We start from the raw sequence: 115,343 nt of genomic DNA on the forward strand, positions 1-115,343 counted from the left end.
GCGGTTCTGGTTTAATGCGGTAAGCTCCGCGCGCTTCTACATCCTGATTGATAGCGATCAGGTCAGGATTCAGGAGAATATCCTTTGTAATCTGGTTAGCCTTGCGCACGTCACATCCGATCATTAATGGGGAACCCATCATGGACCAGAGAGAGAAGTGGGTTTTATATTCGATGTCGTTGCATCCGCCGATGCTGCCAATATAATCATTGTTGCTTCCACCATACATACCTACAATCAGCATATCCATGTCGTTATGGCAGAAGGAGCCGGTGTAGCTTTGTTTGCCCAATTGAGACAGGGCAAGTTCCTTCACTGAATCCCAATTGTCACGGATATCGCCGGTAGAACGGTACATATGAGCGCCCGATTCCCGAATCCAATCGTATACGTCGTCGGCTCCCCAGTTGCAGGCGGAGAACAGGATATCGCGTCCGCAGTTTTTGAGCGCAAGGCTCATCCGTTTGTACAGCAGCTCTCCTGAGATATGGCGCGGTTTGAAGCAGTAATCATACTTCAAATAATCAACGCCCCATTCGGCAAAAAGAGCAGCATCCTGGAATTCATGCTCGAAGCTGCCTGGATACCCGGCACATGTATGTGTACCTACGCATGAATACATGCCGAACTTTAGTCCTTTGCTATGGATATAATCGGAAAGCGCTCTCATTCCACTCGGGAATTTATCCGGGTCAGCCACCAGATTGCCACTCGCATCCCGTTCCTTCAGGCTCCAGCAATCATCAATGACAATATACTCGTAACCAGCGGCCAGATAACCTTCCGATACAAACACATCAGCGACATCCCGAATTAATTGTTCGTTAATATCCCACGTAAAGGTATTCCACGAATTCCAGCCCAGGGCAGGGGCAAAGCCTAACACTTGATTGTTGCTCATGCTCTCGCATCCTTCCTCATCTCGGTTTTGTTAACAACACTAAACTGAACATAAACGATGAGTGACGTATCCTGCCATAGCTTAACGTTGCTTGGACATGGACATATGTTGCTCTGCTTGTGCTGGGGGAATCAGCTCTTTCCAATCAGGCTCTCGGCAGGTATCAGAAGTTGCCGGTAAAAGCATAACAAAGGAAAAATGTCAGTCTGCGAAGAAGTTATATCTATCTTTTCAGGGATCTGTGCGAAACAAGGGTATGGATGTTATGATCGGTGATAATGCTCGAACAGGTTGTCAGAGCCATAGGGAAAATTGAATAGTCTTCAGTATTATTAGGAAAAATACTCCAGTGAGGAGTCCCCCATATGTAAGGTAGTAATTTCGCCGTAACGATTATGCATATGCCAGAAGGGTTCCAATTGGATAATGTACGATTTCTCATCGGTTTTTTGTTAAACATAAGTGTCTGTTTGATTTGATCAGATATATAATTTATAGGATGGGGAGTGTCACGAAATGAATCTAGATGAAGTGATGCAGGAGCTTGAAGCGCTGGGCAAAGAACGAACGAAAAAAATCTATATCTCCAACGGTGCGCATGAACCGCTATTTGGCGTGGCAACCGGGGCGATGAAACCAATGGCGAAGCAGATCAAAAAGGATCAACCTTTGGCAGAGCAACTATATGCAACGGGGAATTATGATGCGATGTACTTTGCGGGCGTGATTGCCGATCCTCAAGCAATGACGGAAGCTGATTTTGACCGTTGGATTGACGCTGCTTATTTTTACATGATCTCTGACTTTATCGTTGCTGTGACGTTAGCCGAGACGGATATTGCTCAAGAAGTTTCGGATAAGTGGGTCGCCAGCGGAGATGAGCTGAAAATGTCAGCAGGATGGAGCTGTTACTGTTGGTTGCTCGGCAGTCGAAAGGATGCTGAGTTTTCGGAGAATAAACTGATGGAGATGCTGGAACAGGTGAAAAAGACGATTCATGAATCTCCGGAACGAACGAAATATTCGATGAACAATTTCCTGTATACCGTTGCAACATCCTATCAACCGTTGCACGATCAGGCAGTGGAAACGGCCAAGGCCGTTGGCCCTGTCGAAGTGAACAAGGACATGCCCAAGAGCAAGCTGCTGAATGCCTCTGAGAATATCCAAAAGGCAGTGGAAAAAGGGCGTACGGGGTTCAAACGTAAATATGTAAGATGCTGAAATTTTCGCCGTATCGTCAGTTTTAACATACGGAACATATGGTTATCGTGGGATTGAAATCCACAATCTCCATGTTATAATGAGGACAGAAACAGCTTATAATGCAAAGAGAGCCGTGCGGTAACACGACTCTCTGACGCAATAGCCGCTTTTAAGGGCGGTGGGCTTAACAAGAGGATACACGATCAAGTAGACCGCAACCTTTGCAAGGGTGGGCGGTCTACTTGTGTTTATTGGACAGCAGCGCTACAATCAGCAAACCGAAGGTAAGCATTAGCATAATTGCTTCAAATACTGTCACAAGGCATCACCTCCCTTCCGGGAGATTAGCCGACCGCCCATATAAGCCTTTCCATTGCTCTGTGAGTATACCATATTTTTCTTGGAGCTAATAGATGAACAATAATTCGTTTTTATAAAAGTTTGGGAATGTTAATGACCTCGTACTTTGAATATGAGAAGAGCGTTACGGTGGCTAGTATGGAAGTTATTTAGTTGCAAACAGATAAGAAAAACACGCCATTTATAGGCGTGTTTTTTGTTGACAGCTAGATAATATATAGCAACATCAAGGCTACATATCGTTCCTTTTAACCATTTCTTTGGCTTGCTGCCTGCCCGCCGAGAGAAAGCTGTCGCTAAGCTCAGGATCACTAACAGAGCGTGCAAGTACAAGCGAGCCAACCATTGTACTGAACAGTGCACGACCGCTGGACATATCGATCTCAGCCAGATTGGAGATAAAATTGATCATCCGCTCCAATTCATGGGTGAATACCTGACGGACCTCCTCCGAAGAACGGGATATTTCGCTGGAAAGGGCGGGGAAAATACAGCTCATTTCCGTTTGGTCGCGGTGATACGGACTCAAATAATAATCGATTACTTTATTAATTTTGGAATTCTGCTCTTCCTGATCAGCCACGTTCTTTAGAAGTGTAATGGTATCACTAATGGCATATTCACAGGCTTCGGCAACCAATTGTTCCTTGTTGTCAAAGTGGGAATAGAACCCTCCGTGAGTTAATCCAGCTCCCTTCATAATAAACGGGACACTCACTTCCTGGATACCATTGGTGCGAAAAGCTCGAGCTGCACTTTCCACAATTTTACCTCGTACTTTTATCTTATGTCCTTTAGGATAGGGCATGATCATTCACTCCATAGTTTCATCATTATGCTTTTTAAAATATTATAGTCATCATAATAAAGCCTGTCAATTTGGCGACTGGATATCTGTTCATTTTCAAAAGGGACAATACGATTGTTGACGGTCTTAAAATATGATGGTTATAATATATTACGGTCATCATATTTTAAATTGACTTTAAATCGGGAGGTATCAGATTATGAGCAAGCTTGAATCTGTGGATACGTTAGTTATTGGATCAGGTCCAGGGGGATATGTGGCGGCGCTTCGTTCTTCGCAGTTGGGGATGAAGACGGCGATTGTTGAACGTAAACAGCTCGGCGGGGTCTGTACACATGTGGGTTGCATACCATCCAAAGCATTAATTGCGGAATCACATCGCTATGATTTGTTCAGACAATTCAATCAAGCTGACGCGGTAGCAACATTTAAGATTGCTCAGCATTTTAAGCAGGGGGTTGTGAATAAACAGGCTGGTGGCGTCCACTATTTGTTAAAGACTGCGGGTGTGAACATTCTGGAAGGAGAGGCCAGTCTGGTGGATGAGCACACAGCCATGATCCAGCAAACTGGACAGGAGCAAAGCATTTCTTTTAAAAATCTCATATTGGCAACGGGGTCTCGTCCAATTGAGTTGCCAGCATTTCCAGTTGGAGGTCGCATCTTATCTTCCACTGAAGCATTATCTCTACAGGAGGTTCCGAGTAGTCTGATTGTGATCGGCGGAGGTTATATTGGGGTGGAGCTTGGACAGATGTATGCCAAATTCGGAACCAAGGTAACGATTCTGGAGGGAGGGGCCCAAGTATTGCCTGGATTCGAGGGGGAACTTGTAGCCCCTGTAGTCAAACAATTGAAGGCGGATGGCGTCCAGATCGTAACCGGAGCGATTGCTGAAAAGGTGGAGCACAAAGCGGATTCCGTTACACTGCATTATTCAAAAAATCAGGAGCAGCAACAAGTTACGGCAGAATATGTATTGGTCACGATCGGAAGGAAACCCAACACAGACGGACCGTTAGGACTGGAACGCATAGGTGTGCCCGTAACGAACAAAGGACTGGTTGAGACGGATGAACAGTGCAGAACGGTTATCCCGCACATTTATGCCATTGGAGATATTACAGCCGGTCCGGCACTTGCCCACAAGGCATCCTATGAAGCCAAAGTAGCCGCAGAAGCCATTGCGGGTCTTACCTCCAAAGTGGATTACAAGGTGATTCCGCTTGTCGTGTTTTCTGATCCGGAGATATCCAGTGTTGGGGTAAATGAGACGGAAGCCAAAGCACAGGCCATTCCGGTGGTTATTGGGAAATCTTCTTTCGGAATCAACGGAAGAGCATTGGCGTTAAAGGAAACCGAAGGTTTTGTGAAAATAGTGGCTGACCCGACTTCAGGAATTGTCATTGGCGCGCAAATCGTCGGCGTGGAGGCATCCACACTGATATCGGAGGTCGCACTCGCCATTGAGATGGGGGCAACCGTGGAAGATCTGGCCATGACGATTCATCCTCATCCGACTCTGGGAGAAGTGATCATGGAAGCAGCCGAGAACGCGGTCACCAAAATGAAAAAGCAGAAATAGTCAGCAAATTTAACCATACACGAGGATTGGGAATGGGAGAGATATAAGAATGAAGATAAAAGCAGGTTTGTATATCGGAATTGCGATGGTGTTTATTATTGGAGGTTCACTTCTTGCGGTTAAAGGGAAGGATGCTGTAAGTCAGGCCGAGAGCCGGAAACAAGGCATACTTGAGGCAGAGCAAACGACTTTATTTTATCAGAATAGTCCCGGGACGATTGCAGAGGTTGGTGCATCTACGGGGGACTCTGTGAAAGAGGGAGAGGTTCTTTTCAAAGTGAAATCAGCCGGGGAGGGAGATGTGGATGTACTCGCACCGTATGACGGATTGGTTGACCGAGTCGCTGTAGATAAGGGAGATCAAGTCCAAGCAGGAGTTTCGCTAGCAGTTGTACAAAAGAATACGTATTACACCGACCTTTACATACAGGAAAGTGAAATTCAACAGCTTGAAGTGAATCAAAGCATTGATGTTCATTTCCCGTATTTGGATCAGCCAACGCAGGTGAAGGGGAGCGTTATTTCCATCTCAACTGCTCCTCAGTTTGCGAACTTGCGTATGTCGCGGGAAAAAGGGCAAGCCGATTTAAGTATGTTTCTGGTCCGAATATCGATGGATTCGAATACCGATTTGCTTCCGGGGATGACAGCAGAGGTGAAACTTGATGAAATCACTGATTGACGAGTGGAAGTACGTCGCAGGGAGTAAGTATATACGGCTAATTTTTATTGGGCCAATGATTGCAGCCTTATTTTTCGGATTAATGTTCTCGCAGAATCAACTTAATAAATCACCAGTTGTGGTCATTGATGAGGATCATAGCGAATATTCACGGCAATTGATCTCCAAAATAAATGCGTCACAATACATGAGCGTCAAAAGCGTATATGCGAGCCGAATGAGTCCTGAAATATTGCTTGCCAATGAGCAGGCTGTAGCGGTCATTATGCTTCCCAATCAGTTGGGATTGCGCCAACAACAAGGGAAATCGACGAATATCGGCATATTGATGGATAACACGATGCCCTCGGGGCTAACCGGTGTTCGCACTGCGATTCAGGAGATCATCCAGACGGAAAATATGACCCTTTCCATGACACGTCTGGTCCAAAAAGGGATGGATGCCGAGACTGCTAAAGGAATTGTGTCACCGTTATCCCTTCAGCAGCGGATGCTGTTTAATCCAACCTCCAGTTATGTCGGTTTTATGGTACTTGGATTTGTGAATATCGTAGTATTGATGATTACAACAAGCGTAGCAGGATCGATTGTACCTCGGCTTCGTCAGGAAGGGAAAATGTTTGCCAACGGAAAGTCACCTTTTCAACTATGGGTTCGGAGTGTACCTTACGCTGTGTTGAGTTCACTTTCACTGCTTCTATCCTATGGATTATTAAAGCAGGTGGGGGGAATGCGGTTTGAAGCAGAGGCTTATCTTTTTATCATTCCGTTAGTTGTTTATGCTTTTGCTTTGTCACTCATGGGTATGCTGATTGGATACACTGCCAAAGATATGTCGAAAGTAAGCCTACGAACCAGTTTTGTATTGTATCCCTCCTTTCTGGCTACGGGAATTCAATTAACGCCGCTGGCGTTCCCAGAACCGTTCCAAATGTTCGCATGGGCATTACCCATGAACTGGCTTAACCGTCTGATTCGTGGAATGGCGTTTAGGGACGGGGCGCTGACAGCCTACAGTCAGGAGTTGGGGGCATTGCTGATTATTATTGGCGGAGTGTCCTTGTTTATGGGATTACTGTTTCTTCGGGAAACAAGGAAAGTTTCTTCCAGCAGAGCACCCCTGTTGAATACGGATATATTGCCGAGCAGTAATTAATTTTTTAAGAATCGTTAAACAACGAAAAAAGACGCACGGGAGTCATTCCTGTTGCGTCTTTCTGTTTTCTTTTAATCTCATTCGTGCCTCCCATACGGTGAGCTATTTTCCATATTCAAAAATGGATCGTGATAAAGAGGGAAATACCATAGATTGTTTCTCATTAATCGTCATCATTATATGATATAATTTCTCACTGAGAGTACAGAAATGGAGAGCAAGAACGGCTTGATCCAGCTACTCCATAGCTGTGCCCAGTTGTGACCTACTGCTCAGATGAAAACTTCCAAGGGAGCACTGATTTTTAGGATATAGAGCTGCACACAGATAAAATTATTTATTATGGGAGTTGTCTAACGAATCATGAATAAAAAAGAAGTCGCGCATATACGCAAGCAGTTTAAACTCGATCACGATCTACTGAATATTTACGATATTCTCAATGTGTATATTACGAAGGAAACCAATGAGGTCTATCACTGGGAGCGTCACCCGTTCGAACTGGTGGACAGAGAGAAGCAGGAGCTGTACATGGGCAATTTCAAAAAATTGCTGACAGGTGATTTGGATCAGAAGTTATTCGAATTGAAGTTCCAGGAAGCGGCGGAGGATCCAGCACAGGTATTGCTTCACCAGGCGCTGGTAACAGGTGATCCGGATGAATGGCAGGATCTGATGTTGCTGCTCGTGGATCGAATGTTGGTGGATATGAAGTTTGAGCGGGATATGGTAGCTACGTTCGTGCGTGGACAGTATTATCTGCCGACCAAGGCTAGAAACGAAGCTACGGAAGAGAGTGAGAAGAATGAGGTGTTCGCTCATCCGTTCATTCTGTGCAGCGTAAATTCCACGGAGAAACAGCGGAAGACACTCTTGTTTGATTACGTGGAGAGAGAATTTAAATACAACATTATTGTAGATCCGATTATCAAATTAAGCACGCCAGAGCAAGGATTCTTGTACCCTAGCGTAACGGACAACTACTCCGATGTGAATCGTGTTCTATATTGTACAGGGAAATCCAATTTCCCAGATCCACATTTTGTTGAAAATGTATTGAATGGAGAAAGATCCGTTACCGCACTGGAAGAACGGGCGATCTTCGAAGATATCGTTAAGGAAGTGGCCGGTGAACAGCTAGATTCAGCCACCATTGCACATGTATATGAGGAGATCAACCGAGTCATCGAGATTAACGAAGAGTCCCATGAGGAAGAACCTCCGAAGCTGGATTATAAAGATCTGGAACGTGTACTGACCGCAAGCGGTATAGAGGATCTGACAACGGAGAAAGTGGAACGGGCCTTCGAAACCATCGTTGATAACAAGAACTATGAGATGAAGGCAACCAGTGTTATGCCGAAGTTTACGTCCAAGTCCATTAAGATTGAGACCAAGGTTGCTACGATTTCGGTTAGCCCGCAAGACCTGAGATATGTGAAGCAGGTAAATTATCAAGGCAGACGTTGCATCATGATTGAAGTGGACGAAGATGTAGTGATTGAAGGCTTTACCCTTAATACAGAAAAACTCATAAATGAGTAATTGATTCTAGACAATGATGATGTAAAATCATCAGTTATGGACGAATAAACGTCCATTTATTGCAAAAAGCCCAAGCCAAAAGCAACACTGAACTGCTCCCTGTCATAGTAGACCGTAGAAGACTACGATGGGAGCAGTTCATTATCGCCAAGGCATGGGCTTTTTTGCTGTTTCATGACTGTCGCAGCAGTTGTTTGATATCCGCTGCCGGACTGGAGCCAAGCTCCTCTTTGAGCAATTCCTCCAGCACCAGATACTGTCGTTGCGCTTCGGTTCTTCGTCCAAGCGACAGATACAACAGGATGATCTCGCGATGAATATCTTCCCGAATCGAATCAATCTGGAGGATACGTTCAAAATAATACAGCGCCCGTAACGGCTCGCCTGCCTTCGCGTGATAGTGGGCCGCAGTTTCCATCGTCATGATGAAATCCAGTTCCAGCTGTCTGGACCACGCAAAAGCCCACTCATAATGCCTTCCTTTCAGAAGTTCACCCGTATACAACGTATCCATCCGCTCGAAGAGCTCGGGGCGATGTGCCGAGGCCTGACGCATCTGCCGGAACAAAGTTTCGAACTCGTACAGATCACAGTTAATCGCTTCCCGGTCGATACGGATACCGTTTCTGTCCTTGAGAATGATCGGCACGTCACTGTTATCACCGATGGCACGTCGCACGTAGTACAGTGTGGAATTGATGTTGGTCCAGGCTTTCTGCGGACTGAGGTCCTTCCATAACGTATCGGCCAAGGCATCGCGGGTGGTTGATTTGGTATACAGCAAGAATGCAAGTAACTCTTCGGTTTTGGGCGTTCTAAGCTTGATGGGACTGTCTGCTCCGGCACCGCCAAACACGGTGAATTCACCGAACAGACGAACGTTCAGTTTGGGTCCAGGCACCGCTGGTTCAGGTGTTGTCACGGACTTGTGAAGCTTTTCCTGCAACCGTTTGATGCTGCGGTTCAGTCGCTCAGCCGTGACCGGCTTGATGACGTAATCGATGACCTCTTTGTCGAAGGCCTGCACCGCATATTCCTCATAACCGGTCACCAGCACGATTGGAAGCGAAGGTTGATGTTTACGCAATTCACCAATGAGTTGCATACCCGAGATGCGAGGCATCGTAATGTCCAGAAATGCCGCATCGAAGCTATTCTCTGCCGCATATTCACAGGCTTCCTCCGGGTCATGAAACGCACGAGATACCTCAACTTCTCCGCTTTCTGTCAAAATGCGATTCAGTCGCTTCAGCGACAAATCCTCATCGTCCACGATGATGACTTTCATCTTCATGTTTCATAACCTCCGTTCCCATCTGTGCTTAGACGTTGATTTGGAAGATCAAAGGTAATCCGCGTTCCCTCGCCGTCCAGACTTTCCATCTGAAGGTGTCTGCCATACAGCAGGTTCAACCGGCTGGAAATATTCCATAGTCCAACACCGTTACTGCCGTCCGTGGATTGCCGAATTTCGTCCATCCGTTGCTTGGTTATGCCGATTCCGTTGTCCTCGATGGTGAACCGTGTTTCCGTATCATTCAGGTTGCGGATAGACAACATGACCCGACCACCGCGAATGCTGGACATCAGCCCATGCCGAATCGCGTTTTCGATCAGGGGCTGTAACGTGAGCGGTGGAATGTCCATATTCCGGTTCACGTCCGCATCCACATCGATAATGACCTCCAACCTTGAGCCAAAACGGGCTTGCTCTATGGATACATATGCCTCGATCATCTCCAGTTCGTTCATTAGGCTAGTTTTTGAGTCCAGATGTTTAAAGTGCACACTCCGTCGTAAGTAACTCGATAATTGCAAAATCAATTGTTCTGCCCGATTCGGCGCATCCACGCACAATTCGGCAATGGCGTTCAGGGCGTTATACAGAAAGTGCGGGTTCATCTGTGACCGCAAAAAAGATATTTCCGCATCTCGCGCAGCTTGGACGGATGTTTTCATCCGAGTCAAACCGCCGATCCGTGCCAGCAGTTCCTCCGATTCGAACGGCTTGGATACAAAATCATTGGCGCCTTTCTCCAAGGCCAGCTTCAATTGATTAGCTTTATTACTCGCCGTCAACATGAGTACAGGTAACTCGGAAGGAGAGAAGCGCTCCCTGATCCGTTCCAGCAATTCGTAACCCGACATGTCAGGCATCATGATATCAGCAATGACGAGATGCACGGCAGGTAGTTTGTCCAGCAACTCCAGTACGGAAGGGGAGCGTGAAGTGACCGCATAACTGTAACCTTCCAGCTTCAAGAGATTCACTATTGTCTGCAAATTAGCCGAGTCGTCATCCACAACGATGATCCATTCGTCTTTATTCCCTTGTACAATCGTTGGTTCTTCGAACCGGAGTAGCCGATTACCAGGACCTGTAGGAGCGATGGTAAGTGGCATGACGTTGGAACGTTTCTCTCCTTTATTCTCTGCCAGCGGAAAGGTCAGGATGAACGTAGCACCCATGCCGGGTGCTGATTCCGCATGAATGGTTCCGCCATGCAGCTCGACCAGCTTGCGTGTAATGCTTAGTCCTAGACCGGTGCCTCCAGCAACGACTGGCCCCGTATCCGCTTCCTGCTCGAACGGCAGGAAGATATGTTCCAGCTTGTCCGTACCGATACCACGGCCGGTATCCACAATGCGTATTTCCGCTTTGCCTTGCACGACCGTAGCTTTGATGCTTACCGTGCCACGTTCCGTGAACTTAACGGCATTGCCGATCAGATTATGCAAAATCTGAATCAGTCGATTGCCGTCTGCATAGATCGGCGGGAAATGCGCCGTGATGCGGTTGATAAGCTCCACCTTTTTCGCGCCAAGCAGGAAGGAGTGCATACGCATGACCGATTCGACAAACGAGTACAGATCGGTCGAAGACCGGTGGAGCGGGATGTCGCCATGTTTCATTTTCGAATAATCCAGCAATTCATCGACCAGATAGGTTAATCGTCTGCCACTTCCCGTCACGATCGCCAGATTGTGCGCTTGCTCATCGGTAAGGGGACCTTCTGCGCCTTTAAGCAGGCTTTCACTGATGTTAACAATCGCGTTCAGCGGTGTTTTGAGCTCATGCGAAGTATTGGACAGGAAGTCGTCCTTCACCTTGTCCAGCAATAGCAACTGATCTTTGAGGGTGCGGACCGTACGATAGGCCTCGAAGAACCGAAGCACCGCCAGAAACAGCATCAGGATGCTGAACAGGACAATGGAAGCCTGCCCGATATTCATATTTTCCTTGAGCGAGATCGAGAAGAGATTAATGTCCAGACAGTACAGCATGATGCTTAAGAGGGCTGCGTACCACAGAAAAGTAGACAGCCGTTCGCCTTTCTCACTGGTTAGGAACTGTTTTGCACATTGATAGAGCAACCAGAGCAGCATCAACGTGTACATAACGACGACGTAAGGTGCAGCCAGCCCGTAGATGGAAATAGGCAGGAGCGTGACCATACATAAGTAAGCTCCGAAGATGATCAGGATCAACGCCGTGAGCATACCGGACAGGATGCCTGTTTTGAATCGGTAGAAGTAAAAGGTTAACAGACCCAGACATGCCACAGAGCAGAAATCTTTTAATTTATAGAGCGTGCTAAAGGAGATTTCCGTGCCCGCCATCGATAACACACGTTCGCTGATCATGCCGTTATAGAGTGCATACAGGAGACAGATTAGACCAATCAGCAGCAGGGAGTCGTCCCTGTTTCGGTAGAGTGCAGACCCCAGGTAACTGACGAGGAATATGATCGAAATGGTAGCCAGTACAGCAAGCGTGCCGAATTCGATAGCTGTGTTGAATTGATGTTTTTTCAGCATGGCTGCTTGTTCGCCGAAAAAGAGTGGACCCGGAATGCCAGAGTCCGTGTAATCGTAATTAGCCACCCGGATCAAAATCTCAATGTCACCGCCATGATAGGGGAAAAAGCCAATCTGGGGGGAGTTGCCTGGTCGGTAACCTGCGGATTTTGCCACGGCATGCCCGTCTTCCAGCAGCTTGTTGCCATTAATGTAGATCTCGCTGGCAAAACGGATGTTCATTTTTTTGATCGCCAGTGTTCCCTCAACAGGTGCATTACGCAGTACCAGTCGATACGTGGCGAAGCCGTGGGTTGGCAGTCGTTCACCATCCACTTTAAGTCGATTCCAGGAGCCGGGAACGGTTGCATAGGTGTCGGGTGCTTTCGTTGGACCAGCCTGATTCGATGTTGCAGATTCGTCAGGAAGCAATCGCTCCCAGTAAAATTCCCACTCCCCGTCCAGCTTGATCCGCTCGTCTTGTTCAGGGTCCCAGGCCGAGAGGTCCAGAACACCTTGACGGGCATGAAGCGCAGCAGATTGTGGTTCTCTGATCGTTGACAGCAGCAGTACGGTAATAGCGAGTAAAACAGTCAGGACAACGCCTGAAATTTTTAATAACACGAAATGCTGCTCCTTTAGAGATTGTTCAATCCTTTGGTAGCTTCGGACAAAATCTCTTGTATTCTATCGGCATTGTAGCGAATATCTCTGGGGGGCGCAATCACATTTCGACAAATTCCTTCATACCCACCCCGTGAATTCCAATATTGAGGCTTTTGCAGACTGTGCTTCTGTATGAGCGCCTTTGCGCCAGGCTTTAGGCGATTCGCCCATCAGTTTGGCGAAGCAGCGGTTAAAGCTGGAGATGGATCGGAAGCCGACCTGCTCAGAGATGGACAGAATGGAGGCCTCGGTGCTTTTTAATCGTTTGCATGCCTCTTCAATCCGGGTACTGTTCAGAAAATCAAGCGGCGTGGTTCCCATAATTTCATGGAACTTGCGGCGAAAATGCGTTGTACTCAGATGACACAGTTCAGCGAGGTAATCGATGGTCACAGGCATCATATAGTTTTTGGTGATAAACTCCAGCGCAGGTGAGATGACCAAGTCCCCTTGGAGGTCACGTTCCCGTTCCTGATCCTGAGATGACAAGCGTTCGCTGCTCGCATGAATTCGAAGCAGTTCGATATATAGAGACATCAACAAGCCGTACGCGCTCTCCCGATAGTAGGGGGACTGCTGCTTCATTTCTTCAACGATTGAAGTTGCGAGCATATGAATTTTGGGATGCTGTTCCTTATTCAGAATGCAATTGGTTCCCTGAATCGCCCATAGATTCGGTTCAATGTGAGTTTGTGCTGTTTTGAGTGAATGACGGAAGAGTTCTTCCGGTGAAAAAAAGATATAAGCCCACAGGCTGGCGTTATTAGGTGAACTGTATGTGGTATGCGGAAGATAGCGGGGAATGAATGTGATGTCGCCTGCCCGAAAAGGCACAGATTCCCCCTTAATCTCCATGATGCCTCCATCTGAATAACAGATGCCAATCTCCATGTGGTTATGGAAATGAAGATGCTCACTCTTGATATCGGATATTCTCCAGCGGTCCCCACTGAGTAACAGGACAGGGAAATCAATGGGCAGGCTGTAGTGACGATATTCAATGACAGGTTTCTTCGGTTTGGGCATTTTCGAGGACTCCTATGTATAAATGATTGAAATTGCGCAGTTTTGTTATGAATATGCTTAGATTGAGACTATTTTACTGCGTACAATGGAATAAGTAAAGCGTTTACAACAATGGAAGGACACCTCTCAGGGCGCACTTGGGGGCGTGTGCGCAGGGAGAGGGGAATAACAATGCTTCAAGTGAAATATGACAGGGATCAGATTCTACATGTAATCGAGAACGTTACCAAGAAAACACTGGATATGGATCTGACATGGGATTGGCCCGGTGGAGTGGCTTATTATGGTGTATCCAGAGCCTATCAAACGACAGGTAACCAAGAGATTCTGGACAGGCTGGTGAAATGGGCAGACGAATATATCGAGCTGGGTCTGCCAAGTTGGACGGTTAATACATGTGCCATGGGCCATGTGCTCATCACTTTATATGAAGAAACCGGAGATCAGAAATATTGGGATATTGTCCTCAGCAAGGTCGATTATCTCCAGAATCATGCGCTTCGCTTTGGAGACAATGTGCTTCAGCATACGGTATCCGTTTCCAATGATTTTCCGGAACAGGCTTGGGCGGATACCTTGTTTATGGCGGCATTTTTCCTGCTCCGTGTAGGTAGCAAATTAAAAGATGAAGCCATGATTCAGGATGCGCTGAATCAGTATTACTGGCATATCAAATACCTGCAAGATCCGACCAGCAGTCTGTGGTATCACGGTTATAACAATATTAATAAGGACCACATGTCCGGATTTTACTGGGGCAGAGCGAATGCTTGGGGAGCCTATACGATGTCTCAGGTGAAACCTCAGCTCAACGACTGGTACTTGTATCCGCAATGTATGGATGTAGAGTGTGCCCTTCGTGATCAATTGGCGGCTCTCAAGCTGGTACAGACCGAGAACGGCTTGTGGCGTACGGTTTTGGATGACGAAGAATCGTATGAAGAGGTATCGGCTTCCGCAGGTATTGCAGCAGCGATGATCAATAACGGTAATCCACTGCATACCAAATACGTGCAAAAGGCACTGGAAGGTATCCTGAACAACATTAGCGAAGATGGACGCGTGCTTGGTGTATCTGGAGGTACCGCGGTGATGAAGGATCGGGCTGGCTATCGCAATATTCCAAAAGACTGGATTCAGGGCTGGGGTCAGGGCCTGGCACTCGCTTTTCTGTCCGATATGTTGAGATAGGGAGGGAACCCAATTGTCCAAATTAACCAAAGGCTCCTTTACACTACCGGGAGAATCCGGTTATGAAGCACTGACGCTTGAACTTGCCAACCGCTGGGGTGCCGATGTGATCCGTGACAGTGACGGTACAAAGTTGTCCGATGAGATTATCAATGCCGGATATGGCATCTATTCAACCATTTGCATTATTCGGGATCATAATGAGTGGGCATCCCGTAATTTGGATAAGTTGCAGCAATGTTTTCTCATTACGAATCCGAAGGTTGCTGTGCAAGATTATGTATCCATCTTTCTGATGGAGGACTTCTTCGCTGAACAATTCAGGGTGAATGATTCGAAAGAAGCGTTTAAGTATTGGCAGGTGTACGACCGAACGACTGGGGAAGAAGTTCCTAGAGGACAGTGGAATTATGAAAGGGAATCTGGCAATGTTGTCATTACCGGCGTTGCTCCTTGGCATAAATACACGGTGAGTTTCATGGTTTATCGGATCTGGGAAGAGATTTCCATGTACAATCACACGACGAATAATTGGGACAAAGAGCATCTGATGCAGATTGACCCGATCTATACAGACACCCAAACCTATTTGCTGGATTGGATGGAAAAGTGGTGCCAAGAACACCCGGAAACAACCGTTGTACGTTTTACGTCCCTATTTTATAACTTCGCCTGGATCTGGGGCAGTGATGAGCGGAATCGCCATCTGTTCTCGGATTGGGGTTCATACGATTTCACGGTAAGTTCGAGAGCGCTGGATCTGTTTGCTCAAAAATATGGGTATTCACTCTCCGCCGAGGACTTTGTAAATGGCGGTAAATATCAGGTCACTCATATGCCTGCGGATCAGCGCAAACTGGACTGGATGGCATTTATCAATGATTTTGTCATTGAATTCGGTAAAAAGTTAATTGATATTGTACACAAACATGACAAGCTGGCGTATGTCTTCTATGATGACAGCTGGGTGGGCATGGAGCCGTATAATGATCGCTTTGAGGAATTTGGATTCGACGGCATGATCAAATGTGTGTTCTCCGGTTACGAGGCAAGAATGTGCTCCGGCGTTAAGGCTGATACCCATGAAATTCGCTTGCATCCCTACTTGTTCCCAGTTGGCTTAGGCGGGCTTCCTACCTTCAAAGAGGGAGGAGACCCTACCCTGGATGCGAAGAAATATTGGATTAATATCCGGCGTGCGCTGCTGCGTGAGTCGATTGACCGGATTGGACTGGGTGGATATTTGCATCTGGTTGAGCCTTACCCGGACTTTGTGGATTATATCGAGAAGATTGCCCATGAATTCAGGGAAATGAAAGAGCTACATCAGGCTGGAAAGCCTTATCAGATCAAGACAAAGGTAGCCGTGCTGCATAGCTGGGGCAAGTTAAGATCGTGGACCTTGTCCGGTCATTTTCATGAAACGCATATGCATGATCTGATTCATGTGAATGAGGCATTAGCCGGGTTGCCTGTTGACGTGCAGTTTATTGATTTTGATGATATTCGTCAGGGCGCATTGAAGGATATAGATGTCGTCATCAATGCCGGCTCTGCAGGTTCAGCATGGAGCGGTGGAGCGCATTGGAGTGACCACAAGTCTGTGGACTTATTGACCCAATGGGTGTACGAGGGTGGTACCTTTATTGGCATTAACCAGCCTTCGGCAATGGACGGGTACGACAGCTTTTTCAGAATGGCTCATGTGCTTGGGGTAGATGAGGATACAGGTGCACGGGTTGTTCATGGAAAATGGTCGTATGAAGTTAATGATGAGTATGGTTTGGTACCTGAGGGGGCCAGCATACTTCCGAAAGATAACATTTATCTTACTGATGGGTCAGCAGCTGTAGTGAATGAAACGGATGGTCAGATCACACTGTCCACACATGCTTTTGGAAAAGGAAAAGGGATCTACCTGCCTTCCTTCGAATTCAGCTGGGAAAATACAAGACTACTTCTGAATTTGATTCGATTTGCGGGCAATGAATTCCATGAAACAAAGTACATCACGGATAACTTGTATACGGAGTGCGCCTACTACCCCGAGAGCAACATATTGGTTGTGATCAATAATAGCAATCAGGTTCAGTCCACGACGATCAATACAGAGCATGGAAAACAGACCGTGGAATTGGAGCCGTATGATACGGTGATCACCAAAATTGGTTTAACAAAATCGGTATCCCCATAGAATAATGACTCGATAGACCGTATTCCTTAACCAGGGAGCGGTCTATTTTAGTTATTAGGACGTGTCTGAAAACTCTGAAGAAAGCAGATTTTATCGTACGGATATTACTTTATAGTGTTAACACTATTTAGTAGAATATTTAAATAAGGATAGGGATCATGAGCCCTAATATATTATTGTTTTCATCTTTTTAAAGGAGAGAGTGCCCTAATGTACAGTTATAAATTGTTGGACAAGATAAGCATGGAGACACTTCACGAGGCGTTCGTGGATGCGTTCTCCGACTACCAGGTTAAAATGGATTTGCCTTTTTGGAAGTTTCAACAGATGCTCCAACGAAGGGGGTATCACCCCGAAATATCTATGGGAGCCTTTAAAGATGAGAGAATGGTCGGATTTGTTATCAATGGACTTCGAAGCTGGAATGGAAAGGCAACTGCATATGACCTTGGGACAGGCGTTGTAAAAGATTGCAGACGGCAAGGCATTACAAGCAATCTGCTCTTGAATATTCAAAAGCTGTTAAAAGAAAAAAATGTAGAGCAATATTTGCTGGAAGTCATCCAATCCAACGAATCTGCAGTTCAGCTGTACAGTAAACAAAACTTCAAAATTCAAAGGGAATTTTCATGTTTCCAGTTGCAAAAAGATCAATTCATACCGCAAACGACCTGCACGGTGGAATGTGTGGAGAGAATCGATGTGGAGCAGTTTAAGGAATTTTGGGATGTGGAGCCCTCCTGGCAAAATTCAATTGATTCCATCTACGCTGTACCGGAGGCTTTTATCTATGTGGTAGCACGTCAGGATCACAGCATTGTTGGTTATGGCATTATAGATCAAAAAACAGGTGATATTCCCCAGCTTGCAGTGAACCAAAATTACCGGGGCAAAGGTATTGCAAGCAGCATCCTGACAGAGATGGTCCAACGCACAGAATCGCCTAGAGTCAGTGTCCTCAATGTGGAGTCTCATCTGAAACCGATGCAAGATTTCCTCCTGGTCAAATCAGGTTTTGCATATCATGTGGGCCAGTACGAAATGCTCTTGAAATTATAACGAGATACCCGTTTCGACTTAAGATCAGATCGGGTTCATACGAAAATATGTGGGGTGTTAGTGTCTGTCTTGTTGGGCCAGTTGAACGGGAGGTTGATTAAAGGCTTCCCGGAAATCCTGGATAGCAGTATCCAACCCATCCTGTACTCGTTATAATAATGTTGATATATGACATGGTTAGAGGAGACAAAGACATAACATGAGCCGAAAGAAATATTGTAAGCGTATTCAGTTTCTGGATGATTGGAGTCTCAAAACCAAGTTGTACATATTGTTCATTTTTTGTGTGCTGGTCCCGGTCCTGGTCACAAATACCGTGTTTTACCAAAGCATCAAAGGTAACATTGAAGAGAAGGAGCATAGCCGATTCAATGAAATGCAGCAAAGGATCAAGTTCAACCTGCGGAACAGTATAGACAATAGCTTGTATGTGTCCAATTTTCTCTATACCGATGGAACGCTGAACCGGTTCATGGAGTTCAAGTATCGCGATCAGGAAGACTATTACTCTGCCTACTATGATATGCTTAGCAACAACAATCTGGTCAGGTACTACTACAGCTACCAGCAGGTGAATCAAATTACTTTTTATGTTGGCAATGATACCTTCGTTAATGGAGGAAACTTCATTAAGCTGGATGATGAGGTGAAGAAAAGTGATTGGTATCAAGCGCTGATGAACACAAGCGACCATATCATGATCTATTCGTATTTTGACAAACAGCAGGCGGAGATGTCGCAAAGTCAGGGAGGACGCAAAGTAAGCATTATTCGTAAGCTGGATTACTTTGGGGAGCAGCAGGTTGAAAAGGTGTTAAAGGTTGATCTGGACTACGCTTTCATCAACAAATCGCTTAAAAATGAGGGAGCCAATGGGAAGGTGTATGTCGTTTCGGATGGCAGGGTCATTTTCTCGAACGATTCAAAAATGAATCAGATGCGCAAGCCATTTAATCTGATTGCAAACAGTTCAATTGATCCTGTTCAATCCATGCAATCGATTCCCGTCGTATCCGAGGATTGGCAGATTGTCGTCAGCACGGAGAAATTGGACGTTCTGTCGGAGATTGTTAATTCCAAGCTTAATTTGACTTTACTAATCATTCTTAATCTGTTGGTGCCGACACTGCTAATTTGGTTGATATCCAGATCACTGGTCATCAGAGTTGATCGGATAGCAAAGCACCTGGATCAAGTGAAGCATGAGAAATTTGAGGTGATATCGGGACCTGTGGGCAAAGACGAGATCGGCAGCCTGACCCATAGTTATAACATGATGGTCATCAAGATCAAGAACCTGATTGAGATTGTGTTTAAGGGCCAGGTGGAGCGGCAAGCCCTTGAGCTCTCCAAAAAGCAGGCGGAGCTGAAAGCCCTTCAGAGTCAGGTGAATCCCCATTTCATGTTCAACACGCTTGAAACGATCCGTATGCGGAGTTTGATCAAGGACGAGCTTGAAACCTCCGATGTCATTCATAAACTGGCACTGCTGTTACGTCAGACGATCAATTGGGGCGATGATCTGATTACAATCGCAGAGGAAATCAATTTTGTAGAGAGTTATCTGAGTATCCAGCAGTATCGCTTTGGTGAAAAGTTGCAATTTGCAATCCGGATCACAGACGAATCCATTGCTGCCATGATGATACCCAAGCTAACCGTTCTCACCTTTGTGGAGAATGCTTGTATCCATGGTATTGAGGGGACGTCGAATGATGGGGTCGTGGAGGTATTATTCGAAATTCGAAGTAATGAGCTGTACATTTCCATTCGAGATACCGGAGTCGGTATGGATCAGGACAAGCTGGCCTCGCTCCGCAAAATGATGCAAGACCCGAGTATGGATCGGATGAGCGAGCTTAGCAGCATTGGTATGATGAATGCATATATTCGGCTGCGGATGTATTTTGATGATTTCGTTCAGGTGCACATATTCAGTGAAAAGGGGAAGGGAACAACGATTGGCATTCAAATTCCTCTTATGCAGGCATCTCAAGAATAAGGAGCGAGGATATGATCAACGTGCTGATTGTGGACGATGAGCCATTTATTCGCCAAGGACTTCTATTGTTAATTGATTGGGAGTCTTACGGGTTTCAGATTTGCGGTCAGGCTTCCAATGGCATGCAGGCATTGGAGTGCATACGCGCTATGCAGCCCGATCTGGTGATTTCCGACATTAAGATGCCGGAAATGGACGGAATGCAGCTTGCCAAAACCTTGTACGAGCAATATAACGGTGACATCAAGCTGATTCTTCTAAGTGGATTCTATGAGTTCGGATATGCCAAGCAGGCGATTAAATACCAGGTGGATGACTACATTCTCAAGCCTATTGTGAAGACCGAACTGGTTCAGGTGCTTGAGGAGTTCAGGGTCGCATTTAATGCGCGGACGGAAGAGAAGCGATATCAGCAAAAAAAAGATCGAATTATTATGGCTCAGCATATGCAGTCAATCTTGCTTGGGGTGGCTGAGGAGGATGCTGTTACGAGTCTGCAGCCCCACTATCAAGATGTCGGCATACTGCGTTGCATCCTGATTGAGGCGGAAGCCGGTCCAGAACAGGGAACGGATTGGTGCGCTCGGGTTGAGGCATGGGTGGGCAAGCCCTTGCCGGGACAAATTTTGAAACCCTTCACAGGTGATAAAAATGCGGTTCTGCTTATGGTTACGGACCTGATGGTGAACCGTGAGGCAGTGACCTTGGAGCAATATTTGACCCGATTACATGCCGATCTGAGCCATGGTCAAGAGGCGGCTATTGCTTGTTATGTCGGGAAGGAAGTACATGAGTTGGAGGCGCTGCACGAGTCTTATCAATCCTGCGGCATAATGAAAAGCTTACGTTTCTTCACCACTTGCAGGCCCATTTATTACTTCGAACTTATGGATACGACCTTATTTGTTAATCGGCCGGGACAGTTCGAAAAACAATTATTTGATGGGCTAGTCAAGTCTATTGAGGAACAGCAGACGGATGAGTTATACAGTCATGCAAAGGCCATTTTTCGATTTTTTCTGGATGAGCGAATCGAGCCTGGTATTGTCCGCATTCACTTGCATTATTTGGCATACACATTGCTGGATCTCGTGAATAACGATACGGTTACTCCAGATTCGGGGTTGATGGAATCGACTTTTCTGAAGGTGAACTACGCGATGTTATCCATGGAGGAAAACATTGAACATTTATGCGAATTCTCGCTCATGTGCGCAGAGAAACTGAAGGAGCAGCAAAAGTCAAATGCGATGGGCGTATTAGCCAAAATCGAGGCCTTCATTCACGAGCATTACAGAGAAAATATCAGCCTGAAATTGCTTGGGGAGCAGTTTTACATGAATAGTGCATATCTGGGTCAGATTTTCAAAAAGCATTTCTCGATCAGCTTCAGTGATTATTTGAATCAATTGCGTATTGAGGAAGCCGCCCGGCTGTTGCGCAGAACAGATCAAAGAGTATACGAAATCGCAACAATGGTGGGATATCGGGATTCCGATTACTTTATTAGCCGGTTCGAGAAACTCATGGGGGAGACTCCTGCACAATATCGTAAAAGTGCCCATGCTGCGTACTCTCTTGATTAACATCCTGCACTCCTTGAAGGAGCGGCGGGATATTTTTTTTCGCAGATGCTGGAATTAGTGGGATTCCATCTATAGTTTATCCCGTTGAGAGGGGCATGGAAGCATGATAATTTTAAGTCAGCCTTTGGAAAGCGCTTTCCAAAAAGCTTCTGTCAATATAATCGATGGAGGGGTCATGATGAAAAAGGATGTTAGAAAAAGAATCAAGTATAGTGCTCTGCTCGCTTTAATACTGGTCATCGCACTCACTGGATGTACACCGGGATCGTCCTCGAAAGGGGAAAAGACAGCAGATGGAAGGGAATTGAAACAATTTTCCGCATTTTTTGCCGTACCGGGAAAAATTGCGCCTGACGATAATCGGGTGTTAAAGGCTATTGAGGAGAAAACAGGCGCCAGAGTCACGATGGACTGGCTTACGGGCCAAACAGCCAAAGAGCGGATTGGTGTACTCATTGCAGGCGGCGAATATCCCGATTTTATCGATGGGAGTGATGGTACTCAGCAACTGGTAGCAGCAGGAGCGTTAGTACCTCTTGAGGATTACATCGATAAATATCCAAACATCAAAAATTACCTGGGCGAAGACTGGAAGAAGATGAAAAATACGACGGATGGACATATCTACTTCATTCCTCAATTCGGCAATATACAAGAAAAGTCGATGAAAGTATCCCATGACGGAGAAGCATTCTGGATTCAGAAGGCCGTACTGGAGTGGGATAATTATCCGACAATCAAAACGCTTGACCAATACTTCGACTTGATTGAACGGTATAAAACAGCTCACCCGACCGTTGATGGTCAGCCAACCATTGGATTTGAAATTATCTCCTATGACTGGCGTTATTTCGCACTGGAGAACCCTCCGCTCTTCATGGCTGGTTATCCTAACGAAGGCGCAGCCATCGTTGATAAAGAAACGCTGACGGCCAAAAACTATAATACCATTCCGGAAGCGAAGGCATATTTCAAGAAGATCAATGAGGTATATCATCAAGGTTTGGTCGATAACGAAACCTTTACAGCAAACTATGATCAATATATCTCCAAAATTTCAACCGGACGTGTGCTGGGCATGGTGGATCAAGGATGGCAGTTCCTTGACGCCGAGGCATCACTCGTGAAGCAAAAATTGTATGACAAAACCTATGTACCGTTGTCCATTACACTCTCCGAGGATGTTAAAGGGCGTTATCAGAACAATCCAATCCTTAACGTGAATGGTGGCCTGGCCATTACAAAGAGCTGCGAGGATATCGAGGGAGCACTTCAATATATTAATGATTTGCTGGACCCTGAGATGGAGGTATTGAGAACCTGGGGACAGGAAGGCGTGGATTACCAAGTAGATGACAAAGGCGTGTTCTCCAGGAATGAAGAGCAACGTGCGAATTCCAAAGATCCGGACTGGGTGCTGGCAAACACGGGAAGCCCGTTGGTCTATTTCCCGCATCATGAAGGCATGACCGCTGACGGGAAAAATGCCCTTGACCCTAAGGAGCAGCCGGAGGAGTATCTTGCTACATTGAATGACATCGACAAAAAAGTGCTGAAGGCTTATGGATATACGAAGTTTACCGACTTCCTTGAGCCTGCGGAGGAAAATGAACCGTGGTTCCCAATCTATACCTATAATTTTGAACCGAATAAACCGGAGACCATCGCCAGACAGAAAATGGACGATGTAAAACGCAAATGGCTGCCCAAAGTGATTATGACTTCACCAGCCGAATTTGATAAGGCTTGGGAAGAATATCAAGCCACGCTCAAGGAAAGTGCAGATATTAAAGCGTATGAAGATGCGCTGACGGAAGAAGTCCGCAGACGTATGGAACTGTGGGGATAAAGGCCTGTCACACAGAAAGGCTATGGGGAACCCCGTAGCCTTTCTTACACGCTAGATTGGGAGATTGGATAGGAATGGAATCGATTCACCCAGACTGGGTGATATAGATAAACTCGTAAGCAAGGAGAGAAAAACATGGCCAAAAAGGAGTTGCAGCCTTCGTTAAAAACCAGCCATATCCCAGCGGGAACAAGCTGGATCGGGTACAACCTGTCCAGAATGAAAAGTCAGCGACAATTAATGTGGATGTCATTTCCGTTTATTGCGTTTATCGCTATTTTTGCGTATGGACCATTATGGGGCTGGTTGATGGCGTTTCAGAATTATAGACCGGGCATTGGTTTTATGGAGCAGGATTGGGTGGGGGTGGATCATTTTCGAACGTTATTCACGGACCCTACATTTTTACGTGTCATTCGCAATACGCTTGCGATGAGCCTGATCAGTCTGTTCCTGGGATTTGTCGGCTCGATTGGTCTGGCGCTCTTATTGAATGAACTGCGAATGGTATTGTTCAAACGCGTGGTACAGACGGTTTCCTACCTTCCACATTTCCTATCGTGGATCATCGTAACAGGTATTGTTGCGAATGTATTATCAACGGAAACAGGAATAGTGAATGTGCTGTTGACGAAATTGGGCCTGATTGATGCACCGATCAATTTTTTTGCCGAACCCAAATACTTCTGGGGGATTGTAGGTCTGTCCAGCATGTGGAAGGAAATTGGCTGGGGTACGATTATTTATCTGGCGGCCATGGCGTCGATTAATCCGAGCTTGTACGAGGCAGCTTCCATCGACGGAGCCGGACGGTTTCGTAAAATGTTCAATGTCACACTTCCAAGCATCAAACCAACGATTATTATCCTGCTTATCATCAACGTTGGTAACGTACTGAACGCAGGTTTTGAGATTCAATACTTGCTGGGGAACGGACTTGTGCAGGATGTATCCGAGACGATCGACATTTTTGTTTTGAAATACGGGATTAATCTCGGCAACTACTCACTTGCCACCGCAGCAGGCATTTTCAAAAGTGTGGTCAGTCTGGTGCTCATATTTATCGCCAACGGGATTGCCAAGTCTCTTGGTGAAGAGCGATTGATATGATAAGGGGGCAGAGCTGTGAAACGATTTAGTAGAAAACGAAGCTTGGGAGACTCTATTTTTTCCATCACCAATGGCATATTTATGTTGCTTGTCATGGTTGTTACGTTATATCCTTTTTTAAACACCATTGCCGTATCTTTCAATAACGGGCTGGATACGATCCGCGGGGGGATCTATCTCTGGCCGAGGGAATGGACGCTGCAAAATTACGTCTCCGTATTCCAAAACCCGAATCTGACACAAGCCGCATTTGTTTCGGTCGCCAGAACCGTGGTGGGAACGGTTGTACAGCTGTTCTGTACAGCCATGCTGGCCTATGTACTGAGCCGCAAGGAGTATATGTTTAACAAATTGGTCACGACGCTGTTTGTCATGACGATGTATTTCAGCGGCGGCTTAATTCCGGGATACATGCTGATCAAACAAGTGGGGCTGCTGAACAGCTTCTGGGTATACATTATTCCCGGGTTGATCGGGGTGTTCAACATGATCGTCATTCGTACCTACATTCAGGGACTGTCGGAGGGATTGATTGAATCCGCGAAGATGGATGGAGCCGGAGATTTTCGGATTTTCATGCGTATCGTGCTTCCCTTATCCAAGCCGGTTCTGGCTACGGTTGCACTGTTTATTGCTGTAGGTCAGTGGAACTCCTGGTTTGACTCCATGTTGTACACGGCGGGAAATCGTAATTTGACCACCTTGCAGTATGAGCTGATGAAATTGTTATCCTCTGCGACCTCACAGGGGGGAACCGTCAACGTGGATTCATTCAAAAATGTAACCAACATGGTGACGCCTGTATCCATTCGGGCAGCAATCACGGTTGTGACGGCAATGCCGATTGTTTTACTGTATCCGTTCTTGCAAAAATACTTTGTGACTGGACTAACCATTGGGGGGGTAAAAGAATGAAAAATGCAAATCAAGGCGAACAATGCACGTATAACAATCCGATTATGCCCGGGTTTTATCCAGATCCATCCGTATGCCGGGTGGGTGAAGATTTTTATCTGGTGACATCAACATTTGCCTATTTTCCTGGCGTTCCGATCTTTCAGAGCCGTGATCTAGTGAATTGGAAACAGATTGGCAATGTGCTGGACCGCCCTTCACAGTTAAATCTTCAGGGAGCAGGCCATTCACAGGGGATATTCGCACCAACGCTTCGGTATCATGAAGGTACCTTCTATATGATTACAACCAATGTGTCACATGGCGGCAATTTTGTTGTAACCGCTACCGACCCGGCTGGGCCATGGTCTGATCCATATTTTATTGAAGGCGCAGAAGGCATAGACCCTACGATTTTCTTCGATGACGGCAAAGCGTATTACCTTGGTACACGTCCTTGCTCCGAGGGAGTTCGTTATAATGGGAACTGGGAAGTGTGGCTGCGGGAGTTGGATCTGGGCAGTATGAAGCTGGTGGGAGACAGTTACGTTCTGTGGCGCGGGGCGATGGTGGATGTCATCTGGCCGGAAGGCCCGCACCTGTATAAGATCGATGAATATTACTATTTATTGATTGCAGAGGGAGGCACAGGGCCAAACCATGCGGTGACCATTGCTCGTAGTAAAAGTTTGACCGAAGGATACGTCGGGAATCCGAATAATCCAATCATTACACATCGCCATTTGGGTAAACGTTACCCTGTTGTTAATGTAGGACATGCCGACTTGGTGCAAGCTGCGAATGGTCAATGGTTCATGGTCATGCTTGCTTCGCGTCCATATGGAGGGAGCTATAGCAACCTGGGGCGGGAGACGTTCCTTGCTTCTGTCGTTTGGGAGGACGGATGGCCTGTTGTTAATGAGGGCCGCGGCATCTTGGAGGAGCAGGGCACGTTGGATTTGAAGCCTGTTCCGGTAGATCCGCAACTGCGTTTTGACCATTTTGACAGTGATAAACTGGGCTTGCAATGGATGTTTCTGCGTAATCCCCAGGAAGACTTATATTCATTAACGGAGCGCAAGGGATATCTGCGACTGAAGCTGAAACCGCAAACATTGAAGGAAAAAGAAAATTCCAGCTTTGTTTGTCTGCGTCAAAGGCATATGGATTATGTCGCAGCTACAGCGATGGAATTTGTGCCCGGGAATGCCAACGAAACGGCTGGTCTTGTCGTCATTCAGAACGATCTGTATCACGTACGGATTGAGCGTGCTCTGGCGGATAAACAGCAGGTGCTGCGTGTGCTGACCTGTATAGATGGTCAGGATAACCACATTGCGCAAATCGCGCTGGATGATGAAGTTTCGCGAGTATATATTAAAATGGCAGCGACAGGTCAGCAACTAAACTTCTATTACAGCACGGATGGAAGTCAGTATCATCTGGTGGCGGAACAGGTGGATACAAGCAGCTTGAGCACCGAAGTAGCCGGCGGCTTTGTTGGCTGTTGTATCGGGATGTTTAGCAGCAGCAATGGTACTTCTTCCGATCAGGTAGCGGACTTTGACTGGTTTGAATATGGTTCATTTGATATTTAGATGACAAAATAACAGCAAGAAAGCTCAATCCGGTGGCGGTAGTCCAGGAATTGAGCTTTTTTTCGTTCTTTTTGCCAAACGGCTATGGGGAGGCGTTACAGTTTATTGTCCAGCTTCATGTGCTGAGCTTTTTATGATGTTAACCATTTTACGCTGAGCATCCCTTGCTTCCGGAATCGGATAGAGGACAAAGACATGGTTCATTTTGGGGTAAACGTACGTTTGATGATCGATTCTTTGATCTGTCAGCAGTTTGTCGAGCTTCATATTATCAGGAAACAAACCCTCGTGAGTCCCGATAAAGATGCTGATTTTGCCCAGACCGGCGAAATCTCCGTAGATTGGACTGATTAACGGATCGTTCAACGGTTTGTCAGCTGCCCAGATCCGCCGGATGACATCATACCCTTCGACAGCGAGCATAGGGTCGCGGGTCTCGTAATCAAATATGACTGGATTGTCCAGCACCATATCCACACAAGGTGATAACAAGATGATATCTTTGGGCTGCGGGAGATCATGCATCTTCAGATAATGGGCCAAGGCTAGGGATATGTTCCCACCTGCGGAATCCCCCATAATGGTGAGTTGTGCCGGGTCGTCTACGGAGGCAAGCAGATCCCGGTATAGATTGAGCAGTTTCGGATACGTATGCTGATAATTAAAATGCGGAACCTTTGGATAGATGGGAGCAACAACTTTGGCATTCAGAGCCTGAGCCATGCGGTCCATGAATTTCCAGTGTAAAGACAGCGGCTGGTGTGTATGCGCCCCGCCATGAATGTAGAGAATGACCCTCTGTTCACGGGAATGCTGATCGTTTAATGTGAACACCTGCATGTCTTCATGGGAGCGCTCTTTGATGGAAGATGACAGTTTTGTTTTACCCAAGATATAAGGTTTAATGTTTTCCAAGCCCATATGATCCAGGTGTTTGCGGGTAAGCTCGCGTGTTGAAAAAAATTTCTTGGTATCTAACGTTCCGATATATTTCTCGAATAGAAAGCTCGTCAACGAGCGTTTGTGAGTATGGATATACATGTTCATTGAGGAATCACCCTTCCTGATGGAGTTCAGATATACGGTCTGTGGAGACTATAAGTAAAGTATAAAGGTTGAAGTGTACTTCAAGGTCAATCTTAATTTTTCCATCAAACCGTTTACGGTTAGAGTAAAGCATGGTACCCGTTCTATGTTATGATATTTGCATCTTCAAAAGTTCGATTGAAGGGGCATAGCGTATGAATCAGAGCATACAACAGTTTAAAGCGGATTTTTTCAAAGCGTTGGCACACCCGATGCGGATTCAGATTCTGGAGCTGCTGAGTGAAGGAGCCAAAAACGTGAATGAACTGCAAAGCATTCTGGGATCGGAAGGCTCTGCTGTTTCACAACAACTGGCTGTATTGCGCAGCAAAAACGTTGTCCACGGAATCAAAGAAGGGACAACCGTCACCTATTCGCTGCGTGATCCGCTGATTAAGGACCTGCTGGCAGTCACCAAACAGATTTTTGACAATCATCTGGTTGATGCCATTTCCATGCTGGAAGATATTCGTAAAGAGTCCTGACACAATAAACAAGAGCAACTGGGTGTAAGCTCCGGAGGTTCTTGTTTTTTTGTGTTAGGTTCCTGCTGAGATTGTGCGTAATCCGATTGACAGGACGTATGCAGGGGAGTAGTCTTTTAAATATATTCAAATATTCAAATATATGAAGAAAAGAAGGTTTTGGTACATGAAATGGATGGGGAGATATGCAGGGTACAATGCTGCCGCTTTTCGCAAGGATCTGTTATCAGGACTGATTGTAGGTATCATTGCGATTCCACTCGGTATGGCCTTTGCCATCGCTTCCGGGGTCAAACCGGAGTATGGATTATATACCACAGTAATCGCAGGGATTCTCATTTCCTTGCTGGGTGGGTCCAAGTTCCAGATTGGCGGGCCAACGGGGGCATTCATTCCGATCCTATTTGCCATTGTGATGCAGTATGGATATGAGAATCTGCTGATCGCCGGAATGATGGCCGGTTTGATGCTTGTACTAATGGGCGTATTCAAGCTCGGGGCATTAATTAAGTTTATTCCAAAGCCGGTGACTATCGGTTTTACGGCAGGGATCGCCGTCATTATTTTTAGCGGACAAATTACGAACTTTCTGGGACTTCGAGGCATCGAGAAACACGAGGATTTCTGGTCCAATATGAAAGAAATCGGGATGCATATCTCGACGATTAATATATACAGTGTGCTTACAGCTGGAATCTGTCTGGCTGTTCTTCTGCTTGTGCCCAAGTTTGCACCAAAGGTGCCTGCATCACTGGTGGGGCTGGTTCTTTCGACGGTAGTCGCGGCGTTCTTTTTTGAAGGGCAGGTGGCTACAATTGGTTCGTCCTTTGGCGCCATACCTAACTCTTTGCCTCAGTTTCATGTGCCAGAGATCACTTGGGGACGTATTGTGAACTTGCTGCAACCCGCTTTTGTCATCGCCATGCTGGGTGGAATTGAATCGCTGCTATCCGCAGTTGTTGCCGATGGCATGACCGGAAGTCGGCATAACAGCAATCGAGAGTTGATTGGGCAGGGGATTGCTAATATGGTGACGCCGTTGTTTGGTGGTATTCCTGCAACAGGAGCGATTGCACGCACAGCAACAAATATCAAATCCGGCGCAGTATCGCCATGGTCTGGCGTGATTCACGGTGTGGTGGTTTTGCTGGTTCTTGTTCTCTTTGCGCCATATGCATCGCACATTCCTCTTGCCAGTATGGCTCCCGTTCTCATGCTGGTTGCCTGGAATATGAGTGAACGAAGATCCTTCGTACATGTCATGAAAACCAAAACGAGTGATTCACTCGTTCTGCTGATTACCTTTTTGCTGACCGTATTTACAAGTTTAACAACGGCTGTAGAGGTTGGGTTGATTCTGGCGGTCCTTTTATTTGTTAAACGGATGAGTGAGATGTTGAAGGTTGCCAAAGTACTACCCGATCCCGATCATAAACATGAGAAAGTCATGGCCCACATGGTTCGGGAAGGACATGACTGTCCGCAAATAAGCCTGTATACAATTGAAGGGCCACTTTTTTTCGGCGCAGCGGATATGTTCGAGAAGTCGGTCATGGATTCGATTCATCGGCGACCAGGCACTCTGCTGTTGCGCATGGGCAAGGTGCCTTTTATGGATACAACAGGTGAATCCAATCTGGCCCGTGTTGTCAAACATATGGAGAGATCCGGGGGCAGGATTTTACTTTCAGGCATTCAGGCGCAACCGCTGGAAATGCTGAAGAGAACAGGTTTGATTGAACGGATTGGTCCCGATCATATGTTTGAGCACACGGGTGAAGCCATCAATTATGCATTATTGCATCTGGATGTTCAGAAATGTAGAGGGTGCAAACACTTTGCCTTTCGTGAATGTGCTGCATTGTCGAGCGCTGGCACCGACCCAGCGTGTAATAACCTGCTGAAACCTGGAAAGCGAGTCAATGTAAATAGCCCTATCTAACCTGCTGATGAGAGAGATGGAGCTATAGGAGTCTAAAGAGTATTTGTTTATCAAAATATATATTCTGGAAAATAAACGAAAAATATACTATGTTATAGGTTGATAGGTGAAAGGATTACATCGTTCATCAGATGAGAAATAATCATATTAAACCGAAGGAGCAACCATATGTCCATTCAACCGACTGCTTTACGTTCAGTGCTTAACCCCAGGTACCTGGAGTCTGCATTGAGGAATCACTATGACATTGGAACATGGGAAGAATGTTTGTTTTGGCTTAGAGGATTGAATGATACTTACCGGGTTCGCACGTCCAGTGGCATGTACATTCTCCGTATCTACCGCACTGAAATCACGGAGGCAGATGTTCAGTATGAGCTTTCATTATTGTCTCAACTGAAGAACGTTCTAGGTTCTGCGGAACATACCGACATTGGAGAATACATCGAGAAGAAAGATCATACGGGATATACGGTGTTGGAGGCTGCGGAAGGCAAGCGGGTTGCTGTAATGTTTCGGTATATTGAGGGTACGGAGAACAACCTGGAGGATGAGGAGTCTTGTTACGCCTTTGGTCAATCTGCCGCTGAATTGCATAAGGCTATGGATCAGGTGAACATGGAGCTGCCACGATATGAGCTGGATCTGAAGTTACTTATTGACGAACCCCTTGAGCGAATTATCCACTACATCGGTGAGAACAATGAAGCAGCAGCATTTCTCCATACGTTTGCCACAACGTTAAAAGAACGCATCGTTGCCACTTCCAGACAAGAACTGGACTTTGGTCTGTGCCATGGCGATATGCATGGGAATAACAATGTGTTTCAACAGGAACATCAGTTCATCCATTATGACTTCGAGTGGGCAGCCAAAGGCTGGCGTGCCTATGATTTAGCTCAAGTGAAAGTTCGAAAAAGACAGTCTGATGAACGAAAAGCAGCATTATGGGATGCGCTCATGGCAGGATATCGTTCAGTCAGAAGCTTCTCTGCCGAAGATGAGCAGGCGGTTGATCTCTTTATTGTTGCTCGCCGATTCTGGGTGATGGGACTAGATGTTGCTTTTATTGAGAGTGATACGGGTGCGCTGGACTATGGTTCGGATTGGCTGGATAGTTTCGTGGAAGAATTCCGGGATATGGGGATTATATCCTAGCGAATGATGAACATTATTTTAGGTGTAGGTTTGAATGCTTTAAGACCCTTCCGAGTCAACTTGAACTCGGGAGGGTCTTTTTCATCTTATAGTGAAGGTAACAGGGGTACTTATTAGTTGGACGATGAAGAAGCGGCAGCAGCCGATGCTGCGGCAGCTGCGGCCATAGCGGCCTGCTGGGCAATAATTATGTTTGTGATACTGGTTGAGATTGCTGTCGTAAGCACACCGTTCCGCAGATTCTCCACATGTTGAATGGCTACCAGAGCAGACGAGAACAGGAGCAACTCCTGTTTGTCGATTGACCAGGCACCGAAGCCTTTTTGAGTCCGTAACCAGTCATTTGTTTCCGCGACTTCATCCACTAATGAGTCTCTGTCCGAAGGCAGTAGAGAAAGTATTCCGAGAGAGGGTAACGTATACGTTTTATCCATTCGGAGATTCCTTTCGCGAAAAGCTTCATTTAAAGCAATCACACGAGCACCTGCATCCGGGGGATCATCTCCAAGAACCAAGACCTGTGTTAACGCCTGCACACTGTTTCTGGAAGAGAACTCTGGTTTTAATTCCCCGTAAAGTTGTTCCATACGTGCCACACCGGTATCTACTTCGAGATCGGAAAGGGCTAACATGGCAGCGAAAATGTAGTCGTCCTGTCCAGTGAGGAAACGATGCTCTGCTTTCATGCCGTCATAGAATGATTTGGCCCGCTCCACCGTAGGTTGAAACTGGTCAGGTGATGTCTGAGTAGCGATCTGATAGGCGGCAATAACCAGATAATCGGAGTTGCGAAATTTGATCTCTTTCATCAAGTCATAGACATGCAAGGTGTCTGCCAGTCTCGTCTCTTCATCCGTTGTAAGGGAGAGCATGGCAGCAATGCTAATGGCCGAATTACCTCTGAATGCAGAGAAGAGTTTTGTGTTTTGCTTAATCAACTCATGGCTTTGAAGAATAGCTTCCCCATCCGCTGTTTTATTCTCCGCTGCATAGAGCAGGGCAACCAGGCGTTGCATCATCGCATGTTGCCATTTGAACGACTTCTTGATGATCTGGGTGTTGGAAACAAATAATTCAACTCGTTCTGCATGATGCTGCTGCATAGGCACACCTCCATATTCACTTTTATTCAACAATACCCTTCCAGCTTCCTTCATTCCGTCGATGTAAACAGATTAGATGATTAGGAATATCAAATGAATTAAAGCGATTATTCCCATAGGGTAAATCAATGATCTGGAGAACCCGTTTTTAAATTCATTTCGAGGATGTTTTTCGAAAAAGAAGTGTAATACGGTATGTATGATGAAAAAGATATCCAGCACCCAAAATGTAATAGTCTGATATGAGCTAAAAAGAAGAGAGAGGATGATGGTATACATTGGCAGGTGAATCCTAGTGAAATACCTATAGGCTTTATCATCTTCCATATCTTTTAACACCATAAACAATTTCCACTCGGACCGCCTGATGGCATCCATTTCGTGAAGCAGAAAGAGAGACAGGTTAAACAAAAATAAAACCAGTAAAAAGTCAGGCATGTAAAGTCTCCTTTTCCTATTCAATCTGCTCCTATCTTACTAAAGGTAATTTAATTTGGCAAAATATGAAAAAAAGGTTCACGCTCCGTTCATACGTGCTTGATATGCTCTCGAAAGAAAGCGTAAGGAACAGGTATCAAAAAATATGCGGAGTGGTGGGGGCAAGTCATGTCATCGTTGATAAGAAAGATTTTTGGGAAAATGATTTTACTGGTGTTATTGTTAGGCATGATATTAGGTGCAACTGGATTAGGGACCATGCCACTATCGGCAGCAGTATCCAATCAGGGATTAAATTCGGGCAAATTGGAGCAAGGAGTCGTAGCTAATCTGGAGGATACTGATCAGTTAACGGTATTCATGGATGGGATGATGGATGTGCAAATGCGATCTTTACAGATTCCAGGCGCAGTCATTTCGATTGTGAAGGATGGGAAGATCCTGCTCTCCAAAGGGTACGGACATTCGAACATCGAAGAAAATAAACCCGTTGATCCCCAAACCAGCCTATTTCGAATTGCTTCAACAACAAAGCTGTTCACATGGACCGCCATGATGCAATTGGTTGAGGCGGGCAAGCTTGATCTTGATACAGACGTCAACACTTATCTGAAAACGGTGCAAATACCGAGAACCTATGAGGAACCGATTACGTTGCGTCATCTCATGACCCATACCGCAGGGTTCGAGGAAGGCGGTGTAGGTTATCAGATCACTACCGATCCGGGGAAACTTCCCGTCTCTATTGCTGAAACGATGGCAAAACATATGCCTGCAAGGGTTAAGCCACCAGGCGAGATGCTGTCTTATTCCAATTATGGCGCCTCACTCGCGGGACTTATCGTCGAAGAGGTCAGCGGTGTTGCCTATAATGACTATATACAGAAAAATATATTTGATCCGCTGGGCATGAATTATGCTACGGTAGAGGAGCCTGTTCCAGCGTCTCTGGAACCTTATGCCGCCCTTGGATACGCCCGAGCTAACGGCGAGTTTGTAACCAAACGGCCAACGTATGAGGGAGGATTTCGTCCTGCGGGATCAGCGAGCGTGTCGGCGAACGATATGGCTCATTTTATGATTGCCCATCTTCAAGACGGGCGATATGAAGATAAACAAATACTCAAGCCGGAAACAGCCAAACTCATGCATTCTCCGGCATTCCAGTTTGATGAACGTTTACCCGCCATGGATCTGGGCTTTTATGAGTTGAATATGAATGGGCTGCGTGTGATCTCTCATGGAGGGGCCGATGAGCTGTTTAATACAGCGCTTTATCTTGTACCGGATAAAAAAGTGGGCATCTTTGTTTCCTATAGTGGAGGGGAAGGCGGAACGGCAGCAGAAGGGTTGGCGCAAGCCTTTTTTGACCGATACTATCCTGTACATGCAACGGAGCAGCCTAATGAAACTTCTATCGAATTCGGGGAGTCTCTGGAAAAATATGCAGGCTCTTATCAATTTACACGCCGTAATCACACGAATATCGATAAGTTTTTCAGTTTTCTGACTCAAATCAATATTGAGTTTTCGGATAACCGACTGTTTATTGGAAGTGGTGCAGATCAGCAAGTGTATACTCCGATTGGCGTGAATTTATTCCAGGAGGTCGGAGGGACACATCAGATGGGGTTCCGCACCGATGCAGAGGGCAAGGTCACGTATCTGTTTCTGGATATATTAAACCCAATGCCGCTGGAACCTGCACCGTTAATGAACCAATCGAAGTTCTGGCTCCTCTTGCTCGGCATTTCGGTTGTTCTATTCATCACTGTATTGCATGGATTTGTTTATCGCAGACGCGAAATCAGAGTGATGCCAAAAGCACAGAAATGGGCAGTTCGACTGTCAGCCGTTACGTCCGTGTGGGCATTGCTAACCTTGGGTGCAACACTTCTGGTGATGAACATGGATTTGATTGATCGGCTTAGCCATATTCCACTATCTTTAAGTCTCTATCTGTTTATGCCGGTTATCCTTGTAGGGTTGACTGCGGCAATATTCATCATGAGCGTTCTGGCATGGAAAAACCAATATTGGACGTTACTGAAGCGTTTGCACTATACGTTTGTAACGGTAGCAGCAGTGATCTTGAGTTTATTTTTCTATCATTGGAACCTGCTGGGCTGGCATTTTGGTTGAAGACCTCCTCCCAAGTGGAAGAAACAAGATAGATATTGGAGGCATACATTTGATATGACCAAAATCCTAGTTGTGGATGACGATGTGCATATTCGTGAGCTGATTACCTTGTTTTTGCGTAATGAAGGATTCGAGATTGTGGTAGCTAAGGACGGTGCTGAAGCACTGGAGATTGTGGGGAAATCCCCAATTGATCTGGTTATCCTTGATATTATGATGCCGCGTTTGGATGGTTGGGAATTATGCAGGGAGATCCGGCGTATGGATCTGAATATGCCATTGCTAATAGTCACGGTAAAAGGGGAATCGGCCCAGAAAGTGAAGGGATTTCAGTTGGGAACAGATGATTATTTAACTAAGCCCTTTGATCCACTAGAACTTGTGATGAGAGTAAAAGCATTGCTGAAACGTTACTTGATTGTCTCTTCCCAGACCATTCAACTAGGGGGCATTGTGCTGAATCGACGCAGCTTTCAAGTGATTCGTGGAGAGGAAACAATCAATTTGCCTCTAAAAGAGTTCGAGTTGCTGTTCATGCTGGCAAACCAGCCTGGGCAGATTTTTACCCGGGAACAATTAATCATCAAGATCTGGGGGAGTGATTACGAAGGGGATGACCGGACAGTTGATGTTCACATCAAGCGACTAAGGGAAAAATTCGCTGGTGATGCACACCATTTTCAGATTGAAACGGCTCGTAGTCTGGGCTACCGGTTAGTCATCACATGATCAAAACCTTATATGTTCGTATTATTTGCACGTTTCTGGTCGTCATTGTTTTCAGCTTGCTGACCTCTTTCTTCATGGGGATCTTCCTTTTCAAAAAAGAAGTAAATCATATCGGTCAGAATGACATGATTTCTGTAGGGGAGGAACTGATCCGTCTATATGAGCAAACGCAACCTGAGGACAGGGATGCTTTCATCAAAAGTATGGTGAAAGTGTCCACCTATCCCATTCATCTATATGACGTTTCGGGTAACGTAACCTATTATGACCTAGACCATACAGAGACCGTTGAAATCGCACCAGAAGTGGTTCAAATGGTGTTGCAGGGTCAGGTCTATCGTTCTCCTGGAGAAGTGGAGCAGACGTTCATCGGTCTCCCTTTTCCATACAAAGGGGAACCACAAGCCATGTTTATGCAGTATTCTCCGCAGAACGAAAATATCATTAATCGGATGATTTTACTGGTGTTATTGCTTGCACTGTTGATCGGAAGTTTTTGTATCCTTATTGCTGCAAGGTATTTGGTGAAGCCGATTCAGGTGTTGACGCGGGCAACCAAACGACTGGCGAAGGGTGATTTTAATGTGGAAATCCAAACAAAACGTGTGGACGAAATGGGAGCATTGACGCAGAGTTTCAATGAAATGGCGAGTGAGCTTAAACAGCTGGAACAGATGAGACAGGATTTTGTTTCCAATGTATCTCACGAGATTCAAACGCCGCTGACCTCTATTTCCGGTTTTGCCATGGCGTTGAAAAACAGCAGCTTGGTCGCTGAGGCCGATCGTAACTATTACCTCGATATCATTATTACGGAGAGTGGACGACTATCCAGACTAAGTGATAATCTGCTGGAGCTTGCGTCTCTGGATTCCGATCATCATCCGTTCGAGGCAACCACCTATAATCTTGATGAGCAAATCAGGCAAGTGGTGGTGACTTGCGAGCCTCAATGGTCAGCCAAAGGCATTCCAGTTCATTTAGAATTGGCGGACGGTATCAAAATAAGGGCAGATCAGGACCAGCTTAACCAAGTGTGGATGAATTTACTAGGCAACAGCATTAAGTTTACTCCCGTGGGTGGGCGTATCGAAATACGCACGAGCCAGTCTGTGGATGGAATCTTTTTCACGATAACCGATTCGGGCATTGGAATAGCGCCAGAGCAACTGGATTATGTTTTCGAGCGGTTTTATAAAACAGACCTGTCACGCGATCGTAGCATTAGTGGTAACGGTCTGGGCCTCGCCATCGTCAAAAAAATCGTGATGCTTCATCACGGAACTGTTGAAATGAGAAGCCAGGTGGGCGTGGGGACAACGGTGATGGTTCATTTGCCTTCCGGATGATTACAAATCAATTTAGAGTTGCCAAAGATATTTTTCTGGCAGCTCTTTTTTTATGGGTTTTCAGATCCCTATTCCAGTGGCGATAAAAATCAGGATTAATCTGATTGCAATAAATCATCAGGGGTTATCCTAATCATGTCAGGTGAGGGCATGAGGAGAGGCACCTTTTTCATGTAAAAGTCCTGTTTAGCTGATCTTCCTCACATTCCTTGTTGTATTTCTGCGGCACATCTCGTACAATTTGGTGAAGTAATTCTGCATTGCGTTAATGTGAATGTGAAAATTAAAGATTACATCAGGAAGCAGTACACAAGAAAAGGGGAGAATCGTTTGGAATCAAAGCAACTATCTAGAGGGCTAAAGCCCCGCCATGTAGAGCTGATTGCACTCGGAGGTACAATCGGCGTTGGTTTGTTCATGGGATCGGCAAGTACGATCAAATGGGCAGGTCCATCCGTGCTGCTGGCTTATTTATTGGCTGGTATCGTTATCTTTTTTGTCATGCGCATTATGGGTGAAATGTTGATTCAGGAGCCGGTCACGGGTTCGTTTGCTACATTTGCTCACAAATATATTAGTCCGCTTGCCGGATTCCTGACCGCCTGGAGCTACTGGTTCCTATGGGTTACGGTTGGTATGGCGGAAGTTACGGCGATTGGTATCTATGTCGGGTATTGGTTCCCGGATATTCCACAGTGGCTGCCTGCACTTGCTGGGGTGCTCATCATTGCGGCGGCAAATCTGGCGGCTGTGAAGTTCTATGGAGAATTTGAATTCTGGTTTGCGATGATCAAAGTGACGGCTATTGTGGCGATGATCGTGATCGGAACAGGACTCATTTTCTTCGGCTGGGGGAATGGGGGTCAGGCCATTGGTCTGTCGAATCTGTTCAGCCATGGTGGCTTCTTCCCTGGGGGCATCAAAGGTTTCCTCTTCGCGCTGTGTATCGTAACGGCTGCGTATCAAGGGGTGGAGATGGTCGGTATTACAGCAGGCGAAGCGGAGAATCCGAAATACACCTTGCGTAAAGCGATCAAAAATATCGTGTGGCGTATTCTTATTTTCTACGTTGGCGCCATATTTGTTATCGTAACCTTGTACCCTTGGAACGAAGTGGGCGAGACGGGCAGCCCGTTTGTGCTCACCTTTGCCAAAGTTGGTATTGTTGCTGCAGCGGGGATCATTAACTTTGTGGTGCTCACGGCGGCCATGTCGGGATGTAACAGCGGGATCTACAGTGCGGGACGGATGTTATACACACTGGCTGAGAATGGGCAGGCACCTGCCTTTTTCAAAAAGCTGTCCAAAGGCGGGGTTCCCCGCAACAGTATCGTCATCACAATCTCCTTGCTGTTGATTGGGGTTGTGCTGAACTACCTGATGCCGGACTCCAAGCTGTTCCTGTACATCTACAGTGCAAGTGTTCTTCCGGGTATGGTTCCATGGTTCGCCCTGGCGTTCAGCCAGTTCCGATTCAGAAAGCGTTGGGGCAACGAGATGGCGGATCATAACTTCAAGTCCAAATGGTTCCCGATCAGCAATTACATTATTATTGTGTATCTGATCCTCGTCATTATCGGTATGGCGTTTAACCCGGATACGCGCTTGCCTCTGGTTGTTGGAGCTACGTTCATGGCAATCGTGGTGGCAGGATATTTCGCATTTGGCATCGGAAAAAGACAACGGATAGATGGCGGCGAAGATCGCTAGTCTAATATTCAAAAATCAACTTATATCGTAATTTCATACGTGCATTCCTTGAATACAATGGAGAACCTGCGGGTGATTCAGCGTCATTCAAGGAGTGCATTTTTTTATCCGCAAAATTCATGCTTGAATCTCCTGTAACTGGAGGTTTTAAGATTGGAGTTATAAAGATTGCACTAAAGCCTATTTACACTTGCCACTTCGATGACAGAACAACCTTCTGATCGCTGTTATCCCCTGATTTTTTGATTCAATTTTACAAAGGTGAAAATCTGGGGATAAAGGCGAACGCATCCGCTTCTTCAGGTTATTTCTGTCCTCTACGTTCTCGTGTAAATGTTTAGTTCAATCTATATAATAGCTGCTGCGCAATAATATCATTCCGATGTAATCCGTGGCAGGATGGGAGGCTTTAAGTATATGAGGACAATAGAATGGATTTATCTTATTTTCAACCTGCTTATATTAGTGGGGGTAATCGGGATCGGGAGACAGAGTCAACATTTTCGAAAAATGGCATGGGGTGGATTTGCCATATCAGGTGTGCTGCTGATCATCCATGGTGTGGTCGAAGGACTTCGTTGGCCGATGATTCCGGCGTATCTGCTCACGTTGGTTCCACTGGTTGTGTTAGTTACACAGGCAAGACGCCAGCAAAAGTCAGGTGCAACTTCGCTGAATAGTAAATGTTCCGAGGCGCCATCTTCCACATCGACTGTGACGAGGAAATTCGGACGTGTTCGAATCATCGCAACGTCTCTTCTGGTGTTGGTATACGCTATTGTGAGCATTGGCATACCGCTGCTCTTCCCGGTGTTTTCGTTTGCCAAGCCAGCAGGTCCTTATGGAATCGGAACGGTATCCTACGATTGGACAGATAACAGCCGTGAGGAGTTGCTGACGAGTTCTGCCGGTGATCAACGGGAGCTGATGGTACAGATCTGGTACCCAACGAATCCAGACGCAGAGGGAGCAACAGCCCCTTATGTTAATAAGCCGGAGATCTACGGGACAGCCTTCAATGAAGTACTGAAACTGCCAAAGCTTTTATTTTCCAGTCTGAGTCAGGTCAAAACACATGCGATACAGGAAGCTCAGTTGTCTGATGCCGAAGCCAAGTATCCAGTCGTTCTTTTCTCTCATGGTCTGCATGGGTATGAGAATCAGAATACGTTCCAGGTCGAGCAGCTGGTCAGTCAAGGTTACATCGTTGTGGGCATTAATCACACGTACAGCAGTCTGGTGTCCGTATTCCCGGATGGACGTGTGGCGCAGTTTGAATCGGAAGGAAAAGAAGGCTTTGAACAGCTGCAATTCAGTTACATGGACAAGTTGAATGAGACATGGGTGCAGGATGTACAGTTTGTACTGGATGAGGTAGAGAAGTTGGGTACGGGAGATCCGAGCGGACGCTTTACCGGACGAATGGATCTGGACAATATCGGCATGTTTGGGCATTCATTTGGCGGAGCAACGACAGTACAGATGTTAATGGATGATCCACGTGTGAAAGCAGGCATGAATATGGACGGTGTATTGTTTGGCGAGAAGCGTATTCCTGCGGAAGGCGTGGGCAAGCCGTTCCTGATGATGAGTGCAGACTCAACCGTTGCAGGCACAAGTGTGATGAGTGACGAAGAGATTGCTGCGATGGGCACGACCCGTCCGGAAGCCGAGAAATATTACGAGGAAGTGTACGAGCGCTATGAGCCGGTAACCGCAGGAGGGAACTTCTGGATGGAGCTGACCAACACCAAACATCTGAGTTTCTCCGACCTCTACCTGATCTCTCCACTGCTCGAATGGACACAGGGTGTAGATGCGCGGGGGACACAACAGTTGGTCAACGATACAACGATTGATTTCTTCAACCACTACTTGAAAGGGCAAACGCTCCATATGGACAAGGAAGTGGGAGAACATGAATCCTATTTGTTGAAAAAAGGCTAAACGTATAAATGGAAGGAGACTGAAGTTCAGTCTTCTTCCATTTGTTTTAATCGTAACCGCATGCCCTCCTGCAATAAGTTAATGCCATCTACAATCTGGCTCCATTCGGGATTCATCACCTTGCATAGCTTGTTAAAACGCAGAATGCGATCCGTCACAGAGTCCAGCATATATCGGGCCTGTTTGCGAAAAAATACTTCTGGTGCTTCCGCATGCTCAGCACTTGCATACATCAACACAAAGTCCCACACCATGCTTTGCACAGCAGGGCTATCGATTGCCCAACGTTTGTCCAGCGCTTCGGTAGTGCGAATGCGAATTGCTTCCATTTTCTTCACCCAGACGTCTGCTTCAACTTGTGGCTGATTCGCCATAATGAAGAATGGAACTTCCAGCTGAGCCAGATCGGCCCAATAGGCCGGATCATTGATCAGTTCCTGAATTTCCTTCCAGGCCAGTGTTTGCTGAGCCGTCAGTTTGGTATCTTTCATCATGTATTTATCGAAAAAGTGCAGAAACGACACTCTCCAATCCTGCGGAATGCTGTCCAGCAGATGGGATTCATCCACCTTGGCAGCAACGAATTGTTTCCGACTGCTCGCATGGGCCGTTAGGGATTCAACCAGACTGGAGATGTAGGTAAGAGACTGTTCCGAATGCAGTGAAGTGTCTTCTTCATGCTGCTTCGCTTGCTGCAAAATGGAGAGCATGGAATTCATCGTGCCGATCTGGGTTTCCAAGGCTTCAATCTGTAGATCCAGTGCCTGTGCTACCGCCAGTTCACCCGACATGAGCTTTCGAATATCCGGTATGCTGAAATTCAGATAACGAAGCGTTGTAATGAGTTCGAGTTGCCATAGGTCTTGCGTTGTATAGAGTCGATGCCCGCCTTCCGTATGATTGGAGGGTTGTAACAGTTCAATCTCATCGTAATAACGGATCGTTTTCACCGTGGAGCCGATCAGTTTGGCTGCTTCACCGATGGAATAGGGTTCTTTATTTGCATTCAACGAGATCACCTCATGATTCATTATACAACCTCCAGTTAGGGGAGATTCAATGTGTGACAGTTGTCTGGGAATCCGGTTAGCTTAGTTTAAATTCCACCCAACTCGGTTACAAAGGAAAGAGTGCAACATTTATGAAAACAACTTCTGATAATAAATTTAACATTTACATGATAACGAAGAGCACAGAAATAACCTGAAGAAACGGAGTGTTCGCCTTTATCACCGGATTTTCCCCTTAAATAAGGGAGAGAAAAAAATCTGGGGATAACAGCGATCGTAAGGTTATTCTGTGATCGTAGTGATCACTGTAAATAACCGAGGAGGAATTGAACATGGCTAATCAAGACCAGCACACCATGCAAGATCCAACGACCCAATATCCGAAGGCTACAGCGGAGTGGAAACAGCAACAGGATGAGCCGGGGCTTCAGCGTGAGATGACACCTGTTCCCGATGCGGGTGAGAAAAGTTATAAAGGCAGCGGACGTTTAACAGGACGCAAAGCAGTTGTGACAGGGGCCGACAGCGGAATTGGTCGGGCGGCAGCGATTGCGTTTGCCCGTGAAGGTGCAGATGTTGTTCTGGCCTATCTGCCGGAAGAGGAAGCAGATGCGCAGGAAGTTGTGAAGCTGATTGAGGAAGCCGGTCGCAAAGCAATTACGATGCCAGGTGACCTGAAGGATGAGAAATACTGTGAAGAACTCATTGAATCTGCGGTAAAAGAGCTTGGCGGGATTGATATCCTTGCTAACGTGGCAGGCAAACAGCAGTTTGTTGAGCAGATTGCGGATCTGACCACCGAGCAGTTCGATGCAACGTTCAAAACAAATGTCTATTCCATGTTCTGGCTCTGCAAAGCAGCTGTGAAACACATGAAGCCGGGCAGCTCCATTATCAACACATCATCGATTCAGGCATACAAACCTTCGCCAATCCTGCTGGATTATGCGACAACGAAGGCATCCATTAACACGTTCAGCAAAGCGCTGGCACAACAGGTGGGTAGCAAAGGAATTCGTGTCAACGTTGTTGCACCAGGCCCGGTATGGACACCACTTCAGGTCGTGGGTGGACAACCAGTCGAGAAGCTGGCCGATTTTGGCTCCAATACACCGCTTGGTAGAGCAGGACAACCTGCCGAGATGGCTCCGGCATTTGTGTTCCTGGCAAGCCAGGAATCCAGCTATGTGAGCGGAGAGACACTGAATGCAAATGGCGGTACGGTTAGTCCGTAAATAGTTTCAGGTAATCCGATCAGGGTATCAGAGGATACGGTCTCCATATTGGGGGCGGTATCCTCTTTTTTGTCATTAAGATGAGAGAAATAAAATATTTTTATATATGAAAGCGTTCTTATATAAAACAGGAAAGGTACATGGTAATATATTCAAGAACATCATCTTCGCTCCCAGCTCTGAGAGTGCGTTGCTTATACAATGAATCTGTTCAGATCAATACACTATGCCTAGGAATCGAAGGAGGAATTCTGTAATGGCCAAGAATGTACTTAAACTAGGTGACCCTGTCATAAGCACGTACACATCATATGGGACATTAACATCCGTTATGCACGAAGATTTATGGCCATGGATTTTCAATAACTTTATACAAATCAGGTATGCACATGGATGGGGAATTTTTTCGTTTGATTCTCATCAGTTTCTGCTAAGTACCTGTCCGGGAATTTCCTTTTACAACCTCCCACAAGAAATTGTGGTTAGCAAATGGGGAACATCACTTAAGCAAGTGATTACGGAAGCGATAGATATGGGATATTATCTATATATTTATGCAGATAGATACTATATTGCGTGTACAGACTATTATCAAAAAGAACATCTCATGCATGAATTATTAGTGTATGGGTATGACCTGGATCAAAATTTGATATACATTGCTGATAATCTTGATGATGGTAAATTCATACAAAGCGTATGTAGTCTGGATGAACTTGAGAAAGGCTACTGGACCATGTCTAATGAGTACAGTTTTTGGACAGAAGTGAGATTCCTCAAGCCAATTCAGAATATCAATTATGCAATTCATGTGGAGCAGATTATAACGGCGATGGAAAACTATCTTAACTCAAGCGAGACATATGACTTAGTGCGAGATCAGAAATACGATTTTGGAATGCAAGCCATTCAACGCATCTTTACCGACATTGAGCAGGCAACCCTAGTTGGAGAAGCATTGGATTCACGAGTCTTTCATCTTTTATATGAACATAAGCTACTAATGGAGTTACGTTTATCTTATTTAATGGAGAAATTAATCATTGAGCCAGATGCAACTTTTATGGAGTTAAGCACTGTTCTGAAACAGGACTACTTTAAATTGAGAAATATAGTTCTGAAATACAATATAACGCGTGATGCAAGTACACTCAGTAAAATAAGTGAGAGATTACAAGAGAATCTCATGAAAGAGAAAGCATTTATTTCTTCTTTTATTACCAGATTACAACAGGTTAAATCAATGGCTTGAAGTCATCTAATACTAGACAAAAAATCCCCTTTGCTTGTTAGAAAGCAAAGGGGATTGCTGTGTCATTAAATTACTTCTGCTCTGGTTTCGGGTCCAGAATGGCATAACTGCCTAGCGTGGCTAATTGTGCTGTATTCAGAAGCGCTTCATCCACTGCAGCGAGGGCTTCACCGGCAGCTGTCATCAGCTCATCAGAGTCAACAGGTGAGGCGAAACGGAGAATGACCCGGTTCTCTCCTTTTTTGAGTTCACTCTCAGCCTTGGTTTTGTACTCATTAATGGACGCGACTTCGAGATCATTCTGTACATAATAATCATTGGCATCGCTCTCGCCATTAAACAACGCGAGCTCGGAATCAAGCCAATAATCTTGATCCGCTATCGTTTTCTGACTTGCAGCAGTCTCATCATTGGCATTGTACAGGAAATACGGGATGCCGGAGTTCGTCAGGTTGTTGGTGGCATCTACATGGAACCATTCGTTCCCGATTTTGACCTTGTTCCATGCATGTGGGACGCCGCTGGAAGCGCCCGTTACAACGATGCTTTCCAATCCCGAGAGATCGGAGAGCAATTTGTAAACGGAAGCATAGCTGGCACATACCCCGACACCTTTGACCAGAATACCGTATGTGGTAAACGAGTCATTGAACTGCGAATCGACATTTTTGAAGTTGTTTTGCTCCGCATTTTCCAGCGCTGCATCATCATACTTTGCGTTATCGTTCAGATAATCGTAGATGGCTTTTCGTTTCTCGTCTTCGTTCATGCCGTCTTTGATAATAGAAGCCACGACTTCGTTCGCTTTAGCAATAATCTCATCTTGCTTCTTCTGGATACCACTAGCCGATTCATTATAATGAATCGAAAGGGTAAGCGTACCATAGTTATATTCAAAACCTTCCACACCAAGAATCAATGGATTCTGGTACATCACTTTCAGGACAACATCCGAGAGTGTCGTAAAATTTTGAGCTTCGGGAAAAGCTTTTAACGAAATTTTATCTTGTGCTGCAATCATATTTTTGGCTAAAACTTCTTCCAATGCGGAATCTGCATTGATCATTGCATCGCCTGTAGCAGGCTGTGGCACGGTTTCCTGATTACCCTGTTCTACATTTTGCTGTGTATTGGATTTCTGCTCATCTACCAGGTTGTCTTCTACAGCTTCTGGAGCTGGAGCAGGTGTTTCATTGGAAGCTTCTTCAGAAGCCATATCTGAAGAATTATCAGAAGTATCATCGGAAGCCTCAGTAGATAGAGGATCAGTTGCATCTTCTGAAGTCTCAGTATCGGTTGTGGACTCTGTAGTTGGAGTTTCCGAAGCCGGTGCTTCTTCTGTTTCTGTTGCAGACTCAGGTGCATCATGATTGTTGATGATTGTTGGCACATCAGGTGCAGGAACGTAAGGTGTGTCATTCTTCGGTTCCACCAGTCCGTTGCTGGAATCGGCTACGGTTTGCTGAGAAAGTCTGTCCAGGCCTGCTTGAGTTACATTCTCTACGCGTACGTAACTTTTCAGAGCTGTTCCTTTAATATGAAAAGGAATATTCGTTTCATTGAACTCTGAAATCTCTACGCTTTTGGTATCATAGACAATGGTTTCACGGGCTAGAGATCCGTCATTGTACTCAACTGTTGCTTTCTGAGGAAGTACATCTATATTCTTTAATTTCTCCCTATACAATTGTTCTTTCAGAGATGTTGGCAACTGGGAAGCAAGCGGAGCTGTAGGGACACCTCTACTAAAATTGGATTCTTTGCCTCCACCGATTGCAGTAACGTAATATTCTCCTCGTAAACCATGGTTCTGATGAGTAGTTATCAGTTCATCATAAGTGCCGAGCCCGCCTCTTCCATCTTTCATAAAATCATTGAAAGACGTTTCTGTCGTTACCGCAATATCTAAAGGCAGACTATTACTGAAAGCGTCCTCTGCGCCAGTTAGAGGTACATTTGTATCGAAATTGGTTAGGTCAGAACGTTCATAAATTTTATATTCGGTTGCACCCTCAACCTTGTCCCAGACTAACTTTAACCGTCTGTCTTTATCAATCTCGTATCTTAGGTTGGGCACAGGCAACTCCGATTTCACTGTAAACGGAATAATGATGGGTTGATCGAGCAGGGTTAGCTTCTCGGCATCTGGATCATAATTCAGACGAATGTAATAAATGGGGGCACCGCCCCAAGAGCCTTGATCCTTGTTCTTCATGGAATCTGAGGTTAAAACGCCCCACCCAAGAGGCCTAATAGAAACGTTGTTGCCATTGGTATCGCGAAGGGCATGTACATCGCTTGCTTTGAGTGCTTTAATATCGGTATGTACACTTATAATGTCAATAGCTGACAGGTTATTCTTCCGTAAATCTGCTTTAAACTTGAACGTAAATTCTTCATCCTGAGCTACGTTGTACATCGGCATGATCGCTTGTTCCGATTCAGAGCCGTATTTCTGCTTCAAACTTAAAATGGTAGAACCTTCTACTATTTCTGTTGGATTATTCTCGGACGGACTGCTTTCCTGCTCAGTGCTCTGGCATCCAGCCAGTAACAGGGTGAGCGCAAACATAATGAAAAATAGACGTTTCATGATACACCGCTTTCTTGTTTTTCTGAGTTGCTCTAATGGCTACGTTCTACACACCGAAAGATTATCAAATATGGTTAAAACCCATACTCGAACCTCTTAACAGCCAAACCTCCTATTAATTTCCTAATATCCTTTGCTAGTTTATGGTCATATTGACGCATTGTCAAGGTGAGAGGGTAGGTTTTAAGACCTGTAGAACAATAGAACAGTTGTAATTCCGTAGCGGGGGGACCATGTTAAAATACAAGAGTTACTACATATTTATATATAATAGAAGAATAATTGAAATTGCGAGTGCGGTATACCGAGTGGAAAACGAACGAATTGCAGAGTATTGGATTCAGATCGACAGGATGGGCATCGAGAAACAATTGGAACGTAATCGGAGCTGAGTTTCTCAGCTCTTTTTTAGTTTTCAGTTCTTTGTAAGCGTTCCCGTGTTATAATGGACAAAGTTGTATACAAGTTACCTAAAACGTTTTCTGTCTTTTAACTCCATAATCTGAAAGTGAGGTTCAGTGATGATTAAAGCAACGGAAGATAGTCAATATGTTGAACTAACAAGCCCGACAAGTTTACCGAAGGCATCCGGATTCCTTTGGAATGAAAAGATGATGATTCATGTGAATTGTCGGGGGTACGCGGTGGCCCAATTCATGCAGCCCGAACCTGCCAAATACTCGTATGCGCCCAACCTCGAGGCCAAGACGTTTATGCAGCCGGAGCAGCCATACTATGTCCACCATCCGGGACGGTTTGTCTACATTAAAGATGAAATAAGTGGCGAAATTTTCTCAGCCCCGTATGAACCGGTTCGCAAGCAGGCGGATAGCTATACGTTCGCTGTCGGTAAACACGATATTCACTGGAAAGTGATTCAGGACGACATTTGCATTGAGATGTCCCTGCGCCTGCCGAAGGAAGATGTCATGGAGCTATGGCGTGTGAAGGTAACCAATCTGTCTTCGAGAAAACGCAAGCTAAGTATCTACCCGTATTATACGGTTGGCTATATGTCCTGGATGAACCAATCCGGTACATATGTGGAAGATTTGCAGGGCATTGTCTGCTCGGCGGTTACTCCGTATCAGAAATATCAGGATTATAGCAAAATCAAAAATTACAGCGACAAAACCTATCTGCTTGCAGATCACCAACCGACCGGCTGGGAAGTAAATCATGAGACTTTTGAAGGCGAAGGTGGACTACATAATCCTTCGGCCCTGCAGTCGGAGACATTGGCTGGTGGAGATGCACGGTACGAGACACCTGTAGCTGTATTGCAATATAGAGTCGAACTGGAAGCAGGAGCGGAGCAGACGTATCGATTCATCTTTGGTCCGGCTCATGATGAGACAGAGATTGAGGGCATTCGTCAGCATTATTTTGTGAAGCAGAATAAGGATGGACAGGATGGTTTCGTCGCAGCCGAACAGGAGTATGCTGAGTATATTGCGGAAGGGCAAGGGAACATCCAGATTGAGACACCGGACAGCTGGTTAGATAATGTGGTGAATCACTGGCTGCCTCGCCAGATGTACTATCATGGCAAAACCAACCGTCTGACAACCGATCCGCAGACGCGGAATTATTTGCAAGATAACATGGGTATGAGCTACATTCAGCCGCAGATTGCACGAGCTGCGTTCTTGACAGCCTTGTCTCAACAGCATATAAGCGGCACGATGCCAGACGGCATTATTTTGCACCCGGACGCAGAACTGAAATATATTAACCAGGTTCCTCATACCGATCACTGCATCTGGCTTCCGGTCTGTATGAAGACCTATTTGGATGAAACGAATGATTATAGCATTTTGGAGGAACAGGTTGCTTTTACAGACAGTGAACAGAAGGTTACCGTACTGGAACATATGAATCTTGCGATGCGCTGGTTGATCCATGAGCGTGATGCGCGTGGGTTGAACTATATCAATCAGGGTGACTGGTGTGATCCGATGAACATGGTGGGGTACAAAGGCAAAGGCGTATCCGGCTGGTTAACCATTGCGTCGGCATATGCGTTCAATGTGTGGGCAGATATTGGTGAACAGGCAGGGCATGGCGAGGTTGTAGCGGAATTCCGTCAGGAAGCCACTCAGACCAATGCGGTAGCCAATGAGTATCTGTGGGATGGGGACTGGTATGCCCGCGGAATTACGGATGATAACGTAGTGTTTGGTGTAAGCAAAGACGTGGAAGGGCGCATCTATATCAATCCTCAGAGCTGGGCACTTATGAGCGGTGCTGCGGATCAGGAGAAACAGGAGAAGTTAATCCGTGCCGTAGAGGAGCAATTGGAGACGCCGTATGGTGTCGAAAAGCTTGCGCCGTCCTTTACAGCGATGCGGGAGGATGTGGGCCGTGTTACGCAGAAACATCCGGGAAGTGCGGAGAACGGTGCCGTGTACAATCATGCGGCGGCGTTCTATATTTATGCGTTGTACTTGGTGGGCGAGAAGGAGAAGGCGTATCGTTTGCTGCGTAAAATGATTCCGGGCCCTGATGGCGAGGATATTCTCCAACGTGGGCAATTACCTGTATTTATCCCGAATTATTATCGCGGAGCCTATCGTCAATTCCCACGTACAGCTGGGCGCTCCAGTCATCTGTTCAACACCGGCACGGTGCCGTGGGTATATCGTTGTCTGATCGACGGATTGTTTGGCTTGCAGGGTCACGCGCAAGGGCTTCAGGTTCGTCCGCAGTTGCCAGAAGATTGGAACGAGGCATCGGTTACGCGGTTGTTCCGCGGAGCTGAGCTGCATGTAAACATGAAAAAGGATGCAACTGTCCAGACGATTGAAGTGCATGTTGACGGTCAACTAATTGAAGGCGACATTATCAAGAATATACAGGCCGGCGTGAAATATGAGGTGCTGGTGAAGCTGCCTTTGTAGAAAGAGTACGGAGTAGCCGATAATCGGTGTGAAGAGTTTTAACAATAATGAAGACAAATTAAAAACTGCCTTTCCTTTAGAGGAGGAGGGCAGTTTTTGCTTTCAAGATGTTGTTTTGAATTAATTAGTTTGTCAGACTGAATATGATGAAAGAATCCACAAGCTAAGCTTGATTAGCAAACACTCTATTCTTTGACTCTGTACCAATAGCTATAGATTTCGGAATAACCCAGCTTCGCGTAGAGCTTTAACGCAGGTACATTATTCGCAACGACTTGCAGATAACTAGACGTAGCGCCATTCCTTTTTGCCCAATGCAGGAGATGCAGGATCATCTGTTCAGCAAGTCCCTGATTCCGGAAGTTAGCGTCTGTAATGATATCATACAATCCAATATAGCCACGTTCGATTACACCGAACCCACACGCGACGACTTGCCCGTCAATTAACAGCGAGATGAAACCTACCTTTGTCCGGATATTGTCCAACATTAATTTGGTCGTTTCCCGTTGCAGATCATTCACCTGATTCAATCGGCAAAAGTGATCCAGCCAAGCTGTGGTCAACTGTTCGTCGATCTGTACAGCTTGGTGCACAGGCTCTTTGATCTCTTCCAGACTCCGAGTCTGGATACGGGTCAGATCGACAACGCCATACCCTTTGTCTTGCAAAAGTTGGTCGAGATGATCCGGCTGAATAAACGGTGTGATCTTAAATATGGTATTTAACTGATTGGAGGCATAGATGCGCTCACATTCCTCAATCTTCTTATGCACATCTAAAGTGGAGTAATGGATAGGTTGAACGGAGTTGGCTCGTTTGGTATATCCTTTGGCAAAACGGAGTACCCAACCGTCATAAAGTAAAGTAGATAAGGGTTGCCAGTGGTTAAGCGATATTTCTTCAATGGTTTTGTGTTCTGTATCTATTGTATGCGTCATATCCAACCTCCGATTTTATAATTAAATAATAATACATAATTATGTATAAAAATACAATGCAAACATATATATCGCCGAACAGTATGCATTATAGCCGGAGATGGTATACAATTTGATTTGGTTGAATAACTTCAGAAGCGGAGAGCGTTATGTTAACTATAGAATTAAATAATCACAGCATTAACTGTCATATCCAATACGGCAAACGCAAGAAAGTGTCCATCACGATGGACTTGCCTTATATGGTAACAATCAAAGCACCCAATGGTACCAGTGAAGACATGATCCGGCAACTTGTAGAGCAGCACGGGGATGTAATTTTGAAGAAATCCGCACTGATGCAGCGGGCGCTTGACGGTCCTCAAGCCAAGGAATACGAAGATGAGGGCAAAGGGAAGTTTCTGCTTTTTGGCAAGGAACATGCACTGCATGAATTAATTCCTGTGGAGGGGCTTACAGAAGAGGAGCTGCGAGCGAATCTGAAGAAGTTTTATTTTGCCGAGTGTAAACGCATGATTGGGGAGCGCATCGGACGCTATCAGCAAGAGTTGAAGGTGAAGCCGAAGTCAGTTGAGATCGTAGATTCTCCCACCAAGTGGGGCAGTTGTAGCTGGGACAAAAAGCTGACGTTCAATTATCGCCTGGCGATGGCGCCACTGGAAGTGATGGATTATGTCATCATTCATGAACTTTGCCATATTCACCACATGAATCATGATCGCTCTTTCTGGCGGCGGATCGGTAGCATCATGCCGGATTACAAAACAAAAGAAGATTACCTGATGCGAAATGGTCGGGCTATGACACTATAATTCCAGACCCAAGTTTGTACTTGATACGATAGATCCCTCCATTATAATTCGTAAAATCCGCGATGGTCCCACTGTTTGCAGTGAGCGACTTCGCGGATTTTTTGTTATGTCTGGATCAGGAGTGGGTTACTTGAACGCCGTATTGTGTGAAAAAATGAGTAACCGCATCCATGTTCATTCGATCATCAAACAGATGCTCAGGATAATAGATGCCTGGAGCCATAGGTTTGTCCATTGGCATCATCAGTATCTTCTCGGCTTGCACCGCAGCGCCGAGTGCAGTCATGTGGGTCTGACCGAGTGGGTCAGAGACCGTCATCGTTCGTTCAACCTGATTACCTTTCGCATCCAGCCCTTTCAATTGAATGACCAGATGATGTGCACTCCCGGTTCCCGGATTATAGAGCAATTTCCGCCGGAATGGCTGAAAACGTTCACCACTGATCATCTTCCATACTCCGGTTTTGACCAATCCGGCGAGTGCATAGGTAGATACCTTACTATCGAATGAGATACGGAAACTGGCGGAATCGATATGGCTGGTATGAGGCAAAGTGACGTGATCGGGTGTGTCCAGTCTGTAACATGGGGTCGTATACCCGTTCGGGAAATGAACTTTGATCGGATCTGTCATGGGGTAGACGAGTCGGTTCGTGTTGGATTCGGTGACCTGAAAAGGAATACTCATCCGGTCCATGAAGGCTGCCGAATCAGGGCCGGCCTTATCCCGCAGCGACCATAGGGCATGAATGTTTAGTTCGACATGTTGCAGAGAGTTAGAAAGTATCATGGCAAAAAGTGACGCCGTTCCTGCCATCCATCCAGAGGACAGCACTACCGGAGAATGAAGCTCTTCCTGCTCTACTGTACGGATCGCTTGATTGAACACCTCAGTCCAGCGTGTTACATCGATAAGTGGAATTTTTCTCCGCACTGCCGATACCAGTAGCCGATCATCCAGATCGTTCACTGCATTAATGATTAACGATATATTCTCTCCTGCGTGAATCAGTGGATCGTCTGCATTGGTATCAACAACAACCGTTTGGACACGATTGGATGGAAAAGGTGCTGCTTTACCTGCAGAACGGCCTCCCAGTAACAATTCCAGATCAGGATGCCTGTCATGCAAAATGCGGGCAAGCTGTGCACCTACAGCACCATAGCCTCCTGCGATGAGAACTCTTTTTCTATTCATTCTATATACCTCCGTTGATATGTTTATGTACTTATATGTTTAAACTATTGAACATATAGAGGTGAAGAAAAGGAATGCAGTACACCAGCGCGGTATGCGCTAGCTCTGACATTCCACTTCCACGAGATGAACGAGCTGTTTGATTAATTCGATCGCATCGTTGAACTCCAGCTTGTAATACATCTCCGTACCTTTCTTCTGAACCGATAACAGCCCGGATTGACGCAATATTTTCAAGTGATGAGAGACCGTAGGGCGTGACATGGGGACATGCTCTGCAATCTGCGATACGTTCATGCTCTCTTGATCAATGAGCAGCGATATGATTCGCTGGCGAACGGGATCTCCCAAACCTTGAAGATAAGGACTTAGATTCTCGAAAATATCAATAACTTTTTGGTTACCCATCGATTCGTTCATGGCTCACTCCGTTATAATGTTTAATTGTTTAAACGTATTATAAAGCTTAGTTCACTTAAAAATCAAATTTAACATTCCAAGTTGCAGGAAAATAGCTGTTCCGTTTGTCCATTTGAAGTACAATATAAGCAAATATGCCCGTACCACGAATCCATTGATGTATCCGTGGTGGAAGGAGTCCAAGATGGCTGAGAGTAACCATTATTCGGTGCTGGTAGATGAATATATCTCGGAGTTTGCACCTGATGTACAGGTGAGATTACAGGCAATAAGACAGATTATTCGTGAAGCGGCTCCGAACGCCGAAGAGAAAATCAGTTACAAGATGCCTACGTATGCACAGCATGGGAATTTGGTTCATTTTGCCGCTTACCAGCATCATATTGGGTTTTACCCTGCTCCCAGGGGAATTCAAGCTTTCCAGGAGGAACTCTCCAAGTACAAAGGGGCTAAGGGATCTGTCCAGTTTCCGCTGGACCAGCCATTGCCGGAGGATCTGATCCGCCGGATTGTGGAGTTTCGGGTGAAAGAAAATGTGGAAAAAGCTCGGGAGAAGAAGCAGAAGAAGTAGTAAATGGTAAAAACCTGTTAGTCTACTGAAGGGGAAGTACAGATGAACAAAGCACTAATCGTGTTGGATGTGCAGTATGGGATCAAGTCATTGAAGGATTTCACAGTTCAGTTGGGCAAGATTGAAGCGGTTATCGCTGATTTTGAACAGCAACATGAGCCAATCATATACATGAAACATGTAGATTACGATCAGGAGGGTTCTTCACTGTTCTATAAAAATGTTGAGAACCTGGAAATTATAATGGGTACCGGTCAGTATCCTGTTATGGAGAAAAGCAAACCAAGTGCCTTCAGCAATCCGGAGCTAAGAACTTGGCTACATGAGCATCAGGTAGAACATGTATTTATTGTTGGATTCAACATGGAATATTGTTGTCTGTTTACGGCAATTACTGCGGAACACGAAGGGTTTAAGGTAACCTTGATTGAGGACGCAACAGGTTCGGTGAACACAGCGGAGACGTATGAGATGCCGGGTCTGGACATTCAGGATTTTGTCGGTTCGATTTTGAATTGGTCGAATTGTATTGAAGTTTTATATGTGGATGAGTATAAAGAAATGTATCGTATCTAGCGTGGTTTACATGTGACGCCTGAGATTTGAGTATGGTATAATAAGAGCAGATTAGACGTAAAATGCAAAGAGAGCCGTGCTGGTAACACGACTCCTCCGAGCAATAGCCGCTTTTAAGGGCGGTGGGCTTCGGTAACATAAGGGCACGATGAAATAGACCGCATTCCTTTGCTACGGGGGCGGTCTATTTGCGTTTATCGGACAGAATGGCAACGATGAGCGTACCAAAGGTAAGCATCAGCAAGATTGCTTCAAAAACTGTCACAGGGCATCCCTCCCTTCATGGCGAGGTAGCCGACCGACCCTTTAAGCCTATTCTATTGCTTTGTTGATTATAGCATATTTTGTAAGAAGCCAGTTGTTAGAAGCTGTTTATATGTAATTCGTTCATTAGCTGAAGAGCATCCCGAAACCCTTGTAAATAAATCTCTCTTTCCAGAAGTGTTTGCATAGAGAGTTGAGTATCTTCATATAGAAAAAGGGTTTGATTCAGTTGCTCCGGTAAAGCTTGGCGAATATTCTGAAAGTATTGATCAGATTCTTTAGATAGTTGGGTATAATCAGGCTGCGTGTGAGACAAATTGTTGTATAATAACTCTAAGCGCGTTCGGATTAACGGTTCTGCTAAAGATTCCAAGGATTCTTTCACTATATACACCTCTTTTTGAGTATTTGTAGATATTAAGTTTCCATTCGAACACTACAGTGTGCATTATGTTTATTTGAATATACAACTTGTAGTGTGCTTTGTCAACATCACAGTGTGCATTTTAGTTTGGAGGAGAATTCGTATGATCAAGGTTCATTTATCTCGTATTATGGGTGAGAAAAGAATTAATATTGCTGATTTATCCCGACTAACCGGATTACATAGAAATGGGATTGCCAAATTATATAATGAAGAAACCGATGGTGTGAAGTTCGATACGCTGAATCGAATATGTGAGGCTTTGGATTGTGACATCCAGGATATCATTGAGTTTATCAAGGACGAGAAGTGATCTTCAACATTTAGCTAAGGCCCTATACTTTTAAAAAATTGGACATATAGACCGTTACCTTATCGAAGGGACGGTCTTTTTCTGTTTGTATACACATACTGAGCTGCACCGATCGCAAGCGTTACTCCTTTTCAGCGATTTTTCAGCCAGAGCCATTATAATACTCACGGAATCCTGTAATCGAAAAGGAGTTTTTGCATGTCTAAGGTGCTGCATAAGTCGTTTTATCTCATTTTGCTCGTGTTTGTTGCGGTGTTTATTGCTTCGTCCTTGTTGGTTCGGGCACAGTACAACTACGCCTTGTATGGGGACAATCCCATTTTGGGCATGCAGCAGTGGAGTATTTTTCTCCCGGTCATTCTTTTGCTTCTTGGTTCAGGTGTTGGGTTATATGCTCTATGTCTGAAGCTGAACAAATACAGTCCGAAGGTTGTCATTCCGATTGTGCTGCTAAGTTCTTTGGCCATTCAGATCATCGTCATTTTCGTATTTCCGAGAGTGCCCACCGATGATTCACAGACCGTTCTCTCACTCGCCATGAACATGCTGTATGACCAAGACTACTCGTCGTTTGAAACGGGTGGTTATCTGCACATGTTCCCGTTTAACTACTCGATCGTGTTGTACCTGAAGACATTGCTGTACCTGTTCCCGGACAACTATCTGGTCATCAAACTATTTAATATTTTGTTTTCAACGTTAACAACGTTCATGATTTATCTTATCTACAAACAAGTGAACGACAGATCCACAGAATGTGATTACGGTGTGTTGATCTTTGCAGCAACCTACCTGCCGTCCCTGTTCCTGAACAACCTGATCTATAACGATGTGATTGCCACAGCTTTTCTGACATCTTGTTTATACTTTGTTATTCGTTTTGTACGTGAAAAGTCTTGGAAAACAATTGTGATTGCCGCCGTTTTTCTCGCGTTGGGCAATTACTTCCGAAGCATTGGCGTGATCGTGCTGATCGCTGCCATCATATATATTTTGCTGAATATGCGGAGCATCGGAGTGAAGAAAGTTGTCATTTCCATCGGTGTGCTGGGTATGTTGTTTAATGTACCAACCTGGACTCAAAATGCGGTTCTTCAATCCTCCGGTGTTGTGAGCGAACCTGTCGGAGAGAATGCTGCACCGGTCTATATGTGGCTGAATATGGCCATTAATCTGGAGCGTTTTGGCTTCTGGGACAATATGGAGAGTTATCAGATCTATCAGAGGCAGGCCAACTACAATAAGGCTGAGAGCGCAGCATTGTTCAAACAAGAGATCAGCAACAAGCTGTCTGAAGCAAGTGCAAGTGACTTGGTGCAGATGTATTACAAAAAGATTATATGGACCTGGACCGAAGGAACGTACCAAATGGACCGATACGGAATCGGCAATGAAAGTTCCATGGGTGCCGGAAGAGGAAGGGGAGGCGGAATCGCAGGCTCCTACAGTTACACCAATGCGATAACAGAACTGTTACAAGGGGATTCGGCTTATCGGACAGGTTTGCTCTCAATCGTATATGTGATGAATTTCTTGATGTACTGTTTTATTTTCATCCGGTTGGTCGGTGGAATTCGTCGTAAACGATATGATGAAGTCTCCTTGATCCTGGTCATTCTCGGATTCATCGGATTTTATATTCTGTGGGAGATTAAGTCCAGATACATCTACCCTGTATATCCGTTGTTGGTTGTGCTGTCCTATATGGGTTTCAAAGATACGTATGACTTCATATTCCATCGTAAAGGTACCTTGGAGAAATATTCCCTGAGAAAAAGGTGATCATATGCGAAAAAATAAATATTTCACATCGGTTACAATACTCCTTTTGCTGGGGTGCTCGGTTATGCTTACGGCCTGTGATGTGATAACCGCCCAGAATATTACCAAGACCAGTTCTGTGCAAGGGATGAACGGTGGCGCTATGCCGAATGGTGGTGGCCTGGGCATGAATGGAGGAACACCGAGAGGTGGAAGGGGCACCCCGGACATGAATGATCGAACAGGCAGTCCTGGCATGACGCAGGGGATGATGAATGCCGACATTACTGGTAGAGTCATCTCCGTGAATGGAAACACAGTTACGCTGGCGTTACTTGAGGTGCAGGATAGCTCATCTCCAAGCATGGAGTGGAGGGATACCGGAATGGAGATGAGATTGAATATAGGTGATGATGTTGTTATCACTGAAGGTATGGGGACGCCGGGCTCGGGCAATTCCAGCTCACGTGCGAATTCGTCCATTCAAGTGTCTGATCTCCAAAAAGAAAACATCGTGATGGTGTGGTATAAGGACAACACCGAGACGGTGGACAAGGTGATGGTTGTCCAGTAAAAAATGATGGGATTATCGTCATTTTGTAATTGCTTACATTTGGCATATCGGCTATTATGGTAACAACTGGTTTTTTGAAGGGAGTGAGCGTCATGAAACGACGGTCTAAGATAGTATGTTCTATCACTACAATGAAGGTAAGCATAAACTGAATAATTCCGGCAGATCATTCAGATACAGTGTGGGACACATCCAGTTTCCCAGTCCGATCTGAGATCTGCTGATATATAGGGATATAACTGCTCATTTTTTCTGGCGTATGCGAGTTTTATTTGCTTGTGCAAATTTCTCATACACTCAGAATTTTTAAAAGCCGCAGGCATAGCCTGCGGCTTTTTGCGCGCAAAAATAGGCATTCGGTGGTTACAAGCAATGCACCTAAAACGATCAAAAAGGAGAAATGTCCATGTTAAAATTAAAATATTTATTCCAAAATAAAGACCTTGCCGAGATGATTCTAAAGAATTGGAGTTATGATCCTGAGTCGCTGGATATGTTTCAGTATTATCGCATATCCTCCAATGCCGTGTATCCGTTCAGAGATCAGGGGGAAGTGAGATTGCTTCGTTTTGCCCCGGTAGAGGAAAAAAATCAAATCAACCTCAACGCTGAACTGGAGTTCCTCCGCTATCTTCGAAAAAATCATTATGGAGCCATGGAGTCTGTACCTTCTCATTCAGGGACAGAACTCCTAGAGGCTCACACCCCATGGGGAACGTACTATGCTTCCGTATTCAAGCGAGTCCCCGGATCGCAGTTAGGAAGCATTGATTTGAATGACTCCATCCTGTACAGCTATGGTCAGGCGTTAGGTGAGCTACATCATCTATCGCGCGCATTCATGCCTGAGCAAAAGGAGAAACGCTGGACCTATACAGATGTTTTGAATTGGATGCAGGAGATCCTGAAGGGTTTTCCTGGTGAAAGGGCTGCTCTGAACGAGGTGGAGTTTCTCCGAACGTATTTTGCGACTTTACCGATGACCCAGCAAAATTTCGGTCTCATCCACTACGATTTTGAACTGGACAATGTTTTCTATGACGAAGGTAGCCAGTCTTGTTATGCCATTGATTTTGATGATTCGATGTATCACTGGTACGCAATGGACGTGGAACAGAGTCTGGATAGTTTACGTGAGGAGATCGAGTCTGAACAATGGGAGCAGAAGAAACAATTGTTCCTGAACGGGTATTGGTCCAAGGCGGGAGAACGTTATGATCTGGAGAGTATGTTCCCCGCTTGTCGCCGTTTTGCCAACTTGCACGGTTATGTGCGTATGCTTCGATCTGTTGCAGAGCAGTGGTCACATGAGCCGGAGTGGATGAGCGGGCTAAGAGCGAGGTTAACGAGGATAATGACAGAAAAGGCAGAGCAATTCGGTTATCCGATTTAATTTCTAGTGCAGACCGACGCTTCTCCAATTCCATAAAAATATGTCATGTTCACACCAGCATAATATGTTTCGAGAGAAAAAAACCAGCTGGGAATTCAATGTAGAATTCCTAAGCTGGTTTTTACATGTTACTCGGTATAATCACTTATCGCAGTTCGCCCCGCCTCTACACTGATCCAGTAGGAATAATCTTCGCGCACGTCCACATAGAGGTTAAGTTCCTTCGCATCAAGGTTACTTACCGTTAGTTTGAAATTGCCATAGGCATCTGTTGTAACCTGCTGTGTCTGGATGTGCTCTACAGCAGGCGAAGGACCATGAATTTTGATCGGCATCGTCTGGTTGGCATACGCCGGGAACGTACCTTGAAGGACCAGCGTGTGATCGGCAGAGTATACTGCTTTCATGGTCTGATCCGGAAGTCCGCCGTTCTTTTCATTCTCGGTAGCTTCAGTGGCATTCTTCGGTCTGCTCCATAGTTCGAAGCCTTTTTCCTTCAGGTTCTGGAGAAAAACAACGGCCTCTGCCCGGGTCAAGGATTCTTGTCCCGCATAACCTTGCACCGTAGCTGCGGTTTTGCCTGAAGAGTATCCCATGTTCAGCAGATACCGGATGGCATCGTCATCCTGGGTATAATTTTTACCGCCAAGCCCCGCCACGATTACGGCTACTTCTGTTCGGTTCAAGGCATGATTGCGCAGCTTCGGATTCTGTTTGCTGGCATCCAGTTTCAGATTCAACGCGGAAGCATAGGTGTAGTAACGGTCACTCCAGATGTTTCCTTTGATAGCTTGTCCCTCTACAGCATCTATGCTCTGAATGACATGGGAATTCGCATACAGCTTGAACAACATGGAGAGGAATTCGGCTTCACTCACCTGATTGTTGGGTTTGAACGTTCCATCCTCGTATCCACTGACCATCTCCTGTTGGACGGCCCATTGAATGGCATCTTTCGCCCAATGTGTGCGGATATCAGTTAATTGGGGAATTCCCGTGACAGTAACAGAGACAACCGCTTCTTTCCCTTCAAAACGAATCCGAATTTCGGCTTTACCAGCCTGAAGTCCAATGATTTTTCCATCCTTGATGGCGATGCGGTCTGACGTCGTGTTGAAGGAAACGTTAGACTGTGGAACATAGGATGTTCCGTTATCATTCACGGCAGTGATTGAAGGCAGATCAATCTGTTCTCCTGTTCGGACTTTCAGGTTTGGTTGTCCTGGCGTTATGCGGGTAAGTGTTGTATCTTGAACACCGTCCACATGGAAGAAACGTGTGGAGTATGAGATTTCCGCTGCTGTACCGTTTTTCTTTTGCAGACCTGTAATTCGAATGTTGAACGTATCGCCATTTTTTAACAATTGCACATCGTCGGGACGGAATATGACGGCGTAACCATATCCATATCCACCTGTCTCTACATTGAAATAGGCTTGATTAAACCATTGTTTATCCGCAGGGTCCACGTTGTAATAACCGGTTGGAAAGCCACTGTTCTGATTCTTTGCATTAAAGGTCCATGTACGTTGATCGGAAGTCCGAGTCATCTCGATCTGTACCTCAGATAGTGATGGTTTCGCGAATACATCTGTATTCAGTTGAACAGACCAGGCCTGTGTACTGCCAAAAGCTTCGATTGGAAAAGCTCCCTGATTTGGGAACAGGCTGTAGTTGAACGAAGTTCCCCCAGTTCTGCTTTTATCAAATACCTGCATGGCACTATAGTACTGATCATATGTCTTGCCTGCTTCACTACGAGTGGCGAGTCCAAATCCGATTCGTTGCAGTTGTGGACTCAAAATCCAGCGCCGATGACCCAATCGATCAATATTGGAGGCATCTGAATCATTCATATAGGCTTGAATACTTTTTGTCAGGACGTTATTCTTGGCACTGCTGGTAACGTACAGATTGGAGCTGCTGGCAGACTTTGAACCGATGTCAAAGAAATCCTTTGGCATATCTCCTGGCTGTTTTGGATAATGGGACAGGTTTCCACCCGTGGAGACCACAACAGCCCCATGCTGGGCTTGGCGATTCAATGTCGGATCAAGGACAAGATCGCCCTGTAGCCCCGTGATAAAACGATAAAAGTTGGCTGCATTCAGCCCTTGTTCCAGATAGGCGTCACTTACCACACCAGCAGAGTAGGGAGCACTTGTCGAAGGTGTCTTTGTATACAGGGGAGAGGTATCATTGCCATTCATCCACTGATTCCACTTTTGAACGATCTCCTGCTGACTTCGCTCAGGTAACAAACTGTCGACCTGTTCCGCATGTGCCGCTTGAGCACCCCATAACAGAAACAGCAAACCTGCCAAGGGCAGAGTGAACAGTGAATGTATTTTATTTTTCCGGTAAACCATGTTTCCAACCCCTCTCATATCTGAACGTACGAAGAACATATGCATGTTCAGTATTATGGTATATTCATCGACATTACAGCTGGTTTTGCTTAGGACCAGGCATGAGAGCATAAGGCCGAGCATGTGAAGGAGGATGTTTAAATTAGGGAGTTGGTGGTTCATTTGTTAAAAAAAGAGCACAGGCCACCCCGCTGATTGGGGACAGCTTATGCTCTTTCTACATATGTATCTACTTTTTAGTCGAGACTCAGGTCGAAATCAGGCTCACACATATAATCTAATGGGTACAGATCATCTCTTGCCGAGATTAATGCACGGAAATGAAGATCCCTGATACCGTGCTCAGTTGCATTTTCATCTGAGCGATTGGAGACAAGTTCAGCTACCACAAAAACGTCTTCTGCGAGGTTACATTTAAAAAGGACATTTTTCGGATGAATGACTTCGTCCAGGTAACTGTACGTCATCACGTGAAATGTTTGTCCGCACCAGTTTGTCTTGATCACTTTATAGGACTTTGTGCGAACCAGATCCAGATAACGTTCCAGCTGGAACGTATGCTCAAATTGCGTAATATAACCTTTTTTATCTACATCAATGGTAAATTCGACATCATAGCTCTCATGCATTTCATCTTTATAAGTTCCGTTCATAACCTTCATGGCCTCAAAGTGTGATCCGAATTCCGGATCTTCCACATAGGGAATGGTAACGAGTTCGGGGTCAACATATTCTGTGATCTTACTGTTACTGGAAGGTGGGGTGTAATACTTCGATGGCTGAAGATCAATCGATCCAATCATGCTTCCTGGGAAACCGGGGCTGCAAGTTATTCGCATATTCATCTCCTTAGTTGTTGGTCAGTAGTTAGACGAACGACTAGGGAGAAAGTTGCACCAGAATAAGGAAATGAAGGACGGGAAGAACCCAGTATGTCTATCTCCCAACATCGAGCATCAACGAGTGGTAAGTAAGTTTTCTTCTCATATGCAGGAGTACTGGCACTATTTCCAATCTACCTACTCTTTTGATACAGTAACTGTAGGACATATCGGAGGTATATATCATGTATGGGACAATGTTTTCATGAATGGGTCATGGAGAACCGTGCCCCATATCGCTCTCGGAGAGGAGTCCATCTAATGAATGTGAATGAACATGTGATCGAACAACAGTCTCTTACCTTTGTGGGCATCAAACGAACGTTCTCTTGTGTGGATGGTGAGAATTTAATAGAAATTCCTAAGATGTGGCAGGATGCTTTGGCAGACGGCATTGAGGAACGTTTAAACGGGTTCAATAACGGAGCTATTCCCGGTCTGGTGGGCATCTGTGTAGATCAGAGAGAGCTGAAGGATAATCAAATGGAGTATTGGATTGCTACCTCTTACTCAGGTGAAGTGCCTGAAGGTTTGGTGTCCATCGAACTTCCTGCGTCCCATTGGGTCGTATTTGAAGCTGATGAACTAGAGCCGGAAGCGATACAACGGTTGTGGCACTATATTATGACAGAGTGGTTTCCTTCCACTTCATATCAGCATGCAGGGATTCCAGAACTTGAAGTGTACAAAGGTGATGGCACACCTCCCCAAGTCTGGATACCTGTAAAATCTGTGTGAGCAAAATTGAATTAGGAGGTCTGCGATGTTATCCAATAAAGTGATTGATCATTGCCAGGAGCAAGGCTGGTGGCATGAAGATGTTCCAGCAGCCTACGAAGAAGCATTGCAAAAGCTGGAGATCGATCTTCAATCGGATTTTGCACAATTTTATCTACATGCAGAGGATGGACCAACTTTTTACAGCAGGCATCAGGAGTTGTATCAGATCTGCTGGTTTATGGAGAATACCGTATATATGGAAGACATGAATGTAGCACAGCTTACACTGGGACTTCCCGAGGCGTATATTCCACTGGACAGTTTTGAAGGTGAAGGTGGATTTTTCTACAACCGTCAGACGGGAGAAGTGGTACTGGTGGAACTGGGTGAATCGATTGAACGGTTTCTTAATGGCGAGAGTGAGCCGCAGTGGGCTGATTTCAATGCTTTTCTGGAGTGGTATTTCGTTCTGGAGGAGGAGACGGTGCAATGAAAGATCTGACACCGGAACATGCCGAACTGGAGCGACAAATTGTAGAAACGGTAGAAGCCGGTAATGTGCTGGATGAGACGCAACAACATGAACAAGCACTTATCTATTATGATCAGGCATGGGGCATGTTGCCCGAGCCGAAGATGGAATGGGAGATTGCAAGCTGGATCGCATCCTGTCATGCGAATGCACATATCGATCTGAAGCAGTATGGACTGGCGAAGCCGTGGGCTGAGATATCGTTAAGTACGCGGAGTTCGGATAGAAGTACGAGTCCGTTGATCGATCTCGGCATGATCTGCATGAGACTTGAACAGCATGACGAGGCGTATTCGTATTTGCATCAGGCGTATGAGTTCGGCAGAGAGCGTGCATTTCAGGGAAGTCCGAGGGACGTGTTGAGTTATTACATTGAAGAGCGGGCTAAGCGTAACTAGAATGATTCCGACCAGACCATGAAACAAAAAGGGTACCCCGGTTTGGCCAAAACATGACCACGGGAGTACCCTTTCGAGTTGAATATTCGTTTATTACAGGATGTTTGACTTCATTTAATCCGAAATGTTACGCGTATAGTATTCAATAATATCCTTACGACGGATAATACCGAGGAAGACACGATCGACATCCACCACGGGCACAAAATTTTGGTCTGCTGCAAGTGTCAGCATATCCTCCATTTCAGCCTCAATGAATACACATTCATTATATACCCGATTGTTAATCTCATGGACCTGAACCTGATCCATCGTATCAAAAGTCAATCCGGGTGTATTTCGCATTTTCCATAACAAATCGCCTTCGGACAGGGTAGCAACATATTTTCCATCCTGGTCAATCACGGGAACGGCGGTGTAGTGTTGCGATTCCAATTGCTCAATAGCATCTTTCATGGAAGCGGTAGACTTGATATAGGCCACTTCGGCTTTGGGGAGTAAAAAATAGCTGATTTCCATCATCGGGCTCCTTTTCAGCCTTTTGCATAGCAAAAAAGCTTTAGTATGTAATCTCACTCTCCTTATTTAAACATATTATGTGAGCTTTCGGCTATTTTTAATGATAAATTCGTCAGATTTGTTTCATTGTTTAAATGGCTCTGGAAATCTATAGTGTATATTAGAGGTGATGTAACCATGAAATCCAAACGTAAATTAATGTACGGACTGCTGCCCATCTTGTTTGCAGGTGGAATCGGAATGTATCTATACATGCAAAATAACAAAGAAGCAGAAGCCAAGCCCCAGACCACCGTGAATCAGTACATAGAGCATCTGCAGAAAAAAGAGTTTGACCAGCTGTATACGTTGATGACGCCTGCTTCGCTACAAGACTCGGGCATGAACAAGGAACAATTTGTCGATAAATACAATGCGATCTATTCGGGCATGGAAGTATCCACCGTCAAGGCGGAGGTTAAGCCTGTGGATGTTGCTGAAACGGCGTCTGATGACGGTAAGACAGCTGCAGAGAATAAAGACGCGGATACGTATGAAGTGGACTATGATCTGCAACTGACAACCTTTTTGGGAGAAGTTAGTGAGACACATACACTGAAACTGGTCCGGCAGGAGCTTGAGGACGGCGACAAAAACTGGCAAATTAACTGGCAGCCTTCACTGATCCTGGATGACATGGTTAAGGGCAGTAAGGTACGAGTGAGGACACTGTTCCCGGATCGTGGAGACATTGTGGATCGTGATGGTTTGCCACTCGCTACCAAGGGCACGATGAATGAATGGGGCATTGTACCTGAGAAACTTGGTGATAACCCGGACCAGATGATTGCCCGAATCGCGAGCCATTATCAGGTTTCGGAAGATGCCATTCATAAGGCGCTTGCGCAGACATGGGTGAAGCCGGAGTATTTTGTCCCGATTGGTTCAACGGAGGAGTTTGACGTACCAGAATCTTTAAGCGGGGTTACGATGCAAAGCAAGGAAATCCGATATTATCCACTCGGCGAGGCGGCTGCGCATCTGATTGGTTACGTGCGCAAAGCCACCAAGGAAGATCTGGATAAGGATACGGAAGGGTATTATCGCGCAGAAGATTGGATCGGCAAAGCGGGTTTGGAGCAGTCCATGGAGAAGCAGCTGCGTGGTGAACGTGGTGGTCTGATCGAAATCACCGATGAATCCGGTAACTCTCGTTCTGAGCTTATTCGCAAGGAAGCTGTAGATGGACAGGATGTTCAGCTGACGATTAGCTCCAAACAACAAAAGAAATTGTATCAGACTTTATCCAGTGGTGGAGACGCCGGTGCAATGGTTCTGATGAATCCGACGGACGGCAACCTGCTGGCGTTAGTCAGTGCGCCTTCCTATAACCCGAACAAAATGGTCACAGGACTTACTCAGGTAGAGTGGGATGCTTATTCGGCGAATGAGAAGCTTCCTTTTATCAACAGAGTCACTACCCGGTATGCACCAGGATCAACTTTCAAAGCGATTACAGCCGCAGCGGGACTGATGGAGAAGGTGACCACAGCGGACAAAACACATGATATCTCTGGCTTGCAATGGCGTAAAGACGATAGTTGGGGCGGTTATTATGTTAAGCGTGTGAAGAGTTTATCCCCGGTTAACATGGTCGATGCACTAGTGTACTCGGACAATATATACTTTGCGATGGAAGCGATCGAGATGGGGAGTGCCAAGTTTATTGATGGAATCCAGAAATTTGGTTTTGGCGATAACTTTGGACTGGATGAATTGTATCTGAAGCCGAGCCAATATGCCAACGAAGCACATCTTGATCTGTCGTCTGAGGTGTTACTCGCTGATACGTCCTACGGGCAAGGGGAGATGTTAATGTCCCCGATTCATCTGGCATCGTCATTTACACCTTTTATTAATGAAGGGAAGCTGGTGAAACCTGTTCTGATCGAGGGAAAAGAAAACACTGAGCCTGAGGTAATTATTACTCCGGAAGCCGCAAATACGGTTAAGGATGCTTTGGGAGAAGTTGTTTCCCGGCAGGGAGGTACGGCCCACACCTTGAATTCAATTCCTGGAGGACTCGCGGGCAAGACGGGAACAGCGGAACTGAAAGCAAAGAAGGGAGAGAAGGGGCAGGAAAACGGATTTTTCGTAGTGTTTGATACCGACTCTCCGACCTTCCTGTTATCCGCTGTAATTGAAGAGGTGAACGGCCGAGGTGGAAGCCACTATGTCGTAGATAAATTAAAGCCTTTTTTGGAAAAGTTGGAGATTACGCAGTAAATCCGATTTAATATATAGCCTCGCAAACATCATAAAAAGACCCGGTAACCATGTTATAGTTCTCACATGTGACCGGGTCTTTTTTATTTCATTTTATTCAATATGGAATCATTTATTTCCGAGCAGTAATCATGAAGCGTGCCGAGTTGGTATGAATGCCCTTCTCATCGTGATTTTCTTTCACAAACTGCTGGAATCGCTCGAAGTCAGTGTCTACCTTTCCGAAATCGGGAATGATGGGTGCATGGGTTAGGAGAAACATCAAATCTTCAGGTGTAGCGTAATGCTCCACCACATTATATTCACGGGCCTGAATGTCATGGAAACCTGCTCTTTGAAGTTCATGCTTGTATCGTTCCATCAATGTGCCAGGTTGAATGCCAAGACTCTGTCCACGGCCAAAAGCTTCTGAAAGGTTGGATTTATCATGTTCGCTGACCTGCTGGGTTAGAAATATCCCACCCTGAGCAAGAACTCTAAATACTTCTGAAGCAGAGAACCTAGAGTGTCTGGAAGATACCACATTAAAGAAGTAATCTGGAAAAGCCAGTTTTTCTGCGTCCATATGAAGAAAGCGTACATTGGAATGACCGTCCGTAGCCTGAAGGTTATGCTGTGCGGTCTCAATCATTCCTTGAGCGAGATCAATTCCCACCAGTAATAAGGCATCTTCCGCAATGGACAGAATAGCTTCTCCACCACCTGTTCCAATATCCAGCAACAGATCGGACGATCGCGTATGGCGAACAACTTCCTCATAGAAGTTCCATCCGATGTTCTCCGAGACAACGTTCATGGAGCTGAAGTTCCAGCCATTCGTCCGGCCTACTCGTTCATAAAAGTCAGCGTAATCTATTTTGTTTTTCATTTTCATATTCCTCCAATGTGAGTTTGTTTGAACAGGACAAGAGAGTTGTGCCCAATCGTTCTAATGTAAATGGTCGAATAGGATCAAATGGACAGACGTATCCCTTGATAGCTGGTACGCGTTTTGACCCAGCCCGACGACTAATTACTTCGAACAATACGGAGCAACATCCGTGTCACCTCACAAGTTGGATTGTCTTCATTATATTCAATTGACAGCGTATACGCGAGGTGTTATTTTGAGGTGGAATGTATTCTATGAGTTCGAGGTGATCGATGGTGGCTATTCGTGCTAAGCAGATTTTTGTCAATTTACCTGTTCAAGATTTGAAGAAATCCGTTGAGTTTTTTACTAAGGTGGGATTTGAGTTTGACGCCAATTTTACGGACGAGTCTGCTACTTGTATGATTATCGGGGATAATATTTATGCCATGCTTCTGGTGGAGGAACGTTTCCAATCCTTCATTTCGAAAAAAATCTCCAATGCCGCCGATACAACCGAAGTCATCGTTGCCCTGTCTGTAGATAGCCGTGAGCAGGTAGATGTGATTGTACAAGCTGCCCTCGATGCAGGAGGGAAGCCATCCAACGAACCACAGGATCACGGATTCATGTATGGATGGAGTTTTCAGGATCTGGATGATCACCTGTGGGAAGTTTCCTATATGGATCTCAGCGCTTTTCCTTCGGAGTAATAAAATGAAAATAACTAGAGCCTTCCTAGATCTATAGGAAGGTTCTTTTGCATCCATTATGACTCGTTTAAACATGAGATCTATAGAACATATGGTGTAATATTCCTTTTTACTATATGATAAATATCGATTCATGTTGGTGTTTTTTAGCAATTGATGCGATAGGCGAACCCCGGGAAAGCGAAGTATACATATGTTCTTAAGTGGAGGGATCAGGGTGTATTGTCATGTATGTGGGACCAAAAACAGTCCGGCGGATAACACGTGCAGAAAGTGTAGAACCAAATTGAAAGAAACAAGCTCTACAGAGGAACAGATCTGGGCAGAAACAGCCATTGACTTGGATAAAGGAACGCAAAAAGCAATTGATTCGTTGTCCCGTCAGCAGCAACCAGCTTCCAAACAGGGAAATACGGGTCAAGGCCTTGCATTTAGCTGGATTATTCCCATACTTCTGGCAGTAGTTGTAGGAGCTTTGCTAACGTATTATTACAAGCAGGAAACAGGTATAAATGCAGAGGTTAAATCACTGCACCAACAGGCGGAACAGGCTGCACTAGAGGGAAAATATAAAGAGGCTCTCCAACTGCTGGACAGCGCTCTAACGAAACGACCGAACTATGATGCACTTATACAGGATCGGCAAATTACGGCGAAGGCGTTCAACTTGATGAATCAGCTGGATGAGGCATCCACAAGTCTGAAGACAGGAAAGCTGTCCGCAGGAGACAAGACCATTCAGGCTGTAGCCAAAGCGTTGATGGAGCGGGAAGAACCTGTTTTTGCCAAAGTGCGTACCGCATTCAACAACAGAAAGGTAACACTGGCCGTATTAAAGTTGAAAAAGGAAATCGACAGTTTGACAACAATTGAGGCACTAGCCGAGAAGTTGGACACCATATCAGACTTGAAAGGCAAGGAAGCTGAGACAGTAGAGAAGCAAATTGTCGACAAGCTCGCAAGCATAAGTTATAAAGAGGCGGAACAGCAAGTAAAGCAAAAGAATTTCACAATTGCGTTACAAACGGTCGACCAGGGATTGTCCTATGCGCCGGAAAATGAAAAACTGACTTCGTATCGTGAACGGGTGCTCAGTGAAAAAAAGGCATTTGAAAAAGCGGAAGCGGATCGGATTCAACTGGCGGAGCAACAGGCTGCAGAAGAAGATCTGATGAATCGAACGGCGGCAGTAAGTGTCGTGAACGTTGATGCGACGCTTGATATGTACGGGGATCTTTATATTAGCGGTTCATTGATCAATAATGCAACTCGTCCGATCTCTTCCATTACAGTGTTGATTGATATTTATAATATAGACGGTATGTATCTGGGCCAAACTTATGCAGATGTGTATCCAAGCTGGCTGGATGTGGGGGAAGAAGGTTTTTTTGAAACCTATTATTATGGTGTGTACGAGGAAGCGGAAATCTCTGTTGTGAATGCAACGTGGTATCTCGAATAGGAGGACAGGTTGGAATGACCAAACGAACATGGAGTATGATCATATCCAGTGCTATTATTATTGGTGCTGGAGCAGGGGGCGTGTTCTGGATACACCAGCATTCAGCAGATCAGTTGCAGGATGGGCCCAGACTGGCAGTTGTTGTCGCGAAGGAAACGGAAAATGCGGCAGCCACGACTGCCTCCAAGCAACCTGTGAAGAAGACACGCAAACAGATTATAGAAGAAAGCCAGAAGAAAGTTGTAACGATCGAGAGTAGCAGCGGATTGGGCTCCGGTTTTCTCTACAATGATCAGGGAGATGTCGTGACCAATGCCCATGTAGTGGAGGGGGCGAATGAAGTAACTATTCGGACCTTGAACCATGAGGAATATAAGGGGACGGTTATTGGTATTGGTGATGAAACAGACGTAGCTGTAGTCAGAGTTCCTGATTTGAAAAAAGTTAAACCGTTAATCATCGCCAAATCCAAAGCTGAGACCGGAGACGAGATTCTGGCATTGGGTAGTCCACTTGGGCTAGAGAACACCGTAACAACCGGAATCATCAGTGGGTTGGGGCGTAGCTTTGAAATAGCGCCTTACATCTATAGTAACCTCTATCAGATCTCGGCACCAATAACCCATGGCAACAGTGGTGGACCACTCATTAGTGCGGAGACTGGTGAAGTGATCGGCATTAATTCGGCGGTCGTGGAACAGGAGGGGGGAATAGGATTCAGTATTCCTATGACTAGTGTGCTCAAGCAGGTTCAGGCATGGTCCAAAAATCCTTCTGGCACAACGTCGGTACGGACGGTTGGAGATACTGACTTGGGTTCAGCCACTAAGACATTGCAAGCAGAAGGAATTGTAACGGACTTTTATACAAGCCTTAATCTGAGTGATTATGTCACGGCCTATGCACTGCTCGGAAGCGAGTGGCAGAGTGCTACAACATATGCCAAGTTCAGAGAAGGATATCTGAATACAAGTGAGGTGACCATCAGTGAGGTATCCTCAGTCAATAAAGGCGATGACGAGATGGAAGTGAAGGCAACGATTACAGCAAATGAACGCAAAGATGGGGAATATATAATATCGCAATATCGGGTCGAGTATCAGTTAGGTTATGAGAATGGTCAACTGAAAATATTGCATGGTAAAGGTAAAAAAGTGAAATGATTGTGGAGGGAGAGTGGGCATGCGTGCCAATTCTCCTTTTTCATTGCTTATATTGGGTGCATCTGTTAAAATACAGAACGAATGTTCAGTATGGATGGGACGGAGTGAAATGGAATGAATATGAATAAAAAACAACTACAGACTGAGCAGACCAAGAAAAAACTTGCGGATGCTTCCAAAGCCCTTTTTGTACAAAAAGGTTATAAAGCAACGTCCATTGAGGATATTGTAGCTGCGACGGGCAGCAGCAAAGGCAATATATATTACCATTTTAAAAGTAAAGAAGGTCTGTTCCTCTATCTAATCGATGAGTGGGATCGGGAGTGGCAAGCGAGTTGGGCGGCCAAAGAACATCTCTATCGTACCTCCACGGAGAAGATTTATGGTTTGGCGGAACAATTAGTTCTGGACGATATGAATCACCCGCTGACAAAGGCGGCTGATGAGTTCTTCACAGGGGAAAAGAAAGAAAACGATATTGAGGAGCGGATCTCCTTAATGTTTGAGCGGCATATTCAATTTAATAAACAAATGATAGACCAAGGCATTGAGAACGGTGAGTTCAAAGCAGACAATGTAGACAATCTTGCACTGATACTGGAAAGTACCATTATTGGTCTTAGTCAGATGTCACGGGGGATGGAACCTGATCAGGCTCTCGCTCTATATCGTCAGGCCGCTAGTGTACTCTTGCACGGGATTGCAAAAGATAAAGCTTAAGCAACATTTTGACAACTACGGAGGATGGAATCATGGCATTACTAACACGGAACAGGGGCGCACTGCTGCTGTTAATGTTTAATATTTTTCTCGTTTTTACGGGTATTGGTCTGGTTGTACCGATCATGCCTGCGTATATGGATCTACTGCATATCACCGGATTCACGGTTGGATTGCTGGTAGCGGCATTTTCCTTCACCCAGTTTCTGTTCTCCCCGCTTGCGGGTCGTTGGTCGGATACATGGGGACGTAAAAAAATTATCGTTGGCGGCATGCTGATCTTTGCCGTATCCGAGTTTATGTTTGGTGCGGTCAATGCACCAGTCTTGCTCTTCGCAGCCCGGATGTTAGGCGGTATTGGTGCGGCGATGATCTTCCCGGCGGTTATGGCTTACACCGCAGATATTACAACAGAGGAAGAACGCGGCAAAGGTATGGGCTTGATTAATGCAGCGATTACAACCGGATTTATCATCGGTCCGGGAATTGGTGGATACATTGCGGACTTTGGCATTCGAATTCCATTCTACGCCGCTGGGGTTGCCGGTTTGCTGGCATCCATCATTACATTGATTATTTTGCCGGAATCTGCACGAAGTACAGGAGAACAAAGTAAACCTATCCCTGGTTTAACGAAGGTCAAAGCTCCGGGTATGGTATCCCAATTGCTGAATTCATACCGTGAACCGTACTTTTTCAGCTTGATTATTGTGTTTGTTATGGCATTTGGTCTGGCGAACTATGAGACGGTATTTTCACTATTTGTGGATCACAAGTTTGGCTTCACGACCAAAGACATTGCATTTATTATTACTTTTGGTTCCATCGCGGGTGCGGTTGTACAAGTATCTCTGATCGGTTGGTTGCTCAACCGGTTTGGTGAAAAGATGGTTATATCGGTCTGTCTGTTATTTGTAGCCGTATTTGTACTGTTGACCTTGTTTGTAAGTACGTACTGGATGATTCTTGTCGTAACGTTTATCGTCTTTCTGGGTATGGACATTTTGCGTCCGGCGATCAGTACACAGATGTCCAAACTGGCACAAGAACAACAAGGCTTTGTGGCCGGACTGAACTCGGCTTATACCAGTTTGGGGAATATCGCAGGTCCGATCGTAGCTGGAGCATTATTCGATGTGAATATTAACTATCCTTATGTGTCGGCAGCTGCCGTTCTGGCGATCTGTTTCCTTTTATCCCTACGGGTACTTAGAGGGGCCAAAGCGGTAAAACAACCGAAGGCTGAAATGTAATTTTATAATTGGAAAAGAAAGCTCCCACATCAATTCATCAAAAACCAAAAAGTCGATTGCACATGAAACTTGTGCAGTCGACTTTTTTAATATCAGGTGTATTAACGAATTTCTCCATTCGTTTCAATCAGTTTTTGATACCAGTGGAAACTCTGTTTGCGGATACGTCTCAATTCCTTGATATCGAATTCCTCACGATCCACATAGATGAATCCATAACGTTTGCTCGACCCTTGATGTGTGCTGACCAGATCAATCGCAGACCAAGGGCAGAAGCCAAATACATCCACGCCGTCCGTAATTGCCAGTTGAATCTGATCGATATGTTTCTTGAAGAACTCAATACGATATGGATCGTTAACCACGTCGCCTTCCTCCAGTTTATCAAAGGCCCCCAGACCGTTTTCCGTAACAATCAATGGCAGATGATAACGGGAGTAAATCTGGCGAAGGGTAGAGCGGAAGCCCACGGGATCAATTTCCCAACCAAACTCCGTTTTTTGCAGATTAGGATTCACAGATCCTCTATATGCGCCCGGTTCACCTACGATTTCATGCTGGTCTCCTGTATGAGAGAAGTCATTGCCATCGTTCAGACTTTCACCAACCGTCTGGGAAGTGTAGTAGTTAAATGCAATAAAGTCAGGGTTTCCTTGAGCCAGGATGTCCATATCTCCGTCTTCAATGATGGGAGTATATCCTTTCTCTTCGAGATAACTCCAGGCAATATGATTATAACGCCCATATACCGCCATATCGAGATAGAGCCAGTTACGAATGGCAGCATAGTTATCAGCAGCGAGTGTGTCTTCTGGTTTGGAGCTCGCCGGGTAAATCACACCGATATTAGGAGCTGGGCCAATTTTGGCTTCAGGCAGCATATCATGACATAGCACCATGGCTTTAGCTTGAGCAACCAGCATATGGTGATTTTGCTGATACAGTGTTTTTTGCGGATCAACAAGTGTTGTATCCAGTGTACCCAGAGAGCCAGGATGCAGGATCAGCATATTTTGTTCGTTGATGGTCAGCCAATATTTAACCCGATCTCCGTAGTTCTCATATAGGGTCTTGGCATATTGTTCAAAAGCATCAATCGTTGCACGGTTGGACCAGCCCCCTTTTTCTTCAAGCGCATAAGGAAGATCGAAATGATACATGGTCACAATGGGTTCAATACCGTATTTAATTAATTCATTAATGAGAGAGTCGTAAAAGGCGAGTCCCTTCGGATTAACCTCACCCGCTCCTTGCGGGTAAATGCGTGTCCATGCGATGGAGAAACGGTAGGCTTTAAAGCCCATTTCGGCGAGCAACGCCACATCTTCTTTGTACATATGATAGTGATCACTGGTTACCTTGAAGTCGGTTACGCCTTCCACATGATTCCCCATGTCGATGACAGAAGGGCCTTTACCATCTTCATTCCAGGCTCCCTCAATCTGATAGGCAGAGGTTGAACCTCCCCAGAAAAAATCTTTAGGAAATGGTTTCAGTTGAGTATGTTTCATAGTTAGCTCCTCCTAAGTTGAATTCATATAATATAAGTTGGGTCAGACAACGAGAGTCAACAGGACATCGTTTTTCTGTACATGTTCTTGATTCGTTTCGAACACATCCACTTCTTGCTGCGTTAGGGTCACAATGACAGGGGTTACGGTTTCGTATCCGGCTTCCTTGATCTTATCGATGTCAAACTGGATCAACAGATCGCCCTGTCTGACGATATCACCTTCCTGAACAACTGGAGAGAAGTGTTTTCCCTTCAGCGCTACTGTGTTGATGCCAATATGAATCAGGATTTCTGTTCCTGCGTTGGTGGTTAATCCAATGGCATGTCCAGTCGGGAAGAGGGAAGTGACAACACCGTCTACCGGAGCGACAACTTCACCAATCTCAGGGACAATCGCCAAACCTTTCCCCATAGCACCAGTCGAAAAAGCCGGGTCATTAATGGTACTCAGTGCTACGGCTTTACCAGTAAGTGGGCTATAGATTTGTTCTTTCTTGATCTCCGTTGTTTTGGTCTCAGGAACGACAGGAAGTTCAGCCGGCGTACTTTCAGCCGATGTGCTGGAGACAGAATCATCTTTCTCGGAAACTGTGTCTTTCTTTTTGCTTTCATAACCAAACATCACCGTTAATACCGCGGCTACCGCAAAGGAGCAGGCAATCGCAATCACGTAGACAACCGTTGGTGTATAGACAGGAATGGCAAATATATTGTGGAACACATAAGCAGTCATTTTAACACCAAAGTGACCATTGATGGCACCGCCGATCGCACCTGCGATGACCACGATAGGAATCACACGTTTATAACGCAAGATCAGACCATATACGATTGGTTCAGTTACTCCTGCAAGCAAACCGGTAAGGCTGGTCGAGCCAGCAAGAGTGCGCAGGGTTTTGTTCTTTTTGGCTTTCAGGAAAATACCGAAGGCTACACCGATTTGTGCAAATACAGCTGCAGCAGCCATGGCTTCAATCGGATCGCCGCCAACCCCGATGTTCTGTATCGTGATTGGAGTGAAGCCCCAGTGGAGTCCGAACACAACCATGAAGGTCATGAAACCACCCAGTACAACCCCTGATAATATACCGCTGACACCAATGAGCCAAGTTACGCCGGAAGAGATCCAGTCACCTACTGTGGTGCCAAATGGTCCAAAGGCCATTGCGGACAGAGGAACCATAATCATCAAAGCAATCATCGGTACAAGGAACAATTGCAGGTCTTTCAAAATGATTTTCTTGAGTAACTTATCGAGAACAGCGTAGATACTAATCGATATGAAGATTGGGAATACGCTGGCTGAATAATTCATCATGACAACCGGTATACCCAGGAATGATACATCGGAGCCCTTATCCATCAGCCCGGTGAAGCTCGGTTCCATCAGAGCGGCACCAATTACACCAGCTACATAAGGATTGGCTTTCAGCTTCATACCCAGTGTGATGCCGAGGAAGATAGGCAAGAAATAAAATACAGCGTTGCCGGCAGCAGATAAAATCAGGTATGTGTCACTTGTATCCGACATCCATCCGAGCATGGTCAGGACAGTCAGCAAAGCTTTTAGCATACCTGATCCTGCCATAGCCGGGATTAACGGTGAGAAACTTCCGGATATAATTTCAAAAACTTTGGATAATAGCGAGTTTTTTTCCCCTGTGGACTCAGCCGATGAGGAGGAATCTCCTCCGAAATCTCGGTTTTTCATGATCTCCGCATATACATGAGCCACGTTACTACCGATGACAACCTGGAACTGGCCGCCGCTTTCTACAACGGTAATAATGCCGTCATGCTTTTCAAGCGTTTCGCGTTCGGCCTTTTTCGAATCTTTCAGGTCGAATCTCAGCCGGGTCGCACAGTGGACAAGACCATTGATATTGGCTTCTCCGCCGACGAGACGAACGATGTCATCCCCCATTTTTTTATGATCCATGTTCATTCTCCTTTGTTGTTAAGATTGCCTGAAAACAAAAAAATACCTAAACGAATGGCTATGATCATCGGAAAGATGACCTGTTGCCAATCATTTAGGTATCGCCTGCTTGAGCAGTAACAATCCTTGTCGTTAAGTTGTGAGACCTACTATATATGACGCCGAAATCGTTTGCAAGCTTTTTTTTATTCTGTGTCGAGTAGCTCGTTACGGGAAGTGACACGTTGAATATGGATCGTCAAATACACCTTTTCATCAATGGACATAGCACTTTCAAACTTGTCTTCAAGGTACTGATTGATCCGCTGTGTGCACTCAAAAGCGTTGCTATATTTGTCCTTCACCTGTTCATACAGAAAGTTGTCTCCTGAAGCAAATTGCTCCTGTTCATTACTCAACATTCTTTGCACAAAATATTGAAGATGGGTAATAAACCGTGAATAATTAAATGAATTTTCGTCCAGAGCGATCTGGTAGTGGTTGGTCACAATGTTGAAGATATCATCAATAACTTCGGTAATTTCAACGGTTTGTTTCATGCCTTGAGCATCTTGACGAGCGTTTACAAAATGCATCGCAATAAAGCTGGCTTCATGTTCATCCATTTGGATGCCGAATTGTTCCTGAATCAGCTCCACAGCGTTCATGCCAATCCCAAACTCCTTCTTGTAAAACTTCTTGATCTGCCACAAAAGGGAATTTTTCAGCCCGACGGATTTACGGTACCGGGTAATGGCAAACTGAATATGATCGATCAATGATATATAGATATTATCACTAAAAATATCGCCCATCTCCTGTTTGGCATGGCCCACAATTTCGTCCGCTAACTTCAAATATTCGACCGACGTTTCCCCAATCAGATCGATTAATTTTTGTGGTATTTTATCCGATTTAAGCACAAAGGTTTTTTCGATTTTATCCTCATCCACAGGCTGTCCATTTTTCTTTTTGAAGCCAAGACCGTTGCCAATGACAACAAATTCGTGACCAACCTGGTTCTCAGCCCGGATGACATTGTTGTTAAAAATCTGACGGATGATCATATATGTGTTTCACCTCAATTGGTCGTAATAATAACAAAAAACCCAAACTAAGGCTTAATAGACAGCCTTGGTTTGGGTATCGCCTGCTTACCAGTAACAATCCCGAAGAAGACGTAGCTTCCTCTTTCAATTATGTCCACTATACCGCTTTCATAACAGAATAACAATACAATGATTTATGGAAATGGACGTAAAGACGTGGATTTTTGGTATAATAAGAATTGCTGGAAGTGAATTAGATGGGCTGGGTTGCATGATAAGTTACCGAGGACGGTCATTTTTAAGCATATACAGGATTATTGGAGTGATAACATGAGCAATGCAAAAGGAAAAGGCGGCACCGGCCGTGGTACGGGTAAAAAAGGATGGAACCGTTGGCAAGCCGCTGCTAACCGGGCGAAAAGTGCACCGAAGCCTTATAAAAGTAAAGGTACAAAGAAGAAGGACGATACCGAAACTTCAAGTGGCAAGCCCGAGTAAGTGTGGCTTGACGATGCCAGAGGAGAGAGCTGCCTGACTAACGGGTGGGTCTCTTTTTGCTTGAAAAGATAAAAAATTAAATTGACAGTAATGTAAATATGGTAATAATATAGAGCTTACGCAAATTAGATGGTAGTGCTACTATATAGAGAAAGGAGCAACAGCATGCCTGTTAATATGGATGAAAATCCACTTGGACTGATACTGTCACGGACGTATCTGGCATACAAAAAAACAACAACCAGAAATCTGAGTGAACAGGATATTACTCCGGAACAATTTGCAGTCTTGAATGAATTGAGCAAGGCTGGAAGCCATATATCACAGAAAAAACTGGCTGAGTTAACAGTGCGGGACCAGACAACGGTAGGCAAAATTATAGACAAGTTGATTCGCAAAGGTCTGGTGACAAGAGAAGAAGATCCACAGGATCGCAGAGCGGTTTTGCTTTGTTTGACGGCGGAAGGACTGGAAATGAATAACGTTCTTACACCAAAGGCAAAACAGCAAGAGCAAGAGGCACTCGCCGAATGTTCCCCTGAAGAGCTTGAAGCATTCATGAATGTGATGAATCGCATCTATGAGAAGATGAAATAAATTTTTTTGACCAAATATGTGCATGTGCATATATATGTAGTGCAATTATTTTAATTTTAACTAATGGGAGTCGTGAACGAATGAGAAGCTTCAAAGATTTTCTTAAAGTGCCACAGACAAAAATAGGATTGGTTTTTGCATTGATTGTTCCGCTGTTATTTGTTGTGATCTGGATGACGGGTTATCATCAAGCCACGGAGAGAGTGGATCAACTTCAAGTTGCTCTGGTGAACGAAGACGGGACACAGGGAAAAGAGGTGCAGAAGCAGATTGAAACGCTCGCGCCTTTCCATGTCAATGTACTGGGTTCTGCCGAGGAAGCTGAGCAACAGATGAATGCAGGTAACTATGCGATGGTTATTGTTATTCCGGAAGGATTCACTGACCAGATTGCAGGAGGCACAGAGGCGAGCTTACCCTTTTATATCAATCAGGGAAATGCCGATGTAGCCAAATCCATTGTGGAACATGCTGCGACCGGAATGACTGCACAAATGGGTCAAGGGATTCTGGAATCCAAGGTTCAAGTGACACTCAATAACGATAGTATAAATAGCGATGAACTGAGTGCAACTATTGGACAAGCGATGGCGAAGATGAATGAAGGGCCTGTGAAGGCTGAAATTAATAAAACGAACAGCGTGAGTGATTTTGCAACATCGATGCTGCCCATGATTCTGGGTTTTATCACCTATATTGCTTCGATGACTATGAATATTCAGTTTAATATTACGTCGAATATCATGAAGCGTACCCATTCCAAATGGGAAATCTTCTGGGGACGGCAATTGCTGTTATTGTGTATAGCTTTGATTGTTCCCCTAATTGTGGATACAGTAGCTCTTCAGTTCACAGATGTTGCGAGCTCCTTCGGCGCTTTGTATCTGTATCATGTGCTGGTGAGTCTGGCTTGTATCTGTTTTACACAAATGAGTTTTGCCCTGTTTGGCAATGCAGGTCCTCTATTTAATGTAGCGATGATTCCGCTCCAGTTGATGACAGCAGGAAATATAATTCCAGCCGAGATGCTGGCGCCATTCTACCGTTATATCGGAAACTTTCTGCCCGCTTCCAATGGGGTACAGGGATTTATGCGTTTGATCTATAGTGGAGAAGCAGTTGGGGGATACATGGTTCATCTTCTATTGATCTCGATTATTACGTGGGGAATTACGTTGCTGCGAGTTGGTATGCAAAAAGCAGGTAATGGACAAATGACGATGACGCCTCCAGCATCAGCACAGGCACAACATTAAGAGTTTCCTTCTATATATAATGTAATGACACACAAGAAAGTGGTTCACGTATAGTTATATGCGTGCATCACTTTTTTTGTTTATCTTTTATAATACCTCTACTTATACTCGTGGTAACTTACAGTGCCCCCAGTAATCTTGCATGACCTTGATAAAAGGACAACCTAAATTGAGCATATTAATGAAGCTGAAATATAAGAGAGGAGATATAGGCTAATAAGTTTAAAATCAATTAGACATGTATTACGATGTATGAATTGAAAAAATGTCATTTAAGCTATAATAAACTTTACACTGGGATAGAGGAGAGCGACACAGTAAAGGTAGTTGATTTGTGGTAAATGAATTTTATTAAATTAAGTATTGTAATTAATATCTATACGTGATATATTATTAATCCGGCCAAGAAAACACGGTTTAACACTGGTGTGGCAAGCAAATGAAATAAGCTTCGAAAGAAACTTAAAAAAAGAGCTTGCAAAGTTGGTTCGGACATGATATTATATAAGAGTTGCTGAAGAGAACGACATTCGGTAACGAAATAAGTTTGATCTTTGAAAACTGAACAACGAGTGAGTAAACATTCTGCTTGCAGAATGAACGCGAAAGTTTGAGACAAGCCTTGGCTTGGATCGACTGGAGCACAAATGAGATTTTTAATCTCGTCAGATTCAAAATGAGCTTATCGCTCTTTTCAATACTTTATTGGAGAGTTTGATCCTGGCTCAGGACGAACGCTGGCGGCATGCCTAATACATGCAAGTCGAGCGGAGTTGATAGGAAGCTTGCTTCCTTGATACTTAGCGGCGGACGGGTGAGTAACACGTAGGCAACCTGCCCTCAAGTTTGGGACAACTACCGGAAACGGTAGCTAATACCGAATAATTGTTTTCTTCGCCTGAAGGAAACTGGAAAGACGGAGCAATCTGTCACTTGGGGATGGGCCTGCGGCGCATTAGCTAGTTGGTGAGGTAACGGCTCACCAAGGCGACGATGCGTAGCCGACCTGAGAGGGTGATCGGCCACACTGGGACTGAGACACGGCCCAGACTCCTACGGGAGGCAGCAGTAGGGAATCTTCCGCAATGGGCGAAAGCCTGACGGAGCAATGCCGCGTGAGTGATGAAGGTTTTCGGATCGTAAAGCTCTGTTGCCAGGGAAGAACGCTTGGGAGAGTAACTGCTCTCAAGGTGACGGTACCTGAGAAGAAAGCCCCGGCTAACTACGTGCCAGCAGCCGCGGTAATACGTAGGGGGCAAGCGTTGTCCGGAATTATTGGGCGTAAAGCGCGCGCAGGCGGTCATTTAAGTCTGGTGTTTAATCCCGGGGCTCAACCCCGGATCGCACTGGAAACTGGGTGACTTGAGTGCAGAAGAGGAGAGTGGAATTCCACGTGTAGCGGTGAAATGCGTAGATATGTGGAGGAACACCAGTGGCGAAGGCGACTCTCTGGGCTGTAACTGACGCTGAGGCGCGAAAGCGTGGGGAGCAAACAGGATTAGATACCCTGGTAGTCCACGCCGTAAACGATGAGTGCTAGGTGTTAGGGGTTTCGATACCCTTGGTGCCGAAGTTAACACATTAAGCACTCCGCCTGGGGAGTACGGTCGCAAGACTGAAACTCAAAGGAATTGACGGGGACCCGCACAAGCAGTGGAGTATGTGGTTTAATTCGAAGCAACGCGAAGAACCTTACCAGGTCTTGACATCCCTCTGATCGATGCAGAGATGTATCTTTCCTTCGGGACAGAGGAGACAGGTGGTGCATGGTTGTCGTCAGCTCGTGTCGTGAGATGTTGGGTTAAGTCCCGCAACGAGCGCAACCCTTATATTTAGTTGCCAGCATTTCGGATGGGCACTCTAGATAGACTGCCGGTGACAAACCGGAGGAAGGTGGGGATGACGTCAAATCATCATGCCCCTTATGACCTGGGCTACACACGTACTACAATGGCCGGTACAACGGGCTGCGAAATCGCGAGATGGAGCCAATCCCAACAAAGCCGGTCTCAGTTCGGATTGCAGGCTGCAACTCGCCTGCATGAAGTCGGAATTGCTAGTAATCGCGGATCAGCATGCCGCGGTGAATACGTTCCCGGGTCTTGTACACACCGCCCGTCACACCACGAGAGTTTATAACACCCGAAGTCGGTGGGGTAACCGCAAGGAGCCAGCCGCCGAAGGTGGGATAGATGATTGGGGTGAAGTCGTAACAAGGTAGCCGTATCGGAAGGTGCGGCTGGATCACCTCCTTTCTATGGAGAATCGTTTCCTGCAACGGAAACATTCAAATACGCAGCTTAGCTGCAAAAACACTCACTCGTTGTTCGGTTTTGAGAGCTCAAACTCTCAAACAGCTTGCTTTTGCATGGAGCTTGTTCTTTGAAAACTAGATATCGAAACGAAACAAACGCGAATTAGAACATTCCTTTTTAGCTGAACTTGTGCAAACAAGTCAAGTGTATAAAGGTAGTTAAATTGCTTTTGTGAGGGTATCGGGTGAGAGCGACTTTTGGCTTTGCGCAAGCAAAACAAGGGAAGCGAGCGACCGAAACCGGAACAAAATGGTTAAGCTACTAAGAGCACACGGAGGATGCCTAGGCGCTAGGAGCCGATGAAGGACGTGGCGAACAACGAAACTGCCTCGGGGAGCTGTAAGCAAGCTTTGATCCGGGGGTGTCCGAATGGGGAAACCCAGCTGGGGTAATTTCCAGTTACTCATAACTGAATACATAGGTTATGTAGAGGCATACCAGGGGAACTGAAACATCTAAGTACCCTGAGGAAGAGAAAACAATAGTGATTCCGTCAGTAGCGGCGAGCGAACGCGGAGAAGCCCAAACCAAAGAGCTTGCTCTTTGGGGTTGTGGGACGTCTCACATGGAGTTACAAAGGAACCGGTTAAGCGAAGAGGTCTGGAAAGGCCCGCCAAAGAAGGTAAAAGCCCTGTAGTTGAAAGTTGGTTCCCTCCGAGACGGATCCCGAGTAGTGCGGGGCACGTGAAACCCCGTATGAATCCGGCAGGACCATCTGCCAAGGCTAAATACTTCCTAGCGACCGATAGTGAAGCAGTACCGTGAGGGAAAGGTGAAAAGCACCCCGGAAGGGGAGTGAAATAGAACCTGAAACCGTGTGCTTACAAAAAGTCAGAGCCCGTTTTAGGGGTGATGGCGTGCCTTTTGTAGAATGAACCGGCGAGTTACGTTCCCGTGCAAGGTTAAGGTGAAGAGCCGGAGCCGCAGCGAAAGCGAGTCTGAATAGGGCGAATGAGTACGTGGACGTAGACCCGAAACCGGGTGATCTACCCCTGTCCAGGGTGAAGGTGCGGTAACACGCACTGGAGGCCCGAACCCACGCATGTTGAAAAATGCGGGGATGAGGTGGGGGTAGCGGAGAAATTCCAATCGAACTCGGAGATAGCTGGTTCTCCCCGAAATAGCTTTAGGGCTAGCCTCGGAAAACAGAGTCGTGGAGGTAGAGCACTGATTGGGTGCGGGGCCCGCAAGGGTTACCAAGCTCAGTCAAACTCCGAATGCCATAGACTTACTTCCGGGAGTCAGACAGTGAGTGCTAAGATCCATTGTCAAAAGGGAAACAGCCCAGACCATCAGCTAAGGTCCCCAAGTGTGTGTTAAGTGGGAAAGGATGTGGAGTTGCACAGACAACCAGGATGTTGGCTTAGAAGCAGCCACCATTGAAAGAGTGCGTAATAGCTCACTGGTCGAGTGACTCTGCGCCGAAAATGTAACGGGGCTAAACACACCACCGAAGCTATGGCTTGATGCTTTGCATCAGGGGTAGGGGAGCGTTGTATAAGGGTTGAAGGTGTACCGTAAGGAGCGCTGGACATTATACAAGTGAGAATGCCGGTATGAGTAACGAAAAGATCAGTGAGAATCTGATCCGCCGAAAGCCTAAGGGTTCCTGAGGAAGGCTCGTCCGCTCAGGGTAAGTCGGGACCTAAGGCGAGGCCGAAAGGCGTAGTCGAAGGACAACAGGTCGAAATTCCTGTACCACCGTAAGCCGTTATGAGCAATGGGGGGACGCAGTAGGGTAGTGACGCGGACTGATGGATGTCCGTCTAAGCAGTAAGGCTGATGTGTAGGCAAATCCGCACATTGTAAGGCTGAGCTGTGATGGGGAGCGAAAATTATAGTAGCGAAGGTCATGATCTCACACTGCCAAGAAAAGCCTCTAGCCAGGTGATGGTGCCCGTACCGCAAACCGACACAGGTAGGCGAGAAGAGTATTCTAAGGCGCGCGGAAGAACTCTCGTTAAGGAACTCGGCAAAATGACCCCGTAACTTCGGGAGAAGGGGTGCCCCGGTAGTGTGAATAGCACGAGGGGGCCGCAGTGAAAAGGCCCAAGCGACTGTTTAGCAAAAACACAGGTCTGTGCGAAGCCGTAAGGCGAAGTATACGGGCTGACGCCTGCCCGGTGCTGGAAGGTTAAGGGGAGTGGTTAGGAGCAATCCGAAGCTGTGAACCGAAGCCCCAGTAAACGGCGGCCGTAACTATAACGGTCCTAAGGTAGCGAAATTCCTTGTCAGGTAAATTCTGACCCGCACGAATGGCGTAACGACTTGGGCGCTGTCTCAACGAGAGATCCGGTGAAATTTTAATACCTGTGAAGATGCAGGTTACCCGCGACAAGACGGAAAGACCCCATGGAGCTTTACTGCAGCTTGATATTGAATTTGGGTACGATCTGTACAGGATAGGTGGGAGCCTTTGAAACGTGAGCGCCAGCTTGCGTGGAGGCAACGTTGGGATACCACCCTGATCGTATCTAGGTTCTAACCTAGTACCGTAATCCGGTGCGGGGACAGTGTCAGGTGGGCAGTTTGACTGGGGCGGTCGCCTCCTAAAGAGTAACGGAGGCGCCCAAAGGTTCCCTCAGAATGGTTGGAAATCATTCGAAGAGTGCAAAGGCATAAGGGAGCTTGACTGCGAGACCTACAAGTCGAGCAGGGACGAAAGTCGGGCTTAGTGATCCGGTGGTACCGCATGGAAGGGCCATCGCTCAACGGATAAAAGCTACCCTGGGGATAACAGGCTTATCTCCCCCAAGAGTCCACATCGACGGGGAGGTTTGGCACCTCGATGTCGGCTCATCGCATCCTGGGGCTGAAGTAGGTCCCAAGGGTTGGGCTGTTCGCCCATTAAAGCGGTACGCGAGCTGGGTTCAGAACGTCGTGAGACAGTTCGGTCCCTATCTGTCGTGGGCGTAGGAAATTTGAGAGGAGCTGTCCTTAGTACGAGAGGACCGGGATGGACGTACCGCTGGTGTACCAGTTGTTCCGCCAGGAGCACCGCTGGGTAGCTATGTACGGACGGGATAAACGCTGAAAGCATCTAAGCGTGAAGCCCCCCTCAAGATGAGATTTCCCAGTATGTAAGACCCCTTGAAGACGACGAGGTAGATAGGCTGGGGGTGGAAGTGCAGCAATGCATGGAGCTGACCAGTACTAATCGGTCGAGGGCTTATCCAATAGCAAGTGATAATTCGCATGTTTCGTTTCGAATCTAGTTTTCAGAGAACGATCTCTGAATGTAAGCTAAGCGTTGCGTTTGGTGGCGATGGCGGAGGGGTTCCACACGTACCCATCCCGAACACGACCGTTAAGCCCTCTAGCGCCGATGGTACTTGGACCGCAGGGTCCTGGGAGAGTAGGACGCCGCCAAGCAATAGAAGACACACTTGATGATATCGAGTGTGTTTTTTTTATTTTAATGTAATTCAATAGTTGTGATTTGACTTGTTATATACATAAAATACTGGCGTTCCAATCCTTAAAGCTGTGATACAATAGGTGAGGTCTATATAGAAAACGGAAACACGCATAAGTACGAGGAGGAACAGTGAACACGATGAAATCAGCCCCGTTTATTGCTGTGGAAGGTCCGATTGGAGCGGGGAAAACAACGCTGGCAACGATGCTTTCCCATGAATTGAATCTTCCGTTAGTTAAAGAAATCGTAGAAGAGAATCCATTTCTGGCTTCCTTTTATCAGGATATCGACGAGTGGAGTTTCCAATTGGAAATGTTTTTTCTGTGTAATCGGTTTAAACAACTGGAAGACACGGGCGTTCATTATGTAGAGCAGAATACCCCAGTCATTTCAGACTATCATATCTATAAAAATATGATTTTTGCCGATCGTACCTTAAAGGGAACGAAACGGGATAAATATCGTCAAATCTATCATCTGTTAACAGATGATCTGCCAAAGCCCAACCTGGTGCTCTATATTGAAGCTGAACTCGATACGTTGATGTACCGCATTAACAAGCGTGGACGCTCATTTGAGCAGGATATGGACCCGGCATATATGGAACAACTGATCGCCGATTACAAAACAGGCATGGACTATCTGGCAAATAGCTCAAATCCGCCAGTAATCATTAAGGTCAATGCAGAGCAACTCGACTTTGTGGAACATCCTGAACACTTCAGGCAAATTGTTAATCAGGTAAAGGAGTATATCATATGAATAACTATGGCATTCCAACGAATGCACTAATTACGGTAGCAGGTACGGTTGGGGTGGGCAAATCCACGTTAACGGCTGCACTTGCGCAGCGTTTGAACTTCAAGACCTCTCTAGAGCAAGTTGATCATAATCCATATTTGGAGAAGTTCTATCATGACTTTGAGCGTTGGAGCTTCCATCTGCAGATTTATTTCCTGGCAGAGCGATTCAAGGAACAGAAAAAGATTTTTGAACTGGGTGGCGGATTCGTACAGGATCGTTCTATCTATGAAGATACGGGCATTTTTGCACAAATGCATGCAGATCAAGGAACCATGTCTGCTACAGATTTCGAGACATACAGCAGTTTATTTGAAGCGATGGTGATGACACCGTATTTCCCACATCCAGATGTGCTGATCTATCTGGAAGGCAGTCTGCCTTCGATTTTAAACCGTATTACGGAACGCGGACGCGAGATGGAGATTCAGACGGACCGTTCGTACTGGGAACACATGCACGAGCGCTATTCCGTGTGGATTGATCAGTTTACAGCTTGCCCTGTGCTGCGTCTGAACATTGATGAGTATGATGTGCATGATCCGGCATCGGTGGATGCCATTTTGGCTCAGATTGCAGCTGTCATTCAGCCTTCCAAGGAAGTGCAAAGGTAAGATAGAGAGAGCTTTTCAATGTAGTTTTCTGGGTTACATTGTTATATCTATGATACAGATATGGACAACATCTCTTCTACGGCTATTTATGCTGTTGGAGGGGTGTTTTTTTATGTGCCAAGGGAATGATTATGAGAGGTTTGTGGACAAAACTAAAATGATATTCGAGCGAATAAGGAAATAGATGCTTAATATATCTTTTCTATTATGTAAATACATGGTACCAAAAGTAGAAAAATGTTGAATAATAAGTCTTTTTGTGGTTTCATAGGAAAGGTGAATTCTGGAAAAGAAGCATATGCATGACTCAGGAGGGAAAGACAACGTGGAAGAGAAACAAGGAGTTAAAATCGGTATGCCGATCATTGGTGGCTTAATTGCAGCCATTCTGGGAGGCATCGTATGGGCAGCTATTGCTGCAATGACCGATTATGAGGTGGGATTAATTGCGATTCTGATTGGAGCGCTCACAGGTTACGCAGTTGTGTTGTTCTCCAATAAACAAATTGCGACGGTACATAAGATTATTGCCGTACTGTTTGCACTTGTCGGCATTTTGTTGGGGAAATATCTGACGGTGGTTTATTTTACTTCCGAACTGTTTGGTGATGTAGGCGTGATGGAACTTGTGTTTGATAGCGAGATGATCAGTGCGTTTGTGGAAACCTTCCAGGACTATTTCAGTCAACCGATTGATTTGTTATTCATCGTGCTTGCGATTGTGTCTGCATGGCAGATTCCTGGCCGGATGGCGAGAACCAGTTTAGCTACAGATGCATCTTCATCGGATCATGCGCCAAGAGCTTAATCGGATAGACAGTCGACGGCTGCAGCAAAATGAAGAACGTTTGACAGAAGAAACTTAATGCTCATCATCCTAAGCACTTATGAAGTTATATTGAAGGACTGGAAGCAGAAGAAAAACATAGTAAAGAGCATCTACTTTAAAAGATATTTATAAAGTACTCAGAGTGAGCAGCAGTTAGGCATGTTCACATTGCGGCTGAGTTACTTTCATACATAGGGACGATACGCCTGAGGGTGTACGTCCCTTTTGTGTATCCACCAGGTAGGGATGGATATGGCTCATAACTTTTGCAACAATTCGGATTGATTTAAATTACTTACCACATAACTCTAGTAAATATTCAGCATGTTCATAAGGTTAATTACAAGAACGATATGGTCACCCCAGGAGGTAGGTTCAAATATCCGAAGGGTCATTTACTGGGAATAAAGCTGATGACGAGAATATTTTTACCTTTACAGGATAGGGGGTTAACTTCTAGACTATCGTTTACAGTACACATCTGAGGACAATGAGAATTGAATAATACTATATGTGGTCGAAGACAGGTCTATATTATTTGTTTTGGTCAGCAAATACAGCCATAGCATCTCTCATAAATACTGCCAAACCATCGCCAAACTGATCAATATTGCGTTTGAAGCGTTCATCGTCCACGTACATCTGACCGAGTCCCCTGAAGGCTTCAGGCGAGTAGCTTCCCATCTGGTTCAGCAAGGTGTACCATTCTTGAATACCGGCCTGTGCCTCCGCAGATGCTGGTTCTGTGTGACGAAGTGAAGCCAGATGTTTGTAGATTTTGTTCATTTGATCGGATAGAGCCTTCTGATCTGTGGTTGATTTACTGTGCAGCTTCTGATTTGCGTGATCGACGGCATGGTCTCCCCAACGTTCCCGCGCTTCTTGTTCATACGGATTCTGGCTAAAATCAAATCCTTCGAATTGTTCTTTGGCTGTCATTTTAATTTCTCCTCTCACGTGTAAAACCGTTCTATCAATGGTAGCAATCATCTGGTCCAAGCGTTGGCGCTTCTCCAGCAGTATAAGTCGATGCATTTTAAGTGCTTCTTCCGGATTGAAGGAGGGGTTGGTTATAATGTTTTTGATCTCCTTCAGAGAGAAGTCGAGTTCCTTGAAAAACAATATTTGCTGCAACCGTTCCAGGTTGGCATCTGAATATAATCGATATCCGGCAGAAGTTACTTCGTCCGGTGTTAACAATCCGATCTCATCATAGTGATGCAGTGTGCGCACACTGATCGAGGCAAGTTCGGCAACTTCTTTTACCTTCATGGCCATGTGTGAAACCTCCTTACAACACCGATTGTACAGTGTGACGTTACGTGAGAGTCAACTGTTGAAAATGAAAAAACAAGATGCGAGCATGGAAGCTGCATCTTGATCATGGATTGGTGAATAGATGTGAATATGTGTGATGAAATTATTGTAAAATTCAGTCACTGTAGGGGAGCGGCTGTGCTTCTATGTCGAAGACATGGGTTGTTACCGCGCCGCGGGGGTGTTTTGAGGCTCCTCTGTTATGGAGAGGAGCGTGAGCAGTTGTAGGTTGCACCATGTATTCGGTGCAGCCCACGGGGCTGGCAGTGCAGGGAGAGCAGGGCTACGCCTGCATCCCGCGCACTGCCGCAGCGAACTGCGCAGCCGCTGCGCACACGTCGGCCGCGCCCGCGATGGCGGAGATGACGGCTACGCCGTCGGCTCCAGCCGCCATCACGGCGGCCGTGGTATCGGGCGTAATGCCGCCGATACCCACAATCGGAACTGCGATGCCTGCGGCGCGCAGTTCCGCCACCCCTGCGGGGCCCAGCACAGCGTGGGCATCCGCTTTGGAGCGCGTCGGGTACATGGGCCCGACGCCAAGGTAGTCGGCGCCCGCCTGCAACGCACGGCGCGCCTCATCCACAGAGTGGGCGGATACGCCAAGCATCCGCCCATCTCCAATGCGGGCGCGTACAAGCGCCGCGTCCGCATCCTCCTGGCCGACATGCACGCCGTCGGCCTCCACCGCTACAGCCAGCTCCACATCATCGTTCACGATGAACGGGACCCCGTGCTGGCTGCACACCTCGCGAAGCCGCATTGCAAGCGTGATGCAAGCTTCGCCAACCAGGGCGCCAGTTCCCTTTTCGCGGAACTGGAACAGCGTGATGCCGCCAGCAATGGCCTGGCGCAGCACTTCCACAGGGTCTTGCGTTGTATTAACGCTGCCCATCACCAAATACACCTGCATCGCGCGTCGTACCGCTTCTGCATCCCAAGGGCGCATCACTGCTCACCCCGCTGTCTGCGCTGATACGCAAAATGATTTGTCGGCCCATGTCCGGCGCCAATCCCCAACTCATCTTCGATGGCTGCCTGAATGAATGCTCGCGCGGTCATAACGGCAGCCAGAACAGGTGAACCCTTTGCTAACTCTGCGGTGATCGCAGCAGAGTACGTGCATCCCGTTCCGTGTGTATGACGTGTTACCACACGAACATTCTCCAGATAATGAAAAGACTGCCCATCGTAGAGCACATCCACGATCATGCCACTTCCTTCATCATGACCACCTTTGACCAAAGCATACGTTGAGCCCATCTGTACAATCCGTCTTGCGGCTTCTTCCCGCTGGCTCAGATTGGTGATAGACATCCCGGTAAGCAGTTCCGCTTCCGGAATATTGGGTGTTGTGATCAGGGCATGGGGCAACAGATCCGTAACCAACGCCTTTACAGCTTCCTGCTGGAGAAGGGGGGCGCCACCTTTGGCTACCATCACAGGGTCGATGACCAGATTTGACCAACGGTATTGCTGCCATTTCTCAGCCACTAGACGAATAATCTCGGCACTATATAACATGCCGGTCTTCGTTGCGGTTGGTTGAAAGTCTTCGCCGGTCGAGTCCAATTGCTGGGCAATGCCATCGTAAGGGATGGGAAAAACGCCCTGCACACCTGTTGTATTTTGGGCAGCAATAGCGGTGATAACGGTCATGCCGTATACCCCAAGCTCCTGAAATGTTTTCAGATCGGCTTGAATGCCTGCACCGCCCCCGTTATCAGAGCCTGCAATGGTTAGCGCTTGAGCAATGCTCATACTGCACCTCCACGGGTCTGACGGATCTGTGCGCGTTCTGCCAAGAGATCAGGTGTCACTTGTGCCAGTTGATTCAACAACTCAATCTGGAAGCTGCCGGGTCCCAGGTGAGCCGTACGTTCTGCTGCCAGTTCAGCCGATACACCATAAAAAGCGAGCGCTTCAACAACGCTGCCTAGAAGATCGGCTCCTGATTCCGCTATGGCTGTAAAAGCACCAATCACCGAACTGAGCAGACAGCCAGCACCTGTGACCTGAGTGAGCAGTGCATGACCATTACTCGTGAGAAATGTGGATTGTCCATCAGTAATAATATCTTCTTTTCCGGTAATGACCACGACACAGCCAAGTTTATGCGCTGCCCGCTCCGCAATGCCGATTCGGTCGCCCTCACCTGATCCTGCGTCCACACCTTTAATACTCCAACTCTCACCGATGACATTGGCGACCTCTGCCACATTGCCGCGCAGTACCGTGAGACGAAGTTCACGAATGAGCATCTGCACGGTTTCCGTGCGATAAGTGGTTGCGCCTGCGCCGACGGGATCAAGCACCACAGGCACGTGATGCGAATTAGCCGATTGGCCTGCCAGACGGATCGCCCGAACGACTTTGTCATCGAGTGTACCGATGTTGAGTACCACGGCTCCTGACATCTTGGCGACATCAGCGACCTCTTCATGAGCATAGGCCATAAAAGGGGACGCACCGAGTGCAAGCAGACCATTGGCTGTGAAGGGAGCCACGACAAGGTTAGTGATATTGTGTACCAGCGGATTTTGCGTACGAACACGTTCCAGATAAGACATATAATTTCCTCCTTGTTTTGAAGTAACCCGATCGGCGGAAGTCCGATATCTGGAGTCACTCAACAGAATAATTGGATATGAGTTCCCTTGTTGAGTTGGGGCGCAGAGTCTAACAACAGCCAGATGCATTAATGCGGGAAAAGCAGAAACGTAAAATCTAAATTAATTTCATAACTCACTAAAATGGATTTTTGGAACTGGATATAGACAAATTGAATCATTCTGATCGATATCTAGCGAAACAATAAAAAACGAAACGATACAAAATACAGAAAGTGAACAGAGTGAATTTCTCCAAACTTAGGCAAGCAATACTGTGATGGATGTTAGCATCCAACCAGTGTCTTGAAGTCCAGGCTGGTCGATACCCAACTGATTGGGGCACGATCGATCGGGGCACGACTGGTCAGACGATGTTTCTAAAGAACACAGGACGTCTTATTTGGCTGTCAGGTCCTCCTTTTGAAATGTAAGGAACATCAGACACGTTATTCCCAGAATCTCCTGACCAAAACGCTGCAAACAGCTATTTATTCTGATATAACATGTTTCAGGTTCTTTAGATTTCTGCAACCGCTCCAAATCCCTGAATAGGACGCCTCAGATTCGTTAGCAGTCGTAGCATGCTCTGTTTCGATCAAGTTAAGGAGCGTTTCAGCTCCCAGTAGGCTTGAAGATAAGCGCTAATTACATTACCAAATACATATCAACAAGCCACCCAAACGCATATCAAGCTGCCCAATTGCACATCAAGCCACTTAGGATTGTTATAAATTCTGATCCTCCGATGCTTGCTTCAGGCCAATTCCATTCCACAAACCTTTATGCATCCGATCCTCACGTTCTTGCTAACTTTACTTTTAATCACATTGCTTTCATTCCCTTTATGTTCAATCACTTTTCCTTTATTCGCGTTGCTCTCCTTTATTTACTCTCCTTGCAGAGTAATAAAAGCATCCTCGGCTTTCACCGATTCAGGAATCAAATCCTGTTCAACGAGCCATGCACGTACATTTTCCCACGATTCCATTTCCTGCCGACCAAATGGTTGGCCTTCTTCATTCATGAGTGGTAGCAGAATTGCCAGGCTTTTAGTTTCGATCTCCGGGTCAAGCGGTGATGTTTCATTCTCATGAGCGAGCAGAATACTCAAGGCTTCTTCTGGATGCTCAGTCACATATTTCTGTCCTTCCTGGACCGCTTTGAGAAACCGGGTAAGTTGGTCTTTTTTCGCTTCAATGCCAGCTTCACTTGCGGTCAGGACCAATTCATAATAATCAGGCACACCATAATCGACGGGGGTAATCGATTTCATGGCATGTCCTTCTTTCTCCAAAATCAATTGCTCATGGTTAATAAAACCACCCATAATCGCATCTGCCTGTCCGGAAGCCAGCGAAGGAATCAGATCGAACCCAACATCAACCAGATTCATGTTGTCGGGATTGCCACCATCGTGGCTAATCATCGTACGAACCATCGCTTCATACAGCGGAATCGAAGAATAACCGACAGTTTTTCCTTCAAGATCTTTGGGTGAGCTCACGTTGCCATTTGCTTCGGTCAACAGATGCACAAGCGGGTGGCGAACAACAGCAGCAATGGAACGTACAGGAATGTTCTCGCCACGAGCGAGCAAAATTTGGGGCTGGTAGCTTAGGGCCAGATCAATTTTTCCGGCAGCAACAAGTTTGAGTGAATCATTGGTATCCGCAGGCATCTGAATTTCGACATCCAGACCTTGGTCTGCAAAGTATCCTTTTTCCTGAGCCACATAGATGAAGGAGTGTACTGCATTCGGGTACCAGTCGAGCATGATAGACAGTTTATCTTTGGCGTCTGATGCAGGTTCGGTTGCAGACGGATCTGTTTGCTGTGTATTGGTTGCCGAATCTGTTGTTGGCGTATTTTGGCTATTGTCTGTGGTGCTGCATCCGCTAACGATCAGCAAAAGGCTAATGAGTATGATGGGAAGCAGGGAGTATATACCTTTGTTATTCATAAATGAAGTTCCTCATTTCATCGTTTTGATTTGTAGAAAATGGGCAACAGCATGTTAACGATAATGTGACAATGAACTGATTGAAGATGTTGCTGAAATTGTGCATAAGATATGTTTTGTTTTGAAGATTGTAACTACTGTATTTACATCTAATTTCTGTCTAAGTATTATCCAACCTTTCTTTTGCCTCCATGACGATGACGCCGTATGCTAAACCGTTTCTCCAGCCAGGTAATCAGTACAAACAAAACGATCCCAAGCAGGGATAACAGCAAAATGGCGGCAAACATCGCATCCGTGTTCATGTTGCTGGACATACGACGGCTGAAGTACCCTAGACCTTTGCTACCACCGAGCCATTCGCCAATCGTTGCCCCAACCACGCAGTACACCACAGACATCTTTAGCCCCGAGAAAAAAGAGGGAAGTGCCAGCGGAACCTGGAGTTTGCAAAAAATATCCCACTTGCTGGCGCCCATGGTGAGCAACAGTTCACGCTGCTCTGGATCGCCTTGGCGGAGTCCATCGTAGGTACTGACCACAATGGGGAAGAATGCGATTAAAAATACCACGGCGACTTTGCTCCACAACGTGTAACCAAACCACAGGATAAATACGGGGGACAAGGCAATCAACGGTATGGTCTGACTGATCACGATGAAGGGATACAAGGCCTTTTCAATCGATCGGTTCATATGCATGCCTGTTGCCAGCGTAATTCCAGTCACTATGGACAAGACAAAACCAACAACAACCTCCATAAAGGTAGCAGGCAGATGGATGGTCAACAGCAGACGGCGATGTTCAACCAGTGAGCTTGCGATGGCCGTAGGTGCAGGAATGATGAAGGAGGGCACCCATCCCATACGCACAATCACTTCCCAGATCGCCATTAATAAGAACATGAGCATAATAAACAAACCATATTGGGAAAACGACCTCGAGAGCCACTTTAAACACCACGTCCAAACGCTAACCTCAGCTCTATCATTTTGCATGTAATTGTTCCTCCAGTTGTTGCCTCATCTGCACGAGAGCCAGTTCGTAGATCATGTCCGAATGCCTTGGGCGTGGTAAAGGAACCGTCATCTCCCGCAACTGCTGACCTTGCCCCCCTGGAGTTAACAGAATGATACGGTCACTTAACAGCAGGGCTTCTTCAATGTCATGTGTAATGAACAGCACGGTTTGGCCAAAGCCCTCCCACAGCTCGAGCAACCAGCGATGCATTTCTCGTTTGGTTAAGGCGTCGAGTGCACCGAAGGGTTCATCCAGCAACATGAGCTGCCCGCCTGTAAGTAAGGTACGCAGCAATGCCACCCGCTGCCGCATGCCGCCGGACAATTCATCTGGATAGGCCTGTTCATAACCCGACAGGCCGAACCTTGCCAATCCAGCTAGGATGTTGGCACGTAACTTGTCCTTGTCCTGTCGGCCTCGTGCCAACTCGGAAGGAAGCATGCAGTTCTCCATGACGGTACGCCAGGATAACAGCAGATCTTTCTGCGGCATATAGGCGACTCGTCCGAGCCGTTGTCCGTGCGGTACATCAGCAATATCGATGGTGCCGACGGTTGGCTCATGCAAGCCTGCGAGTAGCTTGAAGAGCGTGCTTTTACCTGACCCGCTGGAGCCAATGAGCGAGACAAATTCTCCTTGTTGGACCTTAAGCGACACATTGGCGAGCACGGGTGAATCCTTTTTTTCAGGAAAAGCGAAGCTAACGTTCTCAATGGTTACATGGTTGTTCATCTGATCCTCACCCCCTTGATGTCAGACTGCTGGAATAACAACGGCATCCTATACTCTGCAAAAGGAACAAAAAAGACCCACCCATTTCCGGAGAAATGAGTGGGTCTGTAAGTTAAATCCGCAATTTATCTTCACATACATGAAAAAAATCCGCTTACTAAAAGGCCGCTCCACTTCCCTCCGCTGGTATGATCCAGATCAGGTTCAAAGGGTCCGAATAATCATATTCGTCTCAGCCGCAAGGCTCCCCTAGTGCAAAAGTTCAAGATATGCAGTTGTCTGTTCAGCATATATCACTCGAACATGAACTGTAAAGAGGCAGCATGATGGAATTCTTGAGATGAACTTGGAGTCAGACCCGAACAACTGAACAATTTACCTGGGCTCCCTAACCCGATATAATAGGGGTGGCGCATATTGGCCGGATCACAAAATGCAGGTGGGATTGTTCTCCCTCCTAGGCAGAATGGGGACCCGAGTTGAAAACGTTCAAAAAAGTATATATTGAGATCACGAGTATCTGCAATCTGGCATGCAGCTTCTGTCCGCAGACACAGCGTGCCAAAGGATTCATTGACCCTGAAGTCTTCAACAATATACTGGATCAAGTTAAACCACACACCAATCATATTTATCTACATGTCAAAGGCGAACCCTTGTTGCATCCCAAAATAGATTTGTTGCTCGATTCCGCACATGAGAAGGGACTCAAGGTGAACATTACAACGAATGGTACACTGCTGCCCAAGACTCAGCATAAATTGCTTGGCAAACCGGCGCTGCGGCAGATGAATTTCTCCCTGCACAGTTTCGATGGGCATGAAGGTTCAACAGACCGTGACGGATACCTGCGTCATATTTTGTCCTTTGTACACGAGGCCGTTAAGCACAATGTCATCATCTCATTTCGGTTGTGGAATCTGACACAGGATAACTTCACAAATGCTCAGATGAATCGAAATCGGGAGACCCTTGAAGTATTGGAACGTGAGTTCAATCTGGATTTCCGCATTGAGGAAAAAGTAGTTCCAGGCAGCGGGGTCAAAATTGCCCCGAATGTATACCTGAATCAGGACCATGAGTTCCAGTGGCCGAGTCTGGATGCACCTGAAGATGACGGCAAAGGCTTCTGCCATGCACTTCGCGGTCAGGCAGCTGTGCTTGTAGATGGAACGGTGGTTCCATGCTGTCTCGATGGCGAGGGTGTGATTAACCTGGGTAATGTGCACGAGAAGTCATTCTCGGAGATTATTGAGGGTGAGCGAGCGAACAATCTGGTATATGGCTTCTCCAAACGCGAAGCTGTAGAAGAGTTGTGTAGAAAGTGCGGTTATCGTCAGAGATTTGGAGCCTGATATTTTATATCAGCAAGCCAGAAGACATTCAAGATCACACATTTGGAGACAAATGTAGTGGTCTTTCTTTGTTATTGGGGATTAAGTGAGGGGTACATACGTTACAAATGAGCATACCAGAGGTTGATATCAGCATATTGCTTGAGAGACCTAGCATGCAAAAAATGCCGATATGACAGGGATTGTACGATGTCATGATATATCTGATCTAATGATTATTCTAGTTACCTTCCTTATTTGGTAGGATTAGGTTGTTGGTCGGACAGAGGTGCACCTCTGGCGAACTTCCAGTACAAGCCCAGGCTGTACATTACCAAAAAACGAGAGAATAAGGGAGGAATAAAGTTATGAAAAAAATGTTGACGTTGTTACTGTCCGCTGGTTTGGTTGCTTCTATATTTGGTGCAGTTCCGGCTGCGGCTGCGCCTACGGTTGTAAATTCAACTATTATTGTTCCAAAGGGCACGACCTATGATGGTCAAGGCAAAACATTTGTAGCTAATCCTTCCACACTTGGCGACGGATCTCAAGCAGAAAATCAGAAGCCAGTCTTCCGTCTGGAGGCAGGGGCCACGCTCAAAAACGTAAACATTGGATCACCAGCTGCTGATGGTGTTCACTGTTATGGCAACTGTAATATATCGAATGTGGTCTGGCAGGACGTGGGCGAGGATGCACTGACATTGAAGTCTGCCGGAACGGTTAACATTACCGGTGGGGCAGCGTATAAGGCTTATGATAAAGTGTTCCAGATGAATGCAGCTGGAACAATTAACATCAAAAATTTCCGTGCAGATGATATTGGCAAACTGGTTCGCCAAAATGGTGGAACTTCCTTTGCAGTTAACATGACGCTGGATAACTCCAACATTTCCAATGTAAAAGATTCGATTATGCGTACAGACAGCAGCACATCACAAGGGAAAATTACGAATACCCGTTATTCCAAAGTACCAACGTTGTTCAAGGGGTTTGCTTCGGGGAAAACGAGCCAGTCTGGGAACACGCAATATTAAAGGATTGCCACAAATACCCATCTGATGTACATTAGAAGCAATGAAATAAGTGAACCGGGAGCTCAATGAAGTTGGGCTGAGAGAGTGGCCTTGTGCCGCTGACCGTACATCTGATCTGGGTAATGCCAGCGTAGAGAACATGGATTTGCGATATGTAAGGGTGAATTGTGGGAATGAACGTGGATGAACAACAGACCTCTTTGAACTTGAACTGTGGTGGTGTATCTGCCATGAAGGAGGGGTGCTGGTTGATATTCCGTATTTTCGACATCCATCCAATACATCATTGTGAGGATTGTACACTGTACGTAAGGCCTGCCCGGAATCGGGGAGGCTTTTTCGTTTATTTTGATAACCCCCACAGGGAACAAAGGAAGGGCGTAGAGAACATGGCAACAACAGCAGGCAACAAGCGATTGAAACTAACGGATATTCTGGTAACCATCGTGATCGCAGTAGTGTTTGGGGTGATTTACAAGATATGGGGACCTACATATGACTTGATGAAACCATTTGGCGTTCATGCGGAGCAGATGATCTACGGCATGTGGTTTATGGCGGGCACGTTTGCTTTTGTTATCATTCGTAAACCAGGCGTGGCTATTCTTGCCGAAGTTGCGGCTTCAACGGTAAGTGCTTTCTTGGGTAGTGAATGGGGCATGTCCACACTGGTGTATGGCCTGTTGCAAGGATTGGGAGCTGAGATATTCTTCGCAGCATTTTTCTATCGCAAAACGAATCTGTTTGTTACCTGTCTTGCAGCCATAGGAGCTGCAGCGGCTTCGCTTTTGCTGGATTACCAGTACGGGTATATTGATTCACTCTCGACGTGGAATTATACGTTATTTATCGGGTTCCGCTTCATTGGAAGTATTCTGATTGCTGGAGTGTTCGCTTATTATCTTGCCAAAGCATTGGAACTCACCGGTGTAACACGTTCGCTCAGGCCGGTATCCAAACAAGATTATGAGGCGCTGGATTAGATGAACGGGGAAGGGAGTTCGCAAGCGGTAAGTGTGACAAATCTAAGATGCAAGTTCCCGGGAGAGAAAGCCTTGGTATTTCAAGGCTTGTCTCTTTCTGTGCGTCAAGGAGAGAAAGTGCTGTTGCTTGGCCCAAGTGGCTCCGGTAAATCGACGTTATTGCAAATTTTGAGCGGTTTAATTCCACGTTCGGTTGAGATTCCGATGAAATGTGATGATATTCAGGTTCCCGCCAAAGCAGGAGTGGTCTTTCAAGATCCGGATACCCAGTTCTGTATGTCCTTTACGGATGAAGAGATCGCATTTGTTCTGGAAAACCGAAATATTCCGCGTGAAGAGATGCCTGCTCTGATTGAATATTATCTGAAACAAGTGGGGTTATCCTTTGAACAGAATCGTGTATTGATCCAGTCCATGTCTCAGGGGATGAAGCAGCGTCTTGCGATTGCTTCGATGCTTGCCATGGACCCGGAGGTATTGTTTTTGGATGAACCCACTGCACTGCTGGATGATGAGGGGACTTCCCAGGTGTGGGATACCGTCAGACGGATCGCTAGTGACAAAACAATCATCATCGTTGAACACAAAATAAACAAGATTGTGGATATGGTCGACCGCATCATTGTGGTATCACCTGAAGGAAAGATTGTGGCAGATGGGCCAGCACAGCAGGTATTTACGCATGAACGGGGCAAGCTGAAGGCATATGGGATCTGGTATCCAGGCATATGGGAGGAGCAAGAGCGGGCAGCTAAGGAAGAAGAGGGAAGTACTTCTGGAGAGCTTCAAGTTTGTGTGGATCACGGCATCTCAAGTTTGGAAACACAGCGATCGTCTGACTTATCCGATACACCGGGTATATCCCCCATATCTCACGACTCATCCTTTTCGCCTGTATCTCCCGCCTATCTGCCTGCACTGGACTTGCAGCAGTTCACTGGATGGCGTGGGAAAACACCTTTCATTCAGGTGGAGCAGGCCAAGGTATGGCATGGAGACTGTATTGGTATTGTCGGAGCTAATGGAGCTGGCAAGAGTTCATTGTTGTTATCTCTGATGAATATCCTGAAAACAACAGGTCATTATGAGGTGGAAGGTCAGCCTTCTGGCAAAACGGAGCAGCTTGCAGATCGAATTGCGTTTGTATTTCAGAACCCGGAGTTTCAATTTGTGACCAACACGGTCGCGGAAGAAGTGGAATTCTCATTGCTGGGGGGCAGGCTGACAACGGAAGAAAGACTTGTCAGGACTGATCATATGTTGAATCAATTTGGGCTAATAGACCTCTCAGAGCGCCATCCCTACCAATTATCGATGGGGCAGAAACGACGCTTGAGCGTTGCCTCTGCACTGGTGAGAGAGCAGCGAATACTGCTGTTGGATGAACCTACTTTTGGACAGGATGCCCGCAATACGTTTGCCATGTTAGCACAGCTGGAGCAATTGCGGAGAGAGGGAACAGCTATTGTCATGGTTACCCATGATCGTGAAATTGTAAAAAGATATTGCACCCGAATCTGGACGGTAGATGAGGGGAGGTTATCTGATGCAACTGTCGTTTCCTCACCGTGAAACCTGGCTTCATAACGTCAATCCGGGATTAAAGATGATCATTCTGACGATGATGTTTGTCATCGTTATCCTCATTCACAATCTGAATGTAATGGCCAACGTTGCGTTGGCGATGATGCTGTTACTGTGCTGGGCAGGTCATCCGTGGTACAGATTGATGCTGTACGCATCACCATTCATTCTGGTGTTTATCTCCACGTCTACAGGCATGATGATGTTTGGTAAGGGCGAGACCACATGGTATAAGTGGGGACTGATCCACATAACCGAAGAGAGTTTCTATCGCGGTCTGCACTTGGGTTTTCGCTCGCTGACTATGGCCGCGGCTGGGTTACTTTTTGGTCTTACGACCAAGCCTGTGAGACTGTTTTATTCCCTGATGCAGCAGTGGCGGCTTCCCGCAAAATATGCCTATAGCTTTTTGGCCGCGATGCGCATGATCCCCATTTTGCTGGATGAATTCCAGACGCTCCGTTATGCGATTCGTATTCGTGGAACACAGCAACGCGGCTCTCGCTGGAATGTGTATGGTACACTCAAGCGTTACGCTATTCCGCTGCTGGCACAGAGCATTCGCCGTGCACAGCGAATGGCGGTAGCAATGGAAGCGAAAGGGTTCACAGATGGCGCGAGCCGCACGTATTACATTCAGATTGGCTATTCGCGAGCTGATCTGTGGTTTGTATTTTATTATATGCTCACCTTAACGGCTGCTTATTACATCGGGGTTACCTTTCCTTATCATGCTACGATGGTGGATGTAAGGTAATACGGGCAGATAGATAGAAATATATTGAGGTAAACGGTAACCTTTTCCTTTTTACTGCGTCTCTATTGGAAATAACTTCTAATGAATGGGGATGAACGAGAGTGAAGACGGGTCCTGACTGGCAGAGAACGGGGTACAAATGGATTACCATGACTGGATTATCAGCTGTGCTGTTGACGGGCTGGATGCTGCTGGATTCCAAAATGGTCGCCCTTGAAGGACAAGCTTTGGCTACAACGCCACAAGCATTGGGGGAAAGTTCCCAAGTCTTAACTGCAAAGTTAGCTTACAAACAAGGAGACACCGTTACGCTTATTAATGACATCCCTCTGTTCAAAAACAGAAGGGACGGCAGTGTGGCTGCTGACAAGCTGGGGATTGAATACTATACAACAAAAAACGAAAAGTATACGTTGGCCTCGGTTCGAGGTGAGTGGGTGCAGCTTAAGTCAACCGATCATGGAAACTTTTGGCTGCCAAGTTGGTATGCACTGAAGGAGAGCAGAAGTATGACGGAAACAGCTCCCCAAAGCTTCACACTCCAATCAGGCAGCAAGCTGTATCTGGCACCAGATAGTTCTACAACCTGGTCTTTTGAGAAAGTGCTAACAGATAAGGCTGTTATTGTTGCAAAGTGGAAAGGCTGGTATGGGGTATCCATTGCTCCACGAGTCTGGAATAAAGAATCCTCCACGTATCGGCCAGGACTCTTCTGGATCAAGGCACAGGCTATAGAACAGCGGATGAATGTGGCTGATGGCTGGTTCAATCAGGAGGCATCGCTGCCAACTTCGGTTATACGCCATCTGACAGATATTAAGCTGAACAAGGCAACCACCTCCAAACAAGTGGCTGGGTGGTTAGGCGAGCCGGATTGGAAAGAGAGTTCAAGCAATCTAAATTTCACGGGTTATTCAATGAGTATTGGACAGACCTGGAGATATGAGCGGGAAGATGCGCAATTTCTGGTCACATTAAACAAGAATGGCAGACTGGCCAGAACACGCTGGAATTTAGCACAGGATAATCGAAATGCTGTTGTTTCCGATTGGAACATCAGTCGGGCGGATGAATATGGGTTCACAACAAAAATCTATGGCACAACACTGCCAACGACAATCCCTTGGAAACCGGTATGGACCAACCAGGGGGATATTAACTACACTTTTTTACAAGCAGCCACGGATGATGTGCTTCTGATGAAAGGGGATGACGGTGGATTCAGCGGGGGTTACTACGAAGGTTCTATATATGCCCTTGACCGACATTCCGGCCAGCAATTATGGGAGATCAACGGGGGTTTTGGAAGACAGCAGGCAGTGGTGGATGCAGAGCGCAAATACGTTACAATCTACACCGATTATGACCCTGATAAGAAAAAATACGTGGATCGTATTCGTCATCTGAACTTGAAGAACGGAAAGGTCATGTGGACGTACACTCCTAAGCAAAATTTTAAACTAAATGGCATCACCGCTGCGAAGAACGTTGTGGTTGTAGATAACCCGGTTGTTGAGAGCTCAAGCAACAGTTGGTTAACGGTTCTGGACAGTGCAAACGGAAAAACATTGTGGACGCGAAAACTGGCTAAGGGTTATGAATTATTGAACAAGAGTGCAGATGACCCCTATGTGTTGTATTGGGAAAAGAATAAGCTAGTTGCAGCCGATCCGCAATCGGGCCGAACCGTATGGAGCTTGAAAGCTAAACGATCTACCATAGAACAATTTGTGAATGATCCATATTTTGATGGAATCGAACGTATGGATCCCTTTGCAACCACGAATGCTGAAAGATGGCTATCGTTAGATAATCAGTGGCTTCTGCTTGATCTGAACACGGGGAAAAAGCTTGCCCAATTCCCTGTTCTGGTAGGACAGAGATTTGAGGCGCTGGATGATGGCATGTTGTTGATCCGTGAGAACAAAAACGGCGATCATTACGGCGAATATGAAGATTTTACAACCACCCTGTATGATGCCAAGACAGGCAAAACACGCTGGACGATCAAGGGCAAGATTGAACGAGGACTGGTGGAAGAGGATCAGTTGTATGTGATTAAGAACGGTTATCCAGCGGCTGTGGATTATAAAACGGGGGAGACGCGTTGGAATGCCAAAGATACGATTGCAACACTAAGGCATCCGACGAATCAGGGAAGTTATCTGGTCATTGATGATCAGTTGCTGTTGCCCATGGACGAAAATCTTCTCGTAATGAACAAAAAGAATGGAGCACTGTTAGGTCGTGTACATGACGTTGTGATGGGAAACCCGGAGCACCGGGACCGGGATGCGAAGAATGGAATGATTAACCGGATCGGTAATGAAGTGTATGTGGGTTCGTCCAACGGACGTTTTCGTGTACATGAAGCCAGCCGCCTGCAGGAGGCAATCTCACCTTAAAAGCTTGTCTCGTAAGGGATGTTGATTTATTATAAATGAACAGGCTTGCTCGCGCTCCGGTTATCGGCTGTGCGGGCTTTCTTCATGTGTTCTTGAAGAACCATGCATGATCATTCACGGGAGGACTCTCCATGATCTCATTATATGGTGTAAGCAAACGTTATAACGAGCGCGGTTCCCGTGCAGATCAGGGATTCGAAGCATTAAGCTCGGTGTCCCTCGAAGTGGGACAAGGAGAAATACATGGCATCATTGGATCAAGTGGTGCAGGCAAATCCACACTTCTGCGGATGCTCAACGGGTTGGAAAAGCCGGATGATGGTGAGGTTGTTGTGAATGGGCAGCACCTGCCCCAGATGAATGAACAGAGTCTGCGTCAGGCACGAAGATCCATTGGCATGATCTTTCAACACTTCAATCTTGTCAGTAACCGAACGGTGAGTGGCAATGTCTGCATGCCATTGGAGCTTGCGGGTATGCCCCGTGCGCAGCGAGTTGAACGTGGACTTGAGGTACTGCAGTTTGTTGGACTGGAAGACAAGGCGGGTCAATATCCTGCTCAGCTTAGCGGAGGACAGAAGCAGCGTGTGGCGATTGCACGAGCGCTGGCCAGTCGTCCGGATGTGCTGCTCTGTGATGAACCGACCTCTTCGCTTGATCCACAGACCACGAACGGTATCCTGGATGTGCTGCGTCATATCAATGAAACGCTGGGCGTGACCATTGTTGTAGTAACGCATGAGATGGAAGTGGCTCGCAGACTATGTCACAGGATATCCGTCATGAAGGATGGGCGACTCGTTCGTACGTTGTCTAAAGCGGAAGTGAGCAGTATCCCTACTCCGCAGCCTGATCTGCTGACCTCCTTGCTTGCGGGTGACGAATACGGGATGACAGGTTCGTCTCTGTTCCGTAAGGCAGAACAGGAGGACAAGTCATGAGGTTACCTGAGTCTGTGCTGAAATATCAGCATGAGATATGGCAGGCGATCGGAGAGACTTTTGTCATGGTGGGTATCTCCATTGCGGCAGCTGTTCTGATCGGGTTACCTCTGGGTACACTGCTGTACTTATTCCGGAGAGGACAACGGTATCAGAATCAAACGCTGTCCTTTGTACTTGGCAGTGTCGTTAACATCGTTCGTTCGTTTCCGTTCTTACTGCTGGTTGTATTCATGATTCCATTCACACGGATTGTTGTGGGAACGTCCATAGGTACGCTGGCGGCAACCGTGCCACTCTCGGTCATTGCAATTGCCTACTACGCCAGACTGGTGGAACAAGCGTTGTTGGATGTACCGAGGGGAGTGGTTGAAGCGGCTGCTTCCATGGGGGCATCGACGATGCAACTTGTGGTGAAATTCTTGTACGTGGAGGCACGATCTGGTCTTGTACTGGGACTCACGACAGCTACGATTAGCTTCATCTCCTACTCGACGGTGATGGGCATTGTAGGTGGCGGCGGGGTTGGTGATTTCGCCATTCGCTACGGTTATCAGCGCTTCGAAACGGAGATTATGGTATTTACGATCATCATTATGATTATCCTGGTACAGATGATCCAATTCACAGGCAGCAGACTGTCCCACTGGCTGGATCGCAGATCCTGAACGGTTGGACCGTGCATTATTACGAATAACCAATACAGATTATACGATGAGGGGTAGACATGAAATGAAAATGAAAATGATGCTTATGTTGCTTGCAGTAATGCTGGTTGTAGCTGCTTGTGGCAAAAAAGAAGAAACACCTGCGGCTGAAGGAACAAAAGAAGATACACAAGTTGCACAAGAAGTTACGCTGAAGGTAGCCACGTTGATTCCACCGATGACAGATGTGCTCGATATTGTTAAACCGCTATTGAAGGAAGATGGCGTTAACCTGGAAGTTGTTGTGTTATCAGATAACGTACAGCCGAATACGGCACTGGCGAACAAGGAAGTGGATGCAAATTTCTTCCAACACGTGCCTTACATGACCCAGTATAATGAAGCGAACAATGCCAATCTGGTGGCTGTACAGCCTATCTATAATGCCATTTATGGCGGCTACTCCAAAAAGTACAAAACGATTGAGGAATTGCCAGAAGGTGCAACGATTGCAATTGCAAACGATCCTTCCAACATTGGTCGCTCTCTTGTGATGCTGGAGCAGAACGGATTGATTAAGCTGAAAGAGGGCGTAGGTTTTAACGCCACACAGGCAGACATCACCGAGAATACAAAGAACTTCAAGTTTGAGGAAGTGGACTTGTTGATGCTGGCTCGCATGATGGATGATGCTGATCTGGTAGCCATGACTCCGGCATATGCCAGTCCGCTCGGTCTTACACCGAAAAAGGATGCATTGTTAACCGAGAAGGATGATTCCCATTTTGCAATCACCATGGTTGCCCGTGAGGATAACAAGGACTCCGAAGCGATCCAGAAGCTGGCCAAACGCATGGCGGGTCCAGAGGTCAAAGCCTTCTTCGAAGAGAAATATGCAGATATCGCGATCCCGGCATTTAAATAGAGAATACGTAGTCCTATGTGAACAGCTTTTGAGATCTGAGCGATAACGCTTGGATCTTTTTTTATGGAATTCGGCAAGTTACTGTAACAAGTATTTAAAAATTTAACAATTTGGTCATATCGCTGGGTTACTTTATTTAATAGTTTTTTCGTATAATTTGTTTGAAAGTAGTTCTTTAGGATTATAAATTAAGAGATTTAAGTAATATTTCTAGTGCGAAAATTGTCTTTTGCGAGAGGCAGGACCTAATTTTTAATATCTTGAGGAAGGAGGGTTCTGTACTCTAAGAGAGCTAGACCAAGTAAAACTAAATTAATCTGGAAGAGGTAGAGAAATTTGTCCCGAAAAAATAGCAAATCGAATTGGTTCAACAAGATCCATAATAATTTTAAGACGAAACTGGTGGTGTCTTTTATTGCTTTCTTGGCCATTCCATCGTTTAGTATTGGAGTTTTGTCTTATAACAGTGCGAAGAATGAAGTTGAGAAGCAAATTCTACATAGTGCAATGGAAAACGTGAACCTTGCCAGTGCGACCATCGATCTTTCGATTAATGCCAAGCGCGACCACATTGAATATTATGCGAATACACTCGCCGAGGAATTACGTCAAGAAGATGCAGAGGTTCGGGTTGTGAACGAATTGAAGGGGTACGCTGCACAGAACAAAGATATTATCACCATAGGAGTGGGAACAGAAGCCGGTGTCTACCTGATGTCCTCCAATGCGGAAATGCCTGAAGATTACGATCCGCGAACAAGACCATGGTACACAGAAGCGATGAGTACTCCAGAGCAGGTCATTGTTACAGACCCTTATATTTCCGCCGAGACAAACGAAATCACCATCACCATCGCCAAGGCATTGAATGGCCGATCTGGTGTAGTCCAGCTGGATCTGAATCTGTCGAATATCAGTACCTTGGTAAGTGGAATTAACGTGGGAGAACAGGGATATCTGATCCTATTGGATGCCAGCGAAAAGTATATCTACCATCCCACGGTAGAACCCGGAACAGATGCAACAGAGGATTTTTGGAAACCGGTGTATGCGAATGAATCGGGCAATTTCAAATATACCGTTGATCAAACGGATAAAGTGATGTATTACGCCACGAATGCATCCACGGGATGGAAGGTCGCTGGCACCATGTTCTCTTCTGAGGTAGACGATGCGGCAGCACCAATTCTAAAACGAATGATTATTGTTATTGTCTCCTGCCTCGTCGTTGGTATTGTGATTATCTGGCTTGTGATGCGATCCATCATTAGACCCATTCGTCAGTTGAAGGATCAGGCGATCCAGGTGAGTGAAGGGGATCTAACCCAAACCATTACTAGCACAAGCCATGATGAGATTGGTGAACTGAGTGATGCCTTTGGCAAAATGCAGCACAATCTGCGTGTGCTGATTCAAAATGTGGAGAACAGCGCCAGTCAGGTAGTCATCTCATCGGATGAAATGACTCAGAGTGCGGAATCAACCAGTGCAGCCAGTGAGCAGGTAGCGCGAGCCATTCAGGAAATTGCGAGTGGTGCGGAGAAACAGACCGAAGGTATTGAACATAACCATCAGGCCATGAATGAAATTACAATTGGGATAACACGAATCGCCGAACGTTCCATACAAGTTGCTGATTTGGCGAAACATACAACCGTACAAGCAGAAGAAGGCGGCAACACCGTCAAGCAGACGGTGAGTCAGATGCAATCGATTCAAGAGACGGTAGAACAGACAAACCAATTGATTCAGGCGTTATATGAACGATCACACCAAATTTCAGCGATCACGGAGTTAATCGGAAATATAGCCAAACAGACAAACTTGCTCGCGCTGAACGCATCCATTGAAGCTGCTCGTGCAGGTACACATGGCAATGGATTCGCCGTTGTAGCAGCAGAGGTTCGCAAGTTGGCAGAGCAATCCGGGCAGTCCGTCAATGAAATCACCGTGCTGACTACGGCGGTACAGGAAGATATGGCTGCTTCCGTTCACATGATGGAGAAGGTGACTTCAGAGGTTGAAGAGGGCATGGACATCTCTACAGAAGCGATTCGGAAGTTTGAACGTATTCTGGATAGCATGCGGGAAACGACGCCTCAGATTGAAGAGATTGCTGCCACGTCGCAAGAGATCACAGCAGGTGTGCAGGAAGTATCTGCTGTATCCAATGAGTTGGCAGGCATTGCGTCAGGCAACGCCGCAACTTCCGAAGAAGTGGCCGCTTCCTCAGAGGAGCAACTGGCAGCGATGGAGCAGATTTCTTCCTCGGCTCGTGGCTTGTCTACCCTGGCTGAAGAACTGCAGCGCCTGATTAGACAGTTTAAGTATTAACGGGATCGTAGAAGAGAGATATCACACAGGGACAGCATCACATCATGTTTCATTAGAGGGAGTGGACAACCATGCAACTGGAACTCAAAGCCTTCTTACTGCTAACGGATGCGGTCATGATTACAGATGAGGAGGGTGTGATTCTGGATGTGAATTCCGTTTATGTAACCAAAACAGGATTCTCACGGGAGAGCACCATAGGTCAGCCTGCCCGATTGTTAATGGATACCCACTGGAGAGGCAATCAGACCTGGTCCGGCGTTGCCAAACTGATGAAGGTTGATCAGGAAGTGTGGGAAGCCCAAGTTACGATTACATCGGTTCATTTGGATGATTCTCTTTTTTATATCAGCATATTTAATGATGAATTTTCATGAAAAAAAACGTTGTTTGGTGATAAGGGGATGTTAGCTGAAAGCAGTAATTATTTTCAAAAAAATGGTCAATATCATCAATTGAATAAGGGAGCACGGCATACTATGATTTGTGTACTGAGGAACTGCGACCATGAATCTGACAACATTCATTGAATGCATGAAATCCTGAAGTCGTAATGTGGACGGTGACCATTTGCTACGCGATCTTGTATTAAATTTCACGCTAATTTTGATCTTTGTTTTCCTAATTCATCACTATTTGAACCATACAAATGCTACCCGTTCAACATCCATCACGACTCGAATCATTATTGGTATTACGCTGAGCATGTTGGGCACGGCGCTCTATTATTTCTCTATTGTGCTTGAGGATGGTACATTGTTGAATTTCCGGGCCATTGTGTATCTGCTTGCTGCTTATTTTGGTGGGAGTGGCTCTGCTTTCGTTACTTTTGCATTCATGTGGATGTTTCGGATTAATATGGGGCGTAATCCCTTGTTGGAGAACTGGCAGTATGCGTTGACAGAGTTGTTATTTGTTGTAGCCATATGTCTGATCTTTAAGTATATCAGGGGATTTATACAGAAGTGGTTGTCCGGAGCGTTGCTGTTGATTACTGTGTATGAGTTTTCTGCACTAAAGACAAATTCCCCTTCTCTGCTAATGATGGGGCAGATTCTCTTTTTTCAATGTATCTGCCTGCTGTCCGTTATATTATTCCTGTATTATCTGAACCAAAATCATCGATATAGGAAATTGGTCATTCAGAGGGATCAGGAAATGCTGGAGATGCTTCGTATGCAGCCGGGTTTTACTTTTAAAATCCGAAAACAGAACGGAAAATTCGAGTATCTTGTGCTTGAGGGAGAGATGCTCTCCCGACTGGGCTTGGACATGAGTAGTCTGAAGCAAGATTACAAACTGGGCACATTGGATATTTTACCTCAGGAAAAGGTAGAATTTCTGCGAAAGCAGTTTAACCGGGCATGGGAAGGGGAATCTTTTTTTTACGAGATTGAGCATGGAGGTTACTATTCGCTGGTGAACGTTCGCCCTCTGCGAGAAGAGGGTGTGGTGAAATATGTCGTGGGATATGGACTTGATATTACGGAACACAGAGCGGTTAAACGAAGGATTCAAGAAAGTGAAGAGCGATATCGAACACTTGAGCGGGTGTCGGCAGACTGGCTTGTCGGTTTGGATAACAACAGATGTATTGTGTCGGTGAATCAGAAATTTCTGGATGTTCTCGGTCTCGGCAGGCAGGAAGTGATTGGGCGTCAGCTTGAAGAATTGTTGTTCATTAAGCAGCTGGAGAACTGGTTGTTCGTTTTCCAAAAAGCCTTACATCACAATATAGCACAGGATACGGAACTGAGTTTCATTGTTGGAGAAGGTCATGAGCAGTATGTTCGGGTTCACCTATCCCCTGTTAAAGTATTAAACTCGAGTGAGAAAATTAAGGCAGTTATTCATGACATTTCGGATCACTATAGACGTGTTAAGGCCGACAAAGCAAGCCAGGCGAAGAGTGAGTTTCTCGCATTCATGAGTCACGAGATTCGTACCCCGCTGAGCGGTATTATCAACTTTTCGTTGTTGCTTCAACGGACAGATCTATCTCCACAACAAAAGGATTATTTGAGTAAAATCAATGCGTCTTCACAAACCCTGCTTACTCTGGTGAATGATATTCTTGATTTTTCGAAAATAGAGGCAGGCAAGCTGATTTTGGAGAAGGTCTCTTTTTCACCAGAGGATGTGATCAAACGTGTGGCAGATCAGATCGGTGTGGCCATCGGGCACAAAGATATCGAAGTGATCTTTACAACCGATCCCGATCTGCCATTAACGGTGATTGGTGATCCGTTCCGACTTGAACAGGTGTTATTGAATCTGCTCAGTAATGCGATTAAATTTACGGAGCATGGATATGTAACGTTGCAGGCAGAGGTTCTTTCATTGGAGGCGGAGCGAGTTCATGTCCGTTTTGAGGTACAGGACACGGGAATCGGAATGTCACCCGAACAATTGGAACGGCTCTTTGTCCCGTTTACTCAAGCGGAACCCTCGACGTATCGAACATATGGTGGCTCTGGTCTTGGGCTGGTCATCTGTTACCTTCTGGTCACCTCTTTGGGAGGAAGTTTGCGGGTGGATAGTGTGCTGGGAGAGTACAGTCTGTTTTCATTCGACTTGATATTTGAACTTGCAGATTCGGAAGAAGAAGAGAGTTTCTCCCTGCATACACACCCACTCCTATATGGTGCGAATGATGCGGTTATCATTGAAGATGATGAACGGATGGGCGAAAACCTGAAGCAGCTGCTCTATTCATTCGGGATGAATCCGACGCTGTATACTTCCTTGAACCATATGATGGAGAGTGATGGGTATACTCCTGAAGCTGAAGCGATGTTGATCATGTTGGATATGGATATAGAAGACACAGTCAACGGTTCGTTATGGGACAACTTCATGAAGCGATTGGATCGAACGAAAATTCAGGTGTTGGGGTACACACGGGCATTTAGCGAAAATGCGCTGTGGATTGAGAAGAGATCCGTGCACCCTGATATCATGATGGTCAAACCGATTACACGTCTGGGATTATTCGAAGTCATTCTTGCACTTCAGGGTGAAGGTCCGTTGGTCAAAAGTCAGTTGGCTGAAGGCGACGATCCCTATTCGCTTGATCAGAACGGACATATCCTGATAGCTGAGGATCATGAGATCAATCAACTGGCGATTCGGGCAATGCTGGAACATAAGGGGTTTCATGTGACGCTGGCAGCTAGTGGCACAGAGGTTCTGAGAAAGTTAGACGAACAAGTATGGGAATTGATTCTAATGGATCTGTACATGCCTGACATGAATGGAGTGGAAGCAACGCGACATATTCGCAAGATGAGGGAATATGATCGTACACCCATAATCGCACTAACAGCAAATGCTCTACAAATAGATCATGAGAGATGTATGGAGGCTGGGATGAATGCCATCCTGACCAAACCCATCCATGAACAACAGATGGCAGACATATTGGCAACATGGATTGATCTGAGAGGTATGCGGAAGATTAGCGGAATTGATGTAGATAAGGCGATCAGGCAGATGGACGGCAAGCCACATATTCTGCAATATGCGCTCACGAAATTCAGGATGGAGTATGACTCGTTTCAGAACAAACTGACCACTCAACTTCGCCAGCAGCAGATTGCTGGTGCGATCCGCAGCGTTCATTCTCTCCGAGGCGTGGCTGCCAATCTGCATGCAGTGGAGCTGTTACGTCTAATTCTTCAACTGGAATCGCTTTTGTCCCGTTCGTTATTCGAAGAAGAGGAACTGAGTTCGGTTTTGGAGAAGGTACAAAAAGAGATTGATATCATTACAGGGTCTCTGCCCTGGTGACATGAATGAAGCTGATGTGTTAAGGTGTGAACTTATATCCGACCCCCCAGATGGTTTGAATATATTGGGGGTTTTTCGGGTTTTCTTCAATTTTTTTACGAAGCTTGGTAATGTGCACATCGATGGTGCGATCATTAATATAAGCATCAATACCACGAATGGCTTCAATCAAGGCATAACGACTGTAGACTTTGCCGGGATTGAGGACAAATAGCTTCATGATCTCAAATTCGGAGAATGTCATCTCCACTCGCTGGTTATTCAACAGGACGGCTCGCCGAGCCAAATCGAGAGAAATTCCGCAATCCTGTACAGTGACAATGGAGCTGTTCAATATGGAGTACCGACGTAATACAGCCTCAATACGTGCTTTCACTTCCTGCATGCTGAAAGGCTTGCATACATAATCATCAGCTCCATCTATTAATGATCGAATTCGCTCCGAGACTTCGGTTAACGAAGAGATGACGATGATGGGAATTGCTGTATGCTGACGTATGAGAGAACAGGGATTCTTGCCTTCCGAATCAGGGAGCAATAGGTCAAGAAGCAGGATATCAGGCCGCGCTTGAAGTTGTAGAAGACCATCTCTTACGTTAGCGACACGGATAACGTCATACCCCTCACCTTGCAAATACAGGGATAATGTATCTCCTAACATGTTATCGTCCTCAATGATAAGCACTTTGGTCATGATATTCCTTTCTGAATCCACTTCGTGTAGAAGGTCTAGGATCCATGGGTTAGCTTAATATACTTGATCATGTATACCCTGATAATTAAAATATGCAACAAAAGGATGTCAGGATTCTAACATGATTGGGCAAGACCTGAGAGATTCTGAGTCAATGCTTGCCAAGATGTGAATCGGTTTCACGCTCGATCAGGCGCATCAGTTTGCGCTCGGTAGCGCTCTCCAGCGCAGGGGTGTAGACACTGCAACGCAGATCGGAACTACCCTGAACCTGCAACGAAGTCAGATCAAACAACATTTTGCCTGCTTTGGAATGCCTGAATTCGATTAATACGTCCGGGGCACTGCTGACGCTGCTTTGTTTCCAAAGGGTATGAAAATCGGGATGTCTGTTCATCATGTCATCCAGAAATAAATTATACCATTCATCATCAACGTACTGGCCATAGTAAGCACGGAAAATCGCTAGAAATCCGCTAACAAAATCCTCCCAGTTCACCGCGAGCCTGCGAAACTCCTTTCGATCAAATAACAGACTGATCATATTCCGCTGTTCGGGGGCAATCTGTTCAAAATCCATAAAAACATGCCGGGCTGCATCATTCCAGCCGACAATGTAACATCGCCGATCCGAGATCACGGTAGGACAGTGATGAAGTTCTTGCAAAATTTTCTGCAAGGAAGGGTGAAGTTGAACATGTTCTTCTTCTAGCATAGGCAGCTCCGAGTGATGCTCCATGGCGAGCGAAAACAGATACTTTCGTTCATCGGCAGTAAGCCTCAGTGCTGAAGCAATGTTATCCAACACGGAATGGGATACCTGAATATCCCGACCTTGTTCAAGCCAGGTATACCATGTTGTACTCACCCCTGCCAGTTGGGAAACCTCTTCTCTCCTCAGCCCAGGCGTTCTTCTCCGACTTCCAGTGGGTAAACCGACCGATTCGGGAGAAATTTTGGAACGCTGTGTTTTCAGAAAAGTGGACAATGCCTGTAACCTGACATCGTAGTTCAATCCGTCACCTTCAATCCTCGTTATCATGGTAGTCATTATACTATTATAAATGACAACTTGTAATAGGATATTCAAAAGTGCACTATTAGTGGCAGAGCGTAAGGTAAGGTAGACAACAGCGCTGAAGGAGGATGGACATGGAACGAGTCGTGATTACAGGTATGGGAGTCATCTCTCCTTTGGGAAATGATGTACATACATTCTGGAATGGATTAATTGAGGGTAGATCAGGTGTATCACCTATAGAACATTTTGATACAGCTTCGTACAAAACCAGAATCGCTGGCGTGGTCCGTGATTTTGATGGTGAAGAGCGTTTTGGACGCAAGGAAGCAAGGCGCATGGATCGATTCGTTCAATTTGCTGTTGCTGCAGCGGATCAGGCTGTATCGCAATCGGGTCTCGTGATGGATGAACTGGATCGCGAACGGGTAGGCGTATATATTGGTTCAGGCATAGGCGGCATCCAGACATTAATGGAACAAGGCAAGACGTTGTCTGATCGGGGGCCTGCGCGTGTCAGCCCAACACTGGTACCCATGATGATCTCCAATATGGCTGCGGCTATGGTTAGTATGAGGTTTGGTTGCTGGGGACCGACATTATCGCCAGTAACAGCTTGTTCCATTGGAAATACAGCCATTGGAGAAGCTTTCCGGTTAATTCGTCATGGCGGAGCCGATGTCATTATTGCTGGAGGGACAGAAGCGGCTGTAACCGAAGTGTCACTGGCAAGCTTCGGTAATGCGACAGCGTTGTCTACACGAAATGAAGCGTTCCAAGCAGCCAGCCGTCCATTTGATGCAGGGAGAGACGGTTTTGTCATGGCGGAGGGTGCTGGAATTCTGGTTGTGGAATCACTGTCTCATGCTCTAGCAAGAGGGGCGAATATTCTTGCCGAAGTGATTGGATATGGTGCCAGTTCAGATGCGTATCATATGGTAGCTACCCACCCGGAAGGACGGGGTGCATATCTGGCGATGAAAGCATCACTGAAAGAAGCTCAGATTGGACCTGAGGACATTGATGTAATTAACGCCCATGCCACCAGTACGGAGGCAG

General features: G+C 46.0%; 90 protein-coding genes, 3 rRNA genes, 1 pseudogene and 2 riboswitches (2 of these 96 cut by a window edge). Of the genes and pseudogenes, 64 read left to right on the forward strand and 30 right to left on the reverse strand.

The genetic code is table 11. The features are described 5' to 3' along the window. On the reverse strand, positions 1–901 hold the 5' portion of the coding sequence (locus MHH25_RS04265; RefSeq protein ID WP_036606020.1) for a glycoside hydrolase family 27 protein. It extends 263 nt beyond the left edge of the window; the window shows 901 of its 1,164 coding nt (coding positions 1–901); the start codon lies at positions 899–901; the stop codon falls past the left edge of the window. Between the two features lie 516 nt (positions 902–1,417). On the opposite strand from MHH25_RS04265, the gene MHH25_RS04270 reads away from it, so the two are divergent. Further along, on the forward strand, positions 1,418–2,125 hold the full coding sequence (locus MHH25_RS04270; RefSeq protein ID WP_340019248.1) for a DNA alkylation repair protein: 708 nt from the start codon (positions 1,418–1,420) through the stop codon (positions 2,123–2,125). 574 nt (positions 2,126–2,699) lie between these two features. Here the strand turns inward: MHH25_RS04270 and MHH25_RS04275 are convergent. Continuing rightward, complete coding sequence (locus MHH25_RS04275) at positions 2,700–3,275, reverse strand: TetR/AcrR family transcriptional regulator (RefSeq protein ID WP_340019249.1); 576 nt, start codon at positions 3,273–3,275, stop codon at positions 2,700–2,702. Between the two features lie 199 nt (positions 3,276–3,474). Here MHH25_RS04275 and lpdA point away from each other — a divergent pair, with 199 nt between their 5' ends. From lpdA to MHH25_RS04295, 4 genes are all read left to right on the forward strand, one after another. Next, positions 3,475–4,860 (forward strand): dihydrolipoyl dehydrogenase, encoded by a 1,386-nt coding sequence (lpdA, locus tag MHH25_RS04280; protein WP_340019250.1) that lies wholly within the window; start codon positions 3,475–3,477, stop codon positions 4,858–4,860. 49 nt (positions 4,861–4,909) lie between these two features. Then, complete coding sequence (locus tag MHH25_RS04285; protein ID WP_340019251.1) at positions 4,910–5,542, forward strand: HlyD family efflux transporter periplasmic adaptor subunit; 633 nt, start codon at positions 4,910–4,912, stop codon at positions 5,540–5,542. Next, the gene (locus MHH25_RS04290) at positions 5,526–6,698 is read left to right on the forward strand and encodes an ABC transporter permease (RefSeq protein ID WP_340019252.1); all 1,173 of its coding nucleotides are present in this window, start codon (positions 5,526–5,528) and stop codon (positions 6,696–6,698) included. The genes MHH25_RS04285 and MHH25_RS04290 overlap by 17 nt, the downstream gene beginning before the upstream one ends. Before the next feature lie 363 nt (positions 6,699–7,061). Then, positions 7,062–8,243 (forward strand): DUF4317 domain-containing protein, encoded by a 1,182-nt coding sequence (locus MHH25_RS04295; protein ID WP_340019253.1) that lies wholly within the window; start codon positions 7,062–7,064, stop codon positions 8,241–8,243. Positions 8,244–8,415: 172 nt separating this feature from the next. Here MHH25_RS04295 and MHH25_RS04300 read toward each other — a convergent pair whose 3' ends face one another. From MHH25_RS04300 to MHH25_RS04310, 3 genes are all read right to left on the reverse strand, one after another. Next, positions 8,416–9,537: a response regulator gene (locus tag MHH25_RS04300; protein ID WP_340019254.1), complete on the reverse strand. Its 1,122-nt coding sequence runs from the start codon at positions 9,535–9,537 to the stop codon at positions 8,416–8,418. After that, positions 9,534–12,665, reverse strand: a complete 3,132-nt coding sequence (locus MHH25_RS04305; RefSeq protein WP_340019255.1) for an ATP-binding protein — start codon at positions 12,663–12,665, stop codon at positions 9,534–9,536. The genes MHH25_RS04300 and MHH25_RS04305 overlap by 4 nt, the downstream gene beginning before the upstream one ends. Positions 12,666–12,785: 120 nt before the next feature. Continuing rightward, a complete protein-coding gene (locus tag MHH25_RS04310; protein WP_036606012.1) occupies positions 12,786–13,733 on the reverse strand; it encodes an AraC family transcriptional regulator in 948 nt (315 codons plus the stop codon). 171 nt (positions 13,734–13,904) lie between these two features. On the opposite strand from MHH25_RS04310, the gene MHH25_RS04315 reads away from it, so the two are divergent. From MHH25_RS04315 to MHH25_RS04355, 9 genes are all read left to right on the forward strand, one after another. Then, positions 13,905–14,924: a glycoside hydrolase family 88 protein gene (locus tag MHH25_RS04315; RefSeq protein ID WP_036606011.1), complete on the forward strand. Its 1,020-nt coding sequence runs from the start codon at positions 13,905–13,907 to the stop codon at positions 14,922–14,924. Between the two features lie 13 nt (positions 14,925–14,937). After that, positions 14,938–17,118: a 1,3-beta-galactosyl-N-acetylhexosamine phosphorylase gene (gene gnpA / locus MHH25_RS04320; RefSeq protein WP_340019256.1), complete on the forward strand. Its 2,181-nt coding sequence runs from the start codon at positions 14,938–14,940 to the stop codon at positions 17,116–17,118. A 210-nt stretch (positions 17,119–17,328) separates the two neighbouring features. Continuing rightward, entirely contained in the window at positions 17,329–18,177 is an 849-nt protein-coding gene (locus MHH25_RS04325) for a GNAT family N-acetyltransferase (protein ID WP_340019257.1), read from the forward strand. Positions 18,178–18,376: 199 nt separating this feature from the next. Further along, entirely contained in the window at positions 18,377–20,179 is a 1,803-nt protein-coding gene (locus MHH25_RS04330) for a sensor histidine kinase (RefSeq protein ID WP_340019258.1), read from the forward strand. Between the two features lie 11 nt (positions 20,180–20,190). Beyond that, the gene (locus tag MHH25_RS04335) at positions 20,191–21,765 is read left to right on the forward strand and encodes a response regulator (RefSeq protein ID WP_340019259.1); all 1,575 of its coding nucleotides are present in this window, start codon (positions 20,191–20,193) and stop codon (positions 21,763–21,765) included. A 175-nt stretch (positions 21,766–21,940) separates the two neighbouring features. Then, entirely contained in the window at positions 21,941–23,614 is a 1,674-nt protein-coding gene (locus MHH25_RS04340; protein ID WP_340019260.1) for an extracellular solute-binding protein, read from the forward strand. A 135-nt stretch (positions 23,615–23,749) separates the two neighbouring features. Beyond that, positions 23,750–24,724, forward strand: a complete 975-nt coding sequence (locus tag MHH25_RS04345; protein ID WP_036606005.1) for an ABC transporter permease subunit — start codon at positions 23,750–23,752, stop codon at positions 24,722–24,724. An 81-nt stretch (positions 24,725–24,805) separates the two neighbouring features. Then, positions 24,806–25,639 carry a carbohydrate ABC transporter permease gene (locus MHH25_RS04350; protein ID WP_081745822.1) on the forward strand — a complete coding sequence of 278 codons (834 nt, stop codon included), beginning with the start codon at positions 24,806–24,808 and terminating at the stop codon, positions 25,637–25,639. Continuing rightward, positions 25,636–27,216, forward strand: coding sequence for a glycoside hydrolase family 43 protein (locus tag MHH25_RS04355; RefSeq protein ID WP_340019261.1), 1,581 nt, complete (start codon positions 25,636–25,638; stop codon positions 27,214–27,216). The genes MHH25_RS04350 and MHH25_RS04355 overlap by 4 nt, the downstream gene beginning before the upstream one ends. Positions 27,217–27,318: 102 nt before the next feature. Here the strand turns inward: MHH25_RS04355 and MHH25_RS04360 are convergent, their stop codons facing one another. Further along, entirely contained in the window at positions 27,319–28,263 is a 945-nt protein-coding gene (locus MHH25_RS04360) for an alpha/beta hydrolase (RefSeq protein ID WP_036606004.1), read from the reverse strand. A 194-nt stretch (positions 28,264–28,457) separates the two neighbouring features. On the opposite strand from MHH25_RS04360, the gene MHH25_RS04365 reads away from it, so the two are divergent. The 3 genes from MHH25_RS04365 to MHH25_RS04375 all read left to right on the forward strand — a co-directional run bounded on the left by MHH25_RS04365 (position 28,458) and on the right by MHH25_RS04375 (position 31,887). Further along, complete coding sequence (locus MHH25_RS04365) at positions 28,458–28,787, forward strand: metalloregulator ArsR/SmtB family transcription factor (RefSeq protein ID WP_017690603.1); 330 nt, start codon at positions 28,458–28,460, stop codon at positions 28,785–28,787. 166 nt (positions 28,788–28,953) lie between these two features. Then, positions 28,954–30,729 (forward strand): sulfate permease, encoded by a 1,776-nt coding sequence (gene sulP / locus MHH25_RS04370; RefSeq protein WP_340019262.1) that lies wholly within the window; start codon positions 28,954–28,956, stop codon positions 30,727–30,729. Positions 30,730–30,897: 168 nt separating this feature from the next. Then, positions 30,898–31,887, forward strand: coding sequence for a phosphotransferase (locus tag MHH25_RS04375; protein ID WP_340019263.1), 990 nt, complete (start codon positions 30,898–30,900; stop codon positions 31,885–31,887). Positions 31,888–32,000: 113 nt separating this feature from the next. Here the strand turns inward: MHH25_RS04375 and MHH25_RS04380 are convergent, their stop codons facing one another. Continuing rightward, a complete protein-coding gene (locus MHH25_RS04380; protein WP_340019265.1) occupies positions 32,001–32,990 on the reverse strand; it encodes a DUF4003 family protein in 990 nt (329 codons plus the stop codon). Positions 32,991–33,062: 72 nt separating this feature from the next. Beyond that, positions 33,063–33,428, reverse strand: a complete 366-nt coding sequence (locus tag MHH25_RS04385; protein WP_340019266.1) for a DUF6713 family protein — start codon at positions 33,426–33,428, stop codon at positions 33,063–33,065. A 168-nt stretch (positions 33,429–33,596) separates the two neighbouring features. Here MHH25_RS04385 and MHH25_RS04390 point away from each other — a divergent pair, with 168 nt between their 5' ends. The 5 genes from MHH25_RS04390 to MHH25_RS04410 all read left to right on the forward strand — a co-directional run bounded on the left by MHH25_RS04390 (position 33,597) and on the right by MHH25_RS04410 (position 41,305). After that, complete coding sequence (locus tag MHH25_RS04390) at positions 33,597–35,570, forward strand: serine hydrolase domain-containing protein (RefSeq protein ID WP_340019267.1); 1,974 nt, start codon at positions 33,597–33,599, stop codon at positions 35,568–35,570. A gap of 54 nt (positions 35,571–35,624) precedes the next feature. Continuing rightward, positions 35,625–36,299, forward strand: a complete 675-nt coding sequence (locus MHH25_RS04395; RefSeq protein ID WP_340019268.1) for a response regulator transcription factor — start codon at positions 35,625–35,627, stop codon at positions 36,297–36,299. Then, a complete protein-coding gene (locus MHH25_RS04400) occupies positions 36,296–37,648 on the forward strand; it encodes a HAMP domain-containing sensor histidine kinase (protein ID WP_340019269.1) in 1,353 nt (450 codons plus the stop codon). The genes MHH25_RS04395 and MHH25_RS04400 overlap by 4 nt, the downstream gene beginning before the upstream one ends. A 330-nt stretch (positions 37,649–37,978) precedes the next feature. Then, a complete protein-coding gene (locus MHH25_RS04405; protein WP_076253758.1) occupies positions 37,979–39,358 on the forward strand; it encodes an amino acid permease in 1,380 nt (459 codons plus the stop codon). A 417-nt stretch (positions 39,359–39,775) separates the two neighbouring features. Further along, positions 39,776–41,305 carry an acetylhydrolase gene (locus MHH25_RS04410; protein ID WP_340019270.1) on the forward strand — a complete coding sequence of 510 codons (1,530 nt, stop codon included), beginning with the start codon at positions 39,776–39,778 and terminating at the stop codon, positions 41,303–41,305. Between the two features lie 26 nt (positions 41,306–41,331). Here the strand turns inward: MHH25_RS04410 and MHH25_RS04415 are convergent, their stop codons facing one another. Further along, the gene (locus MHH25_RS04415) at positions 41,332–42,336 is read right to left on the reverse strand and encodes a MerR family transcriptional regulator (RefSeq protein WP_340019271.1); all 1,005 of its coding nucleotides are present in this window, start codon (positions 42,334–42,336) and stop codon (positions 41,332–41,334) included. Positions 42,337–42,647: 311 nt separating this feature from the next. Here MHH25_RS04415 and MHH25_RS04420 point away from each other — a divergent pair, with 311 nt between their 5' ends. Both MHH25_RS04420 and MHH25_RS04425 read left to right on the forward strand, forming a co-directional pair. Next, positions 42,648–43,550, forward strand: a complete 903-nt coding sequence (locus tag MHH25_RS04420) for an SDR family oxidoreductase (protein WP_340019272.1) — start codon at positions 42,648–42,650, stop codon at positions 43,548–43,550. Positions 43,551–43,806: 256 nt separating this feature from the next. Then, positions 43,807–44,802 carry a hypothetical protein gene (locus tag MHH25_RS04425; RefSeq protein WP_340019273.1) on the forward strand — a complete coding sequence of 332 codons (996 nt, stop codon included), beginning with the start codon at positions 43,807–43,809 and terminating at the stop codon, positions 44,800–44,802. Between the two features lie 70 nt (positions 44,803–44,872). Here MHH25_RS04425 and MHH25_RS04430 read toward each other — a convergent pair whose 3' ends face one another. After that, positions 44,873–47,395: a transglutaminase domain-containing protein gene (locus tag MHH25_RS04430; protein ID WP_340019274.1), complete on the reverse strand. Its 2,523-nt coding sequence runs from the start codon at positions 47,393–47,395 to the stop codon at positions 44,873–44,875. A gap of 278 nt (positions 47,396–47,673) precedes the next feature. Here MHH25_RS04430 and MHH25_RS04435 point away from each other — a divergent pair. After that, positions 47,674–47,787, forward strand: a pseudogene (locus tag MHH25_RS04435) (ester cyclase); the annotation flags it as partial. Between the two features lie 129 nt (positions 47,788–47,916). Next, positions 47,917–50,295, forward strand: a complete 2,379-nt coding sequence (locus MHH25_RS04440) for an NdvB protein (protein WP_340019276.1) — start codon at positions 47,917–47,919, stop codon at positions 50,293–50,295. Positions 50,296–50,480: 185 nt separating this feature from the next. Here MHH25_RS04440 and MHH25_RS04445 read toward each other — a convergent pair whose 3' ends face one another. Next, positions 50,481–51,236, reverse strand: a complete 756-nt coding sequence (locus MHH25_RS04445) for a GNAT family N-acetyltransferase (RefSeq protein WP_339197099.1) — start codon at positions 51,234–51,236, stop codon at positions 50,481–50,483. A 149-nt stretch (positions 51,237–51,385) separates the two neighbouring features. Between MHH25_RS04445 and MHH25_RS04450 the strand changes: the two genes are divergently transcribed. After that, complete coding sequence (locus tag MHH25_RS04450) at positions 51,386–52,048, forward strand: SprT family zinc-dependent metalloprotease (protein WP_339197102.1); 663 nt, start codon at positions 51,386–51,388, stop codon at positions 52,046–52,048. 115 nt (positions 52,049–52,163) lie between these two features. Here the strand turns inward: MHH25_RS04450 and MHH25_RS04455 are convergent, their stop codons facing one another. Both MHH25_RS04455 and MHH25_RS04460 read right to left on the reverse strand, forming a co-directional pair. After that, the gene (locus MHH25_RS04455; RefSeq protein ID WP_339197104.1) at positions 52,164–53,246 is read right to left on the reverse strand and encodes a saccharopine dehydrogenase; all 1,083 of its coding nucleotides are present in this window, start codon (positions 53,244–53,246) and stop codon (positions 52,164–52,166) included. A gap of 99 nt (positions 53,247–53,345) precedes the next feature. After that, positions 53,346–53,666 (reverse strand): metalloregulator ArsR/SmtB family transcription factor, encoded by a 321-nt coding sequence (locus MHH25_RS04460; protein ID WP_036605985.1) that lies wholly within the window; start codon positions 53,664–53,666, stop codon positions 53,346–53,348. Positions 53,667–53,850: 184 nt separating this feature from the next. On the opposite strand from MHH25_RS04460, the gene MHH25_RS04465 reads away from it, so the two are divergent. Both MHH25_RS04465 and MHH25_RS04470 read left to right on the forward strand, forming a co-directional pair. After that, entirely contained in the window at positions 53,851–54,237 is a 387-nt protein-coding gene (locus MHH25_RS04465) for a DUF1801 domain-containing protein (RefSeq protein WP_036605984.1), read from the forward strand. A gap of 42 nt (positions 54,238–54,279) precedes the next feature. Beyond that, on the forward strand, positions 54,280–54,813 hold the full coding sequence (locus tag MHH25_RS04470) for an isochorismatase family protein (RefSeq protein ID WP_036605983.1): 534 nt from the start codon (positions 54,280–54,282) through the stop codon (positions 54,811–54,813). A 361-nt stretch (positions 54,814–55,174) separates the two neighbouring features. Here MHH25_RS04470 and MHH25_RS04475 read toward each other — a convergent pair whose 3' ends face one another. Continuing rightward, complete coding sequence (locus MHH25_RS04475; RefSeq protein WP_076253750.1) at positions 55,175–55,462, reverse strand: DUF6809 family protein; 288 nt, start codon at positions 55,460–55,462, stop codon at positions 55,175–55,177. Between the two features lie 142 nt (positions 55,463–55,604). Here MHH25_RS04475 and MHH25_RS04480 point away from each other — a divergent pair, with 142 nt between their 5' ends. The 4 genes from MHH25_RS04480 to MHH25_RS04495 all read left to right on the forward strand — a co-directional run bounded on the left by MHH25_RS04480 (position 55,605) and on the right by MHH25_RS04495 (position 59,542). Continuing rightward, complete coding sequence (locus MHH25_RS04480; RefSeq protein WP_036605982.1) at positions 55,605–55,814, forward strand: helix-turn-helix transcriptional regulator; 210 nt, start codon at positions 55,605–55,607, stop codon at positions 55,812–55,814. 198 nt (positions 55,815–56,012) lie between these two features. After that, positions 56,013–57,596, forward strand: a complete 1,584-nt coding sequence (locus MHH25_RS04485; RefSeq protein ID WP_339197110.1) for a glycosyltransferase family 39 protein — start codon at positions 56,013–56,015, stop codon at positions 57,594–57,596. A gap of 4 nt (positions 57,597–57,600) precedes the next feature. After that, positions 57,601–58,149: a hypothetical protein gene (locus tag MHH25_RS04490; protein ID WP_340019277.1), complete on the forward strand. Its 549-nt coding sequence runs from the start codon at positions 57,601–57,603 to the stop codon at positions 58,147–58,149. 406 nt (positions 58,150–58,555) lie between these two features. Continuing rightward, positions 58,556–59,542, forward strand: a complete 987-nt coding sequence (locus MHH25_RS04495) for a phosphotransferase (RefSeq protein WP_340019278.1) — start codon at positions 58,556–58,558, stop codon at positions 59,540–59,542. A 128-nt stretch (positions 59,543–59,670) separates the two neighbouring features. On the opposite strand, the gene MHH25_RS04500 is transcribed toward MHH25_RS04495, so the two are convergent. Together MHH25_RS04500 and MHH25_RS04505 are read right to left on the reverse strand one after the other, a co-directional pair. Continuing rightward, the gene (locus MHH25_RS04500) at positions 59,671–61,911 is read right to left on the reverse strand and encodes an S-layer homology domain-containing protein (protein ID WP_340019279.1); all 2,241 of its coding nucleotides are present in this window, start codon (positions 61,909–61,911) and stop codon (positions 59,671–59,673) included. A 236-nt stretch (positions 61,912–62,147) separates the two neighbouring features. Continuing rightward, positions 62,148–62,750, reverse strand: a complete 603-nt coding sequence (locus MHH25_RS04505) for a hypothetical protein (RefSeq protein ID WP_340019280.1) — start codon at positions 62,748–62,750, stop codon at positions 62,148–62,150. 303 nt (positions 62,751–63,053) lie between these two features. On the opposite strand from MHH25_RS04505, the gene MHH25_RS04510 reads away from it, so the two are divergent. From MHH25_RS04510 to MHH25_RS04520, 3 genes are read left to right on the forward strand one after another with little or no spacing between them, the layout of a single operon-like run. After that, positions 63,054–63,530: a GyrI-like domain-containing protein gene (locus MHH25_RS04510; RefSeq protein WP_036668288.1), complete on the forward strand. Its 477-nt coding sequence runs from the start codon at positions 63,054–63,056 to the stop codon at positions 63,528–63,530. A gap of 25 nt (positions 63,531–63,555) precedes the next feature. Continuing rightward, positions 63,556–64,005, forward strand: a complete 450-nt coding sequence (locus MHH25_RS04515; RefSeq protein ID WP_076217251.1) for a hypothetical protein — start codon at positions 63,556–63,558, stop codon at positions 64,003–64,005. Then, complete coding sequence (locus tag MHH25_RS04520; RefSeq protein WP_076253745.1) at positions 64,002–64,442, forward strand: hypothetical protein; 441 nt, start codon at positions 64,002–64,004, stop codon at positions 64,440–64,442. The genes MHH25_RS04515 and MHH25_RS04520 overlap by 4 nt, the downstream gene beginning before the upstream one ends. A 114-nt stretch (positions 64,443–64,556) precedes the next feature. Here MHH25_RS04520 and MHH25_RS04525 read toward each other — a convergent pair whose 3' ends face one another. Beyond that, positions 64,557–64,961 (reverse strand): CBS domain-containing protein, encoded by a 405-nt coding sequence (locus MHH25_RS04525; RefSeq protein WP_036605969.1) that lies wholly within the window; start codon positions 64,959–64,961, stop codon positions 64,557–64,559. Positions 64,962–65,138: 177 nt separating this feature from the next. On the opposite strand from MHH25_RS04525, the gene MHH25_RS04530 reads away from it, so the two are divergent. Next, positions 65,139–67,226 (forward strand): penicillin-binding transpeptidase domain-containing protein, encoded by a 2,088-nt coding sequence (locus MHH25_RS04530; protein WP_340019281.1) that lies wholly within the window; start codon positions 65,139–65,141, stop codon positions 67,224–67,226. Between the two features lie 112 nt (positions 67,227–67,338). Here the strand turns inward: MHH25_RS04530 and MHH25_RS04535 are convergent, their stop codons facing one another. Further along, on the reverse strand, positions 67,339–68,094 hold the full coding sequence (locus MHH25_RS04535; RefSeq protein WP_340019282.1) for a class I SAM-dependent methyltransferase: 756 nt from the start codon (positions 68,092–68,094) through the stop codon (positions 67,339–67,341). A gap of 278 nt (positions 68,095–68,372) precedes the next feature. On the opposite strand from MHH25_RS04535, the gene MHH25_RS04540 reads away from it, so the two are divergent. The 5 genes from MHH25_RS04540 (at position 68,373) to MHH25_RS04560 (ending at position 73,387) form a co-directional block, all read left to right on the forward strand. After that, positions 68,373–68,789: a VOC family protein gene (locus MHH25_RS04540; RefSeq protein ID WP_036606080.1), complete on the forward strand. Its 417-nt coding sequence runs from the start codon at positions 68,373–68,375 to the stop codon at positions 68,787–68,789. Positions 68,790–69,075: 286 nt separating this feature from the next. Further along, positions 69,076–70,251, forward strand: a complete 1,176-nt coding sequence (locus MHH25_RS04545; protein WP_340019283.1) for an FxLYD domain-containing protein — start codon at positions 69,076–69,078, stop codon at positions 70,249–70,251. A gap of 14 nt (positions 70,252–70,265) precedes the next feature. Beyond that, positions 70,266–71,414 carry a trypsin-like peptidase domain-containing protein gene (locus MHH25_RS04550; RefSeq protein WP_340019284.1) on the forward strand — a complete coding sequence of 383 codons (1,149 nt, stop codon included), beginning with the start codon at positions 70,266–70,268 and terminating at the stop codon, positions 71,412–71,414. A 120-nt stretch (positions 71,415–71,534) separates the two neighbouring features. Further along, entirely contained in the window at positions 71,535–72,134 is a 600-nt protein-coding gene (locus tag MHH25_RS04555) for a TetR family transcriptional regulator C-terminal domain-containing protein (RefSeq protein ID WP_340020443.1), read from the forward strand. 32 nt (positions 72,135–72,166) lie between these two features. Then, on the forward strand, positions 72,167–73,387 hold the full coding sequence (locus MHH25_RS04560; protein ID WP_036605966.1) for an MFS transporter: 1,221 nt from the start codon (positions 72,167–72,169) through the stop codon (positions 73,385–73,387). A gap of 101 nt (positions 73,388–73,488) precedes the next feature. Here MHH25_RS04560 and MHH25_RS04565 read toward each other — a convergent pair whose 3' ends face one another. From MHH25_RS04565 to MHH25_RS04575, 3 genes are all read right to left on the reverse strand, one after another. Beyond that, complete coding sequence (locus MHH25_RS04565) at positions 73,489–74,898, reverse strand: glycoside hydrolase family 1 protein (RefSeq protein WP_340019285.1); 1,410 nt, start codon at positions 74,896–74,898, stop codon at positions 73,489–73,491. A gap of 42 nt (positions 74,899–74,940) precedes the next feature. Continuing rightward, complete coding sequence (locus MHH25_RS04570) at positions 74,941–76,839, reverse strand: beta-glucoside-specific PTS transporter subunit IIABC (protein ID WP_340019286.1); 1,899 nt, start codon at positions 76,837–76,839, stop codon at positions 74,941–74,943. Between the two features lie 185 nt (positions 76,840–77,024). After that, positions 77,025–77,885 carry a PRD domain-containing protein gene (locus tag MHH25_RS04575; RefSeq protein ID WP_340019287.1) on the reverse strand — a complete coding sequence of 287 codons (861 nt, stop codon included), beginning with the start codon at positions 77,883–77,885 and terminating at the stop codon, positions 77,025–77,027. Between the two features lie 312 nt (positions 77,886–78,197). Here MHH25_RS04575 and MHH25_RS04580 point away from each other — a divergent pair, with 312 nt between their 5' ends. The 9 genes from MHH25_RS04580 to MHH25_RS04620 all read left to right on the forward strand — a co-directional run bounded on the left by MHH25_RS04580 (position 78,198) and on the right by MHH25_RS04620 (position 88,174). After that, on the forward strand, positions 78,198–78,365 hold the full coding sequence (locus MHH25_RS04580; RefSeq protein WP_074093608.1) for a DUF3934 family protein: 168 nt from the start codon (positions 78,198–78,200) through the stop codon (positions 78,363–78,365). A gap of 165 nt (positions 78,366–78,530) precedes the next feature. Continuing rightward, entirely contained in the window at positions 78,531–78,962 is a 432-nt protein-coding gene (locus tag MHH25_RS04585) for a MarR family transcriptional regulator (RefSeq protein ID WP_036605963.1), read from the forward strand. Positions 78,963–79,042: 80 nt separating this feature from the next. Then, positions 79,043–80,218, forward strand: a complete 1,176-nt coding sequence (locus MHH25_RS04590) for an ABC transporter permease (RefSeq protein ID WP_340019288.1) — start codon at positions 79,043–79,045, stop codon at positions 80,216–80,218. A gap of 702 nt (positions 80,219–80,920) precedes the next feature. Further along, positions 80,921–82,473 (forward strand): 16S ribosomal RNA (locus tag MHH25_RS04595). Between the two features lie 311 nt (positions 82,474–82,784). Beyond that, positions 82,785–85,710 (forward strand): 23S ribosomal RNA (locus MHH25_RS04600). A 78-nt stretch (positions 85,711–85,788) separates the two neighbouring features. Beyond that, a 5S ribosomal RNA gene (gene rrf, locus MHH25_RS04605) occupies positions 85,789–85,905 on the forward strand. The 16S, 23S and 5S rRNA genes sit together here, the layout of an rRNA operon. A 184-nt stretch (positions 85,906–86,089) precedes the next feature. Continuing rightward, positions 86,090–86,713, forward strand: coding sequence for a deoxynucleoside kinase (locus MHH25_RS04610; RefSeq protein WP_076253494.1), 624 nt, complete (start codon positions 86,090–86,092; stop codon positions 86,711–86,713). After that, positions 86,710–87,366 (forward strand): deoxynucleoside kinase, encoded by a 657-nt coding sequence (locus MHH25_RS04615; RefSeq protein WP_036672670.1) that lies wholly within the window; start codon positions 86,710–86,712, stop codon positions 87,364–87,366. The genes MHH25_RS04610 and MHH25_RS04615 overlap by 4 nt, the downstream gene beginning before the upstream one ends. Before the next feature lie 325 nt (positions 87,367–87,691). Beyond that, positions 87,692–88,174 (forward strand): hypothetical protein, encoded by a 483-nt coding sequence (locus MHH25_RS04620; protein WP_051447298.1) that lies wholly within the window; start codon positions 87,692–87,694, stop codon positions 88,172–88,174. Between the two features lie 555 nt (positions 88,175–88,729). On the opposite strand, the gene MHH25_RS04625 is transcribed toward MHH25_RS04620, so the two are convergent. The 7 genes from MHH25_RS04625 to MHH25_RS04655 form a co-directional block, all read right to left on the reverse strand. After that, complete coding sequence (locus MHH25_RS04625) at positions 88,730–89,473, reverse strand: MerR family transcriptional regulator (RefSeq protein ID WP_339197148.1); 744 nt, start codon at positions 89,471–89,473, stop codon at positions 88,730–88,732. Between the two features lie 322 nt (positions 89,474–89,795). Further along, a complete protein-coding gene (thiE, locus tag MHH25_RS04630) occupies positions 89,796–90,461 on the reverse strand; it encodes a thiamine phosphate synthase (RefSeq protein WP_340019289.1) in 666 nt (221 codons plus the stop codon). Next, positions 90,461–91,273 (reverse strand): bifunctional hydroxymethylpyrimidine kinase/phosphomethylpyrimidine kinase, encoded by an 813-nt coding sequence (thiD, locus tag MHH25_RS04635; RefSeq protein WP_340019290.1) that lies wholly within the window; start codon positions 91,271–91,273, stop codon positions 90,461–90,463. The genes thiE and thiD overlap by 1 nt, the downstream gene beginning before the upstream one ends. Further along, positions 91,270–92,082 carry a hydroxyethylthiazole kinase gene (gene thiM, locus MHH25_RS04640; protein ID WP_340019291.1) on the reverse strand — a complete coding sequence of 271 codons (813 nt, stop codon included), beginning with the start codon at positions 92,080–92,082 and terminating at the stop codon, positions 91,270–91,272. The genes thiD and thiM overlap by 4 nt, the downstream gene beginning before the upstream one ends. Positions 92,083–93,010: 928 nt before the next feature. Beyond that, entirely contained in the window at positions 93,011–94,084 is a 1,074-nt protein-coding gene (locus MHH25_RS04645) for an ABC transporter substrate-binding protein (protein ID WP_340019292.1), read from the reverse strand. 167 nt (positions 94,085–94,251) lie between these two features. Continuing rightward, positions 94,252–95,082 (reverse strand): ABC transporter permease, encoded by an 831-nt coding sequence (locus MHH25_RS04650; RefSeq protein ID WP_340019293.1) that lies wholly within the window; start codon positions 95,080–95,082, stop codon positions 94,252–94,254. Continuing rightward, on the reverse strand, positions 95,072–95,836 hold the full coding sequence (locus MHH25_RS04655) for an ABC transporter ATP-binding protein (RefSeq protein WP_340019294.1): 765 nt from the start codon (positions 95,834–95,836) through the stop codon (positions 95,072–95,074). Before MHH25_RS04655 ends, MHH25_RS04650 begins: the two co-directional genes overlap by 11 nt. Positions 95,837–95,994: 158 nt before the next feature. After that, positions 95,995–96,097, reverse strand: a riboswitch (TPP riboswitch). 218 nt (positions 96,098–96,315) lie between these two features. On the opposite strand from MHH25_RS04655, the gene MHH25_RS04660 reads away from it, so the two are divergent. The 12 genes from MHH25_RS04660 (at position 96,316) to MHH25_RS04715 (ending at position 112,572) form a co-directional block, all read left to right on the forward strand. After that, positions 96,316–97,191 (forward strand): radical SAM/SPASM domain-containing protein, encoded by an 876-nt coding sequence (locus MHH25_RS04660; RefSeq protein WP_036606150.1) that lies wholly within the window; start codon positions 96,316–96,318, stop codon positions 97,189–97,191. Between the two features lie 347 nt (positions 97,192–97,538). Then, positions 97,539–98,207 carry a pectate lyase gene (locus MHH25_RS04665; RefSeq protein WP_036672662.1) on the forward strand — a complete coding sequence of 223 codons (669 nt, stop codon included), beginning with the start codon at positions 97,539–97,541 and terminating at the stop codon, positions 98,205–98,207. Between the two features lie 43 nt (positions 98,208–98,250). Further along, positions 98,251–98,361, forward strand: a riboswitch (TPP riboswitch). A gap of 235 nt (positions 98,362–98,596) precedes the next feature. Next, on the forward strand, positions 98,597–99,190 hold the full coding sequence (locus MHH25_RS04670) for an ECF transporter S component (protein WP_338707812.1): 594 nt from the start codon (positions 98,597–98,599) through the stop codon (positions 99,188–99,190). Then, complete coding sequence (locus tag MHH25_RS04675; RefSeq protein WP_340019295.1) at positions 99,191–100,762, forward strand: ABC transporter ATP-binding protein; 1,572 nt, start codon at positions 99,191–99,193, stop codon at positions 100,760–100,762. Continuing rightward, positions 100,737–101,531 (forward strand): energy-coupling factor transporter transmembrane component T, encoded by a 795-nt coding sequence (locus MHH25_RS04680; protein ID WP_340019296.1) that lies wholly within the window; start codon positions 100,737–100,739, stop codon positions 101,529–101,531. Before MHH25_RS04675 ends, MHH25_RS04680 begins: the two co-directional genes overlap by 26 nt. Before the next feature lie 101 nt (positions 101,532–101,632). Then, positions 101,633–103,936 (forward strand): PQQ-binding-like beta-propeller repeat protein, encoded by a 2,304-nt coding sequence (locus MHH25_RS04685; protein WP_340019297.1) that lies wholly within the window; start codon positions 101,633–101,635, stop codon positions 103,934–103,936. A 131-nt stretch (positions 103,937–104,067) separates the two neighbouring features. Continuing rightward, complete coding sequence (locus MHH25_RS04690; protein WP_338707816.1) at positions 104,068–104,877, forward strand: methionine ABC transporter ATP-binding protein; 810 nt, start codon at positions 104,068–104,070, stop codon at positions 104,875–104,877. Next, positions 104,874–105,545 carry a methionine ABC transporter permease gene (locus tag MHH25_RS04695; RefSeq protein WP_047841707.1) on the forward strand — a complete coding sequence of 224 codons (672 nt, stop codon included), beginning with the start codon at positions 104,874–104,876 and terminating at the stop codon, positions 105,543–105,545. Before MHH25_RS04690 ends, MHH25_RS04695 begins: the two co-directional genes overlap by 4 nt. A 64-nt stretch (positions 105,546–105,609) precedes the next feature. Beyond that, positions 105,610–106,449 carry a MetQ/NlpA family ABC transporter substrate-binding protein gene (locus MHH25_RS04700; RefSeq protein WP_340019298.1) on the forward strand — a complete coding sequence of 280 codons (840 nt, stop codon included), beginning with the start codon at positions 105,610–105,612 and terminating at the stop codon, positions 106,447–106,449. A gap of 336 nt (positions 106,450–106,785) precedes the next feature. Then, entirely contained in the window at positions 106,786–108,783 is a 1,998-nt protein-coding gene (locus tag MHH25_RS04705) for a methyl-accepting chemotaxis protein (RefSeq protein WP_340019299.1), read from the forward strand. 71 nt (positions 108,784–108,854) lie between these two features. After that, the gene (locus MHH25_RS04710; RefSeq protein ID WP_036606158.1) at positions 108,855–109,160 is read left to right on the forward strand and encodes a PAS domain-containing protein; all 306 of its coding nucleotides are present in this window, start codon (positions 108,855–108,857) and stop codon (positions 109,158–109,160) included. A gap of 178 nt (positions 109,161–109,338) precedes the next feature. Next, positions 109,339–112,572 carry a response regulator gene (locus MHH25_RS04715; protein ID WP_340019300.1) on the forward strand — a complete coding sequence of 1,078 codons (3,234 nt, stop codon included), beginning with the start codon at positions 109,339–109,341 and terminating at the stop codon, positions 112,570–112,572. A gap of 19 nt (positions 112,573–112,591) precedes the next feature. Here the strand turns inward: MHH25_RS04715 and MHH25_RS04720 are convergent, their stop codons facing one another. Continuing rightward, a complete protein-coding gene (locus MHH25_RS04720; protein ID WP_338707821.1) occupies positions 112,592–113,266 on the reverse strand; it encodes a response regulator transcription factor in 675 nt (224 codons plus the stop codon). A gap of 151 nt (positions 113,267–113,417) precedes the next feature. Further along, positions 113,418–114,281: a helix-turn-helix transcriptional regulator gene (locus MHH25_RS04725; RefSeq protein WP_340019301.1), complete on the reverse strand. Its 864-nt coding sequence runs from the start codon at positions 114,279–114,281 to the stop codon at positions 113,418–113,420. Between the two features lie 137 nt (positions 114,282–114,418). Here MHH25_RS04725 and fabF point away from each other — a divergent pair, with 137 nt between their 5' ends. Then, positions 114,419–115,343, forward strand: partial view of a beta-ketoacyl-ACP synthase II gene (fabF, locus tag MHH25_RS04730; RefSeq protein ID WP_340019302.1) — the 5' portion only. 314 nt of this gene lie beyond the right edge of the window; only the first 925 of its 1,239 coding nucleotides appear in the window; its start codon is at positions 114,419–114,421; its stop codon lies off the right edge, out of view.

It is taken from the genome of Paenibacillus sp. FSL H3-0457, from assembly GCF_037981725.1.
Classification (GTDB): Bacteria; Bacillota; Bacilli; order Paenibacillales; family Paenibacillaceae; genus Paenibacillus; species Paenibacillus amylolyticus.

Coding starts and splice junctions, on each gene's coding strand:
- MHH25_RS04560 (WP_036605966.1), top strand. CDS start 72,167: ATGGCATTACTAACACGGAACAGGGGCGCACTGCTGCTGTTAATGTTT.
- MHH25_RS04520 (WP_076253745.1), top strand. CDS start 64,002: ATGAAAGATCTGACACCGGAACATGCCGAACTGGAGCGACAAATTGTA.
- MHH25_RS04290 (WP_340019252.1), top strand. CDS start 5,526: ATGAAATCACTGATTGACGAGTGGAAGTACGTCGCAGGGAGTAAGTAT.
- MHH25_RS04390 (WP_340019267.1), top strand. CDS start 33,597: ATGTCATCGTTGATAAGAAAGATTTTTGGGAAAATGATTTTACTGGTG.
- MHH25_RS04365 (WP_017690603.1), top strand. CDS start 28,458: ATGAATCAGAGCATACAACAGTTTAAAGCGGATTTTTTCAAAGCGTTG.
- MHH25_RS04355 (WP_340019261.1), top strand. CDS start 25,636: ATGAAAAATGCAAATCAAGGCGAACAATGCACGTATAACAATCCGATT.
- MHH25_RS04315 (WP_036606011.1), top strand. CDS start 13,905: ATGCTTCAAGTGAAATATGACAGGGATCAGATTCTACATGTAATCGAG.
- MHH25_RS04610 (WP_076253494.1), top strand. CDS start 86,090: ATGAAATCAGCCCCGTTTATTGCTGTGGAAGGTCCGATTGGAGCGGGG.
- MHH25_RS04675 (WP_340019295.1), top strand. CDS start 99,191: ATGAACGGGGAAGGGAGTTCGCAAGCGGTAAGTGTGACAAATCTAAGA.
- MHH25_RS04340 (WP_340019260.1), top strand. CDS start 21,941: ATGATGAAAAAGGATGTTAGAAAAAGAATCAAGTATAGTGCTCTGCTC.
- MHH25_RS04655 (WP_340019294.1), bottom strand. CDS start 95,836: ATGAACAACCATGTAACCATTGAGAACGTTAGCTTCGCTTTTCCTGAA.
- MHH25_RS04350 (WP_081745822.1), top strand. CDS start 24,806: ATGTTGCTTGTCATGGTTGTTACGTTATATCCTTTTTTAAACACCATT.
- MHH25_RS04325 (WP_340019257.1), top strand. CDS start 17,329: ATGTACAGTTATAAATTGTTGGACAAGATAAGCATGGAGACACTTCAC.
- MHH25_RS04480 (WP_036605982.1), top strand. CDS start 55,605: ATGATCAAGGTTCATTTATCTCGTATTATGGGTGAGAAAAGAATTAAT.
- MHH25_RS04460 (WP_036605985.1), bottom strand. CDS start 53,666: ATGAACGAATCGATGGGTAACCAAAAAGTTATTGATATTTTCGAGAAT.
- MHH25_RS04700 (WP_340019298.1), top strand. CDS start 105,610: ATGAAAATGAAAATGATGCTTATGTTGCTTGCAGTAATGCTGGTTGTA.
- MHH25_RS04485 (WP_339197110.1), top strand. CDS start 56,013: ATGTCTAAGGTGCTGCATAAGTCGTTTTATCTCATTTTGCTCGTGTTT.
- MHH25_RS04690 (WP_338707816.1), top strand. CDS start 104,068: ATGATCTCATTATATGGTGTAAGCAAACGTTATAACGAGCGCGGTTCC.
- MHH25_RS04300 (WP_340019254.1), bottom strand. CDS start 9,537: ATGAAGATGAAAGTCATCATCGTGGACGATGAGGATTTGTCGCTGAAG.
- MHH25_RS04580 (WP_074093608.1), top strand. CDS start 78,198: ATGAGCAATGCAAAAGGAAAAGGCGGCACCGGCCGTGGTACGGGTAAA.
- MHH25_RS04415 (WP_340019271.1), bottom strand. CDS start 42,336: ATGAATCATGAGGTGATCTCGTTGAATGCAAATAAAGAACCCTATTCC.
- MHH25_RS04395 (WP_340019268.1), top strand. CDS start 35,625: ATGACCAAAATCCTAGTTGTGGATGACGATGTGCATATTCGTGAGCTG.
- MHH25_RS04555 (WP_340020443.1), top strand. CDS start 71,535: ATGAATAAAAAACAACTACAGACTGAGCAGACCAAGAAAAAACTTGCG.
- MHH25_RS04510 (WP_036668288.1), top strand. CDS start 63,054: ATGAATGTGAATGAACATGTGATCGAACAACAGTCTCTTACCTTTGTG.
- MHH25_RS04375 (WP_340019263.1), top strand. CDS start 30,898: ATGTCCATTCAACCGACTGCTTTACGTTCAGTGCTTAACCCCAGGTAC.
- MHH25_RS04295 (WP_340019253.1), top strand. CDS start 7,062: ATGAATAAAAAAGAAGTCGCGCATATACGCAAGCAGTTTAAACTCGAT.
- MHH25_RS04550 (WP_340019284.1), top strand. CDS start 70,266: ATGACCAAACGAACATGGAGTATGATCATATCCAGTGCTATTATTATT.
- MHH25_RS04585 (WP_036605963.1), top strand. CDS start 78,531: ATGCCTGTTAATATGGATGAAAATCCACTTGGACTGATACTGTCACGG.
- MHH25_RS04470 (WP_036605983.1), top strand. CDS start 54,280: ATGAACAAAGCACTAATCGTGTTGGATGTGCAGTATGGGATCAAGTCA.
- MHH25_RS04670 (WP_338707812.1), top strand. CDS start 98,597: ATGGCAACAACAGCAGGCAACAAGCGATTGAAACTAACGGATATTCTG.
- MHH25_RS04500 (WP_340019279.1), bottom strand. CDS start 61,911: ATGGTTTACCGGAAAAATAAAATACATTCACTGTTCACTCTGCCCTTG.
- MHH25_RS04465 (WP_036605984.1), top strand. CDS start 53,851: ATGGCTGAGAGTAACCATTATTCGGTGCTGGTAGATGAATATATCTCG.
- MHH25_RS04680 (WP_340019296.1), top strand. CDS start 100,737: ATGCAACTGTCGTTTCCTCACCGTGAAACCTGGCTTCATAACGTCAAT.
- MHH25_RS04275 (WP_340019249.1), bottom strand. CDS start 3,275: ATGCCCTATCCTAAAGGACATAAGATAAAAGTACGAGGTAAAATTGTG.
- MHH25_RS04360 (WP_036606004.1), bottom strand. CDS start 28,263: ATGAACATGTATATCCATACTCACAAACGCTCGTTGACGAGCTTTCTA.
- MHH25_RS04575 (WP_340019287.1), bottom strand. CDS start 77,885: ATGATCATCCGTCAGATTTTTAACAACAATGTCATCCGGGCTGAGAAC.
- MHH25_RS04335 (WP_340019259.1), top strand. CDS start 20,191: ATGATCAACGTGCTGATTGTGGACGATGAGCCATTTATTCGCCAAGGA.
- MHH25_RS04530 (WP_340019281.1), top strand. CDS start 65,139: ATGAAATCCAAACGTAAATTAATGTACGGACTGCTGCCCATCTTGTTT.
- MHH25_RS04430 (WP_340019274.1), bottom strand. CDS start 47,395: ATGAAACGTCTATTTTTCATTATGTTTGCGCTCACCCTGTTACTGGCT.
- MHH25_RS04535 (WP_340019282.1), bottom strand. CDS start 68,094: ATGAAAAACAAAATAGATTACGCTGACTTTTATGAACGAGTAGGCCGG.
- sulP (WP_340019262.1), top strand. CDS start 28,954: ATGAAATGGATGGGGAGATATGCAGGGTACAATGCTGCCGCTTTTCGC.
- MHH25_RS04570 (WP_340019286.1), bottom strand. CDS start 76,839: ATGGATCATAAAAAAATGGGGGATGACATCGTTCGTCTCGTCGGCGGA.
- thiM (WP_340019291.1), bottom strand. CDS start 92,082: ATGTCTTATCTGGAACGTGTTCGTACGCAAAATCCGCTGGTACACAAT.
- MHH25_RS04445 (WP_339197099.1), bottom strand. CDS start 51,236: ATGACGCATACAATAGATACAGAACACAAAACCATTGAAGAAATATCG.
- MHH25_RS04270 (WP_340019248.1), top strand. CDS start 1,418: ATGAATCTAGATGAAGTGATGCAGGAGCTTGAAGCGCTGGGCAAAGAA.
- MHH25_RS04495 (WP_340019278.1), top strand. CDS start 58,556: ATGTTAAAATTAAAATATTTATTCCAAAATAAAGACCTTGCCGAGATG.
- MHH25_RS04380 (WP_340019265.1), bottom strand. CDS start 32,990: ATGCAGCAGCATCATGCAGAACGAGTTGAATTATTTGTTTCCAACACC.
- MHH25_RS04455 (WP_339197104.1), bottom strand. CDS start 53,246: ATGAATAGAAAAAGAGTTCTCATCGCAGGAGGCTATGGTGCTGTAGGT.
- MHH25_RS04425 (WP_340019273.1), top strand. CDS start 43,807: ATGGCCAAGAATGTACTTAAACTAGGTGACCCTGTCATAAGCACGTAC.
- MHH25_RS04450 (WP_339197102.1), top strand. CDS start 51,386: ATGTTAACTATAGAATTAAATAATCACAGCATTAACTGTCATATCCAA.
- MHH25_RS04345 (WP_036606005.1), top strand. CDS start 23,750: ATGGCCAAAAAGGAGTTGCAGCCTTCGTTAAAAACCAGCCATATCCCA.
- MHH25_RS04710 (WP_036606158.1), top strand. CDS start 108,855: ATGCAACTGGAACTCAAAGCCTTCTTACTGCTAACGGATGCGGTCATG.
- MHH25_RS04565 (WP_340019285.1), bottom strand. CDS start 74,898: ATGAAACATACTCAACTGAAACCATTTCCTAAAGATTTTTTCTGGGGA.
- MHH25_RS04695 (WP_047841707.1), top strand. CDS start 104,874: ATGAGGTTACCTGAGTCTGTGCTGAAATATCAGCATGAGATATGGCAG.
- MHH25_RS04400 (WP_340019269.1), top strand. CDS start 36,296: ATGATCAAAACCTTATATGTTCGTATTATTTGCACGTTTCTGGTCGTC.
- MHH25_RS04410 (WP_340019270.1), top strand. CDS start 39,776: ATGAGGACAATAGAATGGATTTATCTTATTTTCAACCTGCTTATATTA.
- MHH25_RS04420 (WP_340019272.1), top strand. CDS start 42,648: ATGGCTAATCAAGACCAGCACACCATGCAAGATCCAACGACCCAATAT.
- MHH25_RS04590 (WP_340019288.1), top strand. CDS start 79,043: ATGAGAAGCTTCAAAGATTTTCTTAAAGTGCCACAGACAAAAATAGGA.
- MHH25_RS04650 (WP_340019293.1), bottom strand. CDS start 95,082: ATGCAAAATGATAGAGCTGAGGTTAGCGTTTGGACGTGGTGTTTAAAG.
- MHH25_RS04720 (WP_338707821.1), bottom strand. CDS start 113,266: ATGACCAAAGTGCTTATCATTGAGGACGATAACATGTTAGGAGATACA.
- MHH25_RS04285 (WP_340019251.1), top strand. CDS start 4,910: ATGAAGATAAAAGCAGGTTTGTATATCGGAATTGCGATGGTGTTTATT.
- MHH25_RS04310 (WP_036606012.1), bottom strand. CDS start 13,733: ATGCCCAAACCGAAGAAACCTGTCATTGAATATCGTCACTACAGCCTG.
- MHH25_RS04625 (WP_339197148.1), bottom strand. CDS start 89,473: ATGGCCATGAAGGTAAAAGAAGTTGCCGAACTTGCCTCGATCAGTGTG.
- MHH25_RS04645 (WP_340019292.1), bottom strand. CDS start 94,084: ATGAATAACAAAGGTATATACTCCCTGCTTCCCATCATACTCATTAGC.
- thiD (WP_340019290.1), bottom strand. CDS start 91,273: ATGAGCATTGCTCAAGCGCTAACCATTGCAGGCTCTGATAACGGGGGC.
- MHH25_RS04490 (WP_340019277.1), top strand. CDS start 57,601: ATGCGAAAAAATAAATATTTCACATCGGTTACAATACTCCTTTTGCTG.
- MHH25_RS04615 (WP_036672670.1), top strand. CDS start 86,710: ATGAATAACTATGGCATTCCAACGAATGCACTAATTACGGTAGCAGGT.
- MHH25_RS04665 (WP_036672662.1), top strand. CDS start 97,539: ATGAAAAAAATGTTGACGTTGTTACTGTCCGCTGGTTTGGTTGCTTCT.
- MHH25_RS04440 (WP_340019276.1), top strand. CDS start 47,917: ATGATTAAAGCAACGGAAGATAGTCAATATGTTGAACTAACAAGCCCG.
- MHH25_RS04515 (WP_076217251.1), top strand. CDS start 63,556: ATGTTATCCAATAAAGTGATTGATCATTGCCAGGAGCAAGGCTGGTGG.
- MHH25_RS04385 (WP_340019266.1), bottom strand. CDS start 33,428: ATGCCTGACTTTTTACTGGTTTTATTTTTGTTTAACCTGTCTCTCTTT.
- MHH25_RS04330 (WP_340019258.1), top strand. CDS start 18,377: ATGAGCCGAAAGAAATATTGTAAGCGTATTCAGTTTCTGGATGATTGG.
- MHH25_RS04505 (WP_340019280.1), bottom strand. CDS start 62,750: ATGCGAATAACTTGCAGCCCCGGTTTCCCAGGAAGCATGATTGGATCG.
- thiE (WP_340019289.1), bottom strand. CDS start 90,461: ATGCGCCCTTGGGATGCAGAAGCGGTACGACGCGCGATGCAGGTGTAT.
- lpdA (WP_340019250.1), top strand. CDS start 3,475: ATGAGCAAGCTTGAATCTGTGGATACGTTAGTTATTGGATCAGGTCCA.
- MHH25_RS04525 (WP_036605969.1), bottom strand. CDS start 64,961: ATGGAAATCAGCTATTTTTTACTCCCCAAAGCCGAAGTGGCCTATATC.